Annotated in this window: 114 protein-coding genes (2 of these 114 running past the window's edge); 54 read left to right on the top strand and 60 right to left on the bottom strand. The window is 67.8% G+C overall.

Going from position 1 to position 111,447, the window contains the following annotated elements:
- Positions 1-162, top strand: the 3' end of a protein-coding gene (locus A3ES_RS0105335; RefSeq protein WP_020385751.1) for a GNAT family N-acetyltransferase. 792 nt of this gene lie to the left of the window's left edge; the window shows 162 of its 954 coding nt (coding positions 793-954); its start codon lies off the left edge, out of view; the stop codon is at positions 160-162.
- Between the two features lie 322 nt (positions 163-484).
- Here A3ES_RS0105335 and A3ES_RS0105330 read toward each other — a convergent pair whose 3' ends face one another.
- From A3ES_RS0105330 to A3ES_RS0105310, 5 genes are all read right to left on the bottom strand, one after another.
- Positions 485-1,015, bottom strand: a complete 531-nt coding sequence (locus A3ES_RS0105330) for a hypothetical protein (protein ID WP_020385750.1) — start codon at positions 1,013-1,015, stop codon at positions 485-487.
- Positions 1,012-1,242, bottom strand: coding sequence for a type II toxin-antitoxin system Phd/YefM family antitoxin (locus A3ES_RS53805; protein WP_026162569.1), 231 nt, complete (start codon positions 1,240-1,242; stop codon positions 1,012-1,014). Before A3ES_RS53805 ends, A3ES_RS0105330 begins: the two co-directional genes overlap by 4 nt.
- Before the next feature lie 130 nt (positions 1,243-1,372).
- Positions 1,373-2,566 carry an adenylyltransferase/sulfurtransferase MoeZ gene (gene moeZ / locus A3ES_RS0105320; RefSeq protein ID WP_020385749.1) on the bottom strand — a complete coding sequence of 398 codons (1,194 nt, stop codon included), beginning with the start codon at positions 2,564-2,566 and terminating at the stop codon, positions 1,373-1,375.
- A gap of 227 nt (positions 2,567-2,793) precedes the next feature.
- Positions 2,794-5,553, bottom strand: coding sequence for a Calx-beta domain-containing protein (locus A3ES_RS0105315; protein WP_020385748.1), 2,760 nt, complete (start codon positions 5,551-5,553; stop codon positions 2,794-2,796).
- Between the two features lie 246 nt (positions 5,554-5,799).
- Positions 5,800-6,717: an alpha/beta fold hydrolase gene (locus A3ES_RS0105310; RefSeq protein WP_020385747.1), complete on the bottom strand. Its 918-nt coding sequence runs from the start codon at positions 6,715-6,717 to the stop codon at positions 5,800-5,802.
- Positions 6,718-6,735: 18 nt separating this feature from the next.
- Here A3ES_RS0105310 and ligD point away from each other — a divergent pair, with 18 nt between their 5' ends.
- The 5 genes from ligD to A3ES_RS0105285 all read left to right on the top strand — a co-directional run bounded on the left by ligD (position 6,736) and on the right by A3ES_RS0105285 (position 9,532).
- Positions 6,736-7,662 (top strand): non-homologous end-joining DNA ligase, encoded by a 927-nt coding sequence (gene ligD, locus A3ES_RS0105305; RefSeq protein ID WP_020385746.1) that lies wholly within the window; start codon positions 6,736-6,738, stop codon positions 7,660-7,662.
- A 43-nt stretch (positions 7,663-7,705) separates the two neighbouring features.
- The gene (locus A3ES_RS0105300; RefSeq protein ID WP_020385745.1) at positions 7,706-7,942 is read left to right on the top strand and encodes a hypothetical protein; all 237 of its coding nucleotides are present in this window, start codon (positions 7,706-7,708) and stop codon (positions 7,940-7,942) included.
- A gap of 131 nt (positions 7,943-8,073) precedes the next feature.
- A complete protein-coding gene (locus A3ES_RS0105295; RefSeq protein WP_020385744.1) occupies positions 8,074-8,703 on the top strand; it encodes a TetR/AcrR family transcriptional regulator in 630 nt (209 codons plus the stop codon).
- 157 nt (positions 8,704-8,860) lie between these two features.
- The gene (locus A3ES_RS0105290; RefSeq protein ID WP_020385743.1) at positions 8,861-9,088 is read left to right on the top strand and encodes a DUF3107 domain-containing protein; all 228 of its coding nucleotides are present in this window, start codon (positions 8,861-8,863) and stop codon (positions 9,086-9,088) included.
- Positions 9,089-9,256: 168 nt separating this feature from the next.
- A complete protein-coding gene (locus A3ES_RS0105285; RefSeq protein WP_020385742.1) occupies positions 9,257-9,532 on the top strand; it encodes a hypothetical protein in 276 nt (91 codons plus the stop codon).
- 120 nt (positions 9,533-9,652) lie between these two features.
- Here the strand turns inward: A3ES_RS0105285 and A3ES_RS0105280 are convergent, their stop codons facing one another.
- A complete protein-coding gene (locus A3ES_RS0105280) occupies positions 9,653-10,327 on the bottom strand; it encodes a ferritin-like fold-containing protein (RefSeq protein WP_020385741.1) in 675 nt (224 codons plus the stop codon).
- A 405-nt stretch (positions 10,328-10,732) separates the two neighbouring features.
- On the opposite strand from A3ES_RS0105280, the gene A3ES_RS0105275 reads away from it, so the two are divergent.
- Positions 10,733-12,838 carry a DEAD/DEAH box helicase gene (locus A3ES_RS0105275; RefSeq protein WP_020385740.1) on the top strand — a complete coding sequence of 702 codons (2,106 nt, stop codon included), beginning with the start codon at positions 10,733-10,735 and terminating at the stop codon, positions 12,836-12,838.
- 146 nt (positions 12,839-12,984) lie between these two features.
- Positions 12,985-13,956 (top strand): DUF4349 domain-containing protein, encoded by a 972-nt coding sequence (locus A3ES_RS0105270; RefSeq protein WP_237744859.1) that lies wholly within the window; start codon positions 12,985-12,987, stop codon positions 13,954-13,956.
- A 112-nt stretch (positions 13,957-14,068) separates the two neighbouring features.
- On the opposite strand, the gene A3ES_RS0105265 is transcribed toward A3ES_RS0105270, so the two are convergent.
- Positions 14,069-14,818, bottom strand: coding sequence for a ParA family protein (locus tag A3ES_RS0105265; RefSeq protein WP_020385738.1), 750 nt, complete (start codon positions 14,816-14,818; stop codon positions 14,069-14,071).
- Between the two features lie 149 nt (positions 14,819-14,967).
- Between A3ES_RS0105265 and A3ES_RS0105260 the strand changes: the two genes are divergently transcribed.
- Positions 14,968-15,825, top strand: a complete 858-nt coding sequence (locus tag A3ES_RS0105260; RefSeq protein ID WP_020385737.1) for an alpha/beta fold hydrolase — start codon at positions 14,968-14,970, stop codon at positions 15,823-15,825.
- Positions 15,826-15,950: 125 nt separating this feature from the next.
- Positions 15,951-16,955 carry a winged helix-turn-helix domain-containing protein gene (locus A3ES_RS51035; RefSeq protein ID WP_020385736.1) on the top strand — a complete coding sequence of 335 codons (1,005 nt, stop codon included), beginning with the start codon at positions 15,951-15,953 and terminating at the stop codon, positions 16,953-16,955.
- 170 nt (positions 16,956-17,125) lie between these two features.
- Here A3ES_RS51035 and A3ES_RS0105250 read toward each other — a convergent pair whose 3' ends face one another.
- Both A3ES_RS0105250 and A3ES_RS0105245 read right to left on the bottom strand, forming a co-directional pair.
- Complete coding sequence (locus tag A3ES_RS0105250) at positions 17,126-18,208, bottom strand: hypothetical protein (RefSeq protein ID WP_020385735.1); 1,083 nt, start codon at positions 18,206-18,208, stop codon at positions 17,126-17,128.
- On the bottom strand, positions 18,205-18,711 hold the full coding sequence (locus A3ES_RS0105245; RefSeq protein WP_157630341.1) for an RNA polymerase sigma factor: 507 nt from the start codon (positions 18,709-18,711) through the stop codon (positions 18,205-18,207). The genes A3ES_RS0105250 and A3ES_RS0105245 overlap by 4 nt, the downstream gene beginning before the upstream one ends.
- 270 nt (positions 18,712-18,981) lie before the next feature.
- On the opposite strand from A3ES_RS0105245, the gene A3ES_RS0105240 reads away from it, so the two are divergent.
- The 3 genes from A3ES_RS0105240 to A3ES_RS0105230 are packed head-to-tail and all read left to right on the top strand — an operon-like array spanning position 18,982 to position 21,576.
- The gene (locus tag A3ES_RS0105240) at positions 18,982-19,779 is read left to right on the top strand and encodes an ABC transporter permease (RefSeq protein WP_020385733.1); all 798 of its coding nucleotides are present in this window, start codon (positions 18,982-18,984) and stop codon (positions 19,777-19,779) included.
- A complete protein-coding gene (locus tag A3ES_RS0105235) occupies positions 19,772-20,599 on the top strand; it encodes an ABC transporter permease (RefSeq protein WP_020385732.1) in 828 nt (275 codons plus the stop codon). Before A3ES_RS0105240 ends, A3ES_RS0105235 begins: the two co-directional genes overlap by 8 nt.
- A gap of 2 nt (positions 20,600-20,601) precedes the next feature.
- Positions 20,602-21,576, top strand: coding sequence for an ABC transporter ATP-binding protein (locus A3ES_RS0105230; protein ID WP_020385731.1), 975 nt, complete (start codon positions 20,602-20,604; stop codon positions 21,574-21,576).
- Here A3ES_RS0105230 and A3ES_RS0105225 read toward each other — a convergent pair.
- The 10 genes from A3ES_RS0105225 to A3ES_RS0105180 form a co-directional block, all read right to left on the bottom strand.
- Positions 21,553-21,867: a hypothetical protein gene (locus tag A3ES_RS0105225; protein WP_020385730.1), complete on the bottom strand. Its 315-nt coding sequence runs from the start codon at positions 21,865-21,867 to the stop codon at positions 21,553-21,555. The two genes, A3ES_RS0105230 and A3ES_RS0105225, sit on opposite strands and share 24 nt — an antisense overlap.
- Positions 21,864-22,604: a nucleotidyltransferase family protein gene (locus tag A3ES_RS0105220; protein WP_157630340.1), complete on the bottom strand. Its 741-nt coding sequence runs from the start codon at positions 22,602-22,604 to the stop codon at positions 21,864-21,866. Before A3ES_RS0105220 ends, A3ES_RS0105225 begins: the two co-directional genes overlap by 4 nt.
- A gap of 183 nt (positions 22,605-22,787) precedes the next feature.
- Entirely contained in the window at positions 22,788-23,099 is a 312-nt protein-coding gene (locus A3ES_RS51030) for a hypothetical protein (protein WP_020385728.1), read from the bottom strand.
- A gap of 16 nt (positions 23,100-23,115) precedes the next feature.
- Positions 23,116-23,427 (bottom strand): hypothetical protein, encoded by a 312-nt coding sequence (locus tag A3ES_RS0105210; RefSeq protein WP_020385727.1) that lies wholly within the window; start codon positions 23,425-23,427, stop codon positions 23,116-23,118.
- Positions 23,424-24,176 carry a hypothetical protein gene (locus tag A3ES_RS0105205; protein ID WP_020385726.1) on the bottom strand — a complete coding sequence of 251 codons (753 nt, stop codon included), beginning with the start codon at positions 24,174-24,176 and terminating at the stop codon, positions 23,424-23,426. The genes A3ES_RS0105210 and A3ES_RS0105205 overlap by 4 nt, the downstream gene beginning before the upstream one ends.
- A 318-nt stretch (positions 24,177-24,494) precedes the next feature.
- Positions 24,495-26,075, bottom strand: a complete 1,581-nt coding sequence (locus A3ES_RS51025) for an HNH endonuclease signature motif containing protein (RefSeq protein WP_237744858.1) — start codon at positions 26,073-26,075, stop codon at positions 24,495-24,497.
- 112 nt (positions 26,076-26,187) lie between these two features.
- The gene (locus A3ES_RS51020) at positions 26,188-27,357 is read right to left on the bottom strand and encodes an alpha/beta fold hydrolase (RefSeq protein WP_020385724.1); all 1,170 of its coding nucleotides are present in this window, start codon (positions 27,355-27,357) and stop codon (positions 26,188-26,190) included.
- A complete protein-coding gene (locus A3ES_RS0105190; RefSeq protein ID WP_020385723.1) occupies positions 27,354-28,163 on the bottom strand; it encodes an alpha/beta fold hydrolase in 810 nt (269 codons plus the stop codon). The genes A3ES_RS51020 and A3ES_RS0105190 overlap by 4 nt, the downstream gene beginning before the upstream one ends.
- Before the next feature lie 107 nt (positions 28,164-28,270).
- A complete protein-coding gene (locus A3ES_RS0105185) occupies positions 28,271-28,888 on the bottom strand; it encodes a MarC family protein (RefSeq protein WP_020385722.1) in 618 nt (205 codons plus the stop codon).
- Positions 28,885-29,769, bottom strand: coding sequence for a PHP domain-containing protein (locus A3ES_RS0105180; RefSeq protein WP_020385721.1), 885 nt, complete (start codon positions 29,767-29,769; stop codon positions 28,885-28,887). The genes A3ES_RS0105185 and A3ES_RS0105180 overlap by 4 nt, the downstream gene beginning before the upstream one ends.
- Positions 29,770-29,848: 79 nt before the next feature.
- Here A3ES_RS0105180 and A3ES_RS0105175 point away from each other — a divergent pair, with 79 nt between their 5' ends.
- Positions 29,849-30,253 carry an NUDIX hydrolase gene (locus tag A3ES_RS0105175; protein ID WP_020385720.1) on the top strand — a complete coding sequence of 135 codons (405 nt, stop codon included), beginning with the start codon at positions 29,849-29,851 and terminating at the stop codon, positions 30,251-30,253.
- A 91-nt stretch (positions 30,254-30,344) separates the two neighbouring features.
- The gene (locus A3ES_RS0105170) at positions 30,345-31,124 is read left to right on the top strand and encodes a GNAT family N-acetyltransferase (protein ID WP_020385719.1); all 780 of its coding nucleotides are present in this window, start codon (positions 30,345-30,347) and stop codon (positions 31,122-31,124) included.
- On the opposite strand, the gene A3ES_RS0105165 is transcribed toward A3ES_RS0105170, so the two are convergent.
- Entirely contained in the window at positions 31,050-31,484 is a 435-nt protein-coding gene (locus A3ES_RS0105165) for a DUF4267 domain-containing protein (RefSeq protein ID WP_020385718.1), read from the bottom strand. The two genes, A3ES_RS0105170 and A3ES_RS0105165, sit on opposite strands and share 75 nt — an antisense overlap.
- 125 nt (positions 31,485-31,609) lie before the next feature.
- On the opposite strand from A3ES_RS0105165, the gene A3ES_RS0105160 reads away from it, so the two are divergent.
- A complete protein-coding gene (locus A3ES_RS0105160; RefSeq protein WP_020385717.1) occupies positions 31,610-32,179 on the top strand; it encodes a TetR/AcrR family transcriptional regulator in 570 nt (189 codons plus the stop codon).
- 87 nt (positions 32,180-32,266) lie between these two features.
- Here the strand turns inward: A3ES_RS0105160 and A3ES_RS0105155 are convergent, their stop codons facing one another.
- Positions 32,267-32,854 (bottom strand): histidine phosphatase family protein, encoded by a 588-nt coding sequence (locus tag A3ES_RS0105155; protein ID WP_051084635.1) that lies wholly within the window; start codon positions 32,852-32,854, stop codon positions 32,267-32,269.
- A 116-nt stretch (positions 32,855-32,970) separates the two neighbouring features.
- Between A3ES_RS0105155 and A3ES_RS0105150 the strand changes: the two genes are divergently transcribed.
- Genes A3ES_RS0105150 through A3ES_RS0105125 form a run of 6 tightly spaced genes read left to right on the top strand, consistent with a single transcriptional unit; the run spans position 32,971 to position 40,563 of the window.
- Positions 32,971-34,107 carry a LacI family DNA-binding transcriptional regulator gene (locus A3ES_RS0105150; protein WP_020385715.1) on the top strand — a complete coding sequence of 379 codons (1,137 nt, stop codon included), beginning with the start codon at positions 32,971-32,973 and terminating at the stop codon, positions 34,105-34,107.
- A 13-nt stretch (positions 34,108-34,120) separates the two neighbouring features.
- Positions 34,121-35,416 carry a sugar ABC transporter substrate-binding protein gene (locus A3ES_RS0105145; protein ID WP_020385714.1) on the top strand — a complete coding sequence of 432 codons (1,296 nt, stop codon included), beginning with the start codon at positions 34,121-34,123 and terminating at the stop codon, positions 35,414-35,416.
- On the top strand, positions 35,416-36,303 hold the full coding sequence (locus tag A3ES_RS0105140) for a carbohydrate ABC transporter permease (RefSeq protein WP_083933202.1): 888 nt from the start codon (positions 35,416-35,418) through the stop codon (positions 36,301-36,303). Before A3ES_RS0105145 ends, A3ES_RS0105140 begins: the two co-directional genes overlap by 1 nt.
- Entirely contained in the window at positions 36,303-37,115 is an 813-nt protein-coding gene (locus A3ES_RS0105135; RefSeq protein WP_020385712.1) for a carbohydrate ABC transporter permease, read from the top strand. The genes A3ES_RS0105140 and A3ES_RS0105135 overlap by 1 nt, the downstream gene beginning before the upstream one ends.
- Before the next feature lie 14 nt (positions 37,116-37,129).
- The gene (locus tag A3ES_RS0105130; RefSeq protein ID WP_020385711.1) at positions 37,130-38,722 is read left to right on the top strand and encodes a glucoamylase family protein; all 1,593 of its coding nucleotides are present in this window, start codon (positions 37,130-37,132) and stop codon (positions 38,720-38,722) included.
- 20 nt (positions 38,723-38,742) lie between these two features.
- Positions 38,743-40,563: a GH39 family glycosyl hydrolase gene (locus tag A3ES_RS0105125; protein WP_020385710.1), complete on the top strand. Its 1,821-nt coding sequence runs from the start codon at positions 38,743-38,745 to the stop codon at positions 40,561-40,563.
- Here A3ES_RS0105125 and A3ES_RS0105120 read toward each other — a convergent pair.
- The gene (locus tag A3ES_RS0105120; RefSeq protein ID WP_020385709.1) at positions 40,502-41,230 is read right to left on the bottom strand and encodes a FadR/GntR family transcriptional regulator; all 729 of its coding nucleotides are present in this window, start codon (positions 41,228-41,230) and stop codon (positions 40,502-40,504) included. The two genes, A3ES_RS0105125 and A3ES_RS0105120, sit on opposite strands and share 62 nt — an antisense overlap.
- Positions 41,231-41,393: 163 nt before the next feature.
- Between A3ES_RS0105120 and A3ES_RS46295 the strand changes: the two genes are divergently transcribed.
- Genes A3ES_RS46295 through A3ES_RS0105100 form a run of 4 tightly spaced genes read left to right on the top strand, consistent with a single transcriptional unit; the run spans position 41,394 to position 45,761 of the window.
- On the top strand, positions 41,394-42,662 hold the full coding sequence (locus A3ES_RS46295; protein WP_020385708.1) for an ABC transporter substrate-binding protein: 1,269 nt from the start codon (positions 41,394-41,396) through the stop codon (positions 42,660-42,662).
- On the top strand, positions 42,662-43,603 hold the full coding sequence (locus A3ES_RS0105110) for a carbohydrate ABC transporter permease (RefSeq protein WP_020385707.1): 942 nt from the start codon (positions 42,662-42,664) through the stop codon (positions 43,601-43,603). The genes A3ES_RS46295 and A3ES_RS0105110 overlap by 1 nt, the downstream gene beginning before the upstream one ends.
- Positions 43,593-44,441 carry a carbohydrate ABC transporter permease gene (locus tag A3ES_RS0105105; RefSeq protein WP_020385706.1) on the top strand — a complete coding sequence of 283 codons (849 nt, stop codon included), beginning with the start codon at positions 43,593-43,595 and terminating at the stop codon, positions 44,439-44,441. Before A3ES_RS0105110 ends, A3ES_RS0105105 begins: the two co-directional genes overlap by 11 nt.
- A 30-nt stretch (positions 44,442-44,471) precedes the next feature.
- On the top strand, positions 44,472-45,761 hold the full coding sequence (locus tag A3ES_RS0105100; RefSeq protein WP_020385705.1) for an alpha-L-fucosidase: 1,290 nt from the start codon (positions 44,472-44,474) through the stop codon (positions 45,759-45,761).
- Between the two features lie 117 nt (positions 45,762-45,878).
- Here A3ES_RS0105100 and A3ES_RS0105095 read toward each other — a convergent pair whose 3' ends face one another.
- The gene (locus A3ES_RS0105095) at positions 45,879-46,382 is read right to left on the bottom strand and encodes a MaoC family dehydratase (protein WP_020385704.1); all 504 of its coding nucleotides are present in this window, start codon (positions 46,380-46,382) and stop codon (positions 45,879-45,881) included.
- 200 nt (positions 46,383-46,582) lie between these two features.
- Here A3ES_RS0105095 and A3ES_RS0105090 point away from each other — a divergent pair, with 200 nt between their 5' ends.
- Both A3ES_RS0105090 and A3ES_RS0105085 read left to right on the top strand, forming a co-directional pair.
- Positions 46,583-47,626 carry an ArsR/SmtB family transcription factor gene (locus tag A3ES_RS0105090; RefSeq protein WP_020385703.1) on the top strand — a complete coding sequence of 348 codons (1,044 nt, stop codon included), beginning with the start codon at positions 46,583-46,585 and terminating at the stop codon, positions 47,624-47,626.
- Between the two features lie 13 nt (positions 47,627-47,639).
- Entirely contained in the window at positions 47,640-50,594 is a 2,955-nt protein-coding gene (locus A3ES_RS0105085) for an AfsR/SARP family transcriptional regulator (protein ID WP_237744857.1), read from the top strand.
- On the opposite strand, the gene A3ES_RS0105080 is transcribed toward A3ES_RS0105085, so the two are convergent.
- Positions 50,551-51,069 carry a YflT domain-containing protein gene (locus A3ES_RS0105080; RefSeq protein WP_020385701.1) on the bottom strand — a complete coding sequence of 173 codons (519 nt, stop codon included), beginning with the start codon at positions 51,067-51,069 and terminating at the stop codon, positions 50,551-50,553. The genes A3ES_RS0105085 and A3ES_RS0105080 overlap by 44 nt on opposite strands.
- A 75-nt stretch (positions 51,070-51,144) precedes the next feature.
- Here A3ES_RS0105080 and A3ES_RS0105075 point away from each other — a divergent pair, with 75 nt between their 5' ends.
- The 3 genes from A3ES_RS0105075 (at position 51,145) to A3ES_RS0105065 (ending at position 54,706) form a co-directional block, all read left to right on the top strand.
- Positions 51,145-52,251 carry a magnesium and cobalt transport protein CorA gene (locus A3ES_RS0105075; protein ID WP_020385700.1) on the top strand — a complete coding sequence of 369 codons (1,107 nt, stop codon included), beginning with the start codon at positions 51,145-51,147 and terminating at the stop codon, positions 52,249-52,251.
- 233 nt (positions 52,252-52,484) lie between these two features.
- Positions 52,485-53,510: an ArsR/SmtB family transcription factor gene (locus A3ES_RS0105070; RefSeq protein ID WP_040454052.1), complete on the top strand. Its 1,026-nt coding sequence runs from the start codon at positions 52,485-52,487 to the stop codon at positions 53,508-53,510.
- Positions 53,511-53,722: 212 nt separating this feature from the next.
- The gene (locus A3ES_RS0105065) at positions 53,723-54,706 is read left to right on the top strand and encodes a winged helix-turn-helix domain-containing protein (RefSeq protein WP_020385698.1); all 984 of its coding nucleotides are present in this window, start codon (positions 53,723-53,725) and stop codon (positions 54,704-54,706) included.
- On the opposite strand, the gene A3ES_RS0105060 is transcribed toward A3ES_RS0105065, so the two are convergent.
- Both A3ES_RS0105060 and A3ES_RS46290 read right to left on the bottom strand, forming a co-directional pair.
- Entirely contained in the window at positions 54,694-55,884 is a 1,191-nt protein-coding gene (locus tag A3ES_RS0105060) for an acyl-CoA dehydrogenase family protein (protein ID WP_020385697.1), read from the bottom strand. The two genes, A3ES_RS0105065 and A3ES_RS0105060, sit on opposite strands and share 13 nt — an antisense overlap.
- Before the next feature lie 142 nt (positions 55,885-56,026).
- A complete protein-coding gene (locus tag A3ES_RS46290; RefSeq protein WP_020385696.1) occupies positions 56,027-57,601 on the bottom strand; it encodes a serine/threonine-protein kinase in 1,575 nt (524 codons plus the stop codon).
- A 261-nt stretch (positions 57,602-57,862) separates the two neighbouring features.
- Here A3ES_RS46290 and A3ES_RS0105050 point away from each other — a divergent pair, with 261 nt between their 5' ends.
- Entirely contained in the window at positions 57,863-58,531 is a 669-nt protein-coding gene (locus A3ES_RS0105050) for a peptidylprolyl isomerase (RefSeq protein WP_040454051.1), read from the top strand.
- Positions 58,532-58,544: 13 nt separating this feature from the next.
- On the opposite strand, the gene A3ES_RS0105045 is transcribed toward A3ES_RS0105050, so the two are convergent.
- Entirely contained in the window at positions 58,545-59,519 is a 975-nt protein-coding gene (locus tag A3ES_RS0105045) for an HpcH/HpaI aldolase/citrate lyase family protein (RefSeq protein ID WP_020385694.1), read from the bottom strand.
- Positions 59,520-59,671: 152 nt separating this feature from the next.
- On the opposite strand from A3ES_RS0105045, the gene A3ES_RS0105040 reads away from it, so the two are divergent.
- The 7 genes from A3ES_RS0105040 to A3ES_RS0105010 all read left to right on the top strand — a co-directional run bounded on the left by A3ES_RS0105040 (position 59,672) and on the right by A3ES_RS0105010 (position 66,330).
- Positions 59,672-60,628 carry a helix-turn-helix transcriptional regulator gene (locus A3ES_RS0105040; RefSeq protein WP_020385693.1) on the top strand — a complete coding sequence of 319 codons (957 nt, stop codon included), beginning with the start codon at positions 59,672-59,674 and terminating at the stop codon, positions 60,626-60,628.
- Positions 60,618-61,427 (top strand): hypothetical protein, encoded by an 810-nt coding sequence (locus tag A3ES_RS0105035; protein ID WP_020385692.1) that lies wholly within the window; start codon positions 60,618-60,620, stop codon positions 61,425-61,427. Before A3ES_RS0105040 ends, A3ES_RS0105035 begins: the two co-directional genes overlap by 11 nt.
- A 12-nt stretch (positions 61,428-61,439) precedes the next feature.
- Positions 61,440-61,967 (top strand): hypothetical protein, encoded by a 528-nt coding sequence (locus tag A3ES_RS0105030; RefSeq protein WP_020385691.1) that lies wholly within the window; start codon positions 61,440-61,442, stop codon positions 61,965-61,967.
- Positions 61,968-62,016: 49 nt separating this feature from the next.
- On the top strand, positions 62,017-63,282 hold the full coding sequence (locus tag A3ES_RS0105025) for a magnesium transporter MgtE N-terminal domain-containing protein (RefSeq protein WP_040454016.1): 1,266 nt from the start codon (positions 62,017-62,019) through the stop codon (positions 63,280-63,282).
- On the top strand, positions 63,272-63,811 hold the full coding sequence (locus A3ES_RS0105020; protein WP_020385689.1) for a DUF1003 domain-containing protein: 540 nt from the start codon (positions 63,272-63,274) through the stop codon (positions 63,809-63,811). The genes A3ES_RS0105025 and A3ES_RS0105020 overlap by 11 nt, the downstream gene beginning before the upstream one ends.
- A 104-nt stretch (positions 63,812-63,915) precedes the next feature.
- Positions 63,916-65,061 carry an Mrp/NBP35 family ATP-binding protein gene (locus tag A3ES_RS0105015; RefSeq protein ID WP_020385688.1) on the top strand — a complete coding sequence of 382 codons (1,146 nt, stop codon included), beginning with the start codon at positions 63,916-63,918 and terminating at the stop codon, positions 65,059-65,061.
- A gap of 186 nt (positions 65,062-65,247) precedes the next feature.
- A complete protein-coding gene (locus tag A3ES_RS0105010) occupies positions 65,248-66,330 on the top strand; it encodes a GNAT family N-acetyltransferase (RefSeq protein ID WP_157630339.1) in 1,083 nt (360 codons plus the stop codon).
- Between the two features lie 23 nt (positions 66,331-66,353).
- Here A3ES_RS0105010 and A3ES_RS0105005 read toward each other — a convergent pair whose 3' ends face one another.
- The 7 genes from A3ES_RS0105005 to A3ES_RS0104975 all read right to left on the bottom strand — a co-directional run bounded on the left by A3ES_RS0105005 (position 66,354) and on the right by A3ES_RS0104975 (position 73,911).
- A complete protein-coding gene (locus A3ES_RS0105005) occupies positions 66,354-68,147 on the bottom strand; it encodes an ABC transporter ATP-binding protein (RefSeq protein ID WP_020385686.1) in 1,794 nt (597 codons plus the stop codon).
- On the bottom strand, positions 68,134-69,972 hold the full coding sequence (locus tag A3ES_RS0105000) for an ABC transporter ATP-binding protein (protein ID WP_026162561.1): 1,839 nt from the start codon (positions 69,970-69,972) through the stop codon (positions 68,134-68,136). The genes A3ES_RS0105005 and A3ES_RS0105000 overlap by 14 nt, the downstream gene beginning before the upstream one ends.
- Before the next feature lie 267 nt (positions 69,973-70,239).
- Positions 70,240-70,779 carry a hypothetical protein gene (locus tag A3ES_RS0104995; protein ID WP_157630338.1) on the bottom strand — a complete coding sequence of 180 codons (540 nt, stop codon included), beginning with the start codon at positions 70,777-70,779 and terminating at the stop codon, positions 70,240-70,242.
- Positions 70,780-71,697: 918 nt separating this feature from the next.
- The gene (locus tag A3ES_RS0104990; protein ID WP_157630337.1) at positions 71,698-72,120 is read right to left on the bottom strand and encodes a DoxX family protein; all 423 of its coding nucleotides are present in this window, start codon (positions 72,118-72,120) and stop codon (positions 71,698-71,700) included.
- A gap of 81 nt (positions 72,121-72,201) precedes the next feature.
- Positions 72,202-72,636, bottom strand: coding sequence for a YdeI/OmpD-associated family protein (locus tag A3ES_RS0104985; protein WP_040454049.1), 435 nt, complete (start codon positions 72,634-72,636; stop codon positions 72,202-72,204).
- 55 nt (positions 72,637-72,691) lie between these two features.
- Complete coding sequence (locus A3ES_RS0104980; RefSeq protein ID WP_020385681.1) at positions 72,692-73,105, bottom strand: VOC family protein; 414 nt, start codon at positions 73,103-73,105, stop codon at positions 72,692-72,694.
- 155 nt (positions 73,106-73,260) lie between these two features.
- On the bottom strand, positions 73,261-73,911 hold the full coding sequence (locus A3ES_RS0104975; protein WP_020385680.1) for a hemerythrin domain-containing protein: 651 nt from the start codon (positions 73,909-73,911) through the stop codon (positions 73,261-73,263).
- Between the two features lie 119 nt (positions 73,912-74,030).
- On the opposite strand from A3ES_RS0104975, the gene A3ES_RS0104970 reads away from it, so the two are divergent.
- Positions 74,031-74,927 carry a LysR family transcriptional regulator gene (locus tag A3ES_RS0104970; protein WP_020385679.1) on the top strand — a complete coding sequence of 299 codons (897 nt, stop codon included), beginning with the start codon at positions 74,031-74,033 and terminating at the stop codon, positions 74,925-74,927.
- Positions 74,928-75,102: 175 nt separating this feature from the next.
- Here A3ES_RS0104970 and A3ES_RS0104965 read toward each other — a convergent pair whose 3' ends face one another.
- From A3ES_RS0104965 to A3ES_RS0104935, 7 genes are all read right to left on the bottom strand, one after another.
- Positions 75,103-75,447, bottom strand: coding sequence for a sec-independent translocase (locus A3ES_RS0104965; RefSeq protein WP_020385678.1), 345 nt, complete (start codon positions 75,445-75,447; stop codon positions 75,103-75,105).
- Positions 75,448-75,520: 73 nt separating this feature from the next.
- Positions 75,521-76,852 carry a S1C family serine protease gene (locus A3ES_RS0104960; RefSeq protein WP_237744856.1) on the bottom strand — a complete coding sequence of 444 codons (1,332 nt, stop codon included), beginning with the start codon at positions 76,850-76,852 and terminating at the stop codon, positions 75,521-75,523.
- Positions 76,853-77,414: 562 nt separating this feature from the next.
- Positions 77,415-78,488 carry a sigma-E factor regulatory protein RseB domain-containing protein gene (locus A3ES_RS0104955; RefSeq protein ID WP_020385676.1) on the bottom strand — a complete coding sequence of 358 codons (1,074 nt, stop codon included), beginning with the start codon at positions 78,486-78,488 and terminating at the stop codon, positions 77,415-77,417.
- A 3-nt stretch (positions 78,489-78,491) separates the two neighbouring features.
- Entirely contained in the window at positions 78,492-79,100 is a 609-nt protein-coding gene (locus A3ES_RS0104950) for an anti-sigma factor family protein (RefSeq protein WP_020385675.1), read from the bottom strand.
- Complete coding sequence (gene sigE / locus A3ES_RS0104945) at positions 79,097-79,774, bottom strand: RNA polymerase sigma factor SigE (protein WP_040454047.1); 678 nt, start codon at positions 79,772-79,774, stop codon at positions 79,097-79,099. The genes A3ES_RS0104950 and sigE overlap by 4 nt, the downstream gene beginning before the upstream one ends.
- 261 nt (positions 79,775-80,035) lie before the next feature.
- Complete coding sequence (locus A3ES_RS0104940) at positions 80,036-80,257, bottom strand: biotin/lipoyl-binding carrier protein (protein ID WP_020385673.1); 222 nt, start codon at positions 80,255-80,257, stop codon at positions 80,036-80,038.
- The gene (locus tag A3ES_RS0104935; protein ID WP_020385672.1) at positions 80,254-80,829 is read right to left on the bottom strand and encodes a CGNR zinc finger domain-containing protein; all 576 of its coding nucleotides are present in this window, start codon (positions 80,827-80,829) and stop codon (positions 80,254-80,256) included. The genes A3ES_RS0104940 and A3ES_RS0104935 overlap by 4 nt, the downstream gene beginning before the upstream one ends.
- A 66-nt stretch (positions 80,830-80,895) precedes the next feature.
- Between A3ES_RS0104935 and A3ES_RS0104930 the strand changes: the two genes are divergently transcribed.
- The 4 genes from A3ES_RS0104930 to A3ES_RS0104915 all read left to right on the top strand — a co-directional run bounded on the left by A3ES_RS0104930 (position 80,896) and on the right by A3ES_RS0104915 (position 84,240).
- Positions 80,896-82,071: an MFS transporter gene (locus A3ES_RS0104930; RefSeq protein ID WP_020385671.1), complete on the top strand. Its 1,176-nt coding sequence runs from the start codon at positions 80,896-80,898 to the stop codon at positions 82,069-82,071.
- On the top strand, positions 82,055-82,696 hold the full coding sequence (locus tag A3ES_RS46285) for a GNAT family N-acetyltransferase (RefSeq protein WP_051084626.1): 642 nt from the start codon (positions 82,055-82,057) through the stop codon (positions 82,694-82,696). Before A3ES_RS0104930 ends, A3ES_RS46285 begins: the two co-directional genes overlap by 17 nt.
- Positions 82,697-82,870: 174 nt before the next feature.
- Positions 82,871-83,392, top strand: coding sequence for a SigE family RNA polymerase sigma factor (locus tag A3ES_RS0104920; protein WP_020385669.1), 522 nt, complete (start codon positions 82,871-82,873; stop codon positions 83,390-83,392).
- A 2-nt stretch (positions 83,393-83,394) separates the two neighbouring features.
- Positions 83,395-84,240, top strand: coding sequence for a hypothetical protein (locus A3ES_RS0104915; protein ID WP_026162560.1), 846 nt, complete (start codon positions 83,395-83,397; stop codon positions 84,238-84,240).
- Between the two features lie 94 nt (positions 84,241-84,334).
- Here A3ES_RS0104915 and A3ES_RS0104910 read toward each other — a convergent pair whose 3' ends face one another.
- Positions 84,335-85,216 carry an SIS domain-containing protein gene (locus A3ES_RS0104910; RefSeq protein WP_020385668.1) on the bottom strand — a complete coding sequence of 294 codons (882 nt, stop codon included), beginning with the start codon at positions 85,214-85,216 and terminating at the stop codon, positions 84,335-84,337.
- Positions 85,217-85,317: 101 nt separating this feature from the next.
- Between A3ES_RS0104910 and A3ES_RS0104905 the strand changes: the two genes are divergently transcribed.
- The gene (locus A3ES_RS0104905; RefSeq protein ID WP_026162559.1) at positions 85,318-86,100 is read left to right on the top strand and encodes a DeoR/GlpR family DNA-binding transcription regulator; all 783 of its coding nucleotides are present in this window, start codon (positions 85,318-85,320) and stop codon (positions 86,098-86,100) included.
- A gap of 146 nt (positions 86,101-86,246) precedes the next feature.
- Positions 86,247-86,936, top strand: a complete 690-nt coding sequence (locus tag A3ES_RS0104900) for a class I SAM-dependent methyltransferase (protein WP_020385666.1) — start codon at positions 86,247-86,249, stop codon at positions 86,934-86,936.
- Positions 86,937-86,952: 16 nt separating this feature from the next.
- Here A3ES_RS0104900 and A3ES_RS0104895 read toward each other — a convergent pair whose 3' ends face one another.
- From A3ES_RS0104895 to A3ES_RS0104880, 4 genes are read right to left on the bottom strand one after another with little or no spacing between them, the layout of a single operon-like run.
- Complete coding sequence (locus tag A3ES_RS0104895) at positions 86,953-87,675, bottom strand: alpha/beta hydrolase family protein (RefSeq protein WP_020385665.1); 723 nt, start codon at positions 87,673-87,675, stop codon at positions 86,953-86,955.
- A gap of 12 nt (positions 87,676-87,687) precedes the next feature.
- Positions 87,688-88,686, bottom strand: a complete 999-nt coding sequence (locus A3ES_RS0104890; protein WP_020385664.1) for an amidohydrolase family protein — start codon at positions 88,684-88,686, stop codon at positions 87,688-87,690.
- A complete protein-coding gene (locus tag A3ES_RS0104885; protein WP_020385663.1) occupies positions 88,686-89,204 on the bottom strand; it encodes a 3-hydroxyanthranilate 3,4-dioxygenase in 519 nt (172 codons plus the stop codon). Before A3ES_RS0104885 ends, A3ES_RS0104890 begins: the two co-directional genes overlap by 1 nt.
- A complete protein-coding gene (locus A3ES_RS0104880; RefSeq protein ID WP_020385662.1) occupies positions 89,204-89,656 on the bottom strand; it encodes a RidA family protein in 453 nt (150 codons plus the stop codon). The genes A3ES_RS0104885 and A3ES_RS0104880 overlap by 1 nt, the downstream gene beginning before the upstream one ends.
- Before the next feature lie 71 nt (positions 89,657-89,727).
- Here A3ES_RS0104880 and A3ES_RS46280 point away from each other — a divergent pair, with 71 nt between their 5' ends.
- Entirely contained in the window at positions 89,728-90,114 is a 387-nt protein-coding gene (locus A3ES_RS46280) for a PIN domain-containing protein (RefSeq protein WP_020385661.1), read from the top strand.
- 64 nt (positions 90,115-90,178) lie between these two features.
- Here the strand turns inward: A3ES_RS46280 and A3ES_RS0104870 are convergent, their stop codons facing one another.
- From A3ES_RS0104870 to glgC, 4 genes are read right to left on the bottom strand one after another with little or no spacing between them, the layout of a single operon-like run.
- Complete coding sequence (locus tag A3ES_RS0104870; protein WP_020385660.1) at positions 90,179-91,687, bottom strand: 2-hydroxymuconic semialdehyde dehydrogenase; 1,509 nt, start codon at positions 91,685-91,687, stop codon at positions 90,179-90,181.
- Positions 91,684-93,003, bottom strand: a complete 1,320-nt coding sequence (locus A3ES_RS0104865) for an FAD-dependent oxidoreductase (RefSeq protein WP_020385659.1) — start codon at positions 93,001-93,003, stop codon at positions 91,684-91,686. Before A3ES_RS0104865 ends, A3ES_RS0104870 begins: the two co-directional genes overlap by 4 nt.
- Positions 93,000-94,271, bottom strand: a complete 1,272-nt coding sequence (gene kynU, locus A3ES_RS0104860) for a kynureninase (protein ID WP_020385658.1) — start codon at positions 94,269-94,271, stop codon at positions 93,000-93,002. Before kynU ends, A3ES_RS0104865 begins: the two co-directional genes overlap by 4 nt.
- The gene (glgC, locus tag A3ES_RS0104855; protein ID WP_020385657.1) at positions 94,268-95,494 is read right to left on the bottom strand and encodes a glucose-1-phosphate adenylyltransferase; all 1,227 of its coding nucleotides are present in this window, start codon (positions 95,492-95,494) and stop codon (positions 94,268-94,270) included. Before glgC ends, kynU begins: the two co-directional genes overlap by 4 nt.
- A gap of 65 nt (positions 95,495-95,559) precedes the next feature.
- Here glgC and A3ES_RS0104850 point away from each other — a divergent pair, with 65 nt between their 5' ends.
- Positions 95,560-96,108, top strand: a complete 549-nt coding sequence (locus A3ES_RS0104850; protein ID WP_020385656.1) for a GNAT family N-acetyltransferase — start codon at positions 95,560-95,562, stop codon at positions 96,106-96,108.
- 185 nt (positions 96,109-96,293) lie between these two features.
- Positions 96,294-97,451, top strand: coding sequence for a glycogen synthase (glgA, locus tag A3ES_RS0104845; protein WP_020385655.1), 1,158 nt, complete (start codon positions 96,294-96,296; stop codon positions 97,449-97,451).
- Positions 97,452-97,493: 42 nt separating this feature from the next.
- Here glgA and A3ES_RS0104840 read toward each other — a convergent pair whose 3' ends face one another.
- Positions 97,494-98,090, bottom strand: a complete 597-nt coding sequence (locus A3ES_RS0104840; RefSeq protein WP_020385654.1) for a helix-turn-helix domain-containing protein — start codon at positions 98,088-98,090, stop codon at positions 97,494-97,496.
- Positions 98,091-98,177: 87 nt separating this feature from the next.
- On the opposite strand from A3ES_RS0104840, the gene A3ES_RS0104835 reads away from it, so the two are divergent.
- A complete protein-coding gene (locus tag A3ES_RS0104835) occupies positions 98,178-99,770 on the top strand; it encodes an MFS transporter (RefSeq protein ID WP_020385653.1) in 1,593 nt (530 codons plus the stop codon).
- Between the two features lie 125 nt (positions 99,771-99,895).
- On the opposite strand, the gene A3ES_RS0104830 is transcribed toward A3ES_RS0104835, so the two are convergent.
- Positions 99,896-101,416, bottom strand: coding sequence for a leucyl aminopeptidase family protein (locus A3ES_RS0104830; RefSeq protein ID WP_020385652.1), 1,521 nt, complete (start codon positions 101,414-101,416; stop codon positions 99,896-99,898).
- Between the two features lie 129 nt (positions 101,417-101,545).
- Positions 101,546-101,713: a DUF3117 domain-containing protein gene (locus tag A3ES_RS52355; protein ID WP_012923066.1), complete on the bottom strand. Its 168-nt coding sequence runs from the start codon at positions 101,711-101,713 to the stop codon at positions 101,546-101,548.
- A 182-nt stretch (positions 101,714-101,895) separates the two neighbouring features.
- Between A3ES_RS52355 and A3ES_RS0104820 the strand changes: the two genes are divergently transcribed.
- Together A3ES_RS0104820 and A3ES_RS0104815 are read left to right on the top strand one after the other, a co-directional pair.
- Positions 101,896-102,693 carry a PaaX family transcriptional regulator gene (locus A3ES_RS0104820; protein ID WP_026162555.1) on the top strand — a complete coding sequence of 266 codons (798 nt, stop codon included), beginning with the start codon at positions 101,896-101,898 and terminating at the stop codon, positions 102,691-102,693.
- 33 nt (positions 102,694-102,726) lie between these two features.
- Entirely contained in the window at positions 102,727-103,518 is a 792-nt protein-coding gene (locus A3ES_RS0104815; protein WP_020385650.1) for an enoyl-CoA hydratase/isomerase family protein, read from the top strand.
- A gap of 16 nt (positions 103,519-103,534) precedes the next feature.
- On the opposite strand, the gene A3ES_RS0104810 is transcribed toward A3ES_RS0104815, so the two are convergent.
- The 7 genes from A3ES_RS0104810 to A3ES_RS0104780 all read right to left on the bottom strand — a co-directional run bounded on the left by A3ES_RS0104810 (position 103,535) and on the right by A3ES_RS0104780 (position 108,832).
- Positions 103,535-104,095 carry a DNA-3-methyladenine glycosylase I gene (locus A3ES_RS0104810; protein ID WP_020385649.1) on the bottom strand — a complete coding sequence of 187 codons (561 nt, stop codon included), beginning with the start codon at positions 104,093-104,095 and terminating at the stop codon, positions 103,535-103,537.
- A complete protein-coding gene (locus A3ES_RS0104805; protein WP_020385648.1) occupies positions 104,092-104,529 on the bottom strand; it encodes an SRPBCC family protein in 438 nt (145 codons plus the stop codon). Before A3ES_RS0104805 ends, A3ES_RS0104810 begins: the two co-directional genes overlap by 4 nt.
- Positions 104,529-105,389 (bottom strand): DivIVA domain-containing protein, encoded by an 861-nt coding sequence (locus A3ES_RS55405; RefSeq protein WP_020385647.1) that lies wholly within the window; start codon positions 105,387-105,389, stop codon positions 104,529-104,531. Before A3ES_RS55405 ends, A3ES_RS0104805 begins: the two co-directional genes overlap by 1 nt.
- A gap of 112 nt (positions 105,390-105,501) precedes the next feature.
- The gene (locus tag A3ES_RS0104795; protein ID WP_026162553.1) at positions 105,502-106,371 is read right to left on the bottom strand and encodes an LOG family protein; all 870 of its coding nucleotides are present in this window, start codon (positions 106,369-106,371) and stop codon (positions 105,502-105,504) included.
- A gap of 55 nt (positions 106,372-106,426) precedes the next feature.
- Complete coding sequence (gene dapE / locus A3ES_RS0104790) at positions 106,427-107,488, bottom strand: succinyl-diaminopimelate desuccinylase (protein ID WP_020385645.1); 1,062 nt, start codon at positions 107,486-107,488, stop codon at positions 106,427-106,429.
- Entirely contained in the window at positions 107,475-108,176 is a 702-nt protein-coding gene (locus A3ES_RS0104785) for a VOC family protein (RefSeq protein WP_020385644.1), read from the bottom strand. The genes dapE and A3ES_RS0104785 overlap by 14 nt, the downstream gene beginning before the upstream one ends.
- A 56-nt stretch (positions 108,177-108,232) precedes the next feature.
- Complete coding sequence (locus tag A3ES_RS0104780; RefSeq protein WP_020385643.1) at positions 108,233-108,832, bottom strand: CGNR zinc finger domain-containing protein; 600 nt, start codon at positions 108,830-108,832, stop codon at positions 108,233-108,235.
- A gap of 62 nt (positions 108,833-108,894) precedes the next feature.
- On the opposite strand from A3ES_RS0104780, the gene A3ES_RS0104775 reads away from it, so the two are divergent.
- Both A3ES_RS0104775 and A3ES_RS0104770 read left to right on the top strand, forming a co-directional pair.
- Positions 108,895-109,557: a maleylpyruvate isomerase family mycothiol-dependent enzyme gene (locus A3ES_RS0104775; RefSeq protein WP_020385642.1), complete on the top strand. Its 663-nt coding sequence runs from the start codon at positions 108,895-108,897 to the stop codon at positions 109,555-109,557.
- Between the two features lie 532 nt (positions 109,558-110,089).
- A protein-coding gene (locus tag A3ES_RS0104770) for an ATP-binding protein (protein WP_020385641.1) crosses the window boundary here: on the top strand, positions 110,090-111,447 show its 5' portion. Its footprint extends 757 nt past the window's final position; the window shows 1,358 of its 2,115 coding nt (coding positions 1-1,358); its start codon is at positions 110,090-110,092; its stop codon lies beyond the right edge, outside the window.

Raw genomic sequence — 111,447 nt, 5'->3', positions numbered from 1 at the left:
CTCCGCTACGCCTTCGCCGCCGATGCCGCGGCCGGCCTCGACGGGACGATGCTGCACGTCGACACCAACAACCCGACGCCGGCCCTCGGCCTGTACGAGTCCGTGGGCATGCGCACGATCGAGATCGCCGACGCCTGGACCCGCAAACTCCCGACCCGATAGGGCTGCAGGCCTTCGCCACCGACGCTGCGGCCGGGCTAGCCGACACCCTGCGGCACGTGGACACCAGCAACCCAACGCAGGCCCAGGGCCTCTACGAGTCGGTCGGCATGCGTGTTGTCCAGACAGCCGAGCTGTGGGCGCCGGAACTGCCTTCTGTTTAGGCGCACGCCCGCAGGCATAACCTGCGCCGGAGAGGGAAACCATCCTCGGCACCGAGTGGTCGAGTGGTATCGTGGTACGTGCCTGGAGCGTTGAGCTTCAGGAAGTGAGCCCGAGACCCGGCCGGACGACCGTGGCGCTCGGGCTTCGCGCGTTTCTGGGATCAGACCTCGCGGACTCCGGTCACGACGGGGCGGATCCGTTCCCGCCAGTGTCCACCTTTGGCCCAGCACCAGGCGACCGCGTCCGGGATGCACAGCAGCAGTTCCGCGGCTGCAGTCGCATGGGTGTACTCGATCCGGCTGCGGGCATCCGCGGCCCGGGTCAGCTCGATGAGGCGCTGCTTGTCCCAGGAGCGCAGAGTCTCGTCCACCTCGAGCGTGATGCGGGATCGGTGATGGCGGCACTCGTCGGCGATCAGCCCACCTAGGCAGGCCGCTCGCCGGTCACGGTCGGTCCGGTAGCGCTTGCCGGCGTCGTACACGGTGACCTCGATGTTCATGCGTGCAATCGTGTCGGCGATCGCTCGGCGGCGGGCGTCTCGCTCCGCGTTCATGTGGAGTGCACGTTGTCCCGGCAGCACCAACGCCCGCAGCTCCTTACGAAGAGTGCACAGATCCCCGACCACGACGACCGCGGCCACCAGCAGATAGCCACGCTGCTTCGTCTCATCGACGTAGACATGACGGCTCACCCGGCGTCCTCTTCCGTTCCGCCAGCCGGCTTTCGTGCGGACCCAATGAGCCACTCGTACTCGGTGGGGCTCAGAATGACTGCCTCCACACGCCGATGCCGGCCGACGGTGACCGGTCCTGCGGTCGGCGCCTTGCGGAGCCTCTCCAGGATTCGCGGGAGCTCGAGCCGGAACTCGCCGACGCTGAAGGGTGGAGGCAGGCGCTGGCCTTGGCTACTCGTAGTCACCGCGCGAACCTATCGGCTACACCCGAAATCTGTACTGATTTCAGGTCTGAAGTCTGTGCCGATCTGCTGCAGAAAGACGACGCGAAACCCCGCCCGCGTACCGGAGTACGGGGCGGGGCTGCGGAGTGACTCAGTAAGTGGGCTGGGACGGGTCGATCTGGTCGACCCAGGCGACTACGCCGCCGCCGACGTGGACGGCGTCGGAGAAGCCTGCACCCTTGGCGATGGCGAGGACCTCGGCGGAGCGGACGCCGGACTTGCAGTGGAAGACCAACTGCTTGTCCTGCGGGAGCTTCTCCAGCGCCACGCCGGTCTGGAAGTCGGCCTTCGGGATCAGCACCGAACCGGGGATCCGGTTGATCTCGTACTCGTTCGGCTCGCGGACGTCGACCAGCAGGAAGTCCTTCTCGCCGTTGTCCTTCAGCTTGATCCACTCGCTCAGCGTCTTCACCGAGATCGTCGAGCCGACGGCCGCGTCGGCCGCTTCCTCGGTGATCGCACCGCAGAACGCGTCGTAGTCGACCAGTTCGGTGACGGTCGGGTTCTCGCCGCAGATCGCGCAGTTCGGGTCCTTGCGGACCTTCAGCGAGCGCCAGTTCAGGTCGAGCGCCTCGTAGATGTTCAGCCGGCCGAGCGACGGGTCGCCGATGCCGGTGAGCAGCTTGATCGCCTCAGTCACCTGGGCGGCGCCGACCGACGCGCACAGCACGCCCAGTACGCCGCCTTCGGCGCAGGACGGGACCATGCCGGGTGGCGGCGGCTCGGGGTACAGGCAGCGGTAGCACGGGCCGTGCTCGGCCCAGAACACGCTGATCTGGCCGTCGAAACGGAAGATCGAGCCCCAGACGTAGGGCTTGCCGAGCAGGACCGCGGCGTCGTTCACCAGGTACCGGGTGGCGAAGTTGTCGGTGCCGTCGACGATCAGGTCGTACTGCTCGAAGATCTCGAACACGTTGTCGTTGTCGAGGCGGACCTCGTGCAGCACGACGTTGGTGTTCGGGTTGGTCTCGAGGATCGACTCCTTGGCCGACTGCGCCTTGGACTTGCCGACGTCGGACTGGCCGTGGATGATCTGGCGCTGCAGGTTCGACTCGTCGACGGTGTCGAACTCGACGATGCCGAGCGTGCCGACGCCGGCCGCGGCCAGGTAGAGCAGCGCGGGGCTGCCCAGGCCGCCGGCGCCGATCACCAGCACCTTGGCGTTCTTCAGCCGCTTCTGCCCGGCCATCCCGACCTCGGGGATGATCAGGTGCCGCGAATACCGGCGGACCTCGTCGATGGTCAGCTCGTCGGCCGGTTCGACCAGCGGTGGCAGCTGTGGCACGTGAGACTCCTCGTCAGCGGGAAAAATCGCGGGGCTCCAGGGTTCAACCCGTTGTCCCTCTCCCATGTTCCCGCACGACTCCAGGGCAGCCCAGCAAGGTCCGCATCCCGGGACGCGAGTCTCACCGATGACCGCCGTACGCCGCTGCGCCGCACCCGGGAGTCCGCTGGCGCCGCACCCGGGAGAAGGTACGGCGCCAGCGTGGGGTCAGTCGTTGCCAGCTGGGGTCAGTCGTTGTCGGTGATCGTGCCGGTCAGCGTGGCGGGCAGCTTGAAGTCGGCGCCCTCGACCGAGGTCAAACCGACGGTGAAGGTCTCAGTCGCTTCCTTCACCTTGTCGTCGACCAGCTTGACCTCGATGTTCGCCGTGGTCCGGCCTGGTTCGAGCTGTCCATAGACGGCCCGGTCCGGCGGGTTGGAGGTGCCGTCGTCCTCGAGGGTCGTGAAGTCCTTGCGGATCACGGCGGTGCCGTCCTTCAGCTCACCGTCGAGCCAGATGAACTTGTCGCTCGGAGCGGACAGCTTCAGCGGGAACTTCAGCAGGCCCGCGTTCTCCGCCGCCTTCGCCGGGCCGGCCGTCAGGGTCGGGGTCGGGTCGTCGTCGATCACCTCAGCGTTGCCGAACGACTGCCCCAGCAACGCTTCCTGGGGCGCCGAGAGCACCAGGCTGAAGACGAGGTCGTAGCTGTCCCGGGTGTTGCCCGTGATCGGCACAGTGATCTTCTGCTTGGTCTGACCCGGCCTGAAGACCAGGTGCTTGACCACCGAGCCGACCGAGTTGCCGAGGTCACCACTCGATTCGGCGTACACGCTGACCGGGCGAGGGCTCGGCCGCGACAGCGTCACCCAGAAGTCGACGTTCTTGGTGCCCGAGTTGCCCTCCTGCACCTTGCCGACATTGGACGCCGACACTCGCACCAACCGCGACGGCGCCGACTTGCCCAGGCCCGGGGTCGAGAACGCCAGGTCGCTCACGAACACCGACCCTGAAGCAACCTTGTCGGTCACCAGCTCGATCGCGCGAACGTCGCGCAGGTTGATCCCCTTCAGCGAGTTGGTCGGGATCCGCACAGTACGCAGCAGGTTCTTCGGCAGCCCCAAACCAGGCGCGCCCGGCATCCGGAGCAGAGCGTCACTGACAGCCGACACCGGTACTGCGGCGGCGCGGCCCTTGCCGTCCACGACTCGCACGGTCAGGTCGGTCTTCGGCGCACCAGACGGGTCAGGAGTCGCTCGGAACGTCAGTACGGAGTACCGGCGTACGTCTCGCTGAGTGGCACCGAGGTTGATCCGTACTACGCCGTTCCTGCCGGTCCACGTGAGCTTGGTGACCGCAGTTGTCGGCGTGTGTTGGGCGAACCAAGCCTCCACCCAGTGCGGTGAATCCCAGCTGTTGCCCGTCTTCACACACGTAGCAGGCTGGGCACGGGAGGCCTCATCGGTCCCGGCGCACACTGTCGCCTTGACGCTGCCGGTGACCGCTCCGGCCGGCAGTGCCTGGTCGAGGCGGTTCACATCCCGCCGCGACGCTTCCGGAGCCTGTGACACGACCCGTACTACGGCCCGCCCGGCCGAGGCCGGATGTGCGTTCGACCCGTCGAGCAGCGGCAGCAGCTTGGTCTCCTGCCCGAGCTGCAACCGGAAAAAGCCGGCCACGTACGCCGTACCGACCGCCTGCTGCTCCTTGGCCGTCAACCGGCCCGCGTACTTGGCTCCGCACGGCGCGGCCTTGTCGTCCTCGCCCCACCAGTCGTCGTTCGACGGTGCGACCGACTGGCCCGGAGTCCACTCGGTGTTGAAGAAGTTGTGGTTCGCGCCGAGGATCGTCACGGTCGAGCGGGCCGCGGCGTCACGGGTGACGGCGTACCGGGTGTCGTCGTAGAACTTCTGCCCCTGCAGGTCGGACACGTCGCCGTCGCAGTACGGCAGGATCACACTCATCGCGACTCCGGGCACGGTGGCCCGCGCGAAGTCGGTCGGTGCCAGCGGGAGCACCGCGCGGATGCCGTACTGGCCGCCGCGGCCGGCGTTCAGCACCGCCGCGCGGGCGACGCCCTCGCCACCGCGCGAGTGACCCATCAGACCGATGTTCTGCAGGTCCAGCTTGCCGACGAATCTGCTGCCGAACGGGCCACCGCCGACCGTCGACCACTTCTTCCACAGCGCCAGGTGGTCAAGGATCAGCTCGGCCCGTGCCTGCGCGCCCTGGTCGTAGACGCCGTCGTCGAAGGCGTTCACGGCGTTCGCGCTGATCGAGACGACCTGATAGCCGTTCCTGGCCAGCGCCTTGGCCGGACCGTCGTACCCGCGATAACTCGGGATCGGCTTCTCACCCTTGGCACACGGCCACGGAGCAGTCGGCTCCTCGGTGGGATCGCCGTAGCAGACCGCGTGCCGGCCGTGCAGGAAGACCACCAGCGGCCGGGGGCCGAGCGCACCGCGCGGCGAGTAGACCTTGCCGAGAACCTCGGCCTTCTGACCAAGGCCGGGCAGGAGTACAACCTGGTCGCCCAGGTTGTACTCCGCCGTCTCGACGGCATATTTGCCCGTGGCACCGGGATCGACCGCCAGCGGCGGGCCCAGCGGCGCCTTCAGCCACTCCTTGTCGGTGGTCACCCCACCGGCCTGACTCTTGCCTTTCTTGCCCTGGTTGCGGGCCAGATCCCCCGACCAGACCAGCTGGACATCCTTCGCCGCCGGCACCGACGGGTCCGTGGTGACCACCGAGACGGTACGCCGGTCCGGCGACTGTTTCGCCACCCCGACCGGCTTGCCGTTCACCGCGATCAGCGGCAGCGCGCCGCGCATCGGCGCCGGCGCGCCGAGGTGCAGAGTCACCCGGTAGCCGCCGGCCTCCGGGTGGATCTCCCAATTCTTGCCTTTGGCAACCGGTTGGTCAGGAGGCGCGGCCTGCGCCTGGCCGGCCGGGGCAAGCAGTGCCGCACCTAGCAGTGCGACGACGAGCCCCGCTCTTCCGAATACCCGCACAGCGGTCCTTTCGTCGGCAGACAGTTCACCCTGCTGACGACGGAGCCGGGGCAATAGTTGTCGCGGGCGACGAAATGGTCGCAGGATCATCCCGCGGGATGACCTCGCCGCGCCGATTGCCTACCCAGGTCGCTAGCTTCCCGGACCGCCCCCACTCATAAATCTGCTCCACACCGCCCTCGGCGCACCCACCCACGCCTGGGCAGCACCGGCCAGACGAGGTTCGTGAGTGGTGGCGGTCCGGTGCTAGCCGATCAGCTGCCGGAAGGCTCGCTCGACTTCCTGCGGGTGTTCCATCTGCGCGACGTGGCCGGACTTCGGCAGGTAGAGCAGCCGGGCGTCAGGGAAGCTGCGCTGCGCCTTGGTCCGGATCTTCGCGTTGACGAGTCTGTCCTTGCCGCCGTAGACCAGCTGGACAGGACAGCGAACCCTGGCCGCATCGGCCCACAACGATCGCCGCGGCGGCGCCAGCGAGGAGAACAGCACGCTACGAGCCGCTTCCATCGTCGCCTCATATCCCCACGGTTGACTGTCGCGCCTGCGCAACTCCTTCTCATAGGCCTGCAGTACTTCGGGCGCCAGCGACCGCGGATCGCCGAAGATCATCGACATCCCCGCCTTGAGTCGCCGGTCGAACGGCAATCGGGCGCTCCGCTCGAGGACGACCTTGCCCAGTCGCGGGGTAGCCAGTGCGGTGAACCAGACCGCTATGGCCGACGCTCTGGGATCCGGTAGCGCCGGGGAAATCAGGGTCAGCGATGCGACCTGCTCCGGATGCTGAGCCGCCAGAGCCACCGCGGCCGCTCCACCCATCGAGTTCCCGAACAGATGGACCGGCTGGCCGAATTCGGAGTCGATGAGGTGACTGAGCAGTTCGGCCTGCTGCCGGATGCCGCTGACACCCGGCAGGGGCGGCGTACGACCGAAGCCGGGCAGGTCCGGTGCGAGGCCGCGAACCGTGTCGTTCAGCAGCAACCCGAGTGCTGTCCAGTTCAGCGACGACCCGCCGAGACCGTGCACGAACAACGCGGGAGGTAGCTCCTTCGCCGCCCCCGGCGTGTCTCTGACCAGCAACTCGCCGCCCGCGATCCGCACGGTCCGCGCCGGCCACTCCTGCGCCCCCAACGGCACCGAAGCGCCGGTTACCGCCCCGTAACTCTCCACTAGTGCATGGTAGGTCTCATGGGCGCCGCTCCAAAGCAACTGACCACTGAGGTTGATGGGCAGACGATGAAGCTCACCAACCTCGGGAAGGTGTTGTACCCGCAGACGGGCTTCACCAAGGCCGAGGTGATCGACTACTACCTGCAGGTGGCGCCACTGCTGCTGCCGCATCTCCAGGACCGGCCGCTGACGCGTAAGCGCTGGCCCGACGGCACCGGCGCGGCGTACTTCTTCGAGAAGAACGCACCCCGCGGTACTCCGAACTGGGTCCGCACGGTGACACTGCCGACCCCGGGGAGCTCCACCGGGCGGGACGAAGCCGACTTCGTGATCGCCGATGACATCCCCACGGTCGTCTGGCTCGCCAACCTGGCCGCGCTCGAACTGCACGTGCCGCAATGGCGGATCGGGCTGTCGGACGATGGCAAGAAGCCGATGGCGGACCTGATCGTCTTCGACCTCGACCCGGGCCCGGGCGCCACAATCGTCGAGTGCTGCGACGTGGCGCTCGCGCTACGCGAACTGCTGAACCACTTCGGCCTCGAAGGCTGGCCCAAAACCTCCGGCAACAAAGGCATGCACCTGTACGTCCCGATCGAGCCGGCCTCGTCCCGCAGTACCAGCGCCTTCGCCAAGCAGCTCGCCGAGCAATTGGCCGAGGCACTGCCGGAGAACGTCACCGCCAACATGACCAAGGCGCTCCGCCCGGGCAAGGTCTTCATCGACTGGAGCCAGAACGCCAGCGCCAAGACCACGCTGGCGCCGTACTCGCTGCGTGGTGCCGAAGAGCCGCGCGTCTCTACCCCGATCGACTGGGACGAGGTCGCCGCCGCCACCGACACGGCCGACCTGACCTTCCTGCCGGCCGACGTACTGGCCCGGATCGACGAGTACGGCGACGTGCTCGAAGGCCTGTACGACGACCCGCAGCCGCTACCGTCGTAACCGAGGCTGCCGTAACCGAGCATGCGCCTGAAAGGAGAGCCAGATGACCAGCGATCCCGACGCCCTGCGCACCGGACCGCTCGATCTGCCCGATCTCGGGACAGACCGGCCCGATGACGCACCCGAGGCCGACGTCCTCGACCAGCGCCTGCCACCGGCCGGCTCCGACGCCGACGACGAGCGCGAGGACGACTACGAAGTACCGGCTGACGCGGATCCGGCCGACGTGGCCGAGCAGCACCGCTCCGCCGGCGAAATGGACGACGGCGACTACCGCTAGCCGGTGTCTGGTTACCGGCCGGATACCGGTGTCGCCGGTGCGAAGCTACTGACCGGACACACCGCTGGGTAGGATTCGGTTCAACTATCCGGGGGCCCGACTCCCGAGCCGCACCATCGAAGGAGCCCGACGTGTCGACGACACCGGAGACTGCGCCCAAGCGCGGCAGCCGCCTGCCGCGGCTGGCCCGCCGCGCGCAACTGCTCGAGGCGGCCCAGGAAGTCTTCGTCGCGAACGGCTATCACGCCGCCGCGATGGACGACATCGCCGATCGGGCCGGCGTCTCGAAGCCCGTGCTCTACCAGCACTTCCCGGGCAAGCTGGAGCTGTACCTGGCGCTGCTGGACACCTCCTGCGAGGCGATCGTCGCCTCGGTCCGGGAGGCGCTGCGCTCGACCGAGGACAACAAGGAGCGGGTCGGTGCGACGATCCACGCCTTCTACGACTACGTCGCCAACGCCCAGGGCGCCTTCCGGCTGGTCTTCGAGTCCGACCTGACCAACGAGCCCGCCGTCCGTGAGCGGGTCGACCGGGTCACCCATGCCTGCGCCGAAGCCTGTTCCGAGGTGATCAGCGCCGACGCCGGCCTGAACAAGGAACAGTCGATGGTGCTCGCCGTCAGCCTGGTCGGAATGGCCCAGGTGAGCGCGCGGTACTGGCTCGCCTCCGACAACCCGACGCTCGCCCAGGAGCAGGCCGCCGACCTGGTCGCCAGCCTCGCCTGGCGCGGCATCCGCGGCTTCCCCCGCACCGAGAGCTGACTAACCGGCCCGTACTGCGGGCTGCCGCGTCCCGCACCGGTGACCGGGCCGGAGGTTCTGCTGTGGGCGGACGGGTGAGAACCCGGGGTCCGCAGCGGATAGGCTCGAATCGGGTACCGGCGAGAGCCGCCGGTCGGAACGTGCCCGGGAGGGTTTCGTGGAGGTCAAGATCGGCGTTCAGCACGCCAATCGCGAATTGGTGCTCGAGAGCGAGCAGAGCCCTGAAGAGGTCGAGCAGGCCGTCGCGGACGCGCTGTCCGGCAAGGCCGGGCTGCTGCAGCTGACGGACGAGAAGGGCCGCAAGGTGCTGGTCCCGGCCGACCGGCTGGCGTACGTGGAGATCGGCGAGGTCTCGATCCGCAAGGTCGGTTTCGGCGCTATCTGATCCAGATCCGGGCCGGAGTTCGGAATCGGTCCGGACACGGTGGCGTGTCCTGGTTGCGGAGTGCGACGAACCGAGGACGATGAGAGGTAGACCTGCGCGGTCGGTGGTCCTGTTTCAGGACTGGGCACCAGTCGGCTGCAGGTCAGCCACTCCCCTCTAGGAGGAACCGTGTACTGGGTCTGGATGATCATCGTCAGCCTCATCGCCGGAGTCATCTTCGGGCCGCTGGCCCGGCTCGTGCTTCCGGGCAAGCAGAACATCAGCCTCGGCTGGACCATCCTCGGCGGCGGCATCGGCGCCTTCATCGGTGGTCTGATCGCCTACTTCCTCGACGTCAAGGACACCGACGGACCGGACTGGGTCCAGTACCTGATCCAGATCGCCTGCGCCGCGGTCGTCGTCGCCATCATCTCGGCACGCAACAGCGGCAAAACAAAAGTCTGAGCAGCACCCACACAGCGGCCGCCACCCCACTCGGGGCAGGCGGCCGCTCTGCTTTGCCGCTAACGTCCGAAGAACTCGAGGGACGTCATCGACACTTCTTCGGACGTAAGAGTGGTGGGGTCAGGCCTGGAGGCCGAGGGCGTTCATTCGCGCGGTGTGGGCCTCGGTGAGGCGGGTGAACATCCGGCCGATCGCGGCCAGGTCGAGGCCGGGGCGGTCGACGCTGCCGGCCAGCAGTGCCGCGAGCGGATCGCGGTCGGCGGCGATCCGCTGGGCCTGGCTGAGCGCCTCGCCCACCAGGCGGCGTCCCCACAGCGCGAGCCGGCCACCCAGCTTCGGGTCCTCCTCGATCGCGGCGCGGACCCGGTCCACCACGAACTCGGCCTGCCCCGAGTCGGCGAAGACCTCCAGCACCAAGGCCCGGGTCTCGGCATCGACGTACGCCGCGACCTCGCGGTAGAAGTCGTTCGCCAGACCGTCGCCGACATAGGCCTTGACCAGACCCTCCAGCCAGTCCGACGGCGCGGTGTGGTCGTGGAAGGCGTCCAGCGGGGTGACGAACGGCTGCATCGCGTCCATCGGGTCCACCCCGAGGGTGACGAGCCGGTCCCGCAACTGGACGAAATGGCCGAACTCGGTGGTCGCCAGCTGGGCCAGCTGGGCCTTGTCGTCCAGGGTGGGGGCGAGTTTGGCGTCCTCGGCGATCCGCTCGAACGCGGTCAGTTCGCCGTACGCCAGAACGCCCAGCAGATCCACCGCAGCGGCCCGGTAGGCAGGATCATCAAAGGCCGTCATCTCACTCACGAACATCCTCGCTTCGCTGCGGTGTTCGCGAGGCTCCAAGTCGGGCTGTCTTGTTTGATTCCCTCGCGATGCTCGGTCATGCGGCGAAGACTATCGGCCTTCCAGCGTGAGAGGTGGAAATGCGACGAAGCGAGCCGTGGCGGCTATTCCGGCTACACTGGACGGTGTTTCGCCGGTGACGCGCCCAGATGGGCAGCTGGTGCGAGCCGCTTGCACAGTGTCCCGCGCCGTGAAAAGTAGGGCAGACCACGCCCACCCGGCCACTGTTGCAACCTGTCCGTATCAAGCATGTGAGAGGCGATCAGCCTGACCACCTTCCGAGAGCTCGGGGTTCTGCCCGAGATCTGCGACGCGCTCGACCGCGTCAACATCATCGAGCCTTTCCCGATCCAGGAGATGACGCTCCCCGTCGCACTGCTGGGGACCGACCTGATCGGCCAGGCCCGTACCGGTACCGGTAAGACCCTCGGGTTCGGTATCCCGCTGCTGCAGCGCACCATCTCCCCCGGTGAAGCCGACTACGAGGAGCTGGCCGCCCCCGGCAAGCCGCAGGCTCTGGTCGTCACCCCGACCCGTGAGCTGACCATCCAGGTGGCCAAGGACCTCACGACCGCCTCCACCGTACGTACCGTGCGGATCCTCACCATCTACGGCGGTGTCGCCTACGACCCGCAACTCGACCAGCTGAAGGCCGGTGTCGACGTCGTCGTCGGTACGCCGGGCCGGCTGCTCGACCTGGCCAACCGCGGCGTGCTCGACCTGAGCCACGTCAAGGTGCTCGTCCTCGACGAGGCCGACGAGATGCTGGATCTGGGCTTCCTGCCCGACGTCGAGCGGATCCTGCGCAAGACCCCCGAACTGCGCCAGACCATGTTGTTCTCGGCCACCATGCCGTCGGCCGTGATCGGCCTGGCCCGCACCCACATGCGGCACCCGCTGAACATCCGGGCGGAGTCCCACGAGGACACCCAGATGGTGCCGACGACGGCCCAGTTCGTCTACCGGGCCCACGATCTGGACAAGCCCGAGGTGGTGGCCCGGATCCTGCAGGCCGACGACCGCGGCCGGGTGATGATCTTCTGCCGGACCAAGCGCGAGGCGTCCCGGCTCACCGACGACCTGATCGACCGCGGCTTCAAGGCCGCCGCGATCCACGGTGACCTGAACCAGCAGGCCCGCGAGCGGGCGCTGACCCGGTTCCGTGGCGACAAGATCGACGTGCTGATCTGTACCGACGTGGCCGCCCGCGGCATCGACGTCGAGGGCGTCACGCACGTCATCAACAACACCTGCCCCGAGGACGAGAAGGCCTACATCCACAGGATCGGCCGGACCGGCCGGGCCGGTGCGAGCGGCATCGCCGTCACCTTCGTCGACTGGGCGGACCTGGTCCGCTGGAAGACGATCAACAAGGCGCTCGACCTGCCGTACGACGAGCCGCAGGAGATCTACTCGACGTCGCCCGAGCTCTACCACGACCTGGGCATCCCCACCGGGGCGAAGGGGCGGATCAAGCCGCCGCGCGAAGCGGTGGAGCGGCAGGAGCGGACGACCCGGGACAAGCCGTCGGGACGCCGTGGCGAGCGGGACCGCGATCGGGTCCGCAGCCACGACGGTGACCGGGATCGCGACCGGGACAGGGTTCGCAGCCACGACAGCGAGCCGAAGGCCGACAGCGGTGTCGCGACCGGTGGCGAGCGTCCGGCGCGGAAGCGGCCGAACCGCAACCGGCGCCGGTTGCGGTCGGGTCAGCCGGTCGAGGGTGGCGAGCAGCAGTCGACTGAGCAGAAGTCGACTGAGCAGAAGTCGGACGCAGACGTCACCACCAAGACCGCAGTACCGCCGACCGCTGAGTCGTCGACGCAGGCTGCTGAGGCTCCGGCTGCGGATCGCAAGCCTCGTAGCCGCACGCGGCGCCGTCGCACCAACTCCTCGGAGGCGGGTGCTGTGTCGGCTGAGCAGGCGGTGACCGAGGCTCCGGCTGAGCAGGCAGCGGCAGCGGCTCCGGCTCCGGCTAAGCAGGCTGAAGCTCCGGCTGTGCAAGGTGCGGTTGAGGCTCCGGTTGAGCAGGCGCCGGCGAAGAGGGCGACTCGCAAGCGGACTGCCAAGAAGGCTGCCGAGGCGCCGGCGAACGACGTACCGGCTGTTGAGGCCCCGGCCGCCGAGAAGCCGGCTGCCAAGAAGAAGGCTGTCGCCAAGAAGGCTGCCGAGAAGCCGGCCGCTGAAAAGAAGGCAGCCACCAAGAAGGCGGTCGCCAAGAAGACCGCTGACAAGCCGGTCGCCGAGAAGCCGGTCGCCGAGAAGAAGGCTGCGGTTGAGAAGGCACCTGCCAAGAAGGCGGCTGCTAAGAAGACCGCCGTCAAGAAGTCGGCCGAGAGTGGCGAGGCGCCCAAGAAGGCAGCGGCCAAGAAGGCGGCGGCCAAGAAGCCGGCTGCGAAGAAGGCTGTGGTGAAGAAGAGCGCGGCGGGGGTCGTCGTGCCGACCTTCACCTCACCTGAGTGAACGATCAGTAACCGGCGAGTCACCGTCGGCGGCGAGACCAGTTCGTCGCCTCTCCGTGCCTGAACGGTGACCGCCGGCCGCAACACCCGCCCTCCCTGGGCCGTCCTCTCCACGACGGTAACCATCGTGGGAGGAAAGGTGTGGCGATGACGAGGATGCGTATATCGGCCGCGGTTGCAGGAGTTTTCCTGGCCGCGGCCGTTCTGCTGGCCGGTTGCAGTGCGGACGCTTCCGACAGCGAGTCGACGAGCGGCGCGGCGGCTCCCCGGCAGGCCGACAAGCCCGGGTCGCAGGGCAACGCGGAGTCAGACAGCAAGACAGGTTCCGAAGGCAAGGCAGGTGCGCCGGCGGCACAGCCGACAATCAGCCGGGCCATCATCAAGACCGGTTCGCTGACCGTCGCGGTCGAGAACGAGGACGTCAGCGGCCAGCGCCAGAAGGCGATCGGCGTCATCACCAGCCTGCGCGGTCAGGTCGCGTCCGAGGACACCACCAGCAACCACGAAGGCCGGATCACGAAGGCCAACCTGGTGCTGAAGGTGCCGACGGCGTCGTACGAGGCGGCCATCGAAAAGCTGTCCGGGCTCGGCAAGCGGACCGCGATCCATCAGGAGTCCAGCGATGTGACCGAGCAGGTCATCGACGTCGACAGCCGGATCGGCTCCCAGCGGGCCAGCCTGGAGCGGATGCGGGCGCTGCTGGCGAAGGCGAACACGATCGGCGAGATCGTCTCGGTGGAAAGCGAACTGACCCGGCGCGAGGCCGATCTCGAAGCCCTGCTGGCGAAGCAGAAGAACCTCGCCCTGCAGACCGAGCTCGCGACGTTGACCCTGACGCTCGCGGAGAAGGGCAAAGAACCGGAGGTCGCCAAGGCAGAGGGCAACGGCTTCCTGTCCGGCCTGCGTGACGGCTGGGACGCCTTCACGAAGACGTTCTCCGCACTCGCGACGGCCGTCGGCGCGATGCTCCCGTTCCTGATCGCGCTAGCCCTGATCGGCTACCCGATCTGGCGCTTCCGCAACCGCTTCCGCCGCTCGACGGCCCCCGCGGTAGCCACCGCCGGCGCCGGCACTCCGGGCAGCACCCCGCCGCTGCCGAAACACCCGGACGGTTCCTGACCTCCGCGGACCGCCACCACTCACAAACCTCAGCCAGCAGCCCTCGCGCAGGCTCAGCCATCACCCGAAGACAGGGCTGACGAGGGGTTTGTGAGTGGCGGCGGTCCGGGAGTCAGAGCAGAGACTCGGCCAGGGCTCGGTAGGCCTTGGCGCCGGGTGAGCGGGGTGCGGTGGTGAGGATGGTCTGGCCGATCGCCGGGGCCTCGGCGAAGCGGATCGACTTCGGGATCGCCGGGGCGAGCACGGTCAGCGCGTAGGTCTCGGCGATCGTCTCCAGCACCGCCCGCGCGTGCGTGGTGCGCCCGTCGTAGAGGGTCGGCAGGACGCCGAGCACTTCGAGGCCTGGATTGGTCAGCCGCTGGACATCGTGCACGGTGTCCAGCAACTGGCCGACGCCGCGGTGCGCGAGAGTCTCGCACTGCAAGGGAATCAGCACATCCGTCGCCGCCGAGAGCCCGTTCACCGTCAACAACCCGAGCGTCGGCGGGCAATCGATCAAGATCCAGTCGTACGCCGAAACGACTGGCCGCAGCGCGGTCCGCACCAGGTGCTGGGGATTGCTCTCGGCGGCCAGACTCGCCTCCGCCGCGGCCAGCTCGATCGTCGCCGGTAGCAGGTCCGGGCCCTCATCGGAGGGCACGATCACGTCCCGCGCCTTCACCCCGCCGAGCAGCACGTGGTGGATCGACTTGCCCAGGTCCTCAGGGTCGAGACCGACCGAAAACGTCAAGCAGGCTTGGGGGTCCAGGTCGACCAGCAGGACGCTCTGACCGAGCTCGGCCAGGGCAGCGCCGAGTGAGGCAACCGTGGTCGTCTTGGCCACGCCGCCCTTCTGGTTGGCAACCGCGAGTGTGCGAGGCACCCGGCCATTGTGCCGCACCGCGAAACGCCCGGCCCGGCGGGGCGAGCCTTGACTTAAAGTGTTGTTGAGGTCTCAGGATCATCGGCCTGACGGCCGGCTTGCTGGGACGCTGCGCCCGAGCGAGCCGCAGTACCGGATACCTTGGACTCGTGAGTACGCCGCGCACGCTGACACTGCCCGACGGGGTTCGCCCCGCGACTCTGGAGACGGATCGTGGCAGCTTCGCCACGCTGCAGGCCAGGCCCGACATCGGTACGCCGCTAGGCACGGTACTGCTCGTCCCGGGATGGACCGGCAGCAAGGAGGACTTCACCCCACTGGTGGACCACCTGGCGCGGTACGGGTGGATCGCGGTCGCGGTGGATCTGCGGGGCCAGTTCGAGACGCCTGGCCCGGACGACCCATCGGCGTACACGCTGCCGGAGCTCGGTGCTGACGTCGTGGCGATGAGCAAGGCGCTCGGCGGCTACAGCCAACTGGTCGGGCACTCGTTCGGCGGGCTGGTCGCCCGGGAGGCGGTGCTCACGGATCCGAGCGTGTTCTCGACGATCACGCTGCTGTGCTCGGGTCCGGGCGCCTTCAGCGACGAGGCGGTCGTGCAGGGGCTGCAGATGCTCGCTTTCGGGCTGGACAACCTGCCGATCGAGCAGGTGTACGACCTCAAGCTGGAGCACGACAGCAAGGCACTCCGCTACGTGCAGCCGGCCGAGGAGATCGCTGCCTTCCTGCGCAAGCGGTTCACCGGCAACTCGCCGGCCGGGTTGGCCGCCTTCACCCGGCACCTGACCGACTCCGACGACCGGACCGGGAAGCTGGCCGCATCGGGGGTACGCGCCCAGGTCCTGTACGGCGAAGCCGACGACGGCTGGCCGTTGCCGATCCAGGACGAGATGGCCGAGCGGCTCGGCGTACGGGCTCAGATCGTGCCGGATGCCGCTCACTCCCCCGCGATCGAACAGCCGGCGGCGACTGCGCGGCTGTTGGTGGACTTCTTTCACCAGCACTGACAACCGTTTCCATCAGAACCGAAGCTCTCCACTGATGGCCTCCTGGCAGACCTAATCTGGTCTAGTCCAAGATGGTGAGCGGAGGGACTACTGATGCCCGAGCCGAGCTGTTCGTGGGACGCGCCATGACCGCGGAAGTGATCTCCGAGCCGACGCACAGTCCACGGCACACGGAACTCGCCCTGGGCAGTCTGGATCGGGTCCGGGTCTCGGTGGCACCCGCGCCGATGGCCAGCCTGATCTCACTGGTGGTGGACGCGCTCGGTGGTCCGCGCCAGGGCATCGCGCCGGACTGGATCAGGAGCGTGCGAAGCAGGCTGCCTGCCGATGCGGCGCAGGCCGTGATCCCGATGTTCGACCGCACCCGCGCGCTGCTGCCGGCCTGCCTGACGCCGCTCGGCATCGACGGTTCGCCGGTCCCTGAGCAGCTCGCGCGAGTCGCGGACCTGTCGCCGGACGACCTGAGCGAGGGCGTCGAGCTCCTGTCGCCCGAGGAGCCTCCGCTGCCCTGGCGGGGCGCGCTCCGGCAGCCACGGAAGTGGCTAGGCCTGTACGTCCGGCTGCTGTCTGCGGCGTGGCAGGCGTACTCGCCGATCTGGCAGCAGTCCAGCGCGCTCCGAACCCGCGAGGCCGAGCGGATCGGGGTCGCCGCGGTGACGGGCGGCCTGGATGTGCTGTTCGCGGACTTGAGCAACCGGGTCCGGTACCAGGCCGAGACGCTCTACCTGTCCGACCGGCACCCGTACCGGGTCGAGCTGGACGACCGGCCGATCGTGCTGGTCCCGCTCGTGTCCGGGTCGGCTGCTTCGATCTTCAACCTCGACGAGCCCGAACGGGCCTGGCTCGGCTATCCCGTCCCCGGCTTGGACCGCCTCGGCGCTTCGCCGCAGTCCGCGACCGACAGCCTGACCCTGTTGATCGGGCCGATCCGGGCCGCGATCCTTCGCGCGCTGGACCACCCGACCAGCATGGGCGGCCTGGCCGAACTCCTGACCGCGGGACCCAGCACAGCGACGTACCACTGCAGCCAGCTGGCCGCGGCCGGTCTCGTACTACGGCAGCGGGCCGGCCGCGAGGTCCGCATCCAGCGCACTCCTCGTGGCGACGCGCTCGTCGACCTGCTGAGCTGACGGTGACGCGCCGGGCAGAATGGGAGCTGCTGCCCGGCGCGTCTTCAAATCGCCGGCCTGGTGCAACAGGCCCGGCGATGGTCCAGGACCGTGGCGCCAGGGCTGTTCAGCCCGGTTGGAAAGATACCCAGCGGTGAGGTCACCGCGGTCGTTGCTGTTGGCAAACTCCGTCAGCGCACCGGTTTCACGGCGACGTCGAGGTCGAGATACTCCAGGCCGACCGGCGCGAAAGCGGACTTCGCCTGCTCGGTGAACGCCAGCATCGACACCCCGATCCGGTCACCGTCGAAGCCCTGCCCGCCACCGCTGTAGATGCCGAGGTCCTTGCGCTTCTGCATCACTGTGCTGACGGCGTTGCCGATCCGCTCGTTCTCGGTCCGGCTGAGCTTCACCGGGTGCAGGCAGAGGTTGCCGTCGTGGATGGTCTCGAACGTCTTACGGAAGGCCTCGAGGTCACCGTGCGCGACCCCGATCGAGAACACCACTGGTGCCTTCCGGCTGTGGCCGTTGGGATAGAAGGTGATCGGGCCGTAGATCTGATCGGCTTTGGCGTCGAGGAAGTTCTGTACCCGCTGGGTCAACATGTTGCTCGGTCGCGACGGCCAGCCGCCGGGCGGCGCGGCGCAGGGCAAGGGCGGGAGGGGTGCCTGCACCGGCGGCCGGTAGGCACTCTGCTCCTCGACCTTGATCGTCTTGTCGTTCCAGATCCCGACCAGGTGAGCGACTCCGCTTCGGACCCCCTTGGTGGTCTTCAGGCTCAACCGGTCCAGGTCGAGACCGGTGAGCTTGACCGCGTACTCCGCGGGGCAGCTCGGCGCGGGCTCTTTGCCCGGCGGGTAGCCGATCGCGATTACCGGACGGCTTGGGCAGTACACGGGCTGCTGCCCTGGTGCCGCGATGATGCCACCGTTGACCTCTACCCGGTCGCCGTTGCGGACCAGAAGGTCGTCGGGGCTCGGCTTCCCGGCCTGGACGGTGCCTCCGGCGGTCATCGGGGTCGGGACGGCCTTGGTGTTCGGTGGCGGGGCGACTGTCGGCTCCTGGCCGTCCGGCAGGACGATCAGAGCGGCGGTCGCGATGGCGGCCACGCTCGCCGCCGCCAGGGCAGGGACCACCCAGCGGCGCCTTTTCTGTGCGCTCGTCTTGGCGCCGGTGATGCGGTCGAGATCCGGTTCGGGGGCAGATGGCTGGCCCGCGCGCCACTCGGCGCCGGCCTTCGCCAGCAGGTCGTCGACCTTGTCGGTCGGGTTCATTCGCTGACCTCCAGCAAGGAGCGCAGGCGGGCCCGCGCGTCGGAAAGAGTTGATTTGACGGTGCCCTCGGAGCACTCCATCACCGCCGCGGTGTCGGCAATCGACAGGTCGGCGAAGTAGTAGCAGTCGACCGCGAGCCTTTGCCGGGCTGACAGTTCGTCGAGGGCATGGTCGACGTCGACGCGCGCCTCGACATCCGGCCGCGCGACCGCCTCGTCGTGATCCGCGAGTTCCGCGACCGGCCGCAATCGCCGGACCGCCTTACGGGCCTGGTCCGCGGTGATCGCCAGCAGCCACGACGACGCGGTCCCCCGCGTCCCGTCGTACTGATGCCGCTTCGTCCACGCTCGCGCGAGCGCCTCCTGGACGATGTCGTCGCGGTCGGCGCCGACCGCGAGGCGCGCCGCCAGTCTGGCCATCGCCGGCAGGTGCGGCCGCACCCAGTCGACGAACCCCGCCCCGTCTCCGGGTGAGGCGTGCGCCGGCACTGGCTCATCCGTCATCGTCGGCATACCTTGTCTACCCCGAAACCAGTCGTTCGGTTGGGCCCCTCCCGCAAGTCAACGAGGCTCAGCACGCCAAGTCATGGCCCGTAATCGAGTTGACGGTACGCGGCGGCCCGGCGTACGGTCCGACTCCTGTCTTGACAACGGCATGATTTCGCATGCCGCCATAGTGGTGTCCGAACCCCCCGGTCTGGCTGGATCGGGGGCGGTTCTGCGTGCCGCTTGGCCCTTTCGGACACCACTCACGTTGTTCGAAAGGAGGTTGCGGTGGGCGTTTACTGGGCGATCGCGGTGCGGTCGTTCCGCCGGTTCTCGACGTACCGGATCGCCACTTTGTCCGGTGCCTTCACCAACACGGTGTTCGGCTTCATCTTCTGCGGCGTCTACCTGACCCTGTGGGAAGCACGGCCCGGCCTCGGCGGGTACGACGTGTCCGACGCGCTCACCTTCGTCTGGCTACAGCAGGGGTTGCTGCTGCCGGTGGGGATCTTCGGCGCGACCACGACGGGCGAGCTCGGCGAGCGGGTTCGTACCGGCGAGATCGCGGTGGACCTGTACCGGCCGACCCACCTGATGCTGTGGTGGCTCTCCGTCGACGCGGGCCGGGCCGCTTTTCAGTTGCTGTTCAGGGGTGGTGCTCCGCTGCTGGTCGGGGCGCTCGTGTTCAACCTGAACTTCCCGTCGTCGGCGCTGCAGTGGCTGGCGGTCGCGGTCGCGGTGACGTTCGGGATCACGGTCAGCTTCGGGGTCCGCTACCTGGTCGCGCTGTCCGGGTTCTGGATCACCGACTCGCGGGGAGTGGCGAACCTGGCGATGGCGATGTCGCTGTTCTTCTCCGGATCGACCCTGCCACTGGTGCTGTTTCCCGGCTGGATCGGCGAGGTCGCCCGGGCCACTCCGTGGGCGGCGACTCTGCAGGTGCCGATCGATGTGTGGCTGGGGCGGAACCCGGGCGGGGTCGGTTCCGCGCTGGCCTTCCAGCTGGTCTGGATCCTGATTCTGGTGCTGGCCGGACAGCTGGCGACGTACTTCGCGACGCGGAAGGTGGTGATCGCCGGTGGATGAATCGGCGCTGCGGAGAGCCCTGGGATGGCCCGGCCAGTACTGGCTGCTGGTGATGATGTGGATGCGGTCCGGGCTGGCCTATCCGTTGTCGTTCGCGCTGACCGTGCTGACCGGCGTACTGATCACCGGAACCGACTTCGCCGCCGTGTTCTTGATGTTCAGCCATCTCAAGTCGTTCGGTGGTTTCAGTCTGGGCGAGATGGCGATCCTCTACGGCACGGCATCGATGACGCTCGGGCTGGCGAACCTGCTGACCGGGTCGATCGACCAGGTCGGGCAACGGATCCGGACCGGCGAACTGGACGTCTGGCTGGTTCGCCCGGTGCCCGCCTTCCTCCAGGCAGTGGCAGGAGACTTCGTGCTGCGGCGGGTCGGCCGGCCGCTGCAGGCCGGGCTGATCCTGGCCGTCGCCCTGTCCCGTACCGAGCTCGACTGGACCGTTGCCAAGGGCCTGGTTCTCGGGCTGTCGCTGATCACCGGAACGATCATCTTCGGTGCGATCTTCGTGCTCGGTGCCGCGTTCCAGTTCATCGCGATCGACTCTGCCGAGCTGTCCAACTCGTTCACCTACGGCGGACAGCAGTTGACGCAGTACCCGCTGGTGATCTTCGGCCAGGACGTCGTCCGGGCCGTCACCTTCATCGTCCCGCTCGCCTTCGTGAACTACTACCCGGTGCTCTACGTGCTGGGCAAACCCGCCCCGCTGGGGCTGCCGTCCTGGATCGGCCTGCTCGCGCCGCTGGTCGCCATCGCGATGATCGCGCTGGCGTCGCTGGCCTGGCGAGGCGGGCTCCGTCGCTACCGCAGTACAGGGAGCTAGCAGTGTCCGTGATCGAACTGGAGAACGTGTCCCGCGCCTTCACCGTGTCGAGCCGCACCGGCTTCCGGCGTACCCGGCGGGAGGTGCGCGCGGTCGACGGGCTGTCCTTCACCGTCGAACCCGGTGAGGTGATGGGCTACATCGGGCCGAACGGCGCGGGCAAGTCCACCACGATCAAGATGCTCACCGGCATCCTGGTCCCGACCAGCGGCTCGATCCGGGTGGCCGGCGTCGACCCGTCCCGCAACCGGCTCAAGCTGGCCAAGCGGATCGGGGTGGTCTTCGGGCAGCGCACGACCCTTTGGTGGGACCTGCCGTTGAAGGACTCCTTCGCGGTCCTGCAGAAGATGTACGGCGTACCGCGGGCCCGGCACCGGGAGAACCTGGCGACCTTCGTGGAACTGCTGGATCTGGGCGACCTGCTCGACGTACCGGTGCGGCAACTGTCGCTGGGTCAGCGGATGCGCGGCGACATCGCGGCGGCGCTGCTGCACGACCCGGAGATCGTCTACCTGGACGAACCGACGATCGGCCTGGACATCATCAGCAAGGCCCGGCTGCGCGAATTCCTTGCCCAGGTCAACAAGGAACGCCAGACCACGATCATCCTCACCACCCACGACCTGGACGACATCGAGGCCCTCTGCTCCCGGGTGATGGTCATCGACCACGGCCACCAGGTCTTCGACGGCACCCTCACCGGCCTGAGAGCCAGCCAGTCGGCCCCCCGAACCCTGATCGTCGACCTGGCCACCTCCCTCCCCCCGATCGAAATCCCCGGCACCACAGTCACCAAAACTGAAGGCCCCCGCCAGCACCTGACCTTCCCACCCACCACCAGCGCCGCCCCACTGGTAGCCCAGATCGCCGCCTCCTACCCCCTCGTAGACCTCTCCATCTCCGACCCCACCATCGAATCCATCATCGCCCGCCTCTACGCCACACCCCACCGGTCAAGCGAGGTCAGCGATATGTGAGGCGAACACGACTTCGGGGGTCAACGCCTCGCGGTCCTGTTCCCAGGCTTCCAGGGCGTCCGCCCGCCACTCCCCGGTGACTGTCCCGACGCCGGCGGCGATCAGGCGGCGAGCTTCCGAGAGCCCGATCTCGGCGTACTCCAACTCGTTGAGCATGAAGAAGTCGTGCCGCAAGCCGTCGTTGCGATGGAACCGCCCGGTGTTCGGCACATAGGTCCAGATGTCCTCATCGATCAGGGCCGCCACCCAGATCTGCTCCCCATCCTCGGTGACCAGGAAGAGCCTTGTCATCGCGACATCCCCTTTCGATGTTCGGCATTCGTCGTTTGCTGCTGGGGCGCCGGACCAGTCTCTGCCGGAGACCTCCCGGCGTCGGGACGTGCCGCCGGTCCCCCGCGCGACTTACCGTAGCTTCTGACCGCCACCGGTACGCCGCCGAGCTCGCGGAGCCCGTCGATCCCGGCGGGCTGACGCATTCCATCCGAAAGGGCGATGCATTGGTCGCGGGCACCGACGCGAGCTTCCTTGTCCTGCCGCGGATCACGCTCGACCTCGTACAGCGGAGTCGTCTGGGTCTTGACGTCGATCGACTCGCGAGAATGGATCTGAAGTTCTACGAGAACGCCCTGTGTACGCAGGAAGGCGTGCAACCCCTTGTACCTGCTGCCGCCGGCGTAGGAGTGATGCGCCGACTCCACAGCCCAGCCTCTCGACCGGAGCGCCTCCACCGTGTCACCGGCCGCTTCAACCAGGTCATCCGGCTCTGGCGCTACAACCGTGTAGCGCAGTAGATCCTCCGGCTGCGGCAAGGTCGACCGATAGGTGCTTGCCTTGTTGAGCTTTCGCGCAAGCGACTGCGGAGACTTCACCCTCGACTCCAACTGGTACGCGACAGTCCCCGGCCGTACGGCAGCAACGAGGTCCTCAGTCACCACACGCTCCACCTCGCAAACCTCAGCCAGCATCGCAAGGCTCCGCACCGTCGCCGCCACCCCGAACTCCTCCGCAATCTCCTTCTTCAAAGGCACCGGATCTCCCCAGTCGAGTTCACGATGCGCCGAAAACCGCGCATGCAACTCATCCGGCTCCAACACCTCTTCCAGACTTCCTGGGGTGGGCGGCATCTGTTCCCCCTACTTCGGTCGATACTTCGACCGTAGTAAGCCAGAGCAGCCCCGTGGGGTGGATTTTCAGATCTGTGGATAACCCACTCAGGGATTGAAGCCAGCCGCCATCGAGAGGACTTCGGCAGGGTCGAGAGCCTTGGCGTCGGCGCGCCACTCGGTGAGTACTTCGTCGAAGTCCTCTTCGTCGAAGGGTGTGAGCACGTCATCGATCAGCCGGCGGGCTTCGGCACTGCCGATCGGCTCGTAGCTGAAGTCACGTTCCATGTAGAAGTCGTTGCGCAAGGCATTGTTGTCGTGGAACTTGCCGGTATTGGGCACGTAGCCGTACATCGTCTCGTGCGCCAATGCCGCCACCCAGACCGGCTCGTCCCCGTCTTTGACCGGATAGAGCTTCATCGGCTGATCCCGCCACTCAGGGATTGAAGCCAGCGGCCATAGAGAGGACTTCGGTAGGGTCGAGAGGTTTGGGGTCGGCGCGCCATTCGGCCAAGGCTTCGGTGTAGGCGTTTTCGTCCAGGTGGCCGAGGCCGGTGTCGATCAGGCGTTGTGCTTGGGCGCTGCCGATCTCGGTGTAGGTGAAGTGGCGCTCCATGTAGAAATCGTTGCGCAGGGCAAGATTATCGTGGAACTTGCCGGTGTTGGCCACGTAGCTGTACATCACTTCATCGGCCAGTGCGGCCACCCAGACCATTCGGTCGCGCTCTTTCACCAGGTAGAGCTTCATCGCTGAACCCCGTCACTTCTGGTCGTTGTCGGTGTCTGACTCACGCTCGGGCGCCCGGCGGCTGCCGCCTTGCCCGACGAGTTCGACTTCGTCTGCTGCCGGGAGTCACTGTAGTTGTTGACTTCGACGCGCATCCCGTCCAACACCTTGAGGTTGTCGATGCCTCGCGGGGCAGCGAGAGTGGCGGACAGCCATACACACTCCATCCGCGCCGCCTTGCGTTGACTCAACGTTGCGCCGGCGCTGCGCTCGATCTCGTAGTACGGCGTAGTCGCTTCCTTGACCTTCACCGATGCGAGCGAATGGAACTGCACCTCGACTCTGTCCTGAGACGGAGTCACGAAGTAGGTGTGGATCCCCTTGTATCGCGAGCCTTCGGTGTACGACTGCATGGCATACGTGATCCGCCAACCTGCTCGGCTGAGCTCGTCGGTGGTCTGCCTGGTCGTGGCGACGAGCGAGTCCGGATGCTGGGTGAGCACCGTGTAGCGGAGAAGATCATCGGGTGGCAGTTCCCGGCCCGACCGCTGGCCGTCCCGGAGCTTTCGTGCCAGCGACTCGGGCGACTTGATCCTGGAACCAAGCTGATAGGCGGATCCAGCCGGCCCGATTGCGGCGCAGAACTCGGAGGTGACGCGGGGCTCAGTAACAACCGCGCGTTCCAGCAGCCGCAGGCTCCGCTCGGCGGCCATAGTCCCTTGCCGTCCGGCGATCTCAGCAGCCGAGGGCAGGTTGCTATCCCAGTCCACCACCCCGCTCCTGGCGAAGGCGTGAAGCAGCTCCAGCGGTTCTGGTACTCCTTCGAGGCTTGGTTGGCCGGGCGGCATGTCTTCCCCTGCTTCGGTCGGTGGTTCGACCGTAGTGAGGCAGAGCAGGCCGGTGGGGTGGGCTTTCAGATCTGTGGATAAGTCGCCTGCAGGTTTGGAGGTTGCCAGTGGTTGTTCGCGCTGCGGCCGCCAATGGATCGACGCCATCGAGATGAGCTCAAGCGGAGGCGGGAGTACTGGGTTCTGCTGTCGATGGCATCTTGCCCGTGTTCTCTGGCAGGGGCCATTCGGTCGCCTCATTCAGGCTGGCTGGGCTTGTGATGGGTCGTCGGTGCGGGAGGGAGTGTCGGTGCTGTCCCCCCAGGGGTTGAGGGCTGCGGCTTCCTCGGGGGTCATCCAGGGGACGTTGCCGGTGTGCGGCCAGGTCCGGGCGGCTGCGGGTGAATTGCTGGTGCCGTTAGTCGGCGACGCGGTGGCGCCGTCGGCGTTGGGGGCGGTGCAGGTGTTGGTGTCGGTCGCCGCGGGTGCTGTGTCGGCGGTGGTGGGTGCGGGTGCGGTGGTGGCGTCCGTGGGTGCGGCGTCGTCGGTAGTGGTGCGGGTGTCAGCGTCCGGCGGCGTGGGGTGTGCGGCTGCCGGTGGGCTGGGCGGTGCGGGTTGTCGGGTACTGCGCGGTGGCGGGTCGGCCCAGGTGGGGCGAGACACTTGAACCTGGTTGTCGACCAGCTGAATGGTCCAGTGGCCGTCGTGCAAGGCGGTGTGGTGGACGCGGCATAGCAGCACGAGGTTCGAGATGCTGGTGACGCCTCCGTCGAGCCACGAGGTGAGGTGGTGGGCGTCGCAGTAGATCGGTGGGGCGCCGCACACGACACAGCCGCGGTCGCGTTGGTTCAGGGTGTTGCGCAGCCCATCGGTGACGAACCGGGCCTCGCGGCCGACATCCAATGGTTGGCTGTCGGAGCCGAGCACGACGGGAATCACGCCGGCGTCGCAGGCCAGCCGCCGGATCGCGCTCGCGGACAGGCCGTGGCCGAAGGTGAGGTCGCCGGTGGTGTTCTTCCCGGCCTGGATCAGGTCGTCCAGGTCGATCATCACGGTGATGTGCGGCTTGATCCCGCCCCGGGTCGGCAGGTCACCGGTACCGGCCGCGATGTTCAGAACGTCCACCAGGGCGTCGGCTTGGCGTTTGCCGCGAGAGCGGGGATCAGGGTCGCCATCGACGGTCTTGTGAGGTTTGGCGCCGGCCTGGACGAGAGTCTGCAGCAGTTCGGCGTTCTCGGCGGCCAGAGTGCCACCGAACCTCACGCCGTCCTCGGTCTTCTTCAACCACAGGTCCTCACGCTGGCGGGCGGCGTCCTCGCGCGGCTCAGGGCCGTCAGTGTCCAAGATGTTGCGGACCTGCACACCCATCGCCTGCAGATCACTGGGCGACATGTGCCGGGCGGCCTGCACCATGCCCCGTTCGGCCTCGACCAGCTCCTCGACCGACACACCCGCACTGGCCGGGAGCTGTTCCAGCGCGGACACGATCGCCCGCGCCTGCCCCATATGCAACACCACACCATCAGCACCGTCCCTGTCCCTGTCGGTGCCGGTGCTGTCGGTGCTGCCGGGACTCGGCAGCGCCGCAGCGACCGCGGCGTACTTGCCCAAGGCTTTGGCGAACTTGACCCGGCGGTGCGCCTCGGCCGCATCCAACCGGTACCGGACCGCGATCATCCGCGCGGTATCAGTGGCACCGATCTCCTTCGCATGACCAGTCTCCTCCATCCTGCCCAGCAACTCGGCACCGTAGGCCTCCAGTTCGGCGACCTGCTCATGCACAGCGTCATAAGCCGACAGCAGTTCACTGCCACTCATCAACACCGCCGCACGCCTGTCCATACCGCTAAGACTAGACGAGGTCACCGACAGTTTCTGGGCCGGAATCCCCTTATCCACAAGGGAAAACCTCACACTCAGGAAACGCGGGAAAGCAGTAGGATTACTGGTGGGGCTAGGTGAGTTCGGCCTCCAGGACCTGGGCTAGAAGGGTGGCGAAAGGGGTTGGGTGGCTGGCGTAGCCGGGGTGGGCGCCGGGGAAGGTTACTACTGGCCAGCCGAGGTGGGTTGCCAGGATTGCGATGGGGCGGGCCGGGAGGTGGTTGGCTGCTTGGCGGCCGGCTGCCGGGACGATCTTGGTGGCGTGGGTGGCCAGGGCGGTCAGGTCTGGGTGGTAGTTGATGAAGGCAAGGAGTTTGCCGGCGAAGTAGGTTTCGGCGTTGGCGGTTGTTCGGTCGAGGAACTCGCGGTACTCCGGGCGCAGATCCTCGGGGGCGGGGAGGTCGTCCTCGTCGAGGCCGGTGCCTCCGGCGTACAGGAGTTGCGCCATTGCGACGCCTTCGCGGCGGTAGGTGTCGTGGACGTCCTCGAAAAAGGCGCGTGCGTCGGCGGCGTCTGGCAGTAGGTCGATGCACGGTGGTTCGTGGGCGACGAGCAGGCGGACGCGGTCGGGGTGGTGGGTGATCAGGTCGAGCCCGGTGATCGCGCCGGCGCCGGTGCCGAAGACGAAGGCCGGGGCGGTCGGGGAGATCAGGTCGATCAGCGCCAACGCATCGAGAGTGGACACTGCGACCGGGTCACCGGCGTACCGGGTGGCGGGCGGGAAAGAGGCGGGCTCGTCGTTGGGCGGGGCGCTGGGTGGGTTACCGGTGTACCGGGTGGTGGGCGGGACGGGCGCGGGCTCGCCGTCGGGCCGGATGCTGGGCGGGGCACTGGCGTACCCGGTGGCGGGCAGGGCCGGGGCGGGCTCGCCGTCGGGCCGGGTGCTGGGCGGGGCACCGGCGTACCCGGTGGCGGGCAGGGCCGGGGCGGGCTCACCGGTGTGCCGGGTGGCGGGTGGGACAGAGGCGGGCTCGTCGTTGGGCTGGGTGCTAGGTGGGTCGGCGGTGTACCGGGGGGAGGTGGGGTGGTGGCTGGTGGGTGGGGTGGTGTGGCTTCTGGCGTTGCCTCGGGGGTCATAGGTGGTGACTGTGTATTGGGCGGCTAGTTTGCCGGTGATGGTGTCGAAGGCGGCGGAGTCGCTGTCGCCGTCGGGGATCAGGAGGAGCATGGGGCCGGAGCCGGTTACCTCGTAGTGCAGGGTGGCGCCGGGGACGGGGAGTTTGTTCAGGGTTTTCGCGGTCATCGCAGGTCTCCTGTCAGCACCCGTCGCAACAGGGTGGCGAACTCGTACGGATCAGTTCTGTAGCCCCGTTGTCCGCCGGGGAAGGCGATTACGTTCCAGCCGACGCGGTCCGCCAGCGCGAGGATCGGATCGGACGGCAGGATCTTCGAGGATTCGCTGCCGACGGCCGGTACGAATTTGTCCTCGAGGGCGACCAGCGCGGCGACGTCCGGAACGTAGCTGCTGAAGGGCAGCAGCTTGTGCGCGTAGAAGACGTCGCCGTTGGGCTCGCTCACCTCACGGAGGTCCGGCGTCTGAGCGTCGAGGAGCAGCCGGTCGGCAGCCGTCCGTCCCTCCCGCTGATAGACGTCGTGCACCGAGCGGAAGAACGCCCGGGCTTCGGTTGCGTCTGGCAACAATTCGATGGCGGGTGGTTCGTGGGCGATCAGCCGGCGGATGCGGTCGGGATGGCGGATCAGTAACTCCATCGCGGTGATCGCGCCGGAGTTGGTGCCGAACACGTACGCCGGTTCGTCATCGTGTGCGGGGGCGCGGCCGGCGACTGCGTTGAGTACGGCCAGGGCGTCCTCGGCGGCGAGGTCGACGCGCTCGTCGACCGGGTCGCCGTCGTATGGGCTGCGGGAGTTGCCGCGGGGGTCGTAGGCGACGACTGTGTACTGCGCGGCGAGTTGCGGCGCGATGCCGTCGAAGACGCCGGCGTCGGCGTCTCCCCCGGCGATCAGGAGCAGGATCGGACCGCTGCCGGACAGTTCGTAGTACAGCGTTGCGCCGGGCACGGCCGCCCGGCCGGCAGTCTTCACACTCATGGCACCAGAGTGCTGGCTCCCGCTGGTACGCCACGCACATCCGGCTGGCACGAGCCACCAGCTGATCTCAGCTGGTGCCTTGAGTCGGCATCCCGGGCAGCGTCAGGTCAGCCTGCCTTGATGAAGTCTGTCACCGCGTCCGCGACCAGTTGTACTGCGATTGCGCTGAGCAGCAAACCAGCGATCCGGGTGACGAGCAGGACGCCGTTCTCGCCCAGCAGCCGCATGATCAGCCCGGAGAACCGCAGGGTCAGCCACATCACCACGTGGATCAGCACGATCCCGGCCGAGATCGCGACCACGTCCGGCAGCGCCCCGTCGGCGCGCTGGACGAAAACCATGGTGGCGACGATGGCGCCCGGACCGGCCAGCAGCGGCGTACCGAGCGGCACGAAGGCGATGTTCACGTTCTTCGTCTGGACCGGGTCCTCGGCCGTGTCGGTCAGCAACTGCAGCGCGATCAGCAGGAGCAGCAGGCCGCCCGCACACTGCAGCGCGGGCAGGGAGATGTGGAGCTGGCTCAGGATCTGCTGGCCGAAGATGGCGAAGACGACGATCACGCCGAACGCGACCAGCACCGCCTGCCAGGCAGCCTTCTTCCGTACCGTGCGCGACTGCCCCGCCGTCAGCGAGATGAAGACCGGCACCGTGCCCGGCGGGTCCATGATCACGAACAGCGTGACGAAGACCGAGCTGAGCAGCGAGAGGTTGATGACGTCGTTCACGGCAGGTACGCCTCGGGCACCGTCGCGTCGGCGGCGGCCGCCGCGTTCGCCTTCGCGACCTCGAGGAGCCGCTCGAACTGCTCCGGCTCGGTCGTGTTGACGCCCAGATCGTGGTCGATCTTGCCCACCCCGTGGTGGTCGCTGGAGCCGGTGTAGATGATGCCGAGCTCCTGCGCGATCGCGCGCAACGCAGTACGGGACTGCGGTGAGTGGTCCTGGTGGTCGACCTCGATTCCGGCCAGTCCGTGATCGGCGACCAGGCGCGCGATCGTCGCCGGGGTCATCACCTTGTAGCTGGACCGGCCCCACGGATGAGCGATCACCGGTACGCCGCCGGCCGCGCGGACGACGTCGATCGCACGGCCGGGCTCGATCGCGTAGTGCGAGACGTGCCCGGGGCGCCCGTCGGCCAGGAACCGGTCGAACGCCTCACCGCGATCCGCGACCGTACCGTTGGCCACCAGCGCGTCGGCGACGTGCGGGCGGCCGACCGACGGCGTCCCGGTCGCCTGGGCGAGGACCTCGTCGACGGTCAGCGCGACGCCCATGCCGTTGAGGCGGGCAACGATCGACGGGATCCGGTCGGTCCGGCCGTCACGGACCGTGGCCAGTTCGCCGGCCAGCGGCTGGTACGACGGGTCGAGGAGGTACCCGAGCAGGTGCACGCTGATGCCGTTCAGCTTGCAGGAGATCTCGATCCCCGGCACGAAGCCGATCCCGAGGTCCTCGGCGGCCCGCCGACCCTCGCCCCAGCCGTCGGCCGTGTCGTGATCGGTGAGCGCGATCACGTCCAGCCCGTCCCGCTTCGCATGCGCGATCAGGACGTCGACCGGATCGGTGCCGTCCGAGCGGTTCGAATGGGTGTGCAGGTCGATGCGCACGAGTGATCGGGATCCCTTCTCTGGACAACTGTCAGCAGTGATGCTATCCGGGCCGGGCGACGGCCCTATGGTTTTCCCCATGGAACCGCAACGGGTCGACTGTGTCGGCGCTCTCGTGTACGACGAACAGCACCGGCTGCTCGTCATCCAGCGAGCAGGAGAACCGGGCCGCGGACTGTGGTCGTTGCCGGGTGGCCGGGTCGAGCCGGGCGAGGACGATTTGACCGCCGTGGCGCGGGAAGTCGCCGAAGAGACCGGCCTGCGGGTCGAGGTCGGTGAGCTGGTCGGCGAGGTCGAACGGGACGCCCCGAACGGCAAGCTGTACGTGATCCGCGACTACCAGGCGGCGTCGGTCGGTGGCACGCTGACGGCGGGTGACGACGCGCTGGACGCCCGGTTCGTGAACCGCGAGGAGTTCGAGAACCTGCCGACCTCCACCTTGCTCGCCTCCACGCTGGCGCAATGGAACGCGTTGCCGGGATAGGGCGTGTCTCCGTGCCGCGCAGCACGCACGAGACAAGGAGACACGCCCTAATCACTCGAACCTGTCGGTGCGATCACGGCAGACTACGGAGATGGACGACGCCGAGCTGATCCGCGCGATCGAGGACAACGCCGCCGAACTGCTGCTGGCGATGGGCGCCGCGGGTGGTGGGCGCCAGCGGTCCGACCATGAGGTGCGGTGGACGATCGGTGGATCGCCGATCGACTACCACAACGCGGTCGTGTCCTGCGCGGCTGACGATGCCGATCAGGTGATCGCGGAATCCTTACAGGAGTTGAAGAATCACGGCGTACCGGGCAGCTGGCACGTCGGTCCGTCGATGCGGCCGCTGGACCTTGGCGATCGCTTGCTGGCCGCGGGTTTCTCTCACGCCGGCAGCGAACCAGGCATGGCCCTCCGCCTCACCGAACTGCGGGAGGCCGAGGCGGCCGGCCTGCGGGTCGAGCGGATCGGCCTTGCGGAGTTGGGGGTTTGGGAGCACACCCTGGGCCGGGGTTTCGGCGAGGGCCCAAAGGAAGCGCGGTGGGTGAGTGAGGTCTATCGGCGACTGGGCGTCACCGATCCGTGGCGGCACTATCTGGGCTATCTCGGTGATCAGCCCGTAGCCACGGCGACGGTGTTCCTCGCGGCCGGGGTGGCCGGCCTGTACTTCGTGATGACAGTGCCCGAGGCGAGGCGACGCGGGATAGGCGCCGCGATCACGGCCGCCGTACTGCGGGAGGCGCGGGACTCGGGCAGCCAGTACGCCGTACTGGGGGCGTCGCCTGCTGGGCGGTCAGTTTATGGCGGCCTCGGCTTTCGGGAGTACTGCGCGATCGACCTCTACGAGCGGGCGCTCCCGCAGGAGTAGGGCGGCGACGATCGCGACGATGACGGCGGTCAGACCGTGGATGCCGAGGGCCGTGGCGGCCGAACCGCCATGGGTGAGGACGGTGACCATGTCGACGATCGGGACGAGCGTGACGAGGGCCATCACGATGCCGGTCGCGCGGCGCTGACCGAGCGCGAGCAGGACGAGGATGTTCAGTCCCAAGGCGAGGTCGCGGCCGGCCTTGACGGCGAAGTACCCGGCCTCGTTGCCGGTCGGCCAGGGGTCGATGCCGAACCCGCTCGCGGCACCTTGCGGGTCGAGCAGGAAATTCAGGCCGAAGGTGATCGGCGCGAGGCCGAGGACGACGGTCAGGATGGTGGTCAGGCGGCGCAGGGTCATGTCGTTTCTCCAATGCAAGGGAAGGAAGGAAGGAAGGCGAAGGGAGCGATTCTAGCGTTGCTAGCTTTCATAGCGATGCTAGCGCTGCCGTCGCTAGATTGTCTAGCGATGCTAGGGTCAGGGTCATGCCAGCCCAGCAGAGGAAAGAGAAGGCGCGCGAGGAGCGCAGCCGGCTGATCGTCGACGCCGCCCGGGAGCTCGCCGAGGCGGAGGGCTGGGACGCGGTCACCACCCGCAAGCTCGCCGAGAAGGTCGAGTACAGCCAGCCGGTCCTCTACAGCCACTTCAAGAACATGGACGCCATCGCGTCCGCGGTCGCCCTCCAGGGCTTCGAAGAACTCACCGTTGCGCTGACGGAGGGTGTTCGGCGGGCGAAGTTGCGGGGGTTGGCGGATGCGTACCTGGCGTTCGCTCGTGAGCATCCGGCCTTGTATCAGGCGATGTTCGTACGGCGGAGCGAGTTGACGTTTGCCGTCGGCGAGATCCCCGCCAGCCTGCGCGCGGCCTTCGCCGTCTTCCTCGCCGCAGTCGACCCGTACGCCGACGGCGCTACCGAGACGCTTGCCGAACTCTTCTGGAGTTCACTCCACGGACTGGCCACACTCCAGGCCGGCAAGCGGCTGCGACCGGACCACCACGAGAACCGCGTCGAGCTACTCGTCAACCTGGTTGCTGTCCCGACCGACAGGACATAGTCACACCCACGCCCAAAGGTCACGCTCAGTGCCAACCCGCCGGACCCCAGAATCGGCACTATGTCCTGTCGGTCGGGACACATCGGGTCAGGCGTTCCACTGGTGGACTGCTGGGGAGCCGCGTTCCCAGCCGAGGATGGAGACGGTGGCTGTGTTGAGGACGAAGTGGCGGCCTTCGGTGACGTCGAGTTCCAGCCAGCGGGCGGTCAAGGCGCGCAGGGCGTGGGAGTGGCCGAAGACGAGGACGTCGCCGTCGACGGCGGCGATCCGGGCGTTGACGCGGTCGAGGCGGGCCGAGACCTGCGCCGGGGCTTCCCCGTTGGGCGTGGGGTGCGCCCAGACCGTCCAGCCGGGCACGGTTTTGCGGATCTCCGCAGTGGTGATGCCCTCATAGTCGCCGTAGTCCCACTCGACCAGATCGTCGTCCACCTCGGCCTTCCCGAACCCCGCGAGTTCCGCCGTACGCCGGGCGCGCTGCCGCGGGCTGGTCAGCACCAGATCGAACTCCTGACCCGCCAGCCGGTCGGTCAGCGAGGCCGCGATCCGCTCCCCCTCCGGAGTCAGTGGGAGGTCCGTCGTCGACGTGTGCCGGCCCGACTTGCTCCACTCGGTCTCGCCGTGCCGGACCAGCCAGAGCCGGTCCTTCCGCTCCGCTGACTCTGCGTGTGTGCTCACCCGGACATCGTCGCAGAAAGTCTGTTCACCTCTGGACGAACCCTTGACCAACAGCACCGGAACAAGGCAGGGTCGGAAACTGTAAGCGCTTCCACTTTGGCGACAGGAGACCACGGATGCCGTCCGGACCGACCGGCAGACCCGCGACGATCTACGACGTCGCGGCGCTGGCGCAGCTGTCGATCGCGACGGTTTCGCGTGTCCTGCAAGGCACTGGGCCGGTGTCGGCGAAGGCCAGGACCAAGGTCGACCAGGCGGCGCGCGAGCTGAACTACGTGCCACTGCGAGCCGCCCGAAGTCTCGCGGTGCAACGTCACGAGGCGCACGGGCTCGTGCTGCCCGACCTGGCCGGCCCGTTCTACGGCGATCTGCTGATGGGGTACGAGCGGTGGGCCGGCGAGCATGGTCAGAGCGTGATCCTGACGGTCACCCACGGAAACCCGGACCCGCTGAAGAGCCTGCGGGATCTGGCCGGTCGAGTCGACGGAATCGTTGTCCACGGCAACGCGCTCGACCTGCCGGCGGTCCAGGATCTGCGGCGGGCGAATGTGCCGATCGTGCTGGTCGCACATCCGCCGCTCACGGGCTGCGACTCAGTACGGAGTGAAAGCGCTTCAAGCGCGGAACAGCTGACGAACCGCCTGCTGGAGCACGGCCGCCAAAACCTACTGTTCGTTGGAGATCCCGCCAGCTCGTACGACGTGTCCGAGCGGTACGCGGGCTTCTCGGCGGCGCTCCGCGCCCGGGGGTTGCAGGTGCCGGAGCCCGAGCGGATGCCGTTGACCGAGGAGGCGGGTGCAGCGTTCGCAACAAAGTTGCTGGAAGCAACCGGCCTGGCAGCGGGAAGGCACGGCGGGGGCGCCGAGCACAGCGCGGCCGGTGGAGCCGACGGCGGGGCGGCAGGAGGCGAGGGGCGCTGGTCTGCAGGGCGTCCGGACGGCCTTGTATGTGCCAATGACGAGTTGGCGCTTGCGGTGATGAAGACGTTGGCCGCGGGCGGCGTCGGCGTACCCGATGACGTTGTGGTGACCGGGTGGGATGACGTGATGGCGGCTCGGTATGTGTCGCCGGGGTTGACGACTGTGCGGCAGCCGATGGCCGAGTTGGGGCGGTTGGCTGCTCAGCGGTTGCATGAGCGGATCACGGGCGAGCGGACGCGGGCGCGGAACGACGTACTGGGGACAGAGCTTGTGCTGCGGGGTAGTTGCGGCACAGGACCGGGGGAAACACAGGCAGCACGACCAACCGGTTGAGGAGAAACGACCTATGTTCATCCAGACCACCCGCCGCCGACTGGTGATCGGCGGTGCGGCTCTCACGGCGACAGCTCTCGCGCTGACCGGCTGCGGCCGCTCCACGGAGGACTCCCCCGAATCGGCGCCCAAGGCAACGACCAGTATCGGCGAAGGACCCGCCACCGGCGACCTGACCGTCTGGGCGATGGGCACCGAGGGCGAGAACCTGCCCAAGCTGACCGCCGCCTTCGAGCAGGCCAACCCGGGCGTCAAGGTGAAGGTCACGCCGATCCCGTGGGATGCCGCGCACAGCAAGTTCACCACCGCGATCACCGCGCAGACACTGCCGGACGCCGCGATGGTCGGCACCACCTGGATGGGTGAGTTCGCCGACCTCGGCGCGCTCGATCCGACACCATCGGGGATCGACACCAGCGGGTTCTTCGAGGGCGCGAACGAGACCACCAAGGTGGGCGACACCAGCTACGGCGTTCCCTGGTACGTCGAGACGCGGCTGGTCTACTACCGCAAGGACCTCGCCGCCAAGGCCGGGATCACCACGCCGCCGGCCGACTGGGACGGACTCAAGGCGATGGCCAAGGCGATGAAGGAGAAGGCGGGAGCGAAGTACGGGATCAATCTGCAGCCGGGCGGGACCGGGTCCTGGCAGACGGTGATGCCGTTCGCCTGGTCCGCGGGCGCGTCGATCACGGGTGACGACCAGAAGGAGTTCACGTTCGACACCCCGGAGATGCAGGAGGGGCTGAAGTACTACCAGAGCTTCTTCACCGACAAGCTGGCCGGTACCGACCTGCCGCCGAACCAGACCGAGGCGCAGTTCGTCAGCGGCGAGGTGCCGATGTTCATCTCCGGTCCGTGGATGGCCGGCTCGGTGGCCAAGCTCGGCGGCGACAAGATCAAGCCGAACATCGGCGTCTTCCAGCTCCCGAAGAACAAGACCGCGACGTCGTTCGTCGGCGGCAGCAACTTCGTCGTCTTCAAGAACAGCAAGAACAAGGACAGCGCCTGGAAGCTGGTGAAGTGGCTGTCCGACGCCAAGACGCAGGCCCAGTGGTTCAAGTTGTCCACCGATCTGCCGGCCGTGAAGAGCGCCTGGGAGGACCCGAGCATCGCCAGCGACCCGCTGCTGCCGGTGTTCGGCAAGCAGCTCGAGGATGCCAAGGCGCCGCCCGCGATCGTGAACTGGGAGCAGGTCGCCACCGCCTTCGATGCCGAGGTGGAGAAGATGGCCAAGGCCGGCCAGTCCCCCGCCGACACCGCGAAGGCGATCCAGACCAAGGCCGCGGCGATCGGCACCGGTAGCTGATGAGTTCGGTGTCAGCGCGAGGGCGGCAGACCGCGGCCGCGTGGATCCTCACGCTGCCGTTCGTCGCCCTCTTCCTCGCCTTCACCGCGGGCCCCGTGCTCGGGTCGCTCGGGATGAGTTTCACCGATCTCAGGCAGCGCGATCTGCGGACGCCGTTCGCGGTGAACGGCGTCGGCTTCGGCAACTACGTCAAGGCGTTCCAGGACGAGACGTTCCGCAAGGCGGCGCTCAACACGGCGTACTTCGTCCTGGTCGGGGTGCCGTTGACGCTCGTCCTCGCGCTGGCGGCGGCGCTGTTGCTGGATCGCGGCGTGAAGCGGTTCCAGAGCTTGTTCAAGGTCGGCTACTACCTGCCGGTGATCACCTCGATCGTCGCCATCGCGGTGATCTGGCGGTTCGTGCTGGCGCCTGAGGCCGGGTTGCTGAACACGGTCCTGTCCTGGGTCGGCATCGACGGGCCGAACTGGCTCGCGTCGAAGACCTGGGCGATGCCATCGCTGATCATGATGGCCGTCTGGCGCAACTTCGGCTCGGCGATGATCATCTTCCTGGCCGGGCTGCAGGGCATCCCGCAGACCGTCGAGGAGGCCGGCCAGCTCGACGGTGCGGGCTCTTGGCAACGGTTCCGGTACCTGATCCTGCCGTTGCTCAGGCCAACGGTCCTGTTCACCAGCGTGACCACGGGGATCGGCTATCTGCAGTTCTTCGAGGAGCCGTTCGTGATGACGCAGGGCGGGCCGCTGAACAGCACGGTGTCGGTGTCGATGTACACCTACCAGCAGTTCGGCTTCGGCAACTACGGCTTGGCGACGTCGATGAGCTACATCCTGTTCGTCGTGATCGCCGTGGTCACCTTCATCCAGTTCAAGCTGCTGAGGGAGAAGTGATGCGCCGGACCTGGTGGGTCTATGTGATCGCGGTCCTCGGGCTGGTCGCGGTGGCCGCGCCGTTCCTGTGGATGTTCCTCGGCAGCTTCAAGACCCAGGGCGAGCTGCTCCGGGTCCCGCCGACCTGGTTGCCCGAGGCACCTACCACGCAGAACTACGACGACCTGTTCGCGAAGGCGAACTTCCCGCGCTACTTCCTCAACTCGACGATCGTCGCGCTCGCCGTGACGGCCGGCAACCTGATCTTCTGCTCGATGGTCGGCTACGCGCTGGCCAAGCTGAACTTCCACGGCCGGACCGCGCTGTTCGTCCTGGTCCTGGGCACCTTGATGGTGCCCGGAGTGGTCACCTTCGTCCCGCTGTTCGTGCTGGTCACCAACGCCGGCCTGGCGAACACCTATCCCGGCCTGATCCTGCCGTTCCTGGTCTCGCCGTTCGGGGTGTTCCTGATGCGGCAGTTCTTCCAGGGCCTGCCCGACGACCTGATGGACGCCGGCCGGGTGGACGGCAGCAGCGAGCTCGGCATCTTCGCCCGGATCATGCTCCCGTTGACCAGACCCGCGCTGGCCACCCTCGGGATCCTCACCTTCCTCGGCTCCTGGAACAACTTCCTGTGGCCCCTCGTGGTCGCCCAGACCGAGGAGAAGTACACCCTTCCCGTCGCCCTGGCGCTGTACTCGACCGGACAGAACGCGCAGAACTTCGGCCTGCTGATGGCCGGCGCGGTCGTGGTCGTCGTACCGGTGCTGGTGATCTTCCTGGCCTTCCAGCGCCATGTCACCAAGGGCATCGCCATCACCGGCATCAAATAACTCTGGAGGCTCGGATGACCGCCAACATCAGCCGACGAATGCTACTGGCAGCCACAGGCACTGCCGCCCTCGCCGGATCCGCCGGCCTGACCACCAGCTCGTACGCCGGTACGCCGGATCCCGCCGCTCTCCTCCGTGGCGGGTGGCACCCCAGTCGCCAGGACCGTGCCCTGGTCGGCCGCTGGGCTCGCGACACCTGGCGCAGCCTGGTCGCGATGACGGACGAGCGGACCGGGCTGCCCGCGGACAACATCGGGGAGTCCGTCACCAACCCCGTGCGCAGCCGGTACACGTCGCCGACCAACATCGGCGGCTACCTGTGGAGCACGCTGGTCGCCCGTGAGCTCGGCATCATCTCGCCGCAGGAGTCCGTCCGGCGGCTAACGCAGACGCTGACGACGATGGCCCGGGTCGACCATCACGAGCCGAGCGGGATGTACTTCAACTGGTACGACGAGGCGACCGGCGCGGTCCTGACGGTCGATCCGGACGGCACCAAGCCGATCACACCCTTCGTCTCCAGCGTGGACAACGGGTGGTTCGCGGCAGCGCTGATGGTCGTCCGCAACGCCGAGCCGCGCGTTCGCCGGCTGGCGGACTCGCTGCTGACCAAGATGAACTTCGCCTACTACTACAACCCCGACGCCCGGCCCGGGCTCGGAGCGGGCCTGATGCGCGGCGGCTTCTTCGAGACCTCGCCGCCGGACGAGGCGATCGACAAGGGCAACCACGCCGGTACCGGCCCGGACGTGTACTACCGCAAGTTCCACTACGACACCTGCAACACCGAGGCCCGGATCGCGCCGTACATCGGCATCGCCCGAGGGCAGGTCCCACCGCAGCAGTACTTCGCCACCTACCGCACCTTCCCGGAGTCCTGCGACTGGGCCTGGGTGGAGCAGAAACCGGTCGGCGTGCACCGGACCTACCTGGGCATCGACGTCTTCGAGGGCAGCTACTCGTACCGCGGGATGCGGCTGGTGCCGTCGTGGGGTGGCGACATGTTCGAGTCGCTGATGCCCGACCTGTTCGTGCCGGAGTCGAGCTGGGCGCCGCGCAGCTGGGGGATCAACCACCCGCTGACCGTGCGCGCGCACATCGAGCACGGGCTGGACGACGCGAAGTACGGGTACTGGGGCTTCTCCCCCGCGAGCAACCCGAAGGGCGGGTACTCCGTCTACGGCGTCGACGCGATCGGGATGGATCCGGGTGGCTACCCCTCCGACCTCGAGGCGACCAACTACGACAAGGGTTTCGACGGTTGCCGCGAAGGGACGAACCCCAACCCGACGTACGGCGATGGCGTGGTCACCCCGCACGCGGCCTTCCTTGCGATGCAGTACGCGCCGAAGCAGGCGATCGACAACCTCGCGCGGATCGAGTCGCGGCTGCACGCGTACGGCGGTGGCGGGTTCTTCGACTCGGTCGCGGTCCGGTCGGGGCTGATCGCCAGGCGGTACCTGTCGCTGGACCAGGCGATGGTGATGGGTGCCATCGGCAACGTCTTCGCCGACGACCTGATCCGGCGCAACTTCGCGGTCGGCGATGTGGTTCGCCGGGTCCGCCCACTGATCGCGATGGAGCAGTTCTCCGTCGGACTCGACTGACCACAACGGGAGCCATCTGTATGCAGAGCAACGCAAAAGCTGACTGGGACCAGCGGATCGCCCTTCGCAGCGACGAGACCCGCGCGGTCTCGTTGCCCGACCTCGATCCACCGGCGTCGGTGACGGCGGTGGGCGGCGTCGGGCAGGTCACGGTCGACTGGTCGCCGGTGCCGGGTGCGGTCGGGTACGTGATCCTGCGCGGCCTGGACGACGCCTCACTCGAACCGGTCGACCACCACAGCGGCGACCTCCTGTCCGTGCCGTCCCCACCGTATGTCGACACGACCTGCACGCCCGGTACGACGTACCGATACGCGGTGGCGAGTGTTCCTGAGGTGACTGTGCACGGGCGGCCGGGCGCATCGGTGGAGGCGATGCCGTTGGTTGCCGGTGACAACGTGCCTGGTATTCGGGTCACCGTGGATGCCGTTGCCGAGGGCACCGAGTTGCACCGGCCATGGGTGCCGATGGTGGGGAGTGAACGGCTCAGTCAGCTGCTCTGCAAGGAACTCAGCGGCGGCCGCGAGATCGGGGTCGAGCTGGAGCAGGCGTTGCGCCGGATGCATGACGAGATCGGCGTCCGGACGGTTCGCGCGCATGCAATCTTCCACGATGACACTCGCGTCTACACCGAGGTGGATGGCGAACCGCAGTACGACTTCACTGTCGTCGACGCGATCTACGACAAGCTGCTCGGGCTCGGGCTGCGGCCGGTGGTCGAGCTCGGGTTCATGCCGCGTGATCTCGCGGCGGATCCGTCGAAGACCGTCTTCGAGTACGGCGCGATCATCTCGCCGCCGAAATCGTACGAGCACTGGCACGACCTCGTCCGTGCGCTCGTCGGGCATCTCGTCGAGCGGTACGGACTGGACGAAGTACTGGGCTGGGACTTCGAGGTGTGGAACGAGGCCAACCTCGAGGTCTTCTGGTCCGGCACCAAGGCCGAATGGATGCACCTGTACGACGTGAGCGCTGCCGCGGTGAAGTCCGTCGACGAGCGGCTCGCCGTTGGCGGGCCCTCGTCGGCCGCCGCCGGGTGGGTGGACGATCTGCTGGCGCATGCCGCCTCGAGCGGGTCGCCGGTGGACTTTGTCACTACGCATACCTACGGGAGCCCGCCGCTCGACGTACAGGCGTCGCTGGATCGGCATGGCTTCAGCAAGGCGCGGATCCTGTGGACCGAGTGGGGAGTGACGCCGACGCACTTCAACCCGATCAACGACTCGGTGTTCTCCGGGGTGTTCCTGCTGCGCGGGATGCGGTCGGCGGCCGGGCGGGTGGATGCGCTGGCGTATTGGGTGGCGTCGGACCACTTCGAGGAGCTGGGGCGGCCGCCGCGGTTGCTTCATGGTGGGTTCGGGCTGCAGACCGTGGGTGGGCTGGCGAAGCCGCGCTTTCACGCGATGTCGCTGCTGAGCGGGCTCGGGCCGGTTGAGCTTCCGGTTGCGTTCGAGGGTGATGGTGGCGGGAGTTTGGTGGAGGCGTGGGCGTCGCGGGATCGCGATCGGATCGCCGTGCTGGTGTGGAACCTGACGCTGGACCAGTCCAAGTCGGGTGGCGCGGCCGAACTGACGCGCGAGCTCACCTTGTCCGTCCCGGGCGTGGACCCGAGCTGGTCCGCAACTGCCACCTGGCTCACCCCCGGCACCGGCTCAGGAGATCTGGTGGCTCTGGCGGATGAGTTGAAGGTTGGGGACTGGCCCACCGATGAGCAGTGGACTGAGTTGGCGGAGCGGAGCCGTTTGCGGGTGGACGCGGTCGAACGGGAGGGCGACGAGCTCACCCTGACCTTGCCGATGCCTGCCGCGGTTCTGCTGGAGTTCCGGCCGAGTCGAGGCTGACCGCTTCCTGGATCCAGCGTTCGACCCCGGCGATGTGCACGGTCGCCCAGGACCGGGCGACGTCCGGTTCGCGGCCGGCGATCGCGGCCAGGATCGCCCGGTGTTCCGCGACGGTTCGCGCGACGGCGTCCGACTGGGTCAGACCACGCCAGACGCGGGCCCGGTAGGTGGGCTGGCGGAGGCTGTCGATGATGGAGGCGAGGGCCCGGTTGCCGCTGCCGGCCGCGATCAGCCGGTGGAACTCGACATCGTTGGCCAGCAGCGCATCCACCGACGGCTCCGGGCCGAGCTCGTCCAGCAAGTCACGGAGTACGGCGATGTCCTCGTCACTCATCCGTACCGCGGCCCGCGCCGCGGCGGCCGGCTCGAGGATTCGCCGTACCTCGAAGAACTCCAGCACCGACGCGTCCTGGTGCAGGTCGAGGACGAAGCCCATCGTCTCCAGCAACAGGGTCGGGTCCAGGCTGGTCACGTAGGTCCCGTCCCCCTGACGGACATCCAGGACCCGGATCAGCGCGAGCGCCTTGACCGCTTCGCGCAGCGAGCTGCGGGACAGCCCGAGGTGGGCCGCCAGGTCCGGTTCGCGCGGCAGCCGGTCCCCCGGGCGCAGCTCGCCGGCGACGATCATCTGCTTGATCCGGTCGATCGCCTCATCGGTGACGCGCATGCATACCTCCCCGCATACATCGGATGTCTATCACCGTAGCGACTGCTTCGCTATTCGTCGAGATCTGGCCATTTAAGTCATTTAACCGAGCCTGAGACCTTGACTCTCCTCAGGAAAAGCACCTATAGATCGGATGAATCGACTTTTTGCCGTGGAGGTCAGGATGAACGGAACACGAGTACGGACCCGACGCCGGCTGGTCGCCGCCGCCGCGGTCCTGGCACTGGGAATCCTCTCCGCGTGCGGAGGTGGCAACGACGCGGGCGGCGAGTCCGGGTCAGCGGACAAGGCCGATCTGACCTGGCAGTTCTGGGTCGGCGGCACCGAGGACCAAGCCGCGTGGCAGAAGGTCGCGGACCAGGCCCACACCGACCACGCGGGGATCACCGTCAAGCTCCAGGGCACCGACTGGAACAGCTACTGGTCCAAGATCGGCACCCTGCTGGCCAGCGGCAAGGCGCCTTGCATCATCGGCATGCAGAGCCTGCGGACCGCGTCGTACGCCGGCGCGATGCTCCCGCTCGACGACCTGATGTCGAAGTACGGGCTGAAGGCCGAGGACTTCGACAAGCCGATCATGGACGGCCTCAAGGTGGACGGGAAGCAGATCGCGATCCCGTACGACTCCGGCCCGATGGTGATCTTCTACAACCGCGACGCGTTCAAGGCCGCCGGGGTGGCCGACCCGAAGCCGGGCTGGACGATGGACGAGTTCAAGGCGGCCGCGAAGAAGCTGACCGCCGCCGGCAAGACCGGCCTGGTGACGACACCCGGCGACTTGGGCGTGACGTCGTGGGTGCGGACCCTGACAGGCGCGGAACCACTCGCCGACGGCAAACTGAACCTCACCGACCCGAAGTTCGTGGAGGGTTTCCAGGGCTGGGCAGACTTCGTCCGCACCGACAAGATCGCGCCGCAGGTGCCGTCCGGCGCCACGGACTTCGAGACCACGCAGTTCACCTCCGGCAAGGCGGCGATGCAGCTGAACGGGCCTTGGTCGCTGATCGACACCAAGGGCAAGGTCAAGTTCAAGCTCGGCGTCGCGCCGATCCCGGCCGGTCCGGACGGCTCCAAGACGTACACGGCCGGCTCGGGCTTCGGCATCGCCCGGTCCTGCAAGACGCCGGACGCCGCGTTCCAGGCGATCATGTCGATGACCAGTGAGAAGCCGCTGACCACACTGGCCGCGGCCGGCCGGGCGTACCCGGCCCGCACCGCCGCGCACCCGGCCTGGTTCACCGCCGCGGGGATCGACGGTGCGAAGGAAACGCTGGACTACGCCTCGGAGAATTCGATCCCGCTGGTCACCTCGAAGAACTGGGTCAAGGTGTCCGACCTGCTCACCCGGTTCGGGACCCAGGCACTGAACGGCGAGGTCCCGCCTGACCAGGCACTGAAGACCATCCAGGACCAGGCGGGCGCTGGCTCCTGATGGGCACCGCGACTGTCGCTCCGCCGGAGCACGTCCCGCCGGGCAGTGCCCCGGCGGGGCGGCGGCCCGCGCTGCGCCGCGACGGCCGGTACGCCGGGATCTTCCTGGCCCCGAGCCTGGTCGGCCTGGCCCTGTTCACGCTGTTCCCGACCGCGATGGCGCTGGGCATCAGCTTGTTCGACTGGCCGGTCTTCGGCGAGCGCAAGTTCCTCGGCTGGGACAACTACTCCCACCTGCTGAGCGACCCGGTGTTCCGGCGGGTGGTGCTGAACACCGCGTTGTTCGTGCTGCTCTACGTCCCGCTGAACGTGGTCATCTCGCTCGGGCTGGCGGTCTGGCTGGGACCGGCGATCAAGGGCCGGCAGGCGTTCCGGGTGCTGTTCTTCATCCCGGTGATGACGCCGATGGTCGCCAACGTGATGGTGTGGCGGCTGCTGTTCCAGCCGGGCGGCCTGCTGGACAGCGGGATGCAGACCTGGTTCGGCATCGACGCCCCGAACTTCCTCGGCTCGTCGAACTGGGCGATGCCGGCGATCGTCGCGATGTCGGTCTGGCAAGGCTTCGGCTACAACTTCCTGGTCTTCTCCGCCGCGCTGGACCAGGTGCCGCAGTCACAACTGGAATCGGCGCAGATCGACGGGGCCGGTCCCCTGCAGCGGTTCCGCTACGTCACCTGGCCGATGATCACGCCGTCGCTCTTCTTCGCCACCACGATGACGCTGATCACCTCGTTCCAGGTGTTCGCGCAGCCGTTCATCCTGACCCAGGGCGGTCCGGGCGTGTCCACCCAGACCATCGTGATGTACGTCTACAACCAGGGCTGGCAGTTCCTCACCATGGGACTCGCCTCGGCCGCGGGCTGGGTGCTGTTCGTGATCATCATGGGCATCACCGCGATCCAGTTCTTCGGCCAGAAGCGGTGGGTGCACTATGACGTCTGACACCGGTACGACCGTCCGCAAGGTGCGCAGCGGCGTCTCGCACGTCCTGCTGGTCATCGTCGCGATCGCCTTCCTCGGGCCCTTGCTGTACGCCGTCTCGACCTCGCTGAAACCGGCGGACGAGGTGTTCACGCCGACACCGGAACTGTTCGGCTCCGAGATCCGCTGGCAGAACTACGCCGACGCGTTCACCTTCGCGCCGTTCGGCCGCTACTTCCTGAACAGCCTGTTCGTCGCGATCGCCGGGACCGCGGTGGTGGTGGTCGCCTCGAGCCTCTCGGCGTACGCGTTCGCCCGGTTGCGATTCAGGGGCCGTGAGCAACTGTTCGTGCTGTTCCTGGGCACATTGATGGTGCCGCAGGAAGTACTGATCGTGCCGATGTACTGGCTGATGCAGTCGCTCGGCTGGGTGGACAGCTACTGGGCGCTGATCTTGCCGTGGGCCTTCACCGCGTTCGGCACCTTCCTGCTCCGGCAGTTCTTCCTCACCGTCCCGGCCGAGCTGGAGGAGGCTGCCCGGGTCGACGGCTGCGGGCCGTTCGGCTCGTTCTTCCGGATCATGCTGCCGCTGGCCCGGCCGGCCCTCGCGGTACTGACCGTCTTCACCTTCATCTCCTTCTGGGGCAGCTTCCTGTGGCCGTTGGTCATCATCAACAGCGTCGAGGACAAGGGCACGGTGCCGCTCGGGCTGGCCCAGTTCATCGGCCAGCAGGGCACCCAGTGGAACCTGATGATGGCCGCCTCGGTCCTGGCCATGCTGCCGACCGTGCTGCTCGTCATCCTGCTGCAGAAGCACCTCGTCCGCGGGTTGCTCGTCACCGGTCTCGGTGGCAGGTAAGCCCTTTCGTACCAGAGAACAGGGATAACGATGACCGACCTGACTCCGTCCGTCGCCAAGTTCAAGGACTGGCGCTTCGGCCTCTTCGTCCATTGGGGCCTGTACTCGCTGCCCGCCCGGCACGAGTGGGTGAAGAACCGCGAGCGGCTCACGGACGAGGACTACCAGCCGTACTTCGACCACTTCGAGCCCGACCTGTACGACCCGCGCGCCTGGGCCCGGGCAGCCCGCGAGGCGGGAATGCGGTACGCAGTACTGACCACCAAGCACCACGAGGGTTTTTGCCTGTGGGACTCCGAGGTGTCGGACTACACGGTCGCGAAAACGTCGTGGGGCAAGGATCTGGTCGGCCCGTTCGTCGAGGCCTGCCGGGCCGAAGGGCTCGGCGTCGGCTTCTACCACTCGCTGATCGACTGGCACCACCCGGAGTTCCCGATCGACCTGGTGCACCCGCAGCGCGATGACGAGGAGGCGATCGCGAAGGCGGCGGGCCGGGACATCGGGGTGTACGCCGACTACCTGCACGCGCAGACGCGGGAACTGCTGACCAACTACGGCCCCATCGACATCATGTGGTTCGACTTCTCCTACCCGGGACGCCAGTACGACGACGGCCGCGACGGGCACGGCAAGGGCAGGGACGACTGGCGTTCGGAGGAACTGATGGCGATGGTCCGGGAGTTGCAGCCCGGCATCCTGATCAACGACCGGCTCGACATCCCCGGCGACTTCGTCACCCCGGAGCAGTACCAGCCGAGCGGGCCGATGATACGAGACGGCCAGCCGGTCGTCTGGGAGGCCTGCCAGACCCTCAACGGGAGCTGGGGATACGACCGCGACAACCTGGACTGGAAGTCACCGGACCTGCTGGTCCGGATGCTGATCGACTCGGTCTCCAAGGACGGCAACCTGCTCCTCAACGTCGGCCCGACCGGGCGAGGCGAGTTCGACCCGCGCGCGCTGGACACGCTGAGCGAGATCGGCCGGTGGACCCGCCTGCACAGCCGGTCGGTGCACGGTGCCGGTCCGAGCGAGCTCGAAGCACCGCAGGACTGCCGCTTCACCCAACGGGGTGACCGGCTCTACCTGCACGTCCTGTCCTGGCCGATGCAGCACCTGCACCTGCCGGGGATGGCCGGCAAGGTCCGCTATGCCCAGTTCCTGCACGACGCGTCCGAGGTACGGCGTACCGTCACCGACCCCGAGCAGACCGCCCAGAACACCACGATGGGCGGGCTCGCCCCCGGCACGCTGACCCTGGAACTCCCGACCCAGCGCCCCGACGTCCTGGTCCCGGTGATCGAGCTGTACCTGACCTGACCCCACCCCAGCGATCATTCGCCCCGTTTTCACCCGCTCGCCAGCCTGCGCCGTGGTCGCCGACATGCAGGGCGGGTGAAAACGGGGCGAATGATCGCAAGGTCGAGGGGCAGGGGGTCAGTCGAGCGGCGTGGGGCGGGCAGGCTGGTCGCCGCCTCGCGCCTCGAGGTAGGAGTTCTTCGGGACCATTACCTTGCGCTTGAACAGGCAGACGACGGTGCCGTCCTGCTTGTAGCCCTTCGTCTCCACGTAGACGACGCCGCGGTCGTCCTTCGACTTGGACTCCCATTTGTCCAGCACGGTCGTCTCGCCGTAGATGGTGTCGCCGTGGAAGGTCGGCGCGATGTGCCGCAGGGACTCGATCTCCAGGTTGGCGATCGCCTTGCCGCTCACGTCCGGGACCGACATACCGAGCAGGATCGAGTAGATGTAGTTGCCAACCACAACGTTCTTGCCGAACTGGGTGGTCTGCTCGGCGTAGTTGGCGTCCAGGTGCAGCGGGTGGTGGTTCATCGTGAGCAGGCAGAACAGGTGGTCGTCGGACTCGGTGACCGTCTTGCCGGGCCAGTGCTTGTAGACCGCACCGACCTCGAATTCCTCGTAACTACGACCGAACTGCATCCCTGCTCCTTCCAGTGAGCCCCCATGCTGCCGAATCCGGGGGCCGAGCGGCAGTACCGCGCCGCGTGGCCTTCCTCTCAGCCGTGTGACAGGGCGGGAGAGATACGTCACCCAGAGGTGAGCGATCGGTAAGGGCTTGCTGTTTCCCTGGTGCTGTCACTGTGCCCGGGCCTTCGGGGCCTGGACTGGGGAAGGACAGCATGCTGCGGATTCACTTCACTGCCGAGGACATTGCCCGGACGACGCTGGCGGCCGAGCCGGATCCCCTCTGGGAGGTTCTGCTCAGCCTGCACATGCTGCAGGTCGAGGACGGGCCGCTGGCCTTCGGCGCCTGGCGCCAGCGGATGCGCCGGAGGCTTCCACGGCAGGCAGTGGGGCCGTTGACCGCGCTGGCTCCGCCGCTGGGCTACTCCCCCGACTTCCTCACGCCTTCCGGCCAGTCGAGCGACTTCGGCGACGCGGTCGACCTGATGCTGTCGGCACCACGTCATCAGGTGCGTACCGACCTGTCCAAGCTCTCTCCCCGCCGTACTGCGGTCACCTGGGTGCGGCAGCTCTCGGAAGCGCGGCCGGAGACCTTGCACCGCCTCGGCCACTCGGTCCGTGTCTACCACCGCTCCGCGCTGGCGGGGTACTGGCCGTCGCTGCGGTCTGCCGTGCAGGCGGACAACCGGCAGCGGATGCAGCAGCTGACTACCGGCGGTGTCGCGTCGATGCTGGCGGGGATCCACCCACAGACGCGCTGGCACGGCCAGGTACTGGAGGTCTCTCCCTTCCCCGACCAAGACCTGTGGCTGAACGGCCGGGGCCTGCGCCTCCAGCCGTCGTACTTCTGCTGGCGGGCACCCACGACGCTGCTGGACGCCGACCTGCCGCCGGTGCTGGTGTTCCCGATCAAGCGAGCCGGCGGGCTCTTGCACCAGGACCGGTCGGGCGCCGACACCCAGGAGCGGCTGGCCGCTCTCGTGGGCCGGACCCGCGCGACAGTACTGGCGCTGACCGTCGAGGGCTCGTCCACGACCCAGCTGGCGCGCTCGTGTGACATCACCCTCGCGACGGCCAGCCACCAGACCGCAGTACTGCGGGACGCGGGGCTGATCGTGTCGCATCGCCAGGGGAAGTCGGTGATCCATCAGGCAACCTCTCTGGGGCACGCGCTGCTGGAAGGAATCGACCCTTGGTCGGGAGACACTGACGTGCATGAATCCCGCCTTCCGTCTCCTGGGCCCCATCGCGGTCCTTGAAGAGGGAAGAGCGGTGCCGATCGGGGCACCCCGGCTGCGGACCCTGCTGGCGGCGTTGCTGGTCAACGCGAACCAGACCGTCACCTTCTCGGAACTAGTCCTCTGGCTATGGGGTGGTGAGCCGCCGGCGCAGCCACAACGCGCTCTGCACACCACGGTGTCGCGGCTGCGGGCCATTCTCGGGCCGGACTCCGGGCTGCAGACCGTCATCGGCGGCTACCGGCTCGACGTCGACGACGACCAGCTGGACCTCCGGCAGTTCCGGCTCCTGGCCGCCGCGGGGACCATCGACGACCTGACGGCGGCACTGCGGCTCTGGGAGGGCGCGCCGCTGACCGGCGCGCTGGACTACCCGGTGGTCCGGGACCAGCGGATGGTGCTGCAGGAGGAGTGGCTGCGGGTCACTGAGCAACTGATCGACGCACGACTGGCGCTGCGGGAGCACACGGAGCTGATACCGGAGCTGACCTCGCTCACGAAGCAGTACCCGCTCCGGGAACGGTTCTGGGCCCAGCTGATGCTCGCCTTGCACAACTCGGCTCGGCAGGCGGACGCGCTCGCGGCGTACCACCAGGTGGCCGGCCTGCTGCGGGACGAGCTGGGCATCGACCCCGGCGAGGAGATCCGGCGCGTCCACCTTGCCGTGCTGGCCGGGCAGGCGAATGAGCGGCCAGCAGCGCCGGCTGAGTGGCAGGTGCATCGGCAGCTGCCTCTCGACATCGGGGACTTCGTCGGTCGGCAGGACGAGGTCGATGCGATCGTGGCCCGGCTGACGAGCCCTGGCGCAGTACCGGTGGTCACTATCAGCGGGGCGCCGGGTGCGGGCAAGACAGCCCTGGCTGTGCGGGTGGCCCATCGGCTGCGGAGTAGGTATCCCGACGGTCAGTGGTACCTGCGGCTGGATGGTGCTGGGGACTCCGAGCGAGATCCTCTCGAGGTACTGCGTTCGCTGCTCGAGCTAGCGGGCTCTGAGGTACTGACGGGTGACGCTGACACGCTCTCGGCTCGCTTGCGCTCACTGCTGGCCGACAAGCAGGTGCTGATCCTGCTCGACGATGCCAAGGACTCCCAGCAGGTCCGGCCGCTGTTGCCGGGCTCGCGCAAGAGCGCAGTACTGGTGACGAGCCGGAACGAGCTTGCTGGGTTGAGCGTTCTCGACAGTGCGTTGGGGACGACTGTCGCAGTACTGGAGTTGGCTGAGGCTGTTGACCTGCTGCGGGCTGTGGTTGGCTCCGAGAGGGTCGATCGGGAGTTGTACGCCACGGAGGAGCTCGCCAGGTTGTGTGGCTGCCTGCCGCTCGCATTGCGGATCGCTGCCGGCCACCTGGCTCTGCGCTCGGATGACTCGATCGCCGCGTACGTCGAGGAGCTTCGGGGCAGCAACAGGCTGCTCGCGCTGGCCGTAATCGGTGAGCCCGATGCAGCTGTCGAGGGCGCGTTCGCCCGCTCGTACGAAGGGTTGCTACCCAACTCACGACGCCTGTTCGCACTGCTGGGACTAGTGCCCGGTCCAGACGTGACTGTCGCAACCGTTGCCGCACTACTCGGCACAGGTCCGCAGCAAGCGGGTTCCTTGCTGGACAGTCTGGTCAGCGCCAACCTGCTGGTCCGCCAAGCCGACCGGTACCGCATGCACGACCTAATCCGCCTGTACGCCGAACAGCGTGCAGAGGTGGAGCCTGAAGCCCAAGCAGCCTGGCTCCGGCTGTGTGAGTGGTACCTGTCGACCACTGATGCCGCCACTCGTTTCGGCTACCTGCCGGCTGTCCGGCTGACTCCCCTGCTGGGTCCACAGGTCTTCAGTACTGCGGATGAGGCGCAGGCCTGGCTGGAGCAGGAGGAGGCCAGCCTGGTCGCCGTAGTCAAGCGTGCCGTCGAGCGCGGGCCTGTCCAGGTCGCCTGGCAGCTGACTGACGTCCTCAGGCAGTACCTGACCGTCAACCATCGAGTCGACGCCTGGCGAGCGGCCGTGCTGGCCGGGATGACGGCCGCTCGGTCCACCGACGACCTTGCCGGGCAGGGTGCGATGCTGCACAGCCTCGCAGCCCTGCGGTTCGTCACTGGCGACAACGGTGCGGCGATTGAACTGGCCAGCCAGGCTGCGGAGCTCTATGCCCGGGCAGGGTTCGGTCTTGGCTACTCGGCGCTGCTGTGCAACCTGGGGATGGCCTATGACGACATGGGCGAGTCACGGAAGGCCGCAGACCTGCTGAACCGTGGAGTGACGGGTCTGCGCGAGTTCGACCGCCCTGGAGCTCTGGTCAACGCGCTGAACAGCCTCAGCAACGCGGAGTGCAACCTGGGTGAGCTGGACGCGGCACTGGCGGCAGCGGACGAGGCAGCCGCCATCGCGCCCGACAACCGCAGCAGGACAGTGGCCCTGTTCAACCGCGGTGTCGCTCATCGGCTGCTGGGCGACCTGGTGCAAGCCGAGGTGGACCTCAGCGAAGCAGTGGAGACCGAGGACGAGTCACTGCCGCAGCAGTACGAGGCTGCCTTGCTCTACGCCGATCTGGGCTACCTGGAGGAAGCCGAGAGCTGGGCCCGGCGAGCACTGACGCGCAGCCACGGGAACGGCCAGCCCTGGCACGAAGCGGCCGCCCTGAACACCCTGGGAACGATCTGCAGCCGGCGTGGCCATTGGAACGACGCCGCTCGCTACCACCAAGCCGCCGGCGGGATCGCCCGGAGCAACGGCCACCGGGCGACAGTCGCGGAGTCGGTGCTGGGACTGGCGGAAGCCGATCAAGGCAGAGGGCAACCGGAACGAGCCACGGAGCTGGCCAAGCAGGCGTTGTCGTCCGCCCGCCAGCTCGGCCTTCGCATCCTCGCCTGCCGCGCTCTGCTCCTCCTCGCCATCCTGGAACCCGCCGCCGGCCACGCTGCCGAAGCAACGGCCATCCAGGAGGAGACTGGGTTTGTTCCTAGTTCGACTGCTCGGGCAGGCGCGGAGCGACCTCGCCCTTGAGGGCCAGCTTGGCCAGGTGGTTGCGGGCCTCTTCGGCGTACTTGAAGTCGCACAGGACGTCGTAGGTCGTCGCGACCACCGCGGTGCGGGAGGTGAAGTCGCGGCGGCCGCCGAGCTGGCCGTAGCCGATCGCGCCGAACGCCATCCCGAAGAGCCCACCGAGCACCACACCGGTGATCAGGGCGGCCAGCCAACCGCCGTTGCCGCTGGTGAACAGCCCGAGCAGGACACCGACGAACAGACCGAACCAGGCACCGCTGGCCAGACCGGCGGTGATCGCCTTGCCCCAGCTCAACCGCCCGGTGATCTTCTCCACCTGGCGAAGGTTGTTGCCGACGATGGTGGTGTGCTCGACCGGGAACTTCTCGTCCGAGAGGTAGTCGACCGCTCGCTGCGCCTCCCGGTACGTGTCGTACGTCCCGATCGTCAAACCGGTCGGTCTGGGGTCCATCGAGGGCATGCCCTGCGTGGTCATCGTCGTTCCTCTCCGCTTGCTTCCAACTCCATCATTGCCGACGGCTGGTGACGGCACATTGATAGCCTCGCCTCGATGACCGGGCGGAAGTGGGACTTGGGCGCGACACGCCGCGTTGGACGTGCCTTCGCCAGGCGTCCCGCCGGTGCTCCGGCACCCCTCGATCTGGTCGGCAGCGGCAAGCTGGACGGCGCCCTGGTCGACTGGGCCTACTACCGTGGCGGCCGCCGCGACACCAGGACCGGATCGTACGTCGACGCGCTCACCCGGGCCAGGCGCGGCGACGGCTTCGTCTGGATCGGCCTGTTCGAGCCGAACGTCCAGCAACTGGCAGTGATCGGCAGCGAGTTCGGGCTGCACCCACTGGCTCTCGAGGACGCCGCCGAGGCCCACCAGCGGCCGAAGCTGGAGCGGTACGACGAGACGCTGTTCGCAGTACTGAAGACGGTCCGGTACGTCCCGCACGGCGACCTCACCGCCACCAGCGAGGTGGTCGAGTCCGGTGAGGTGATGGTGTTCTGCGGACCGGGCTTCGTGATCACTGTGCGGCACGGGGACCACGGCGAGCTGGCCGGCCTGCGACAGCGGCTGGAGAAGGAGCCGGACCGGCTGGCGGCCGGCCCGGGTGGCGTCCTGCACGCCATCACCGACCACGTGGTGGACAGCTACCTGGACGTGGCGGACGCCGTACAGGCCGATATCGACCTGATCGAGAGCGACATGTTCAGCCCGCGCGGCTGGCGCAACATCGACCGGGTCTACCAGCTCAAGCGCGAGGTCCTGGAGCTGAAGCGCGCCGTGGCGCCGCTGACCGGCCCGATGCGCGCGCTGTCCACCCTGCGGCATCCGCTGATCGGCGACGACATCAGGAACTACTTCCGCGACGTCGACGACCACCTGTTGCGGGTGAAGGAACAAGTGGTCTCGTTCGACGAGCTGCTCAGCTCGATCCTGCAGGCCGGGCTGGCCCAGGTCCAGGTGGCGGAGAACGACGACATGCGCCGGATCTCCGCCACGGTGGCGATCCTCGCGGTGCCGACCCTGATCGCCGGCGTCTACGGGATGAACTTCGACAACATGCCCGAGACCACCTGGAAATACGGGTACTACGGGGTGCTCGCGTTGATGGTGACGGTCTGTACGGTGCTTTACCTGCTGTTCAAGCGGAATCGCTGGCTCTGACGCCGCACCGTCATCAACTGAGCCGCTTTTACCGGCTCCGCGGCCAGATGGCAACCTTTTGCCATGGCCACCACTGCCCCGCCGGAGGGTGACTCAAACGGTTGTGGGGGCTTGAACCGACCTGCTTCAATCGGTCCATCGCGTTCGGTCAGCAGTCCGCCACAGCCTGCGACCGCGGCATCGGGGGCAGCATCGACCGGATGTCGGAGACGCTCAGGACCAGGGAGGGCGCTGTGCTTCGCATTCATTTCACCCCGCGCGATCTCGCACGCACGACGGTCTCGACGAAGCCTGCTCCGTCCTGGGAAATCCTGCTCAGCCTGCACATGCTCCAGCACTCCGAGGGTCGGCTGATCTTCGAGGACTGGCGCCGCTCGGTCCGTACCAAGGTGTCGCCGGACCAGATGCGGCTGCTGCTCGAGCTGACGCCGCCGAAGGGCTACTCCCCGGACTTCCTCACCCCGGCCGAGTCCGCGCCGGACTTCGAGACCGGGCTGGAGATGACCCTGTCGACCCCGCGGCAGCAGCTGCGCAGCCAGCTGGAGCTGCTGAGCAAGTACCGCCCGGTCTCGCCGTGGACCCGGGAGCTCGCCCAGGGCGACAGCAGCTCGCTGCACAAGCTAGGACGGGCCATCCGGTCGTACCACGACGCCGCGATCGCGCCGTTCTGGAAGTCGATCGGCACCCACGTCTCCGCCGACCACGCGCACCGCGGCGAGTCCCTGGCCCGGCACGGCGTCGACCGGCTGCTGTCGACCCTGCACCCGCGGGTCCGCTGGGTGGCGCCGGTGCTGCAGGTCCTGGACATGCAGGACCGCGACCTCTACCTGGACGGGCGCGGTATCGAGCTGCAGCCGTCCGCGTTCTGCTGGCAGGTGCCCACCAAGCTGCGGGATCCGGAGCTGAAGCCGATCCTGGTCTACCCGATCCAGCACGCGCCGGGCATCCTGCGTCAGGCTGGAGCCGACCTCGGCGCCTCGGCGGACGTTCTCGGCTCACTGCTCGGCTCCACTCGGGCCGCCGCACTGGAAGCCACCGTGACCGGCTGTACTACGACCGAGCTGGCCCGGCTCTGCAAGATCTCCCCGGCGGCGGCCAGCCACCAGGCGACAGTGCTGCGCGAGGCAGGGCTGATCACCACCCGGCGGATCGGCGCAGCGGTGCGGCACGAGATCACCCAGCTCGGCATCTGGCTACTGTCCGGCCACGGCTCCGGCAGCCTCCGCCAGAGCCAGCGGCCCGCAGTACCGACACGCTGAGGCCCAGAGTGAGTTAGCCGCGCTCCGCCTGATCGAGCCCCGCCCAGCAGCCGGATCGCGGCCCCCGGTTCAGGCACGGCCCGCTGTGACATCTGCCTCCGCTCCCCAGCCCGCAGGGTCGCAGGGTATCGCGGGGACCGTAAGAAGCGTGACAGGCCGATGACAGGCAGTACCGGCAAGATGGTGCCCGAGATCAGGAGGGGGCGTTCCGATTGCTGCGGATTCATTTCACCGGCCAGGACCTGGCCCGGACGACACTGGCCGAGGAGCCGGACCCGCTCTGGGAGGTGCTGCTGAGCCTGCACCAACTCCAGGGCCGTGACGGCGTGGGCCACTACGGCTTCTGGCGTGAGCGGACGCGGCGACAGTTCCCGCGGCATGCGGAGCGGCTGCTGCACCTCGCACCGCCCCGCGGCTACTCACCTGACTTCCTGACGCCCGCGCACGCGGGTGGGAGCTTCGATGACGCAGTCGAGGAGGTACTGACGGCATCGCCACGCCGCGTACGCCGGGAGCTGGAGCTGATCCGTCGTCCCGGGACGAGCTGGACCCGCGACCTGGCCGCGGGACATCGCGACGCGGTCACGGGCCTGGGCCAGTCGCTCCGGGCCTACCACCGGCACGCGATAGCGCCGTACTGGGACTCCATCCGCTCCACGGTCCGTGGCAACCTGCAGCAGCAGGTCAGCCGGCTGACCGGCGCCGGCGTCGACGACCTGCTGAGCAACCTGCACCCCGCCGTGAGGTGGGACCGGCCGGTGCTGAAGATCATGGGCTTCGCCGAGCGGGACCTGCACCTGGAGGGCCGCGGCCTTCGCCTGCAGCCGTCCTTGTTCTGCTGGCAGACGCCGACGAAGCTGTTCGACCCGATGCTGCCGCCAGTGCTCGTCTACCCGGTCCGGACGGTTCCCGGCGCACTGCACTTGACGACAGAAGAGTCCCGCACCGAGCCGCTGGCCGCGCTGCTCGGCACCACCCGTGCGGCTGCCCTAGCGGCCATCGCGGACGTGTGTACGACGACTGAGCTGGCCCGCCGCTGCCAGATCTCCCTGGCTGGAGCCAGCCGTCAAGCAGGCATCCTGCGAGAGGCCGGCCTGATCACCACCCGCCGGGCGGGCCAAGCCGTCCTGCACGACCTGACTCCGCTTGGCCAGGCCTTGCTGGACGGCTCAGAGCTGCCGGTTCACAGCTTGTAGTCCTCGAGCAGGCGACGGCCGATGATCATCCGCTGGATGTCGGCCGTCCCCTCCCCGATCAGCAGCATCGGCGCCTCGCGGTACAGCCGCTCGATCTCGTACTCCTTCGAGAACCCGTAGCCGCCGTGGATCCGGAACGAGTCCTCGACCACCTGCGAGCAGTACTCGCTGGCCAGGTACTTCGCCACCCCGGCCTCGAAGTCGTTGCGGGAGCCGGAGTCCTTCTTCCGGGCCGCCTTCACCATCAGCTCGTGCGCGGCCTCGACCTTGACCGCCATGTCGGCCAGCCGGAACAGCACTGCCTGGTGCTCGGCGATCTTCTTGCCGAACGTCTCGCGCTGCTGGGCGTACGAGATGCCCAACTCGAACGCGCGCCGGGCCACCCCGCAGCCGCGCGCGGCCACGTTCACCCGGCCGACCTCGACGCCGTCCATCATCTGGTAGAAACCCTTGCCAGGTACGCCGCCGAGAACCTGATCGGCGCTGATCTGGTAGCCGTCGAAGATCAGCTCGGTCGTATCGACGCCCTTGTAGCCCATCTTCTCGATCTTGCCCGGCACGGTCAGGCCCTTGTCGACCTCGCCGAAGCCCGGCTCCTTCTCGACCAGGAAGGTGGTCATGTTCTTGTAGACCGAGTCGGAGCCCTCATCGGTCTTGGTGAGTACTGCGACCAGGTTGCTCGTGCCACCGTTGGTCAGCCACATCTTCTGGCCGTTGATCGTGTAGCTGTCGCCATCTTTGACGGCCTTGGTCTTGATCGCGGCGACGTCGGAGCCACAACCGGGCTCGGACATCGAGAACGCGCCGCGAACGTCGCCGGTCGCCATCCGCGGCAGGTACTTCTGCTTCTGCTCGTCGGTGCCGTGCTGCAACAGCATGTAGGCGACGATGAAATGCGTGTTGATGATGCCGGACACGCTCATCCAGCCGCGGGCGATCTCCTCGACGCAGAGCGCGTAGGTCAGCAGCGACTCCCCCAGACCGCCGTACTCCTCCGGGATCATCAGCCCGAACAGGCCGAGCTCCTTGAGCCCTTCGACGATCGCGGTCGGGTACTCGTCCTTGTGCTCCAGCTCGGTGGCGACCGGGAGGATCTCGGACTCGACGAAGGCCCGGACCGTCTTCAGGATCTCCTCCTGGATGTCGGTGAGTCCCTCGGTCTGCTGCAACCTGCTCATCAGCGGCGCTCCTTCCGTCGGCCCGCGACACTTACTCGTGAGTATCGCGGGTCCCAGCATCGCGGCCGAGCTTGACACCCGCTGTGACACCGGCCACCTCCGGACCGTCACCTGCCTCACGCCGTACTGCGGGCGCGGGGTTCTACTCGTTCGGGTTCCAGCCGTTGGGGTTGTCGCCGTCGCCGTCGCCTTCGCGGGGAAGGGTGCGGCCGATGGCGGCGAACAGTACTGAGATCTGCGGCGTGGACTGCCAGCGTCCGTCCCGCTGAGCCTCGATCAGCCGGTTCCGGGCCTGCTGGAACTGCTGCGAGGCCTCGTCGGTGTCGCCTTCCTCCAGAGCCTTGGCGGCCTGGTCCAGATCCTTGGCCGCCTCACGCGCTGTCCGCATGCCACGCTCCTGCTGGTGCTCGCGCACCAACTGCGCAAGAGCCCGCAGCGACTCCGGACTCCCGACCTGCGGAGTCGAGGGCATCTTGCTGGGCGTCTTCTTGGGAGTGGCCTTCTTCGTCGGCGTCTTACTCGGCGTAGGAGTCGGCTTGGGCTTCACAACCGGCTTCACGGTGGCCGACGGCGTAGTAGACGGCACTCCGCCGGCCTTGGCAGTCGGGTCAGAGGAAACGCCTTCCCTCAACAACGCCGCAATCACCACACCGGCCACCAGCACTCCCACAGCCACGAGCGCCTTAGCGAAGGGCACCCGCCGCCGAGGCGGCTCCATAGCCTCCTCGCGCTCATCAAACGCTCCAGCGGGCAGGATCCGGGCGGCAGGCGGGAGCTCCGCCGCGCCCGCACCAGCTCCGCTGGCGACTGCCGCGCTTCCAGCGCCGGCGCCGTAGCCCGCCTCGCCCGCGCCACCTGCCAGCCCTCCCGCAAGGAGGGTTGGTAGGACTTGGGTGCTGTTGTTTGCTGTTGGAGCTGCAGGCTGGTTCAGGTAGGTGAGTACTGCGGCTGCCGAGGAGGGGCGGGCCGCGGGGTTCTTGGCGAGTAGGGCCATGACCAGGTCCGCGAGCCCGGGCGCCGCGTCAGTACGGCGTACCGGGGGTGGGGTGGTGTCCAGATGCTGGCGCATGACGTCCATGACGTCTGTTCCGACGAAAGGCGTCGTGCCCTCGAGTAGTTCGTAGAGGACGCAGCCGAGGGCGTACCAGTCGCTCGCGGGCGTCGCACGCTCGCCTCGCACCTGCTCGGGCGAGACGTAGCCGGCAGTGCCGAGCAGTACCGGCCCGGTCGCCCCGTCCATGCCGGTTGCCTGGGCGATACCGAAGTCAGTGATCTTGAGGGTGCCGTCGGGCGCCAGCAGCAGGTTGCCCGGCTTCACGTCGCGGTGGACGATCCCGGCGGCGTGGGCGGCGTCCAGCGCGCGTGCACCTTGCAGTGCGATGTCAGCGACGAACCGCTCCGGCGGCAACCCCTTGGAGCGCAGCAGCTGAGCCAAGTCGGGTCCGTCGACGAGTTCCATCACCAGGAACACCTGGCCGTTCGCAGTACCGACGTCGTACGTCGCGACCACGTTCGGGTGGGTCAGGCGAGCCGCGGCGCGCGCCTCGGTGCGGAACCGCTCGGCGGCGTCCATCGGGTCGCCTTCGAGCCGGCGCAGCAACTTCACTGCCACCGGCCGCGCGAGGACCGTGTCCTCGCCTCGCCACACCTCGCCTGCGCCGCCGTGCCCCAGCGGAGCCAGCAATCGATAGCGCCCCGCGAGTACCTCGCCGTTCACAACAACACCTCACTACACCTGTCAGCCGGATCGCCGCCCTACCCTAGGCGGCCTGCTCCATCAGAGCGAGTCCACAGCCAATTCCTTCAGCAAACCTTGCCGCCACTACCTGTTCATTCGCCCCTTTTTCACCCTCGTTGGCGACAACCCGGCGCTGTCGGCTGGATGGTGAGGGTGAAAAAGGGGCGAATGAACAGGTAGTGGTGGGTGGACCATGAGAATCCGGTGACAGCGATGTCACTGCAAGCTAGGTTGCTGTTCATGTTGCGCAGACTGTCTTTGCTGGTCGTCGCCGGCCTCGCCGCGGCGTCCCTTACTTCGACCACAGCGGGCGCGGCGCCCGCAGTACCGGCCGGCCACGAACTGCCGACCGTGCGGTGCGAGTTCACGCCGACGCCGGAGAACCCGGCGGCCAAGCCGGTCACCCTTCCCTCGCCGATCGCCGTCGCGAAGGGCACCGTCGACGTGTTCTTCGCGACGAACTACGGGTCGTTCGTGGTCCGGATGGACCGGGCGAACGCGCCGTGCGGGGTGTCGAACTTCGTCCACCTGACCAAGAGCCGGTTCTACGACAAGACCCAGTGTTTCCGGCTGACGAACTCCGCGCGGCTCGGGGTGCTGCAGTGCGGTGACATCTACCGGCAGGAGGAGGGCGGACCGGGGTACAAGTTCCCGGACGAGGTCACCGGCAAGGAGACCTACCCGCGCGGCACCGTTGCCATGGGCAACCAAGGGCCGGGGACGAACGGCAGCGAGTTCTTCGTCGTGCACTCGTTCGCCAACATCCCGCCGAACTACACCGTGCTCGGCAAGGTGATCCACGGCATGGCCGCGTTCGACCGGATGGTCAAGGCCGGCATCGCCGACCCGGACCAGGACGGCCCGCCGGTCCGCCCGATCCGCATCCTGAAGGTCCTCACCTTCGGCTGAGCCGAGGCGAGGGTCAGTCCTCGGGCTTCCAGACGTTGGTGCGGGTCATGCCCGCGGCGCGGCCCTTGGCGGAGATGACGAGTGCCATCTTGCGGGAGGCCTCGTCGATCATCTCGTCGCCGAGCATCACCGCGCCGCGGGCGCCACCGGCGGCCGAGGTGAAGTGGTCGTAGGCGTCGAGGATGTTCTCGGAGTGGTCGTAGTCGTCCTGCCGCGGCGAGTAGACCTCGTTCGCGGCGGCGATCTGGTCCGGGTGCAGCACCCACTTGCCGTCGAAGCCGAGCGCGGCCGAACGGCTGGCCACCCGCCGGAAGCCGTCCAGCTCCTTGATCTGCAGGTACGGCCCGTCGATCGCCTGCTTCCCGTAGGCGCGGGCCGCCATCAGGATCTGCATCAGGATGTAGTGGTAGGCGTCGCCGACGTCGTACCCGGGCGGTTGCTCGCCGACCACCAGCGACTTCATGTTGATCGACGCCATGAAGTCGGCCGGGCCGAAGATGATCGTCTCGACCCGCGGCGAGGCGGCGGCGATCGCGTTCACGTTGGTCAGGCCGAGCGCGTTCTCGATCTGCGCCTCGATCCCGAGCCGGCCCTGCTCCAGCCCGTGCACCTTCTCCAGCTGGGTCAGCAGCAGGTCGAGCGCGACCACCTGCTCGGCGGTCTGCACCTTCGGCAGCATGATGCAGTCGAGGTTCGCGCCAGCGCCGGCGACGACCTCGATCACGTCGGCGTAGGTCCACTCGGTGGTCCAGTCGTTCACCCGGACCACGCGGGTCTTGCTGCCCCAGCCACCCTCGTTCAGCGCGGCGACGATGTTCTTGCGCGCGTCCACCTTGGCGATCGGCGCGACCGAGTCCTCCAGGTCGAGGAACACCTGGTCGGCGTCCAGGCCCTTGGCCTTCTCGAGGAAGCGCGGGTTGGATCCCGGCGTCGCCAGGCACGAACGCCTGCTCCGGAAGGCCTTGCCGGTGGTTGTCTCGTCAGCCATCGCCGCATCCTAAGGTCTTGGTTACCCGTCGGTCACTCGCAGCGTACGGCGAAACGAGTCGGTGCGGGCCGGTGACATCCCTCACGCCAGCCGGTGGATGTGGTGGGAGTCACCGGGCCGGGAACGACCCGGTCGTGGGTGATGATCGTGCCGTGCTGGAGCCTCTCGGTCTGACTCATGCTGAGCAGGACCTCTACGAACAGCTCGTGTCCCGCCGGCCGGTGACCGAGGCCGAGGTGAGCGACCCGATCGCCGCCAAGCGTCTGGTCGAGCTCGGCCTGATCACGCTGATGCCCTCCGACCCGCCGCGGTACCTCGTGCTGCCACCGGACATCGCCCTGGAGCTCCTGGTCCGCGACCGCGAGCTGGAGCTGGCCCGGGCGCGGCAGGAGACGGTGCTGCTCGCCACCCACTTCCACACCAGTACTGCGCGCAGCGAGCCGCCCGAGCTGATCGAAGTACTCCGGGGAGAGCCGGAGATCGCCGCTGGGATCGAGCGGCTCATCCGGACCGCCAAGAGCGAGGTGTGCTTCGCAGACGCGCCGCCGTTCATGGACGACCCGAGTCAGGTGCATCAGGAGGAGCTGGAGCAGCTCGGGGACGGTATCGGCTTCCGGATCCTCTACGACCGGCGGAGGTCCGTCGATCGGCCAGGGCGGATTGCGGCGCGCGTACGCGGCGTCAACGATGGCGAGCAGGCGCGGGTCGGGCACGTACCGATGAAGCTGATCCTGACCGATGGGCCGATGGCCTTCGTACCGATCGACATCAGTGCGACGAAGTACTCGGCTGCGCTGCTGATCCACGATCCGACCCTGATCGCCGCCTTGCGGACGCTGTTCGAGCTGCTCTGGAGCAGGGCAGTCCCACTAGCCACGTACGCCGGGCAGTCGGGGAGCACGGACGGCCCGACCGAGCAGGAACGCGAGTTGCTCGCCCTCCTGATGTCAGGCCTCACGGATGGCGAGACCGCCGCGCAGCTGGGGTGGACCGAGCGCAGCGTGCGTTCACGGATCGACCGGCTGCGCCAGCGGCTAGGAGCCGACACCAGGTTCCAAGCCGGCTACCAGGCCGTACGACGGGGATGGCTGGAACCACATGACGGATGACCTTTCAGCGCTGGGGCTGACGCCGGCCGAGCAGGCGGCGTACCGGGATCTGATCGCGCACGAACCTGTACCGGACGGCGACGCGCTGGCGGCGCTGGTGGAGAAGGGGCTGGCGACGCTCGTCGATGGCGTCTACACAGCGGTGGCTCCAGATATCGCGCTGGAGGTGTTGCTGCTCGACCGCGAGCGGAAGCTGCGAGAGGCCCGCGAGCACATCGCAGCTCTCAAAGTTGCCTACCGCAAGCATGTCACCTCGCCGACGCCGACACTGGTCGAATACGTGAGCGGCGCGGAAGCTGTGGGGCAGCGGCTCGTTCAGGTCCAGCAGGCGGCTCGGTCCGAGCTCCGCAGGTTGGTCCGAGCTCCGCAAGCACCTGTCGACGTACAGGCCGAGTGCCGGACGATCTATGAGGCCGCAGCGCTGCCGGGGAACCCAGCTGGCGAGGTGCGAGTGGTGCCGGTCCTGCCGATGGAGATCTACTTCGTCGACGACAGGCTGGCGTTGATAGTGCTCGGGGAGGACAGTGCCGCGATCCTGCAGCCGTGTGGGCTGTTCGACGCCTATGTGGAGCTCTTCGAGCGGCTGTGGGAGTGTTCGCTGCCCGCTGCAGCCGACGACCAGGCGGAAGCCCACCTGCTGACGTCGCTGCTGCTGTCAGGGCTCACGGACCACGCGATCGCCCGGCAGCTCGGGGTCAGCCCGCGGACTACTCAGCGCAAACTGGCCGCGCTCATGCACGAACTCGGCGCGCGGACCCGGTTCCAGGCGGGAGCACAGGCTGCGCTCCGCGACTTGTGACACCCTGTTCGGGTGACGACTGACGAGGCTGTTGCAGAGATCGCCGGGGTGATGAAGAAGGCCGGGCTCGTCTGGTTGTCCTGGAACGGCGGACGACCCGCCCCGGCTTGGTTTGCCACAGTGGACGGCACGTACGTAGTACTGGCTGACAGGGCTGGCAGTGCTGAGCAGCCGCTGCCCGGGTTGGCCGAGGCGGGGACGGCGGAGGTCGTAGTACCGGCTAAGCCCGCTACTAACCGTCTGGCCGGGTGGACTGCCGCAGTACGCCGCCTGGAGCCCGGCAGCGAGGAGTGGACCGCCGCAGCCCAGGTACTGCGTACTGAGCGGCTCAACGCGGACGGTCTCGACACCCAACTCGACCGCTGGCAGACAGAGGCCGACCTGCTCGTCCTGGAGCCCACTGGCGAGCTCACCGAGACCACCGGCCGCTACGACGGCCGCCTGCGCCTGGAGCCGCCCACGGGCAGCCCGGCCACTACCCGCGGCAAACGCCCGATCACCCTCCACAAGCGCTCCAAGCGCAGGCCGAAGCTGACCTGAGCCATGTCCCGGCCGGGGAGAGCCTGCCTGGGGCATTAGCCTTCGAGGTATGAGCGGCCCTCCATCACGCGTTTACGTGGCTCGGCTGGCTGGTCTTCCCGTGTTCGATCCGAACGGGGACCAGGTCGGCAAGGTTCGCGACGTCATCGTGATGCTCCGGCAGGGGACGCAGCCGCCGCGCGTGCTCGGGCTGGTGGTCGAGGTGTTCACCCGGCGGCGGATCTTCCTGCCGATGACGCGGGTGACCTCGGTCGACGTCGGCCACGTGATCACCACCGGGCTGGTGAACATGCGCCGGTTCCAGCAGCGCCCGACCGAAGTACTGGTGATCGGCGAACTGCTGGACCGGACGGTGACGATCCGCGAGACGGGTACCGAGGCGATTGTGTTCGACCTCGCGATGGAGCAATGGCGCACGCGCGACTGGGTGCTGTCCAAGGTGGCCGTCGCCGAGGGAGGCAAGCGGTTCCGGCGCCGTCGCGGGCAGTCGCACGTGCTCGACTGGGCCGACGTGAGCGGCTTCGCGCAGATGGAGGAAGGTCAGGGCGCGACCCACATCCTCGCGGCCTTCGAGTCGATGAAGCCGGCGGACCTGGCCGGCGTACTGCATGAACTGTCGCCCAAGCGGCGCAAGGAGATCGCTGCCGCGCTGCCCGACGAGCGGCTGGCCGACGTACTGGAGGAACTGCCCGAGGACGACCAGGTGGAGATCCTGGCCGGCCTGGACACCGAGCGGGCCGCGGACGTGCTCGAGGAGATGTCACCCGACGACGCGGCCGATCTGATCGCTGATCTGCCGACCGACATAGCCGAGCGGCTGCTGACCTTAATGGAGCCAGACGAGGCCGAGGACGTCCGCCGGCTGCTCACCTACGAGGAGCGGACGGCCGGCGGCTTGATGACGTCGGAGCCGGTGATCCTGCCCGCCGACGCCACCGTCGCCGATGCGCTCGCGCATGTCCGCAACGCTGAACTGAGCCCCGCGCTGGCCGCGATGATCTACGTCTGCCGGCCGCCACTGGAGACGCCGACCGGCCGTTTCATCGGCATCGGTCATATCCAGCGGCTGCTCCGCGAACCGCCGTCCGCACTCGTCTCCGGCGTCCTGGACACCGATCTCGACGGGCTCCGGCCGGACGACAGTTTGCATGCCGTGAGCAAGTACCTCGCCACCTACAACCTGGTGGCGGCACCGGTACTCGACGACGAGGGCCGGCTGCTCGGCGCGGTCACCGTCGACGACGTACTGGATCACCTGCTCCCCGACGACTGGCGCGAACCCGATCAGCAGGAGGTGGACGGCCATGGCCCGTGACGACCGCAGTACCGACGAGCGCCGGTTGACCCGGCCGGCCACTGTGGGTCGGCTGGACATCCCCCGCGAACTGCGCCGCACGATCGTGCGGCGCCGCGCGTACGACGCGGACGCGTTCGGCCGGATGTCCGAACGGATCGCGCGCTTCCTCGGCACCGGGCAGTTCCTGGTCTACATGACCGCGACGATCCTGTTCTGGGTCGCCTGGAACGTCTTCGCGCCGGAGTACCTGCGCTGGGACCAGTACCCGTTCATCTTCCTGACCCTCGCCCTCAGCCTGCAGGCGTCGTACGCCGCCCCGCTGATCCTGCTCGCCCAGAACCGCCAGGAGTCCCGCGACCGGGTCCAGTACGAACGCGACCGCGACGTGGACGCCCGGACCCGCGCCGACATGGAGTTCCTCGCCCGCGAGATGGCCGCCCTGCGAATGTCCGTCGGCGAGGTAGCGACCCGGGACTTCCTCCGCTCGGAACTACGCACCCTCCTGGCCGAACTGGAACTCAAAGACCGCGAGGACGACCGGGTCTGAACCCCCGATCCGCAGTCCAGGGCGCTGGTTAGGGTTGCCTTGCCGGAGCTACGTCACATGGACCGGAATGGGTGGGTGTGCGGGGAGCACGTAGCCTGGTGTGTATGGCCCCAACTGCTGATCAGGTGACCGCCGCGCTCGGTGGCGTGATGGACCCGGAGATCAAGAAGCCGATCACCGAGCTGGGCATGGTCGAGTCCGTCGTCGTGAAGACCGATGGCGTGGTCGCGGTGAAGATCCTGCTGACCGTCGCGGGCTGTCCGATGAAGGACACCCTGCGTCGTGACACGACCGCCGCCGTCAGCGCGCTCGACGGTGTGACCGGCGTGGAGATCGAGCTCGGCGTGATGTCGGCCGAGCAGCGCGCCGCCCTGCAGACCCAGTTGCGCGGTGGGGTGGCGGAGAAGGAGATCCCGTTCGCCCGGGCCGACTCGCTGACCAAGGTGTTCGCGATCGCGTCCGGCAAGGGTGGCGTCGGCAAGTCGTCCGTGACGGTGAACCTGGCCGTCGCGATGGCGGCCAAGGGGTTGTCGGTCGGCGTCCTGGACGCGGACATCTACGGCCACTCGATCCCGGCGATGTTCGGTGTCGCCGACGAGCGGCCGACCGCGGTGAACGACATGATCATGCCGGTGCCCGCGCACGGCGTGAAGGTGATCTCGATCGGCATGCTGAAGCCCAAGCGCGACCAGGTCGTCGCCTGGCGGGGACCGATCCTGGACCGCGCGCTGGTGCAGATGCTGGCCGACGTCTACTGGGGCGACCTCGACGTCCTGCTGCTCGACCTGCCGCCGGGTACCGGCGACATCGCGATCTCGGTCGGCCAGCGGCTGACCAGCGCCGAGGTCATCGTCGTGACCACCCCGCAGGAGGCCGCCGCCGAGGTGGCCGAGCGGGCCGGCACGATGGCGCAGATGGTGCACCAGCGGGTGGCCGGCGTGATCGAGAACATGTCCTTCCTGCCCTGCCCGCACTGCGGTCCCGAGCACCGGATCGAGATCTTCGGTTCCGGTGGTGGGGCGCGAGTGGCGGCGACGTTGTCTCAGCGGCTTGGGTACGAGATTCCGCTGCTGGGCGAGGTACCGCTGGACGAGCGCCTCCGTAGTGGTGGCGACATCGGCGAGCCGCTGGTGAAGTCGGACCCGGAGACCCCGGCCGCGCTGGTACTCGGCGAGATCGCCGAACGCCTCGGCGGCAAGCCCCGAGGCCTCCTCGGCCGCCAACTGGGCCTGTCCCCCGTCGGCCGCTGATCGCTGACCGCTTCAGGGGTCACTCGCGCGCCCTCTCCAGGGTTCGCTCGCTGGCCTGCTGTACGGGTGTGCGCGGAGATCTCGCTCGTTGGTCCGGCGGCGCCAGCAGTCGACGCGCCCGCTCTCCACGGAGGTAGTCGTTGAGCTGTGATTGCCCGGGCCGCGCGTTTTCGTCAGACTGCGCGGGTGCCTTTTCCTGTCGAGACACCGGTCCTGACCGATGGCGTGGTGACGCTGCGCGCGCCCCACCCAGCTGACGTCCCTGGCGCCGTCGAGCGCTACACCTCCGAAGACACCTCCTTCAACGCCGACGACGCCCGCAACTGGATCGCGTACGGGATCGCCGAGTCCTGGGCCAGCGGGTCCCGGCTGGTGTTCGTCATCGAGTACCAAGGCCGGTATGCCGGTACCGTCGGCCTGCAGCCCGATGCGATGGGCAACGCGAGTGTGCACTTCGGGCTGTCCCCGTGGGCTCGTGGCACCGGAGTCGCCGCGCGGGCGGTCCGGCTGGCGCTCGAATTCGGCTTCTCCACCTGCGGCTTCGCCGTGATCCATTGGTGGGCGGTCGACGGGAACTGGGGTTCCCGCCGCGTCGCCTGGGCCACCGGCTTCCACTTCGGGCCTACGATTCCCGGCATGGCCGAGACCGGCGGACGGCGTACCGACGCGTGGACCGGCTGGATCACGCCTACTGATCCCCGCGAGCCGTCGTCGCGGTGGTTCGAGAACCCGGTACTGGAGACCGGACGGCTTCGGTTGCGCACCTGGCGCGACGACGAGGTCGACCGGATCACCACCGCCCGAACCAACCAGGCGACCGCGCACTTCCTGCCGTTCATCCCGCAGCCCTTCACCGCCGAGGACGCCCGCTTCTGGCTGAAGGACATGACCTCGCAGGCGGCCGCCGGCCTCCGGTTCAACTGGTGCTTGGCGGATCTCGACTCAGATGTTGCTCTAGGCAACTTAACGTTGTTCAACCTGCATGATGGCGAGGGCGAGCTCGGCTACTGGGCGCACCCCGACGCGCAAGGGCGGGGCTTGATGGGCGAGGCGTTGCGACGGGTTTCGCAGTGGTTCTTCACGCCGACAGCTGACGGCGGCTTCGGCAGCCGGCGCTTGGTAGTCCGCACCGCCGCCACGAACAAGGCGGCCCGCCGGGTGGCCGAGTCAGCCGGCTTCAAACACGCCGGGACGGATCGCGAGGCATTCGCCCTGGGCAGCGGGCTTCTCGACAACCGGGTGGTTTACGACCTCTTGGCGTCGGATTAGGTGGGGTGCCGGCGTGGGGTGAGTTAACTGTAGGCGTTGGCTTGGATTTGGTAGAGGGAGGCGTAGGGGCCGTTGTTGGCCATCAGTTGTTCGTGGGTACCTGATTCGGCTAGGTGTGAGCCGTCCAGAACGACGATCAGGTCGGCCATCCGGACCGTCGAGAATCGGTGCGAGACGAGGATGGTGATCCGGCCGTCGGTGTTGTTCCGGGCTGATGCGGCGTAGCGCTCGAAGAGGGCGTGTTCGGTTTCTGCGTCCAGTGCCGCGGTTGGCTCGTCGAGGATCAGCAGCAGCGGCTGGTCTCGCATGAAGCCCCGGGCCAGCGCGAGTTTCTGCCACTGGCCAAAGCTGACCTCGGCCCCATCCGGCCACGTCGGTCCGAGCTGTGTCTCCAATCCGGCGGCCAGCCGATCCACCACGTCCTGGGCGCCCGCACGACCGACCGCCGTCACCACCGCGGGCTTCTCGTCGTACCGGGGAAGGTCGCCGAGGCCGACGCTGTGCTGCGCGCGGAACTCGAATCGGAAGAAGTCCTGGAACGCCCCCGCGATCCGCGTGCGCCAGTCGACCGTCCGGAGCCGTTCCAGCGGTTGCCCCTCCACGAGGATGCTGCCGGACGTCGGCTGGTACATCTTGGCCAGCAGCTTCACCAGCGTTGACTTGCCCGCGCCGTTCTCCCCCACGATCGCGATCACGCGGCCGGCGGGCAGGTGGACGGACACGTCGTCGAGCACCGCCCGATCGGTGCCTGGGTAGGCGAAAGTCAGGTGCTCCAGCCGGATGCCGTCATGCAGACGCTCCGGTACGTCGTCCTCCGCGCCCTCATCGAAAGCCGCGGCGTAGTTCTCCAGCCAGACCAGGCGCCGCGAGCCGTCGAGCCAGATGCCGCGCAGGAATCCGATCTCGCCGACAGTGGCGCCTATGTACGCCGACAGCCGGGCGCCAGCCGCAAGCAGAAGCAGTACGTCGCCGACAGACCCGTTGAGCCCGACAGCGACAAGCGCCACGGCACCGACGTACGCCGCAGCGAAGATCGCCCAGGCCAGCGCATGCCACGTGGCGCTGACCCAACGCGTTGCCGCGATCGGCTGGTACCAGTGCTCCCACTCCTCACGCCGCTGGGCGACCAGGTCCGGGCCGATCCCTGTCACCCTGACCTCCTTGCCGGCGGCAGCAGTGGTCGCAGTACGGAAGAGGTGGTCCGCCAGTCTGCTGTACGACGCGTTGCGCTCCTCGATGACTCGCTCGACTCCTGGGCGCCAGGCAGACGTCACCACGGTCGGTACTGCGAACAGCACGAGCAGAGCGAGCACTGGGTGGATAGAGACGAGTAATGCGACCGTCACGCCGAGCCGGAGGATCCAGCCGCACGTGGAGAACAGCGACATGTACATGTGGTCGAGCACGAACACCTGCTTGCGCAGTACCGACAGGCGGTCCAAATAGTCGCGGCGCTCGTGGTGCTCGATCGTGGCCACGGATGCCTGCAGCCTGGCGACGTGTGCCTCCAGGGCGATCGTCACGCGGTCCCGGAAGCGGCGGGACACCCTGGTGCTGACAGTGCGAAGCAACCAGGTCGCAGTGACGGACACGGCGATCCCTGCGGTGGCGAGGATGACCTTCGCACGGTCCTCTTGCAGCAGACCGTCAGCAAGGATCTTCAGCCAGAGGGCAAGCAAGGCATCCGGTACTGCGGCCAGCAGGGTCATCGAGAACGCGAACACCAGCAGGCCGGGCTCGTGCTGGTAGCCGAGCTTGCAGAGCCGCCACATCGCCGGGATCGCGCGGGGCATCTCGATCTCGTCAGAGGACCTCATAGCTCATCCCCTCCTCGTCGACATCCGCCGTGAATCGCCTGGCCTGCAGGTCGAACATCGTGCGATAGCGGCCGCTCAGCGCCATCAGCTCGTCGTGACTGCCGAGCTCCAGCACCCGGCCTTGCTCGAGGACGCAGATGCGGTCGGCCTGGCGGACAGTGGAGAAGCGGTGGGAGATCAGGATCGTGGTCACGCCACGGGTGGCCGACAGGATCCGGTCGAACACCTTCGCCTCGCCGCGGACATCCAGCTGGGCGGTGGGTTCGTCGAGCAACACCAGCCCGGCGCCTTGCCGGACTGCGCAGAGGGCTCGCGCCAGGGCTATTCGTTGCCATTGGCCACCAGATAGATCGGTACCGCCTTCGTACCCCTTGGCCAGCGGGGTGTCGAGTTCGGCCAGATGGTCGGCACCGGCGTCGGCCAGCGCCTCGAGGATGTCCTCATCCGATGCCCCAGCTGGTGCGACGTTGTTCCGCAGGGGCAGTTCGAAGCGGATGAAGTCCTGGAACACCGCGGTGATCTGCTCGCGCCAGGCGTCCAGATCCAGGTCGCGCAACTCGGATCCACCCACCTCGATCGAACCACTGTCCGGGTCGTAAAGCCGGCAGAGCAACTTGGCCAGCGTCGTCTTTCCCGCACCGTTACGGCCAACCACCGCCAGCGAAGTACCAGCAGGAACGGCAAGGCTCAGGCCGTCGAAGACCTTGGCTTCCGTGCCGGGGTAGCCGAAGGTGAGGTTCTTGATGCGGAGGTCGCCGGACGCAGCGGCGACTGGACCACGGACTGCGGTGACCGGCTCGCGAGGCGTGGTGAGTAGACCACGAGGTGCGGTGAGTGCGCCGGCGGGTGCCATCGCGGCGCGGAGGCGGCGTACTGCGACCACTGGTGCGGCCGCGCCGTCAAGGACCCAGTTGAGGCCGCCGAAAGCGATCATGCTGACGCCGATCGCCAGCTGCGCATAGGTGATCAGGCCGTCCAGACCGATCCGCCCGTCGAGTGCTGCCGAGGCGAGCGCCCAGAAGACCACCCCATTGCCCACAGCAACGATCAACAGGCTCCAGGCCAACGGCTGCTCACGAAGGCGCGTCGCCTCATACTGCATGCTGAACAGCCGCCGCCTCCGCTCGACGAACCGCTGCAGCACCCAGTCGGCCAGCCCGAACATCCGCAACTCCTTGGCCGGCTCGGGATCCACCGCCAACTGGTACGCGTACGTCGCATGCCGCTGCGCCGATCGCACCTCTTGGGTGTTCCGATCGCGCCAGATCCCGCTCTCCCGCAGCAGCCAGTGCGTCGCACCCCACGCCACGACCAGTACCAGCGGGGCCCACCAGTTGAACCCGAACAGCACCGCCGCACAAGCCAATCCGCCGGCCAGCTCCACCAGGCCGCCCGCCAGGAAGTCGACGTTCAGGTACATCGGCGGCCCGGTCTGGCCGCGGTCGAACTCGCGCGCCACCTCCAGATCCTCGGCCAGCGCGGCGTCCTCGAGGTGTCCGATCCCCGGCGGCTCGACGCATGCCGTGGCCAGCTCGTCGTTGAGCCACGCGGCGACCTTGCTGCCGAGATTCGAGCTGACCGCCTGATGGATCGGCATCAACACTTGCAACAACACGAAGGTGACCCCGACCAGTACCAACGACCCCGCCAGCTCACCGTGCCGCTGAACCGTGCCGATCACCCGCCCCATCGCGACTGCGAAGACCGCTGGCAACGCCCCGCGAGCCACCACGAGCAGCCACCACGCCACGGCCAAGGGCATGCTGGCCCGCGGCAGTACCGCAAAGAACTGCCACTCCTGCCGAGCCCGCAACCGTCTGATCACCAACTCAGCGTCGCACGCCCCTCCGACACTTTTCTTGAAGATTTGCCGGTCTAAGTCTCTTGGGTGGCCGACAGTTTCCCGGTGACAGCGGGGATGACCTCAGCTGCCTCACCACACCTGAGCCTGGCGCTGGTGTGGCACCCGTCCAGCGATCTCCTGGTCAGCCGACTCGCAAGCGACCTTGGCGGCTCACAGCGGAAACTGTGAGCGTCACCGCCCCGGTCGCGGCTGGTGCTCACGGCCGGGGCGGCTCGGCCTGCGGATCAACTACGGCGTCGTCCAGCTGACGGCGTCCAGGTAGACCGATCCGGTCCAGCCGGGGTTGTCCACCTCCAGGCCGATGTACTCGATGCTGGTGACGGCCGGCACGGTCAGCGTGAGCGTGGTCCACGCGCCCGGAGTCAGGACCTTCTCCTGGCCGAAGCGCTCGATGAACGAGCCGTTGTTGCCGTCGGTGACATACCCCTTGGCCTCCACCGGCTGGTTGGCGCTGGCCGGCAGGTACACCTTGTAGGTCACAACGGAGCCGACAGCGAGACCAGTCAGATCCGACGGCGAGTGGTAGCCCGCGTACTGCTCACCCGACTGCGGAAGCCTGAGCGACCGGGTGCCGGCGAACTTGTACGTCGTCGAGGACGAAATCCCCGCTCCATCCCAGTCGACCGCCCACCCCTGGACGCCACCGCTCTCCCAGCCGAACCCGGAATAAGCCGCCCAGGCCTGCCCACTGCCGGCCGCCATCGCACCGAACGACAACCCCACTGTCGCAGCGACACCGATAACCCGCCGCGATCGGAAAAAACGCATGACAAAGCGCATTCAGAACCCCCCTTGTCGGAAACACCCCCGTGAGCGTCAGATCGCCCACAGTGCTCGATTTTGCTTGCTGAACACCCGCCTGGCAACAGCACACGACCGCCAACCTCGACGTGCTTCCGGGTATTCATCTAGGTCAATCGTTTGCGAGGCTCTGTCTCGTCACGTCGAGTTCACCGGCACTTCTCTTGAAGATTTGCTGGGATCGGGAGTCGTCGAACATCAGGAAGGCAAACCGGAACTTGCAGTGTCCGGGGCTCTTCGAATCCAGGGGACTTCCCAGAGAAAGGTCGTTTTGCAATCGACTGAATTGATATTTGGGTCTACACCTCGCCGATACTCTGGACAGCGAAGCCGGTCCTGCTCAGCGCCGTTCGCCGGCCCACCAGTTGGTTTTGACCTATGCGCCCTCCCTCGACCAAGGCGAATGGTCCCGCTGGTGAGGTTATACAGCCACGCTTCCCGACGTTGGCGCACAGGCCCGGTGGGACAAGGGTGGCGGTTCAGCATGGTGCCGGTGGAGAGACCTTCGAACCTGGGACTCGCCTCTGCTAATGGGGATATGCCCCATCGAAAGCGCTCCAATAGCAACAACTGCAGAGCCGAACGTCGCCATTTTCTGATGACCCTTCATTCCATTCACCTTCCGCGTGTATCCCATGGCGTGGGGGAATTGGTCGAAGGAGGGTGTCCGTTCTCCGTGAGGGTGGCATCTGGTTGCCTCGTCTGACGTGGGGGTTGACAGGATCGCTGAGAATTCGTCGGGCGGATTGCTCGCAGCGAAGCTGGCGCTCAAGCACATCTCTGTGGTGACCACCGAGCGGTTCTCCCTGTTTCGGATACGGGCGAGGAAAGTCGGTCGCCGTGGCCCGGCAGTCACACGGTGCCGTCGTCGAGGTTGGCGAGTCGTCACATCGTTTGAAGTGGTGTTCCTGCCGGCGGGGCGGGAACCCGCAGGAGGTCTCTCCAGTCGGCGGGCCAGTTGGCCAGCGCGAGAATGCCCATGATGACGAGGTGGGTCGGCGCGGCCCAGCTTTCCACCACCGGGTCGTGGTTGACGATGTGGGTGGTGACCGCGCCGGTAAGCACGAACATCAGCGTTGCGGCACCCAGGAAGCGTGTCCGCCGATCGGGGATCACCAGCAGGACGGCGGCCACACCTTCCAGGGCACCGACCGCGAAGCGCATCCAGGACGGGTATCCCCACTCGGCGAACTTCACGGAGTACGCCGAGCTGAATATCGTGTCGCCTGGCCAGTACTTGGTCACGGCTCCCAGCGCGAACTGAAAAGCCAGGAACCAGTACAGGCAGGTCATGAGTCGTTTCGACATGTTCTTTCCTTCGGGGGGAGTTGGGCAGGGTGATACCTCCGCGCGGCGATGGCGTTGCGGCGGGTGTCTTGCTTTCGGGGGTCAGTGCCGCAGGGTGGAGATGGCCTTGTTGATGCGCCGCTGCCGTGTTTCGGGCTTCTTCGCGCTCTCGATGGCGCGCACGTGCTCGCGTTTGTGGCTGTAGGCGAGCTTGTCGTAGGCGGCGCGGGCGGCGGGGTCGTCGTCCAGGGCTTGGGTGAAGTCTGCTGGCTCGATGACGATGCGTGGTTCGGTGTCCAGTTCCAGTTCGACCTCGACCATCTCGCCGATCGCAACTCCTGCGGCCTGCCGGTTGGCGTTGCTGAGGCCGAGCAGGTGGCGGCCGCGCAGGAGGGCGACCCGGCTCTTCCAGGAATGCCCGTTGATCGTGATCGTCACCGGCGGCCGCACGCCCTCGCCGAGCGCTGCGACCACCTCGGGCGGAACTTCCAGACCCCGCATGGGCTCAGGTGGCTCAACACAGGCCCGAAACTTCATGATCTTCTCCTGTTCGTCCTGCCGGTTCACCACGGGATCCCGACAGAGATCGCGGCTACTCCGCGTAGGGCTGGTCGGTTCCCTGGTCGCTGTAGCCGAGACTCCAGATGTAGCCGTCCGGGTCGGCGAAGGTAGCGCCATACCCGCCCCACGGCAGAGCGCCAGCAGGCTTGAGGACCGTGGCGCCGGCCTTCTCGGCCTCCGCCATGATCTCATCAACCCGCCCCTGGCTGCGGACAACGTAGGTCAAAACCAGTCCGCTGAAGCCACTGCCTTCCTGGCCGGTGCCCACCTGAGCGGCCAGGCCTTCGCGGCTGTAGAAGCCGACCGGCGAGGCGCCATCCGATGCGAAGAACACCGAGATACCGAAGTCACTCTGGATCTTCCAGCCCAGCCCCTCGGTGTAGAACTCCTTGGCCCGGTCCATGTCCCGGACGCCAAGAAGAATCGAGCTGACGTGTGCCTTCATGTCCTACTCCTTGATTGTCGGTTGTTATGTGGTGTACGGCCGGACGCCACCCCGGCGCCTGTGTTCCCTGAACGGTAGAAGCGGCGCCCCGACCCGCGCTTCTCGAATCCTGACCGATGCCGCCCCGACTTGGCCGGTGAGACCGGTCGCCAGGGCTAGTTGTAGTTCGAATGTTCTTTTGGATCTCGGTGATGCCAGAGGTCAAGGGCCGCATAGACGGGTCGCCACTGGTGTTCGTAGGCCTGCCGTGCAGGTTCGGGGAGTTGCGCCAGGATCGCGGCGACGACCTGGCTACTCGCGCCGTCCAGAAGCCACGGCAGGATTCTGGGTACGCCGGCGCCGATCCGCTGGGCGTGAACCTGCCCGAAGCGCGTCCACTCCTCCTGGGTGGCGACCGCCTGAATCAGCGGAAGCGCCTGGTCCTCCTCGTGCCTGAGGTGTCCGCTGAGGCCGGTGACCAGCGAATCGGTGAGGTCCCCGAGCCGGCCCAGCCCTTCTTCTGGCTCGCCCAGCGCCTCGTCGATCGCCTCGATGACCTGGCAGAGGGCGATGTGTTCTGCCTCCATCACCTCCAACAGCGTCAGATCGGCCGGCCGGCCGGCCAGGGCCTGGCGCAGGACGGGCCACAGTGCGTCGTCCTCGGCGGAGTCGTGGGCATGGAGCGAGGTCTTGAACAGCTCCCAGCCGGCGGCGGTGCGCAGGACGGCCCGGGGGTCCGTGCCGACCCGGGTGGTGACTTCGGCCAGGTGCTCGGCTTCCCGGCGCAGCGCGCCGTGCATCGCGTACATCGCCGTCATGTCGAGCATCCTGCTCCTTCCACCTGCGGTTCTGGACGTGTCCCACTCTGGAGTGGTGACGTACCGGCATCAACAGGGGATTCCGCGTGTTCCGATAACCTGGGGCTTATAACGCAGATGGGAACAGAGTGGAACTTAGGGACATCGAGATCTTTCTGACCCTGGCCGAGGAGCTGCACTTCGGCCGGACCGCCGCCCGGCTCTATGTGTCCCAGGCTCGGATCAGCCAGGCGATCAGCCAGCAGGAACGCCGTATCGGGACCCCGTTGTTCGACCGCTCCAACCGCCGCCAGGTCCGCCTGACCCCGGTCGGACAGCAGTTGCGCGACGACCTGCAGCCGGTCTATCAGGGCCTGCATGCGAGCCTGGAGCGGGCCAGACTCACCGCCCAAGGAGAGTCCGGCGTACTGCGCGTGGGCATGATCCCCAGCAACGCCCACGACCTGCGACCCTTCTGGCAGGCCTTCCGCACCCGCCACCCCGAGTGGGGGCTGCACATCCGCCACAACCCCTTCATCAACCCGTTCGAGCCGCTCCGTGCCGGGGACATCGACGCCCTCGTCGCCTGGCTCCCCGTCGAAGAACCCGACCTGTCCATCAGCCCAGTCCTGTTCACCGAACCCCGAGTCGTCCTGGTCACCCCCAACCACGACCTCGCCGACCACCAATCGGTCTCTCTGGAGGTCCTCGGCGACTACGGAGTCATCGGCTCGGCCCAGCCCCTCCCCGAGTACTGGGAAAACGCCTTCATCCCCTTCTACACACCCAGCAACCGCCCGATCGAACGCCGCTCACAGCCCGGCGCCAGCCTCGACGACATCTTCACCAACGTCGGAACCGGCGGTGCCATCCACATCCTGGGCTCCCACGTGACCCGCTACCACTCTCGTCCCGACATCACCTACCTGCCCGTCCACGACGGTCCACCTCTGAGATGGGCCCTGATCTGGCGAACCGACACCGAAACCGACGCCATCCGCGCCCTCGTCGAAATCGTCCGCGACCTTGGCACTACCACCATCTGAGAGGGCTTCCGCCCGCGGTCTGCGGCCGGGTGGGTGGGGTTCGTCGAGCGTCGCGTTGTCGCCAGATGCGGAGTGGGTCCCATTCGTCGTAGGGCTCGTACTCGATGTCCAGGCGGCGCCGTATTTCAGTGTGGAAGTGCTGAAGGGTGATGGTGTCGTGAGTGGCTTGGGTGATTCAGGTTGCTTCGGGATCGAACGGCGCCCGCGCGCCGGCGGGGAGGCGTTGGGGGGTGTTCAGGTCGTCGGAGTTCGACACCGGCTTGTCGTCGAAGTCGTCGTCGATGCCGTCGAGGAGGTGTTTGCGGACGAAGCTGCGCGGGTTGAGGTCGCGGACGTCGAGGTCGGCGAACTCGGGGCCGAGTTCCTCGCGCAGGTCGTTCTGGGCGTTGTTGACCATCTGCCGGACCTGCCGCAGCAGCCGGCCGGCGGTGCGGGCGAACTCCGGCAGCCGATCGGGGCCGAAGACGAGTATGGCCACGATCGCGATCACGCCCAGTTCGAGCGGCCCGATGCCGAACATGTCCCCACCTTTCCGAACCTCTCCGAAACGCCGCGGACAGCGTAGCCCGCGGCTGGTCAACCGCTCGGCCGGGTCAGCCGGTCTGCTGGCCTAGGGTCACTGTGACCTGGCGTGGTTTGCCTGACCGCTCGACGTCGAGCCGGACGCTCTCCCCCGGCCGGTGCGTGCGGATCGCCACGATCAGCGCCTCGGCGGTGTCCACTGGCTGGCTGTTGATCTGGGTGATCACGTCGCCCGTGCGCAGTCCGGCGCGCTGGGCCGGCGAGCCTGGCGTCACCTCGCTGACGCGGGCGCCGCCTTCGAACTGCATGTCCACGTTCGCGCCGATCACCGGGTACGACGCTTTGCCGGAGGCGATCAGTTGTTGCGCGGTACGCCGGGCCTGGTCGATCGGGATCGCGAATCCGAGCCCGATGTTGCCGCTGCTGCCCGGTTCGGCGCCGCGGACGGTCGCGATCGCGGAGTTCACGCCGATCACGCGGGCCTCCATGTCGACCAGCGGGCCGCCGGAGTTGCCGGGGTTGATCGCCGCGTCGGTCTGCAGCGCGTTGATGTAGGAGATCTCGCCCTCGCCGCCGGCCGTGACCGGGCGGTTCTTGGCCGAGACGATGCCGGAGGTGACGGTGCCCGCCAGGCCGAGCGGCGAACCGATCGCCACCACGTCCTGCCCGACGATGGCCGCCGCCGACTGGCCGAACTGCACAGAAGGCGCGTCCAGGCCGACCACCTGGACCACCGCCAGGTCGTACGCCGGTGAGCGGCCGACCAGGCGTGCGGTGGAGGTCTTGCCCTTCTGGGTGACGACCTGGATCGAGCCGCCGGACGCGGCGGCCGAGACGACGTGGTTGTTGGTGAGGATGTGGCCGGAGCCGTCGATCACGAAGCCGGAGCCGGTCGCGTTGGAGTCGTCGGCGCCTTCCACTTTCAGCTGGACGACGCTCGGCAGCAGGGCCTGGGCGACGGCTGAGACGGAGCCGGTCTTGATCTTCGGGTCGGCGCCCTGGCCGATCGGTGGGCCGGACTGGTCGTCCACGACGCCGTTGTTGTCCAGGGCGACTATTGCGGCGGCCGCACCTCCGCCGGCGATCAGGCCGACGATCAGGGCGACTACGGCCGCGAGACCGATCACCTTGTTGCTCTTCTGCGGCGGGACCGGGGTGTAGGCGCGGGCCTGCTGCTGGTGCCAGTCGAGCGGCGGCGGCGGCGTGTACGTCGGCTGCTGCGTCGGCCACGCCTGTCCCGGGTAGGCGGGCCGGAAGCTCGGCTCCTGCGGCTCAGGCTTGCCGAAGCTCCGCTGGGTCGTCGACCGTCCACCATTCTGCCGGTACGCCGAACTGCTCCCCGGAGCCGGAATCGGAGCCGCCCCGGCGCCGGCACTCGGCGGCATCAAAGCGGAGACAGTCATAGGCCCAGCGGGCGCCGGCCACGCGGATGCGGGCGCGCCGGTCGCGGGCGCAGCGGGCGCGGGGGCTCCAGGCGCCTGCCATGTGGTTGCGGCCGCAGGGGTGACAGGCGTGGGCGCCGTAATGGCCGCGGCTGCGTCGGCAAGAGTGGCGTCAGTGAGAGTCGGGTCGGCGCCCGATCCGCCCGATGTGGGGCGGCTGGCCGAAGCAGAGGCCACGGCGGGCGTAGTACCGGCTGACGCGCTGTCTGGCGCAGCAGGTGCAGTCGTGGACCCAGCGGTGGCAGTACCAGCCGACGCAGTGTCCGGCCCAGACGTAGCGCCGATGAGGGCACCATCGAGTGCAGAACCCGTGGGCGCGCTGTCGGACGTGCTGGCCGTGCTTGTTGGGGTTGCGGGGCCTGTGGTGGGGGCCTCTTGGGTGGGGTCCGGGGCCGCGGGGTCTCGCGGGTTCCGGACGGTCGGCTCGGCGTCATCCCAGCTCACGGTGCCCGCCTCACGTCGTCGTCGTCTCGGTGTCGGGAGCAGCCTGCACCGGGGTGCCGGGAGGTACTCCCAGAATTGATTATCCCAGCTTGCGGGAAAGCGCACCCATCGGAGTGAGCCAAGACGCGATTTTCGCCAGTCCGGTGCCCACCCGCTGGACCGCGGTCACCTTCGGTGGAGGCACGTGTGGAAAGGCTGCAACCACCTTCCCGAGCGTATCGAACGGCAGGTCCCCGACCAGCGTGTAGACGATCCCATCAGATGACCAGACCACGTACGACGGCATGCCGTTCCGCTGGTAGATCCGGGCGCCGTCAGCCGTCGTAGTGGCCGTGTAGCCGGCTACGGCCGCCGGGTCGAGCTCCCCGCGCTGCTCGAACAGTGAGACGTTGAAGAGCCCATCGGAGTACGAGAACTGCAGTGACTTGGTCGCCTGGTCCTGGTGGACGTCGTAGAGCTGCAGCGACGACGGGAGCGTCGGCGCGCAAGTCCAGCCCTGCGAGCGCAGCCCGTCGACGTTGCCCATCCCCACCGACTCCACACTGCCCGGAGCCATCGGTGGCAGGTGTCCGAGGAACTCCGAGTCCTCGATCTCCAGGTCGGTGAACACGGTCGCCCGGACCATCGTCTTGCCGTCGTCACTGAACAGTTGCCGCTGCAGCAGCAGCCCGGTCGCCTGGTCGATCCAGAACCGCGCAGCCAGCGTCTGGTCGGCCCGCAGCGCCTCGATCAGTACTGCGGTCCGCCCGATCGTGTCCGTGCAGCACTTGTAGACGAGCTCGTACGTCGCTTTGAGCAGCGCGAGCGGCCCGCCGTCGACAGTCGGCCCCACGGCGTGGTTGCCGCGCTGCACGAACGCCTTGGCGCCAGGAGAGGCGGCCGGGCCGACCACGCTGATCTCCGACCCCTGCGAGGCGGCGTGCACGATGTCGAGCATGGCCGAGCTGGCGCCCTGCGGTCCCCAGGAGGTGATGATCTGGGTGCCATGGAAGGACACCCGGTCCGGCGCCGCCGCAGCGCGTTCCAGCCAGGCGACGGCGGTCGGGTTGTCTTCACGCTGTGCGGCGGGCGCAGGCGTGGCCGCAGCGGGCATGGGCAGGCCGAAGCCGATCAGCGCAGTGCCGATCAGTACGGCGAGCCGGGAGAGGCTCACTTATCAGCGCCCCGTCAAAGCCACCGGCTGCAGCGTCGGGCTCAGCCCGGCGTATCCAGCCCCATTGAACGAGTTCATCAGCGCCACCGGGTCCGCGTACGGCGTACCGGCGCTGGCTGCGTGGTCGGCGGAGAAGCTCGCCACCGGCGGCTGCAGCGCGGGCGGCTGCTCCGATCGAGCCGGGTCGCCCAGGACGAACGCAGTACCGAGTAGTGAGGCCATTGCTGCCGCAGAGCCAGCTGCACCCAGTACGCCGGCACGCCGACGGCTGCGGGTCGCAGTACGGGCGGCGGGCCGAGTGGCGCCACCACGGGCCGCCGGGAAGGCCGAGCGCTGCGGGCTGAGGGTGAACGCCGGCGTGAGCACCGGGCGGATCTCCTCGCGCGGCTCCGGCGAGAACGACGGGACGCCCATCAGACGCTGCATCAGGTCAACGGAAGGCTCTGGCTCGCTGATCGCCGCCAGCCGGGCCTTCAGTCGCCGCTGGGCCTCGACCTCGCCGCGGCAGGTGTCGCAGCCGACCAGGTGGCTCAGCACCTTGTCGCGCGAGTCGTGGTCGAGCTCTCCGTCGACGACGGCGCTCAGCTTGTCCAGGGGATGCTGCAGAGTCACCGGTCGCCCCCGGCAAGGAAGGGCCCGTCAGCCGGCGGGCCACTGATACGGGTCTGACCGGACCGCGGCGCGCGGTGCTCGAGGTGCTTGCGCAGCATCGAGCGGCCGCGGTGGATCCGGCTGCGGACGGTGCCGAGCTTCACGTCCAGCACGTCGGCGATCTCGTCGTACGTCATGCCCTCGATGTCGCAGAGCACCACGGCCGCACGGAAGTCCTCCGGCAGCGCGTCGAGCGCGCCCTGCACATCGTGGTCGAACAAGTCGTGGTCGAGCTTCTCGGCCGGGCCGGAGCCCTTGGAAGGCAACCGGTCGTGCGCGTCGTCGGGCAGGCCGTCGAAACGGATCCGCTGCCGGCGGCGGGCGCCGTCCAGGAAGAGGTTGGTGGTGATCCGGTAGAGCCAGCCCTCGAAGGTGCCCGGGGTGTAGGACGACAGCGACCGGAAGACCCGGACGAAGACTTCCTGGGTCAGGTCCTCGGCGTCGTGCTTGTTCCCGGTCAGGCGGTAGGCGAGCCGGTACACGCGGGCCGAGTGGGCCCGGACGATTTCGTCCCAGGACGGCAGCGCCTCGGCCTCCGGCTGATGCTGCGGGCTCGGAGCAGGCGCCATGGGGATGTCGACCGGCTTCACGGCAACGCCTCCCTGGGTCCGCTCGGCAACGAGTGAGAACACCATGGTGCCGCGTTCACCGTCCTCTTCGCACGTCGGGTACACCCTGGTTCGACCCTGGGATGCCAGTACGACGAGTCAACGGCCTCCGCGATCCGGAAGTTCCCGGCTCTCACTGATGAAGACGCTCGAGCGGCCATTTTGGTTGAGCGTCCTCCCACCTGATCATTCGCCCCCTTTTCACCCTCTCCGCCCTGCCCGCAGCATCGGACAGCCCGCAAGGAGGGTGAAAAGGGGGCGAATGATCAGGTGGGAGGACGCGAGGCATTAGTTTTCTTCGATCACGGCGATGGGGTCGCCGTCGCGGACGACCTCACCCGCGGCGACCTTCATCTCACTGATCGTGCCGGCCACCTCGGCGAGCACCGGGATCTCCATCTTCATCGACTCCAGGATGACGAGGGTGTCCTCCGGCCCCACCGTGTCCCCGGCCTTGGCGATGACCGACTGGACGTTCGCCACCAGCTCTGCCACGACGGTGTGACTCACGCGCGCTCCTCTGTTCCCGGGTCCTGTTGTTCGATCCTAGGCGCCGCCTGGCGGGCCCGGTACGACGCGACGCGGGTGCGGCTGGAGCAGGTCGGCGTACAGAACCGGCGGGGCCGGCGCTCGGCCGCGTTGACGAAGACGCGTTCGCAGTCCGGCGCGGCGCAGGTGTCGATCGCCTCGAAGCCGTGCCCGGCGGCGAATCCAGCGAGGCCGAGGGCCGACCCAGCGGCGAGCCACTCAGCCCAGGTCGCCTCGGGTTTGGCCACGTGCAGATGCCACGGCGACCCGTCGTGATCCGACAAATACGGCCGTACTGCGTACTCCGTGAGCAACTCGTTGACGATCCGGGCCGCCTCGCCCGGTTCGGCGTGGAAGACCGGACGGAGCCGCTCGCGAATCGCCTTCATAGCCGCCAGGTCGTCCTCGTCCACGGTCGCCGTCGGCTCGCCATGGTCGAGCAGGAACTGCTTCAGGGCCGCCGGTGAGGTCAGTTGCTCCGGGTCGAGGGTTTTGGTGTTCACCAGATCCACCGCGAGCCGGATCATCCGGTCCGGGGTCGTCAGAGTCTCCACTCGACCGATCGTAACGGCTTTGCTAACGTAACGCGTAACTTCGATCTATGCGTTACAGGAGGCGCCGTGCCGATCAGCTACTTCGTGGCGGCGACGCTGGCGCGCGTGGGCGACGAGATGGTCGCGTTCACGCTTGTCCTGCTCGTACTGGAGCGCACCGACAGCCCAGCGCTGGCCGGCATCACCGGAGCCGCTTACGCCCTTCCTGCGATCGTCACCGGCCCACTGCTCGGCGCCTGGCTCGACAGGACGCAGTACCGGCGTACTGCGCTGGCACTCAACCAGGCCGTCCTGGGCGCCGTCATGGTGTCGATGCTCGCGGTGGTCGGCCACAGCGCTCACTGGGTGACGCCAGTACTCGCGGCAGTAGCCGGTACAACGCTGCCGATGGTCAGTGGCGGCTTCACCAGCATGCTGCCGAGTCTGGTGCCGTTAGAGCGGCTCGCTCGGGCCAACTCGCTAGAGGCCGCCAGCTTCGGCGCAGCCACGATCACCGGCCCGGCGGCGGCCGCAACGATCGCTGCAACCGTGTCAATAGATGCAGCCGCCGTAGTCATCGCTGTGACGGCAACACTCAGCATCCTGGCCATCGGACGCCTACCCGCACTACCTGCAGCCCTTTCGACGCACGAGCCCTTCCTAGGTTCAGTAGTAGCCGGCCTCGTGCACCTAGCCCGTACTCCGCGCCTGCGGGCGTCGACACTGACGACAACCGTGCTCATGGGCGTCACCGGGATGCTGCTGATCACCCTGCCGCTGCACATGGCGTCCGTTGGTGCTCCACGGTCGGCGGCCGGCTATCTCTGGACAGCACTGGAGTTGGGCAGCGTCACCACTGCGCTTCTCCTGAGCCGGTTGCAGACGCGCTGGCGACCGGAGTACGTCGTCATGCTTTCAGTGGCTGCCTATGGCCTGGCCTTCACTGCCTGGCCACTGGCGGGCACCTTCAGCGTTCTACTCGTACTGGCAGTCGCCACAGGTCTCTTGGAAGGTCCGATGCTCCCCGCCATGTTCGCTGCTCGACAGCAGTACTCCCCCGCGGCCCTGCAAGGTCGAGTCAGCACCACAGCAGCCAGCCTTCGAGTAGGCGCGGCCGCCCTCGGCCAGGCAGCCGCCGGCCTCTTGGTTCCCACCGTGGGCACGCGTACTGCGCTGCTGGTAGTGGCCGCAGGTCTGGTCGCTGCGTCAGCCCTTGGTTATCTCTCCATCCCGAAGGCGGTGGCACATGCGAACGCTGGCTAGAGCATGGGCCGACGGCTGGGCGATCTCCCGCGGAACACCTGCGCCAGTAGAGGTCCCCGAGGGCTACCGCATCGATGTCGGTCTACCCGGGCACCTCACGCGCTACGTGCTTCCAACCCACGCTCCAGAGTTGGCCGCCCGCCTGACGGCACCGGACACCTGGCTGAAGGTCTGCGCGGATCCGGCGACTGTGCCGCTTGACGAGCGCTGGCAGGTCCAGCCGACGGAGTACCTGATGAGCATTCGCCTGACGGCCGAGCTGCCGGCTTGCGCACCGGAGTACGAGCTGGAAGCGGTGCAGACCGGGAGTGTTGTCGACGTAGTGCTCGGCAAGCGGGGAGAGCTGGCGGCACGGGGCAAGGCTGCACTCAGCGGTGAGTACGCGGTGATCGACCAGGTGATCACCGAGCCCGAGCATCGCCGCCGTGGCCTCGGGTCGATCGCCATGCAGGCTCTGGCGCAGGCAGCAGTCGCCCGCGGCACCACGACCGGAGTACTGGTCGCCACAGCCGATGGCCGAGCTCTCTACAGCCGCCTGGGGTGGGTGCTGGTGACCCCTGTCACCGCTGCTCGACTGTGCGTGCCAGGACGCCCAGCGTCGCGCGCAGACCTGCCTCGGGGATGACCGGGAAGTTGACCTTGCCCCGTGCCCGCGGGCGCGGCGGCCAGCTGTCACTTGACTTCGAAGCGCTCGTCGTTGGTCACTCGTCGAGGATGTCAGATCAGGACGATCTCGTCCGGCGTGTGACATTCGTACCGCGCTGTGCATCGAAAAGGGTGACGCCAACCGAGGAGAACGATGCCGAACCCCAGGGGACCAGATCATCAGCAGGAGTTCGAGGAGTTCGCCCATGCCCGCGCCGCCCAGCTCTACCGCTCGGCATGGCTGCTCTGCGGCAGTCACTACCAGGCCGAGGATCTCGTCCAGGAGACCCTCGCCAAGGTCTACGCCCGGTGGCGACGGCCGTTCGGCCGGATCGACAATCCCGCCGCCTACGCCCAGACGACGCTGACGCGCACGTTCCTGGGCGGAAAACGCCGCCGCAGCGACGGCGAGCAGCCGTACGCCGACGTGCCCGACCAAGCGGTCGCCGATCCGGCGACAGGAGCCAGCGTCCGGCTCGCCCTCCTGCAACTGATGGCCGAACTGCCGCCACCGGACCGCGTCGTGCTGGTGCTGCGCTACCTCGAAGACCTCAGCATCGACGAGGTCGCCGACCGGATGGGCATCTCGGCCGGGGCGGTTCGCAACCGCAGTATGCGCGCACTGGGACGGATCCGCGGGCTGGCCGACGACTCACTGAGGATAGGAAAGGACTGACCATGTACGACGACAACACCACTGACAGCGACGGCCAGGTCTCCACGCTCTTCCACGACACCACCACGCACCTCGAGCCCGACGTCGCCGTGCTGGTCCGGGGCAGCATCGAACGCGGCCAGGTCAGACGGCGCCGCAACGCCATCGGTACTGCGGCTGCCGCGGCCGTCGCCGTCGCCGGCATCGTCGGGGCCGCGGTGAACCTGACTCCGAACCTCGGCGGCGCCGGGTTCGACCCAGCCGGCGCACCCGCCGGTACTGCGGTCTCGACGCCGAGCGCAGCCTCGAACCCGAGCACGGCCCCGACACCGAGCGCGGCCCCGGCCAAGACCGCCAAGCCGCCCACCAAGCCGACCAAGAACGGTCCGCTGGGCGGCGCGGTCGCCGACATCCCGGTCAAGGCTGCCGACCTGCCGGGTCTGTTCACCCAGCTCCACCCCGGCAAGGTCACCCCTGCCGAGGCGCGAACCGGCCGCATCATCGACAACGGCAAGGAGAGCCAGTACGCCCACTTCCTGTGGAACGGCTTCTCCACGTCCGTCGGGTTCGCGGCGTACGCCGGTACTCCGGTAGGGCGGTGCAACGCGCTCCAGGAAGCCAACGGGGCCGCTCTGTCACTCACCTGCACGAAACGTCCCGACGGGACGGTGCTGATGACCTGGCGGTCGGTCGGTTCCGCCAAGCAGCCGGGCGTCTGCCAGTCGGCATCGCTGCTCACCAAGGACGGCTACGAGATCGCCATCCTGTCGTACAACACGGCGCTCAAGTTCGGACCGATGCTGGCCCCCGAACCGCCATTCAGCATCGCCCAACTGACCACCGCGGTCACCAGCAAGGTCTGGTTCTAGCAGCGTGTCGCGTCAAAATCTTGGCGCGACACGCCACTAGCTACTTACCTGTGTCGGGCCCGGCCGGAGTCATCCGGCCGGGCCCGACCCATGGTCAGTCCAGGATGACCGAGCGGCTCAGACTGCGAGGCTGGTCGGGGTTGAGCCCGAGGGCGAGCGCCTTGGCCACCGCGACTCGCTGGGCCACCACCAGGGAAGCCATCGGGTCCAGCTCGGGGTGGTGGACGATCGTCGCGCCAGTGGCCGCCACGTCCTCGACCAGGCCGGCGGGCGGCTCGCCGAAGATCCAGACGCCACGACCGGGCTGCGCGATCGCGATCGGGCCGTGGCGGTAGTCCATGGCCGGGTACGCCTCGGTCCACGCCGACGCCGACTCGCGCTGCTTCAGGCCCGCCTCGTGCGCCAGCCCGACGGTCCAGCGCGTCCCGACGTACGTGACCTGCTCCAGCTTCGCCAGCTCGTCCACGTCGATCGTGAGGGCCACCTCGGCGTCCGCGGCGGCCTGCGAGAGGTCCTGCCCGAGCGAAGCCCGCAGCAGCGCCAAAGTTGTGGTGGCGAATCTGGTCTGTACGACGGACTGCTCGTCGGCGAAGTCCAGCATGATGGTGTGGCCGGCCAGCTCGACGATCGGCGAACCGGGCGTCGCGGTGATCGCGATCGTGGGCAGTTCGGTGGTACGGATCAGGTCGAGCACCTCGGTCGTCGTACCGGAGCGGCTGATCACCACCACCGCGTCGTACTCGCGTCCCGACGGGAACTCCGACCCGGCGAACGCGTCGGTCAGGCCCTGGCCGAGGTCCTCGCGCAGGGCGGCGTACGCCATCGCCATGAACCACGATGTGCCGCAGCCGACGGCAGCCACGCGTTGACCAGGCTTGGGCAATGCGCCACCGTACTGCGCGAAACCGGTTGACACCTGCCGCCAGAGGTCGGGCTGAGTGGCGATCTCAGTGCTCACGAATGGCGTGTCGGTCATGTCGTCTCCGGAGATGTAATGGTCGAAACTGCTCGAACGTGATCGAATGGTGCCAACCGGCAGCCGTCTGGCTGACCGATTGTGCGAAGGAGGACGCCCGGGTGAAGCGTTATGAACGCCTGAATACGTTGCTGGAATCGCTCGCCGAGAAGGGCGCGATCGATGTCGACGAGCTCGCGGTGCAGTTGCACGTGTCCGCGGCGACGATCCGGCGCGATTTGGACCACCTGGGAAAGCAGCAGCTCCTGACCCGGACCCGAGGCGGCGCAGTCGCCAACGCGGTGTCCTACGACCTGCCGCTGCGCTACAAGACCGCGCGTTTCGCCTCCGAGAAGCAGCGGATCGCGCAGGCCGCGGCCACCCTGGTCCGCCGCGGCATGGTGATCGGGATGAACGGCGGGACGACGATCTCCGAGGTGGCGCGCACGCTGGCGACCCGGCCGGAGCTGTCGGCCGAGCACGGTGAGCCCGCCTTCACCCTGGTCACCAACGCGCTGAACATCGCCAACGAGCTGATCGTCCGCCCGCACGTGAAGATGGTGCTGACCGGCGGCGTCGCGCGGCCGCAGTCGTACGAGATGATCGGCCCGCTGTCGCACCGGATCCTGGCCGACCTGTCGCTGGACATCGCCTTCATCGGCGTCGACGGGATCGACGAGACCGGCGCCACCGCCCACCACGAGGGCGAGGCGAACATCAACCAGCTGATCGTCAGCCGGGCCGCCAAGGTCGTCGTGGTGGCCGACTCGAGCAAGCTCGGCCAGCGCGCCTTCGCCCGGATCTGCGAGCTGAGCGAGATCGACACCCTCGTCACCGACGCCCAGGCCGACGAGGAGCAGCTGGCGATCTTCAAGGAAGCCGGCATCGACGTCATTCGGTCCTGACATCTGCTCGTACCTCCTTCGACGGGTGATTGCTGCCTAGTCAACACGATCATATCTGCTCGGGGGCCCAAGTTACGAGCAGGAGTGCGCAACCTCCGCGCGGGAGGCGCTGAGCGGACGCCTCGGGACGCTAGGCTTCGCCATATATGACCAGCGCAGGGATGAGTACCGCAGCGGCATCGATCAAGGAGGGCATCATCGCCACGGGCATCGACCCCACGTCCTGGGCCTACGCCGAGGACTACACCGGTGAAGACGAGGTCGTCACCGGTGCGCGGGCGAGCGCCGAGGACAGTGGCATCTCCTCGATCGGCCCGGGCGCGGCCTCCGCGCTGAGCATGCTGGCCGCCGCGGCGGGTGCGAAGGCGGTCGTCGAGATCGGTACCGGTACGGGTGTCTCCGGCCTCGCGCTGCTTCGCGGCATGCGCTCCGACGGCACGCTGACCACCGTGGACCTCGACGCGGAGAACCAGCGCCTGGCCCGCAAGACCTTCCTGGACGCCGGCATCCCGTCCAACCGCTTCCGCCTGATCGCCGGCTCCGCGCTGGACGTGGTCACCCGGCTCACCGACGGCCACTACGATCTGGTCTTCTGCGACGCGGACAAGCGCGAGTACACGGCGTACCTGCACGAGGCCCTGCGCCTCCTCCGCCCCGGCGGCGTCGTCGCCTTCGACAACGCCCTCCTCCGCGGCCGAGTCGCCGACCCGTCCCACCGCGACCCCGACACCACCGCCGTCCGCGACCTGATCAGGGCCATCCGCGACAACGACGACCTGACCTCAGCCCTCCTCCCCACCAGCAACGGCCTCCTAGCCGCCGTCAAACGCGCCTGACCCTCCCGGCCAGGCGTTAGCTGCTGAAGCGGGTTAGTTCGGCGGTTACCTGGTGCCAGGCGGGGGTTCGCGGGTCGATCACGTCGTAGTGGCCTGCGCCAGGGACCGGGATGAGGCGGGCTGTGGGGTGGGCCGTGATGTATGAGTCGGATACTTCGATCGGGACCCGCTTGTCGGTGGTGCCGTGGACGATGGAGACCGGCATGATCGGGGCCGGGAGGTGGGTTGGGTCGAGGTCGTTGCGGACGCCGCCGCCGAGGAAGTCCTGTACTGCGTTGTCGTCCAGCCCGAGGCGGTCGGCCATCAGCAGGTCGGCCACCGGCGCCAACGCGACCACGCCACGTAGCCGTACCGGGTTGAAGGTTGCCGCCGACCACAAAGCCAGGTGGCCGCCCGCGGAGTGCCCGGTCAGTACGAAGCCGGCGTGCAGGTCCATCAGGTCGGGCAACCTGTCGAGCATGTCACGGATGTCCTCGGCGGTCAGATCGGGCTGCCCTGGTTCGCGCCGGTACTCGATCGATGCCACCGGCCACCCTTCGTCGGCGAGCGCCTCGCCGAGCGGGCGGGCATGCGTCCGGTCGTACTCCGGCCGCCAGAACCCGCCATGGATGAACACGACCGTCGGCCGGTACTCCTTCGCGTGCCAGACGTCGACCACCTGGTCCGCATGCTCGCCGTACCGCAGCTCCTCGTCCGGTTCACGTGCCTCACGCGACAGTACGGAGCGGTCCTCAGTCATCAGACCTCCCAGTCAGATACCTAGGCCCAAGAAACGCAGGGCGTTCTCTGACGCCAGCTTGACCTGCTGACCGTCCGAGAGCCAGTCGGCCCGCCGGACAACCTCTCCGACCGGTCGCTCACCGAGCGGATACGGGTAATCACTGCCAACCATCACCTGGTCTTCACCAAGGGTCTCAACCAGTAACCGCAATGCTGGTTGCTCAAACACCACAGTATCCACAGAGAACCGCCCGAGATAGTGGCTTGGCGGATGCTGAGACTTCCCCCGTACTACGTCGCCACGGCGCTGCCAGGCGTTCTCCACCCGGCCCAGCCAGAAGGCGAAACTCCCACCACCGTGGGCGAAGCAGATCCGCAACGACTCGGGCAACTCGTCGAACGCACCGCCCAGAATCATTGCCAGCAAGGACAGATGGGTCTCCGCGGGCATCCCGGTCAGCCAGCGAGCCATCCACCGGTCGAGCCGTGGCCCGCCCGGCATGTCCCACGGATGCACCAGGACCGGCGCGCCGACCTCGGCGCAATGCTTGAGGAAGGCAACGATCCCGGCGTCGTCGAGATCCTTGTCGCCGACGTGGTTGCCGATCTCGACCCCGGCATGCCCGGCGGCCAGGCAACGATCGACTTCCGCGCAGGCAGCGTCCGGATCCTGTAACGGTACCTGGCAGAACGGTACGAGTCTGTTGTCACCGGCAAGCGTCTCCAACGTCAGGTCGTTGAAGATCCGCGCCACCTTGACCGCCTGGTCCGCCGGCCGCTCATAGGCGAAGAACACCGGCGTCGGCGAGACCACCTGCAACTCGATGCCATCGGCATCCATATCCGCGCGCCGGGTGGCGGGATCCCAAGCCTGCGCCCCGATCGGCCGGAACTCGCTCTCGCCGACCATGATCATCGCGTCCCGCTCGGAGTCGACCCGCAACCACGGCCAGCCGTCCCCGCCGCAGGCCTGGGCGAGGTCCGGCCAGCCCTTCGGGACCAGGTGGGTGTGGACGTCGACCGTCCGCATCAGCCCTTGCCTGGGTGAACGGTGCCGCACTCGGGACAGGTACGGGCGTCTTCGCTTTCGTAGAAGGCTTTGAAGACCGGCGGCAGGTCCGCGACGATGTCGGTCACCTGCAGCTCGACCTCGTGCACGATGGCGTTGCAGTTGGCGCAGTACCAGCGGAACTTCTCCAGCGTGCCCGGCTCGCGGACTCGCTCGATCACCAGGCCGATCGAGTCCGCGTCCCGCTGCGGCGAGTGCGGCATGTTGCGCGGCAGCACCCACATCTCGCCCTCGTTGATGTCCACCCGGCCCGGCCCGTCGTCCGTCATCACGTCGACGTGCATCGTGCCCTTGATCTGGTAGAAGAACTCCTCGTACGGGTCGACGTGGAAGTCGCTCCGCTGGTTCGGCCCACCGACCACCATGGTGATGAAGTCGTCGCCGGTCGGGAACATCTGTTTGTTGCCCACCGGTGGCTTCAGCAGGTGCTTGTTCTGCTCGATCCACTCCGGGAAGTTCGTCGACTCCAGATTCGCCATCACTTCACCTCTCCAGTGTTTTGCGGACTGTGTTGGTTTGCCGGGAGGGCCGCAATTGCCTGAATCTCGATCAAAAGCTGAGGATGCGGCAGTTGATGTACTGCGACCGTCGTACGCGCCGGCCCGGTCTCGTCGAAGTACTCGCCGTAGACCTCGTTGTAGCCACCGAAGTCGTTCATCGACACCAGGTACGTCGTCAGACTGACCAGATCCTCAAGCCCGGCATCGACCGCCGCCAGGATGTCCCGGATGTTCTCCAGCACCGCCCGCGTCTGCACCCGGATGTCGAGGGTGGTTGTCCCGAACTCGTCGACCGACGCCCCCGCGATCGTGTTGTCCGGCAACCGGCTAGACGTCCCCGAGACATACGCGAGCCCGTTCGCCACCTTCACATGCGGGAACCGCCCCCGCGGCTTCGCCTTCCCCGCGACCAGCTTCGCCGTAGACCTCATGAGACCTCTCCGTCCACAGCCGGGCCCTCGACCACGCTTTCTGTCCTCGCCCGACGGCAGGGTTCGTCACTATGCGAGTTGGCGTATACATCGACGGTTACAATCTGAACTACGGAGGCTGGCATCAGTTGGGCAAAACGCCAGGCTGGCGCTGGCTCGATATCCGCGCCCTGGTGTCGACGATTGTCGCGGAACAACAGAGCTGGACAGGCGCTGTCGTCGATCGAATCGTCTACTGCACAGCCAGAATCGACCAGTCCTTCAACCCCGCCGGATTCGCCGAGCAGGATGTCTATCTCAAAGCGCTGGTCGCAGCCGGAAGTGTCGACTACATCGAGTACGGCAAGTACATCACCGGCGCCGGCCGGCACTGGTGGCGCAAGCTCACCCCGAGAGACTTTCAGGTCCACCAACTTCGGGACCCCGCCGGCCGCTATACCAAACCGTCCGGCTGGTGAGCTGTAGTACGATGCACTCATAACGCACCCGGCCCCTCGTGGGCCGGGTCTTTTTTTGGCGCCCTCATGACAGCTCCACGCAGACGTTGGTTAGTTCTGAGTAGAAGTGGAGGGAGTGGTTGCCGCCTTCGCGGCCGATGCCGGAGAGCTTGGTGCCGCCGAAGGGGGTGCGGAGGTCGCGGAGGAACCAGGTGTTCACCCAGACGATGCCCACCTCCAGCTCCGCGCCGGCCCGGTGGGCGCGGCCGACGTCGCGGGTCCAGACCGTTGCCGCCAGCCCGTACTGGCTGTTGTTGGCCAGCGCGAAAGCCTCGTCCTCGGTGTCGAACGGCGCGATGTGGCAGATCGGGCCGAAGATCTCCTCGGTGTTGGTCCGGGCATCCGGGGGCAGGCTGGTGACCACGGTTGGTTGCACATAGCAACCACCGTTTCGGGCATCACCGAACGCCGGTACGCCGCCGCCGGTGAGCACCTCGGCTCCTTCGGCGCGGGCCAGGTCGTAGTACGAGAGGACCTTGTCGCGATGGGTCTTGGAGATCAGCGGCATGTTGGCCGTCGCCTCGTCGGAGGGCCAGCCGAAGGTGAGTTCGGCGGCGCGGGCGGCCAGGCGGGTGCAGAACTCGTCGAAGATCGGCCGTTCGACGTAGAGCCTCTCGGTGCACAGGCAGACCTGGCCGCCGTTGGTGAAGACCGAGCGGACGGATCCTTCGACTGCCGCGTCCAGGTCGGCGTCGGCGAAGATCAGGCCGGCGTTCTTGCCGCCCAGTTCGAAGGAGACCGCTTTCACGCCGTCGGCGGCGACCTTGGCGATCGCCGTACCGGTGGCGGATTCGCCGGTGAAGGTGATCGCGTCGACGCCCGGGTGCTTGGTGAGGAACTCGCCGGCGGAGGACGGGCCGAAGCCGTGCACGAGGTTGAAGACCCCGGGCGGTACGCCGGCCGCGGCCATCACCTCGGCGAGAACGGTTGCCGAGGAGGGGGTTTCCTCCGAAGGCTTCACCACCACAGTGTTGCCGCAGGCAAGCGCCGGCGCCACCTTCCAGGTGAGCAACAGGAGTGGGAGGTTCCAGGGCACGATGATCGCGACCACGCCGACCGGCTTGCGGACGGCGTAGTTCAGCGCTCGGCGGCCGTCGGCGAGGACGGTCGTGAAGGACTCGGTGGAGGCGGTGGTCGCGAAGTCCGCGAAGGAGCGGAAGTTCGCCGCGCCGCGAGGGATGTCGAGCGTGCGCGCCTGGCTGATCGACTTGCCGGTGTCGCCCACCTCGGCGGCGACCAGGTCGTCGAAGCGCCGCTCCAGTTCGTCAGCCACCCGTCGGAGCACGACCGCCCGCTCGTGCTCACTCATCCGCCCCCAGGGACCTTTGAGCGCTGCCTTAGCCGCCAACACGGCTGCATCTACCGCCGCCGCATCCGCTTCAGCTACTTCAAAGATCTGCTCCCCCGTCACCGGACTGAACTTCGCGAAGGTCGAGCCGCCTTCGACAAAGGAGCCGTCAACGAAGTTCTTTAGCAGGCCGACAGACTCAGGCTGCCCAGTCAACAGCCCCGGCTGCCACAACCCCGCACTCATGGCGTTCTCCGGCCGGAGCGGGCTATTCGGGTGGCGGCGCCTAGTACGGCTGCTCCGAGTAGGACTGCGGCGGCTAGGAATTGGTGTTGGCGGTGGACTCGTTGGTGGACTTCGGCGTAGGGGGTGGTGGTGAAGGAGACTAGTTCGTAGCGGGAGACGTAGCGGCCGGGGAGGGCTCGTTCCAGGGTGTGTTCGATGCGTTTGCCCAGGCGGAAGGCTGGGGAGGCGACCTTGTCGCGCATTTCTACGAAGTTGTCGAGCGCCATTGAAGCGATGGCCTCGGTGTTTTCGCGGCGGCGGTGTTCGTAGAGAGGCAGGGCGCGGGCCCAGGAGCCGCCGGTGTCGGCTAGGCAGCGGTCGAGTTCGACCACGTCTTCGAAGGCGCAGTTCGCGCCCTGGCCGTAGAACGGGACGATCGCGTGGGCCGCGTCGCCGATCAGCGCAGTACGGCCGTGCGCCTGCCAGGGTTGGGTGTGCACCGTGCCCAGTACGCCGACCGGGTTGTGCAGGTAGTCGTCCACCAGCGAAGGTGCCATCGGCAACAGATCCGGATAGTGCTCGCGGAAGTGCTGCTCGATCGACTCCCGGTTGCTCAAGGCATCGAAACTCCCGGCCGGCCAGAACAACGTGCAGGTGAAGGACCGATCCGGGTTCGGCAGCGCGATCATCATCGACGTACCGCGCGGCCAGATGTGCAACGCACCGGGATCCAGCGCGAACGACCCATCCACCGCAGGGATGCTCAACTCCTTGTACCCGTAGTCCAGGAAGTCGACGTCCTCGCCCACGGCACCCTCGGCGAGCAACTGCTCCCGGACCGCCGACCCGGCACCATCAGCACCCAGTACGACGTCCGCCGTCGCCTTCACCTTGCCCGCAGGCGTCTCGAAAACCATCGCCCCCGAAGCCGAGTCCAGCTCCACCAGCCGGTGCTCGAACAGCACCTCCACCCCGGGCGCCGCCGTAGCCGCGTCGAGCAGCGCGTTGTTCAGCGTCCCGCGGCTGATCGAGTTGATCGCCCGCTCCCCCGAGGCGCTGTACTGCTGGAAGTCCAGCGGCCCCTCGACCGGATGGATCATCCGCCCCTTCATCGGCAACGCGTCGGCCATCACCTGGTCGACCAGCCCGATCCGCCGCAACGCGTCCAGCCCGCGCTCGGAGATCGCCAGGTTGATCGATCGGCCACGCTCGGGCTGCCCGGCTCGCGGATCCGCCCGGCGCTCGTACAGGGTGACCGACAACCCGCGTCGCGCCAGGTAGCACCCGAGCAGGCTCCCGGCCAGACCGGCACCGACGATGGCAACACGCTCGCTCATGCATTCTCCGGGACAGCCTCGGCCAGCGCTTGTACTGCGCGCCAGCAGTCGTGGTACAGCGAGTAGAGCGGCACAGGCGCCAGCCGCAGTACGTCGGGCTCGCGGGCGTCAGCAATCACTCCGAACTCGAAGCGAAGCACCTTCGCCAGCTCCCCGGCGCGCAGACCACCGCCGATGCGCAACGAGAGCTGAGCGCCCCGTCGCGAAGGATCGGTAGGGGTGATCACCTGCAACTGCCTGGTCGGGGTGATGAGAGCCAGCAGCGATTCCAGGTACGCCGTCAGCCGCAGACTGCGTTCGCGGAGTACTCCGATGCCGACCTGGTCGAACAACTCGAGCGACGTCCGCACCGGGCTCATCGAGAAGATCGGCGGGTTCGACACCTGCCAGGCATCGGCGGACGCGGGCGGACGCGACTCCGCAGCCATCTCGAAACGACTGGCCGCGTCGGTGCTCCACCAACCCTCGAACCGCTGCAACGGAGCATCGAGATGCCGCTCATGAACGAAAACCCCGGCGAGCGCACCAGGCCCGGAGTTGAGGTACTTGTACGAGCACCAGGCGGCGAAGTCCACATCCCACTCGTGCAAGGACAACGGCACGTTCCCGGCCGCATGCGCGAGGTCCCAGCCTACGACGGCGCCTGCCGCACGACCGGCCGCGGTGATCGCCGGGATGTCCATCAGCTCGCCGGTCAGATAGTTCACCCCGCCGAGCAGCACGAGTGCCACATCCGGGTCGCTGATCCGCTCGACGACATCCGCGGTACGCAGTACATCCTCACCGGGCCGCGGCCGGAGCCGCACGACCGCCTCATCAGGCGAGAACCCATGGAACCGAGCCTGCGACCGTACTGCGTAGCTGTCCGACGGGAACGCCGAATCCTCGATCACGATCTTGAAGCGGTCCGGAGCCGGCCGGTAGAAGGACACCATCAGCAGATGCAGGTTGACCGTCAGCGAGTTCATCACCACGGTCTCGCTCTCCAGCGCCCCGACCAGCCGGGCAGCCGGCCCGGTCAGCAACGAGTGGTACGGCAACCACGGCCGGGCCGCGTCAAGATGCCCCTCGACGCCGAGCTCGGCCCACGAGTCGAGATCCGCGAGCAGCTCCACCCGCGTCGCCTTCGGCCGCAACCCGAGCGAGTTGCCGGCGAAGTACGCGACCTCCGGGAAGGCGCCACCATCCGCCGGCGGAATGTCGAACAGCTCCCGATGCCCCGGATCGCCGGCATCGAGCGCCTTCGCCTCAGCCTCAGCCGAACTCACGGGGCGATGACCGTGCCCTTGCCGATGGCTGTCACGCCGCCTTTGCTGACGGTGAAGCCGCGTTCGCGGTCCTGATCCGGGTCGACACCGATCTGCACGCCATCCGGCACGATCACGTTCTTGTCCAGGATGACGTTGCGCAGTACCGCGTTGGCGCCGATCTTGCAGTTGTCCATGATCACCGAGCGCTCGATGGTCGCGCCGGAGCTGACGATCACGTTGGCGCCGAGCACGGAGTGGTCCACTCCTGCGCCGGTGATGATCGAGCCGGCGCAGACGATCGTCTCGCCGACGGTCGCGTCGTCGGTGAACTTGGCGCCCGGCAACTGCGGGTGCGAGGTGAAGATCGGCCAGTCGGAGTTGTAGAGGTTGAACACCGGCTGGATCGAGACCAGGTCCATGTGCGCCTCGTGGTACGAGTCGAGCGAACCGACGTCGCGCCAGTACGAGCGGTCCCGGTCGAGCGCACCCGGTACGTCGTTGTCCTTGAAGTCGTAGACCCCGGCCTTGCCCTCGGCAACCAGCATCGGGACGATGTCGCCGCCCATGTCGTGTCGCGAAGCCGGGTTGGCTGCGTCCTTGCGGAGGGCTTCGACCAGGACGTCGGCGCTGAAGACGTAGTTGCCCATCGACGCGAAGGTCTCGTCCGGGGAGTCCGGCAGCCCGGGCGGATCGGCCGGCTTCTCCAGGAACTCGGCGATCGTGTGCCCGTCGTCGGCGGTCTTGATCACGCCGAACTCGGACGCCTCGACCCGTGGTACCCGGATGCCGGCCACGGTGACGCCGTTGCCGCGCGCGATGTGGTCGGCGACCATCTGCGAGGCGTCCATCCGGTACACGTGGTCCGCGCCGAACACGACGATGATGTCGGGCTGGTGGTCGTTGATCAGGTTCATCGACTGGTAGATCGCGTCGGCGCTGCCCTGGTACCACTGCGGGCCGAGCCGCTGCTGGGCCGGCACGCAGGTGACGAAGTTGCCGAGCAGGGTGGACATTCGCCACGTCATCGTGACGTGCCGGTCCAGCGAGTGCGACTTGTACTGCGTCAGCACGCACAGGTTGCGGTACCCCGCGTTGACCAGATTGGACAGCACGAAGTCGATCAGGCGATAACTGCCCCCGAACGGCACGGCCGGTTTGGCCCGGTCCGCCGTGAGCGGCATCAGCCGCTTCCCTTCGCCACCGGCCAGCACGATTCCGAGAACTCTGGGTGCCTTCGCCATGTCCGCACCTTAGCTTTCCAAGGCCCGTTGCATAAGCCGGTTGCGAGTGTCGTGACACTGGGTGTATGCCGATCCTGATCGAACCCACTGCTGTCGTTCACCGTTCGTTCCTCGAGGCTTGGGACGAGCTGGGGCCGGAGCAGGAGCGGTGGATGGGGGCACGGTCGATCATCGGGGTCGAGGAGGACTGGAGCCGGGACAGGGCGGCGGACCTCGCCGAGTTCGGCCGGCTGGTGGAAGCGATCCGGGCCGAGGCGGATCCGGAGACGAAGCTGGCGCCGGGGCTGGTGCACCAGACGGTGCTCTGGTTCGTCGACAACGGCGTCGACTGGCTCGGCCGGCTGTCCATCCGGCACCACCTGACGCCCCCACTGGTGGAGCTCGGCGGCCACATCGGGTACTGCGTCCGCCCATCCGCCCGGCGCCGCGGCTACGCCAGCCAGATGCTGAACCAGTCCCTGCCGATCGCCGCCCGGCTCGGCATCGATCCCGCTCTGCTCACCTGCGACGCGGACAACGACCCCTCCCGCAAAGTCATCCTCGCGGCCGGCGGCGAACTCGAAGACGAACGCCACGGCAAACTGCGCTTCTGGGTCCCGACCAGGATGTCGTGAAGTGGCTTAGAGCATGTCGGGCAGTCCCCTGCAGTCGCGAGCAGGTGCTCGGTGCGGTAGCTCGGCGTGCTGGAGTGAAGGCCTCGATGTTTTTCCATCGTGGCCTTTGCTCCAGTGCGGCGAGGTGCCGTGCCGAGTGCCGCGCAGCACGCAGGGGACTGCCCGACATGCTCTAGGGTCGGGGGATGAAGATCGCGATCTTGACGCGTGAGTTCCCTCCGGACGTGTACGGCGGGGCGGGGGTGCATGCGGATTTCCTCGTTCGCGAGTTGCGCAAGCTGCTTGAGGTCGACGTGCACTGCATGGGTGAGCCGCGCAACGGCGCGATCGCCCATTCCGAGGACGACCCGCGGATCCCGCAGGCGAACGCGGTACTGCGCATCCTCTCCACCGACCTGACCATGACGGCCGCGGTCGGCAGCTCCCAGCTCGTCCACTCCCACACTTGGTACGCGAACATGGCCGGCCACTGGGCCAAGCTCCTGTACGGCGTACCGCATGTGGTCACGGCGCACTCGTTGGAGCCGCGCCGGCCGTGGAAGGCCGAGCAGCTCGGCGGCGGCTACCGGGTGTCGAGCTGGGCCGAGCGGACGGCGTACGAGGCAGCGGACGCCGTGGTCGCGGTGAGCAGGGGGATGCGGGACGACGTCCTCGCCTGCTACCCGTCGATCGACCCGGCCAAGGTGCACGTGATCTCGAACGGCATCGACGCGGAGTTCTACCACCCGGACCCGGCGACCCACGTGCTGGAGCGGCTGGGCGTCGACCTGAACCGGCCGTACGTGACGTTCGTCGGGCGAATCACCCGCCAGAAGGGCGTCCCGCACCTGCTCCGCGCCGGCCTCCAGCTGGACCCTTCGGTGCAGCTCGTCCTGCTGGCCGGCGCGGCGGACACGGTCGAGCTGAAGGCCGAGACCGACGCCCTGATCGACGAGCTCAAGGCTGCTCGCGACGGCGTCTTCGTCGTCTCGGAGATGCTCCCCCGCGAGGAGGTCCGCCAAGTCCTCACCCACGCGCTGGCCTTCTGCTGCCCGTCGGTCTACGAGCCGCTGGGCATCGTCAACCTCGAAGCCATGGCCTGCGAGACAGCAGTCGTCGCCAGCGCGGTCGGCGGCATCCCCGAGGTCGTCGACGACGGCGTCACCGGCACCCTCGTCCACTACGACGAGAACGACACGGCCACCTTCGAGCGCCAGCTGGCCGAGCGCATCAACGACCTGGTGGCCAACCCGTCCAAGGCCGAGGCCATGGGCAAGGCTGGCCGCACCCGAGCCGTCTCCGAATTCGGCTGGGACGCCGTCGCCGACCGGACCGTCGCCCTCTACGAGTCCCTGCTCAGCTGATCACCCCAGAGCTGATCCGGTGCGAAGCTGGTTCACCCGCGGCTACTCTGACGAGCGAGCCTTCGGGCCTACCCGGATGTGGGCTCGTTCGCCTTGTTTGCCGATCAGGCTGAGGAACTCGACCGGGCCTGAACTGGTGGCGCCGAACCAGTGCGGAGTACGGGTGTCGAACTCCGCGGCCTCACCGGGCTCGAGGATGAGGTCGTGTTCGCCGAGGACGAGGCGCAGGGTGCCATTCAGGACGTAGGCCCAGTCGTAGCCCTCGTGGGTGCGCAGCTCGGGCTCGGCATCGTCGGCACCTGCCGGAAGGACGAACTTGTACGCCTGGATGCCGCCGGGCCTGCGGGTCAGGGGCAGGATGACCGAGCCGTCGCTGCCGTTGATGGGCCGCAGGGCGATGCGCGGATTGCCGGTGGGTGGGGCGTCGACGAGTTCGTCGATGGTGACGCCGTAGAAGCGAGCCAGCGGAAGCAACTGCTCCAGCGTCGGGCGTCGTAGACCCGCTTCGAGCCTGGACAAGGTGCTGGTGGAGATACCGGTCTCCGCCGCGAGGTCGACGAGCGTGACGTCGCGGCGTTGCCGGAGCTGTTTCAGTCTCGGGCCCACTGCCTCGAGCGTGCGGTCCACCGATTCATTCATCTGGGTCAATTTTCCATTCGGCAACGAAGTTTGCTCAACCGTCCTCATGCTCGCACGCTCGTCAAGAAACCCACGCGAGAGGAACTCATGAGCACGAACCACCCTGCCCCGGCGGGACCCGCGGACCCGACCATCCACGACCCCCGCCGGCGTCGCGCGATCCTGATCGCGGTCTGCATCGCCCTGATGGCCGTCATCGCCTCGGTCTCGGGGCTGAACGTCGCCCAACCAGAGCTCGCCGTCGAGTTCGGCGCCTCACAGAGCACCGTCTTGTGGATCATCAACATCTACACGATCAGCCTGGCGGCGTTGCTCCTGCCGCTCGGCGCGATCGGCGACCGGTGGGGTCGCAAGCCGGTACTGCTCACCGGCCTGGCCGTCTTCGGAGCAGCGAGCGCGGCGGCCGGCCTCGCCACCTCGACCGAGCTCATGCTCGCCGCCCGGCTGCTCAGCGGCGTGGGCGCAGCGATGATCATGCCGGTCACCCTCGCCGTCATCACCTCGACCTTCCCCGACCAGGAGCGTTCGAAGGCGATCGGGGTGTGGACCGCAGTCGCCGGTGGTGGCGGCATCCTGGGGATGTACCTCTCGGCCGTACTGGTCGACCTGGCGACCTGGCGATGGCTCTTCGTGCTACCGGTCGTACTCGTGCTTGCCGCCGCCACGATGGCGTTGCGGTCCGTCCCGAACTCGCGCGAAGACTCCGAGCACGGCTTCGACCTGATCGGTTCGCTGACGTCGGTGGTCGCCGTACTCGGGCTGATCTTCGTCCTCCACGAAGGCCCGGAGAAGGGATGGACGGCGCCCGAAACACTGCTGAGTCTGCTCGTCGGCGCCCTTGCTGCCGTCGGCTTCATCGGGTGGGAACTGCGTCAACGCGCTCCGCTCCTCGACGTCCGGCTCTTCCGGGAGCGCGGACTCGCCAGTGGTTCCGTGTCGCTGCTGGCCGTCTTCGGCGTACAGGCGGGCATCTTCGTCGTCCTCTTCCCGTACTTCCAGGCAGTGCTCGGCTGGTCCGGTCTGCGCTCGACCCTGGCGCTCATGCCGATGGCGCTGCTGATGATGGTCGCCTCCGGCCTGGCTCCGAGACTTGCCGCGCGGATCGGAAGCCGCTCGACCATGGCGTCCGGAATCCTCCTCGGCGCCGCGGGCCTGGCTCTGATGGCCACCTTCGTCTCCGTCGAGGGCGGCTACCTCTCGGTGCTACCCGGAATGCTGGCCATGGGACTAGGCATGGGCCTGTCGATGACCCCGTCCACCGAAGCCATCACCACGGCGTTGCCCCGCGAACGTCAAGGAGTCGCGTCCGCTCTCAACGACGTCACCAGAGAGTTCGGTACTGCGCTCGGCGTCGCGCTACTCGGAGCTGTCCTGTCGGCCGGCTATCGCAGCGCCATCGACAGCCGGCTCGCCGCTGCGCCTGGTGTCCCCGAGGGCGCTGCCGACACCGCTCGTGAGGGCGTGGCCAACGCCATCGCGGCTGCTGAGGGAGCCGGCCCGCAGGCTGAGGCGCTCATTCGGGCCGCACAGGAGTCCTTCGTCGACGGCTGGCAACAGGCCATGTGGGCCGGCTTCGCGGTGATGGCGGCCCTGTTCGTCTACGTTCTCGCGCGCGGCCCCCAGAACGCCTCGACCCGCGAGTCGTCGAAGACCGAACAGTCGCCCTCTACGAGTCCCTGACCCCGTAAGCGCCAAGCCCACATCTGGTGGGCTTGGACACAAGACGGTGACCGTGAACAAGAAGGACCTTGTTCACGGTCACCACATGGTGTTCAAGCCCACCACATGTGGGCTTGCTCAGCTGATCAGCCGATGCCCGCGGTGGGGGTCTTGCTGGTCAGCCAGGTGGTGAGCAGGCGGGCTCCGGCGCCGGTAGCGCCGAGGGTGTACTCGAGCTCGTCCCGGGGCGACTCCGCGATGCTCGACAGGTCGAGGTGGGCCCACGGCAGGTCGGCGGCGAAAGCCTTCAGGAAGAGCGCCGCGGTGATCGAGCCCGGCCCCTTCGAGCTGTTCACCGAGTCCGCGATCGGCGTCGAGATCAGATCGGTGTAGACGTCCGGCAGCGGCATCCGCCACAGCCGCTCGCCGGACACTTCACCGGCCTCGGCCAGCTGAGCCGCGAGCCCGTCGTCGGTAGCGAACAAGCCGCCGTACAGCATCGAACCGAGCGAGACCTTGATCGCGCCCGTCAGCGTGGCGACGTCGACGAGGACGTCGGGCTTCAGCTCGTTCACCGCGTAGGCGAGCCCATCAGCCAGTACGAGCCGGCCTTCGGCATCGGTGTTCTTGACTTCCGTCGTGCGCCCGCCGTAGTGCCGGATCACGTCGTCCGGCCGGTACGCCGTTCCCGAGGGCATGTTCTCCGCCGAGCAGATCAGCCCGGTCACCCTGACCTGCGCGCCGAGCTCGCGCAGGGCCGACATGGTCGCGATCACCGAGCCGCCGCCGGTCATGTCGCGCTTCATCGAGACCATGCTCTCGCGCGGCTTCAACGACAGGCCGCCCGTGTCGTACGTGATGCCCTTGCCCACCAGGACGACGTACGGGGTGTCCTTGGTCGCGCCGTCGGGGGTGTAGTCGAGACGGATGAGGCGCGGCGGGCGGGTCGAGCCCTTGCCGACCGCGAGGATGCCGCCGAACCCGTCGGCCTCCAACTGCTTCTCGTCCCAGACCTGGACGTCCAGACCGGTCTGGCCTGCCAGCTCGGTGGCCCGGGCGGCCATCCACGCCGGGTCCTTCTCGTTCGAGGGGGTGGTGGCCAGCTCGCGCGCCAGCCAGCCGGTCCGGCCGATGACGACGCCACGGGCCAGTACGTCGGCGCGATCGGCCTCGGTACCGTCGGTCAGCACGATCCGCTCGACCGCCGGCTTGCCCGGATCGACCGTCTTGCGGGTGAAGGTGAAGGAGCCGAGCACGAGGCCCTCGGCGAACCCCTGGAGCGCCTCCTCGTCGATGCCTTCAGCAACAACCGTGGTCAGCTCGTCCTTGCCCCGGCCGAACCGGGCGATCGCCGCCCCGGCGTGTCTCAAGTCCTTGGCGGACCCGTCGCCGGCGCCGACCAGCAGCACCTCGGCGACCTCACCGGTCAGCAGCGGGTACGCCGCTGTCGCCCCCGCCGCGGGGCTGAACCCGGTGCCGCGCTGCGCCTCGAGCAGCCGGTCGAGGTCGACCCCCAGCCGCTCACCGGCCTCCTTGGCGGCATTCGGCAGGCCCGCCTCGCCGACCACGATCACCCAGGTGTGGGACCCATGGACGGGGAGCCCGGGCTGCCAGACGACGGCAGGCAGGGTCGGGAAGGTGTTACGGGCGCTGCTGCGGCGAGCCACCTGACGTCCTCACTGTTTGATCAAAAAGTTGTGAAGGCAACCGTAACGACCCCGGCCGGTGCCGGAAAAGGCACCCACCGGGGTCGTGGAGTAGTTACGGGTGCACTGGAGCACCCCGAGGAGTTCGGATCAGCCGACAACGGCTTTGAGCGCGTTCCCCAGCTCGGTCGCCTCATCGGCGTTCAGCTCGACGACGAGCCGACCGCCGCCCTCGAGCGGAACCCGCATCACGATGCCCCGGCCCTCCTTGGTGACCTCGAGCGGACCATCGCCCGTCCGCGGCTTCATCGCCGCCATGCGCGCACCCCTTCCCTCATTGGATACTGCCCTCTTCGGTGTTGAGCGACGACACCACGCGGGCCATCCGTCGCCGGCGCCCGTGCAGTGATGCGCCGTCGGCGCGCATCGCACTGTGTATCTCGACCCATTATCCCCGATCGCGGGCCAGAGCCGTGCACCATACGGCAGACTCAGGTCTCGTGCACGCCCGTTCAGCCCTCTTCGACCTGTACGGCGACCACCTGCGAGCGCGTGGAGCGCGCGCACCGGTGGCCGCCCTGGTCCGGCTGCTCGCCCCGCTGGGCGTGCATCCGCCGGCCGTCCGGACCGCCGTGTCGCGGATGGTCCGGCAGGGCTGGCTCGAGCCGGTCCGGATCGACGGACAACCTGGTTACGGACTGACCGCCCGGGCGCGTCGCCGCCTCGACGACGCCGCCGCCCGGATCTACCGGACCGGGTCCGAGGGCAACAATCGCGGCGACTGGGACCAGCACTGGCATCTGGGCATCCTGCGCGAGGTGCCGAACGCGCGCCGCCGCGAGCAGCTGGCCAGCCAACTCTCCTTCCTGGGTTGGGCTCCGCTGTCCGACGCCGCCTGGGTCGGACTGCGCAACGACGCCGAGGTGGACCAGATCCTCGACCTGGAAGGGATCGCCGTGGACCGGTTCCGCGCGCCGGTCGACGACGACGCGGCCGCCTTCGCCCGGCGGGTCTGGAAGCTGGACGAGCTCGGCGCGTCGTACGACGCCTGGCTGAACGAGGCGAAGGCGCTGGCCGAGAGCGCCGGGGACGACGTCACCGACGAGCAGGCGTTCGCCGTACGGTCGGAACTGGTGCACGAATGGCGCAAGTTCCTGTTCGTGGATCCCGGTCTGCCGGCCGAGCTGTTGCCGGACGACTGGGCCGGTACGCGGGCCGCCGCGTTCTTCGATTTCCACGCCACCCGGCTGGGCCACGCGGCCGGGCGTTTCGTGGACAACTGCCTGACTGTTCACTGACCTGTTATCACCGAATGTTGGGAGCCAGCAACGATGAGTGACTCTGTCGCGTACGACGTGACCGCGGGCGTCGCCACGATCACCCTGAACCGGCCGGAGGCGATGAACTCGCTCGACACGCCGACCAAGGTGGCGCTGCGGGACACCGTCCAGGCGGCAGCCGAGGACGAGGCCGTCCGGTGTGTCGTGCTGACCGGTACCGGCCGGGCGTTCTGCGTCGGGCAGGACCTGAAGGAGCATGTCGGGCTGCTCCAGTCCGGGGATATGGACGCGCTGTGGAGCACCGTCCCCGACCACTACGCGCCGATCGCGCTGGCGCTGGCCGGGATGCCGAAGCCCGTGATCGCGTCAGTGAACGGAGTCGCGGCCGGTGCCGGCGCGTCGATGGCCTTCGCCTGCGACTTCCGGGTGGTCGCCGAGACGGCCGGCTTCAACTTCGCCTTCACCGGCATCGCGCTGTCCTGCGACACGGGGATCTCGTGGACCCTCCCCCGGCTGATCGGCCAGGCGAAAGCCACCGAGCTGCTCTACTTCCCCCGCACGATCCCGGCGGCCGAGGCCCTCACGCTCGGGCTGGCGACGTCCGTGGTGCCGGCGGAGGAGCTCGCCACCGCCACGGCCGAGCTGGCCACCCGCCTCGCCAACGGACCGACGGTTGCCTATGGCGCCATTCGCCAGTCCATCCTGTACTCCGCCACGAGCACGCTCGCCGAAGCCTTGGAGTTCGAGGCCGGCAAGATGAACCTCACCGGCGGCACCGAGGACCACCGCAACGGCGTCGCCTCCTTCGTCGCCAAGGAGAAGCCCACCTTCCAGGGCAAGTGATCCGTCCCGACGTCATTCAGCGGGCTATGCAGTCGGCGAGGTGATCGTTCACGATGCCGGTGGCCTGCATGAGAGCGTAGCTAGTGGTGGGGCCGATGAAGACAAACCCCTTCTTTTTCAGGGCTTTGGACATCGCGACGGACTCCGGCGTGGTGGCGGGGACGTCGGAGCTGGTCTGCGGGGCCGGCCGCTCCTGCGGCTGGAACGACCACAGCAGGTCGGTCAGCTCGCCGGGCTCCAGCGCCAGCAGAGCCTGGGCGTTGGTGATCGTCGCGTTGACCTTCAGCCGGTTGCGGACGATGCCGGCGTCGGCCATCAGTCGGTCGAAATCATCCTGCCCATACGCCGCGACGCGCTCGGGGTCGAAGTTGGCGAACGCCTTCCGGAAGTTCTCCCGCTTGCGCAGGATCGTGATCCAGGACAGGCCCGACTGGAACCCTTCCAGCGTCATCCGCTCGTACAGGCCGACGTCGTCGCGGATCTCCCGGCCCCACTCGTCGTCGTGGTACCGGATGTACTCCGGTGCGGAAGTCGCCCAGGTGCAGCGGGGCTGCCCGTCCGGGCCGGTCACGGTCATCTCGCGACCACCGCGGCGAGGCGCTTCAGCGAGATGCGCATCATCAGCTCGAACGCGGGGCGCACCACTGGCCACGCAGTACGGCCTAGTCGTCCCAGCGGTGGGATGACGTCTTCGGACCAGACGAAGGTGCTGCCGGCTGGGGCCGGGTGGACGACGAAGGTGCCGGTACCGCGGACGACCGTGCCGAGGTGTTTGACCGTGCATTCGCGCGGAGGATCCCAGTGCGTGATGACCATGTCATCAGTGAAACCCAGAGGACCGACACTTGTGCGGGCCGCGACGCCGCCGCCGATGCCCTGGCCGTTGTTGTCCGTTGCCCAGACGCGGGTGAAAAGCATCCAGGCGGATTGGGCGTTCCAGTCCATCACGGTGTCCCAGGCGGCTTGCGGGTCGAGCGGGAGGTCGACGGCCGCTTCCGCGTGGCAGGACATCAGTTGGGTCGCTGTACTGCGCTCACATCAGGTGCAGCACTGTGCCGCCCCCGCGGCTGCCCGTCATCCGCGTCACCGGGGTCGCCCTCGTCCTCCGGGCTGCCGGGAGCGTCCGGGGTACCGGGTGTGGGGTCTGCGGCGGTGTGGTCCGGCGGGGGCTCCTTGGCCTGGAACCACGGGGTTGGCTCGGGTTCGTCCTCTTCGTGGGTGTGGACGAGTTCCTGCAGGAGCGGCGGGAGCGGCACCGGAGGCTGCGGCTGGTCATGGAGCGGAGAGGGCGCCGCCTCCTCCTCAAACCACCCCTCCCCCTGTACGCCGTCCGCCGCGTCAGATTCCTCAGACGGAGTCACTACCTCTGGCTGAGCAACCTGCTCGCCCTGCAGGTCAGCCTCAGGCTGGGAACCCACCTGCGCTTCAGGCTGGGCGGGGGCTTCGGGTGCGGTAGGTGCCGCCAGCTCTGCCTGGCCCGGGGGGAAGTCGCCGCCTACGAGGATGGGCTTGGTGTAGCCGGTGTCGTCGAAGTCTGCGGTGGTGTACTCGGAGCGGGAGGTGAAGCCCGCGCCTTCCGGGCCGTGGATGATGGGGCTGACGGCTCGTTCCAGGTCGGCGATCCGGCGGTCCCGCTCGGCGACCTCGCGCGCCACCCGTTCGAGCAGGGTGTCCACCTCGTCCATCCGGTAGCCGCGCAGGCCGACGCCGAAGCGGGCCCGCTCCAGCTCGTCGGCGGTGAGCGCTTGCCGCGCCGGTACGGTCAGGTCCGGCCGGTCGTCGTACGCGGGCGCCATGGCACCCCACCGTCCCGACGCAACGACGGCAACAGCTCCGATCAGGAGCACGACAATCAGCCCGAAGAACCACATCACGTGACCGATCGTGCCATGTATTCTCCGTCCCCGCCCCGCCACCCCGGTCAGGGGCCGACGGACAACACCGCACAACCACGGGCAGGTCGCCCCTTGTCAAGAGCGAGTTTCAGCTGCCGTCCGACCCGAGCCGATCCGCCTCCCGCCGCTCTCGCGCCTCCGGGCTGTCGGTCTGCGCCACATCCCGCGCCGCCGCGGCAGCAGCTTCCTCGGCCGCCGCGTCGGCCATCTCGCCGGCCTTCACGATGTAGCTGATCGCCTCGTCCACGTCATCGGTGATGGTGAACATGTCCAGGTCCGCCGGCGAGATCTTGCCGTCGGCAAGCATCGTGTCGCGCAGCCAGTCGGCCAGCCCGCTCCAGTACGACGTACCGAACAGCACCACCGGGAACGACGTGACCTTGCGCGTCTGCGCCAGCGTGAGCGCCTCGAACAGCTCGTCCAGGGTGCCGAATCCGCCCGGCATCACCACGAACCCCTGCGCGTACTTGACGAACATCGTCTTGCGGGTGAAGAAGTAGCGGAAGTTCATCCCGATGTCGACCCACTCGTTCAGGCCGTTCTCGAAGGGCAGCTCGATCCCGAGCCCGACCGACACACCACCCGCCTCGGAGGCACCTTTGTTCGCCGCCTCCATCACGCCCGGTCCACCACCGGTGATCACCGCATAACCGGCGGCGACCAACTTGCGGCCGGTCTCCTCCGCCGCGGCGTACATCGGGTCGTCGGGCCTGGTCCGGGCCGAGCCGAAGACGCTGATCGCGGGCCCGAGCTCGGCGAGCATGCCGAACCCTTCGATGAACTCCGACTGGATCCGCAGTACCCGCCACGGATCGGTGTGCACCCAGTCCGACGGCCCGCGGCTGTCCAGCAGCCGTTGCTCGGAGGTCGATTGCTGCACCTGGTTGCGCCGCATCACGACAGGCCCCCGCTGCTGCGAGCCCTGCGGACGGTCGGGGTGGATCGATGGGTCTGCCATACCCCCCAGGTTAGTGCGGCGGGCCAGCACTGGCCTGCCGAAACCCGGGTCGGCCCTACGCCGTCAACCAACTCCTCAACCGCTGTTCACACTGCTCGATCTCCGCCTCGGGCACGAACTCCTCCTGCTTGTGGGCTAGCAGCGGATCCCCGGGCCCGTAGTTCACCGCCGGCACCCCGAGCAGCGTGAACCGCGCGACATCGGTCCAGCCGAACTTCGGCTGCGGCTCTCCCCCGACCACCTGCAGGAACGCAGCCGCCGCAGGCCGCTCCAACCCCGGCAATCCACCAGGAGCAGAGTCGGTCACCACCACGTCGTACCCCGAGAACACCTCGCGGACATGCGCCTCCGCCTCGGCCTCCGACCGGCTCGGCGCGAACCGGTAGTTCACCGACACCGTGCACAAATCCGGTACGACGTTGCCAGCGACCCCGCCGCTGATCGCGACCGCGTTCAGCCCTTCGCGGTACTCCAGCCCGTCGATCGGTACCCGCCGCGGCTCGTACGTCGCCAGCCGGTCGAGGATCTCGCCGGCCTCGTGGATCGCGTTTTTGCCCATCCACGACCGCGCCGAGTGCGCCCGCTCGCCCCGGGTGGTCACCTCCACCCGCATCGTGCCCTGGCAGCCCGCCTCGACGACCGCATTCGACGGCTCCATCACCACGGCGAACACACCCTGCAGCAGCTCGGGATCGGTCTGGGTCAGCTTGAACAACCCGTTCCGTTCGGCCTCGACCTCTTCGCAGTCGTAGAAGACGTAGGTGATGTCGCGGTTCGGCTCGGTCAGGGTCGCGGCCAGCCGCAGCCCGACCGCGACGCCGCCCTTCATGTCGCAGGCGCCGAGCCCGTGGATCAGCCCGTCCGCCCGGCGAGCCGGCAGGTTGTCGTTCAGCGGCACGGTGTCCAGATGGCCCGCGATGACGATCCGCTCCGCGCGCCCCAGCTCCGTCCGGGCGACGACGGTGTTGCCGTGCCGCGACACGGTCAGATGCGGGTACGCCGACAGCGCATCCTCGACGGCGTCGGCCAGCTCCTGCTCGGTACCGCTGACCGAGGAGACGTCGACCAGCGCAGTACACAGGTCGGGGCCGGACAGGTGCAGATCAAGCTTCGCCATCAGATTCCTCAGCAACCGGGGGTAGGAAGACACAGAACTCGTTGCCCTCGGGATCGGCGCAGACGTGCCAGCCGATCGTGTCGTCCTTGGGCCGCAGCAGTGTCGCACCCGCGGCGAGCAGCGGCTGCAGGTCGTCGGCCGTGACGTCCCAGTGGATCCGGTTCTTCACCGTCTTCGGCTCCGGCACCGGCGCGAACGTCCAGTACGGGAACGGCAGCCCCGGCACGTTCTCCAACCAGTACCACGGCTTGTCCGGCTCGTGCCCGACGTCGCCACCGACGAGCCCGGCCCACCAGCGCGCCTGCGACTCCGGCTCGGCCGAGTCCACCGACAACTCCACCAACCTGTACTCCGGGACCTTCTCGCGCACGAATCCGCAGAACTCGCCGCCCTCGGGATCCGTCATCACAGCCCAGTACTGCTGCTCGGTGATCGGGCTCTGCACGCTCGCACCGAGCCGCTCCAGCTCCTCGATCGAGTGGGTGTGCACGTCGAAGTGCACCCGCTGCTTCACCGTCCGCGGCTCCGGCACCCGGTTGATCCAGATCGTCTTCTCCGGCCGGTCGCCGACCAGCACCTCCGGGTTGTCCGCAGGCGCGGTCAGGCCGAGCACGTTCCCCCAGAAGGACGTCATCACACTGGGCGACCCGACATCGACACACAGATCCTTGAACCGCGCCAAACTCATACCTCAAGGCTAGTGGTCCAGACCGACATCCCGCGTCACTCACCGAAGGGCTGCCGTCACCCGGCGTGTTTGCGCTGGTAGTGGCGGTTGACGCGTTCGCGGTTGCCGCAGGACGGGGAGCACCAGGTTTGGCGGGGGTCGTCCTGGAGGAAGTACTTGACGCAGCGGGCAGCTGGGCAGGCGCGGAGGCGCAGGCGCTCGGGTCCGGCGAGGAAGTCGATCCCAGAGCGGCCGACGGCTCCCAGCAGGAGGGCCCGCGGCTCGGAGGACCGCCCGGACCAACGCATCGCCGGCTCACCTTCCGCTGGCCACTCGAGGTGAGTGGTGCCCAGCTCGTCGGCAGCCTCGTTCAGCAGGCGAAGGGCTTCGGCAGGCTCTAGCAGGTTGTCCGCATCCGCCTTGCTCGGTGGCGCCGGGCTGACCGCCCGCGCAAACAGCGACCGCACCGCACGCCGTACGCCGACCAGGTGTTCCCGTACGTCGTCGTCAACCGGCAGCATCGCCGGATCGAACGGCCGGCCGAGCACCTCCGCGACCAACGGCCCCTTCGCCTGGACCCACTCACGGGTCTCGTCCAGAGTCGCCAGCCCGTCCGCGACGCCACCGTGCCCGTCATGCCGGATGGTCGCGGCAAGGTCGAGGGCCAGCATGCTCATACCGCCAACTCTAATGGGAAAGTCAGTTGCTGCCATGTGAATCGACACCTAGGGTTCGACTCGTGACCTTGAAACCTGATGTCGAAGCGACGATCGACCGGCTGAACGCAGTACTGGCCGGCCTTGATGACGAAGCGGCGCGGGCGCCGTCCGGCTTGCCGGGATGGTCGCGCGGGCACGTGCTGACGCATATCGCGAACTTCAGCGAGGCGATGACGCGGCAGGTCGACGAGGCACGCGCCGGCCGTGGGGTCGAGATGTACGACGGCGGCCGCCCGGCCAGGGACTCCGCGATCGAGGCGGGCTCCGGCCGCCCGGCTGACGAGTTGAAGCAGCACGTGCGCACGGCGAGCGAAGGTCTGCTCGCCGCCTGGAGCAAGGTCGACGACTGGACGCAACCCGTCATTCACCGCAACAGCGATCTGGCTGCGACCGTCTACACCGGCTGGCGAGAGTTCGAGATCCACACCGTCGATCTCGCGCTGGAGCCGACCACGGACGGCTGGTCCGAGGAGTTCTGCCTGCACCTGCTCGACTTCCTTCGGCCGCGTACTCCGGACGGCCTCCGGCTGGTCCTCGATGCCGGCGACACCCGCTGGGAGAACGGCACCGGCCCGGACCACGTCCTGACCGGCACCCTCTCCGACCTCACCGCCTGGTTCGCCGGCCGCACACCCGTGCGGCCGATCGCAGGCGACCTCCCAGACCTCAACCCCTGGCCGTAGCCGCCGGTTGCGTCTTGGCCGACGGTTCGCGCCTTGGCCGACGGTTGCGCCTTAACCTCGATCCACCGACTGGTTGGTGAAAAGCAGGGGCTGAGCGGTCGGTCTCTTTGGGGGCTCTGTTGGGGGTTGGTGGGCGCGGGTGATCGCCCGGCCTGCCTGGCGGGGTGTTCCGTGTTTCCTTGGTTGTGCCGATGTCGGCGATTGTCAGGTGGTGGCGATCGGTGGTGGTCCGCAACGGTGATCGAAGAGTCGCTGGCTTAAGCACCCAGGGCAATCTTCGGAAACCAACTACCGCTTGGATCGGCCCCGATTCGATGGAGCGCATCCATCCGTGTCGGCATCGGCCGCGTCCACATGCGGGTTCTATCCGACGTCGCCGAGACTGATGAACCAAGTTTCCGGAGGCTCACTCAAGAACGTCGATTCCACGTTGCGTCCTTCGTGGACCTGAGTGAGACTGACGGGAGCGTTCGTCGCTCTGTTGCCGGCAAATGACTGACCGTGATGATGGTGCGTGAGTGAGGTCTGTGCTATGGGTGGCTTCACTTCCGGGGCGAGCGAATGGCTTGGCCTGATCTCCGGGCTACTGGCGGTGGTCGCCGCGGTTATGGGGTTGCCGCCCTTGATCGCGCGCCTCCGCCGGTCTGACAGGAGCCGGAAAGGCAAGCCGCGGGTGCTGCTGCCATCTCGTACTCAGCTCGTCGACCGGAGCGACGAGGTGGCTCAGGCTCTGCGCTACCTCGACCGCGGCGAGTATCTGGTTTCCATCGAGGGCAGCATTGGCGTCGGCAAGAGCGTTCTGGCCACAGAGGTCGCGCATCGGCTTGCCGAGCGCCGATCGACGAGGAAGCCTGGACGCGGGTTCACTTCTCTGGTCTGGTTCGACGCGCACAACAGTGTGCTCAGTCTCGCGGACCTCGCACGTACGCTCGGGCTCGCCACCGGAAGTCCGACGCTGTCAGCAGCTCCAGCAGAGCACAAGGCCGAGGCGCTGCGTGCCCACTTGGCCGATCATCCGACTGTCCTGGTGATCGACAACTTGCGGTTGACCGCCACCGATGCGCAGCATCTCATCGACTTCCTCAAGACCCTGCCGAGCGGCTCGCTGGCGATCGTCAGCGCCAACACACCCGGGCGGCTGCCGGCGCCGCGAGTGCTGCTTCAGGAGCTGCAGTTGCAGTACATGCAGGAGCTGCTTCTTCGGGAGGCCCGGCGTCGCAGCGTGCCGGAGATCATCGGCGCCGACGCGGCAACGTTCGAGCGTATCCATCGGCTGCTGGGCGGCAATCCTCGGGCGATCGAGCTGTTCGTGCTGGCCTGTTCACGAGATAGCCGGAACCTTTCGGACAGGATTGGTCAGCTTGAGGGCGGGTCGGCGCAGCTGGCTGATGCGTTATTCAGTGCTGTGTGGCAGGACGTGAACGAGACTGGGCGCAGCCTGCTGCGTGTGTGCGCCTATCTGGGTGGCAACGCTGACGTGGAACAGTTGCGAGCGGGGCTCGCGGTCCGGGCAGCCGAGGTGGAGGCCCTCGTCGAGCGGTTGTGGTCCGATGGGCTGCTCGCGTCGCGCCAGCAGCATGGCGTGACGGTGTACACCTGCTCTGCCGCGTTGCGCCTGTTCGTGCTCAACCACACCGCGGCTGACGACACCGCGACCTTCGCGGGACGGCTGGCGGAGCACTTCATAACCCGGTTCAGCCAGGACTGGGAGGACGCGGCCGGCGCCGGTACACACATCGAGGCCATTCGCCTACTCATCCACGATCTTCACCGGCATGGGGCGTACGAGCAGTGCGTGAAGCTTTTCGAGGTCACGCTCGACATCTTCTTCACATTAGGACTGTTCGACGATCGTATCGAGCTTGGCTGGACGACGTACGAGGCGGCAAC

It is taken from the genome of Kribbella catacumbae DSM 19601 (assembly GCF_000372465.1).
Classification (GTDB): domain Bacteria; phylum Actinomycetota; class Actinomycetes; order Propionibacteriales; family Kribbellaceae; genus Kribbella; species Kribbella catacumbae.
Note: the sequence above shows the minus strand (reverse complement) of the source record. Positions and strands in the feature narration are given on the sequence as shown.

Excerpts from the sequence above, each read along its gene's own strand:
- ligD (WP_020385746.1), top strand. The coding sequence starts at position 6,736 with ATGGGCGCCGCTCCAAAGCAACTGACCACTGAGGTTGATGGGCAGACG.
- A3ES_RS0105150 (WP_020385715.1), top strand. The coding sequence starts at position 32,971 with ATGCCGTCCGGACCGACCGGCAGACCCGCGACGATCTACGACGTCGCG.
- A3ES_RS0105045 (WP_020385694.1), bottom strand. The coding sequence starts at position 59,519 with ATGGCTGACGAGACAACCACCGGCAAGGCCTTCCGGAGCAGGCGTTCG.
- A3ES_RS0105170 (WP_020385719.1), top strand. The coding sequence starts at position 30,345 with ATGGACGACGCCGAGCTGATCCGCGCGATCGAGGACAACGCCGCCGAA.
- A3ES_RS0105125 (WP_020385710.1), top strand. The coding sequence starts at position 38,743 with ATGCAGAGCAACGCAAAAGCTGACTGGGACCAGCGGATCGCCCTTCGC.
- A3ES_RS55405 (WP_020385647.1), bottom strand. The coding sequence starts at position 105,389 with ATGTGGTTCTTCGGGCTGATTGTCGTGCTCCTGATCGGAGCTGTTGCC.
- A3ES_RS0105095 (WP_020385704.1), bottom strand. The coding sequence starts at position 46,382 with ATGCAGTTCGGTCGTAGTTACGAGGAATTCGAGGTCGGTGCGGTCTAC.
- A3ES_RS0104865 (WP_020385659.1), bottom strand. The coding sequence starts at position 93,003 with ATGAGCGAGCGTGTTGCCATCGTCGGTGCCGGTCTGGCCGGGAGCCTG.
- A3ES_RS0104890 (WP_020385664.1), bottom strand. The coding sequence starts at position 88,686 with ATGCGGACGGTCGACGTCCACACCCACCTGGTCCCGAAGGGCTGGCCG.
- A3ES_RS0105105 (WP_020385706.1), top strand. The coding sequence starts at position 43,593 with ATGACGTCTGACACCGGTACGACCGTCCGCAAGGTGCGCAGCGGCGTC.
- A3ES_RS46280 (WP_020385661.1), top strand. The coding sequence starts at position 89,728 with ATGCGAGTTGGCGTATACATCGACGGTTACAATCTGAACTACGGAGGC.
- glgA (WP_020385655.1), top strand. The coding sequence starts at position 96,294 with ATGAAGATCGCGATCTTGACGCGTGAGTTCCCTCCGGACGTGTACGGC.
- A3ES_RS0104910 (WP_020385668.1), bottom strand. The coding sequence starts at position 85,216 with ATGACCGACACGCCATTCGTGAGCACTGAGATCGCCACTCAGCCCGAC.
- A3ES_RS0105210 (WP_020385727.1), bottom strand. The coding sequence starts at position 23,427 with ATGAAGCTCTACCTGGTGAAAGAGCGCGACCGAATGGTCTGGGTGGCC.
- A3ES_RS0105020 (WP_020385689.1), top strand. The coding sequence starts at position 63,272 with ATGGCCCGTGACGACCGCAGTACCGACGAGCGCCGGTTGACCCGGCCG.
- A3ES_RS0104990 (WP_157630337.1), bottom strand. The coding sequence starts at position 72,120 with ATGTCGAAACGACTCATGACCTGCCTGTACTGGTTCCTGGCTTTTCAG.
- A3ES_RS0105100 (WP_020385705.1), top strand. The coding sequence starts at position 44,472 with ATGACCGACCTGACTCCGTCCGTCGCCAAGTTCAAGGACTGGCGCTTC.
- A3ES_RS0104920 (WP_020385669.1), top strand. The coding sequence starts at position 82,871 with ATGCCGAACCCCAGGGGACCAGATCATCAGCAGGAGTTCGAGGAGTTC.
- A3ES_RS52355 (WP_012923066.1), bottom strand. The coding sequence starts at position 101,713 with ATGGCGGCGATGAAGCCGCGGACGGGCGATGGTCCGCTCGAGGTCACC.
- A3ES_RS0104810 (WP_020385649.1), bottom strand. The coding sequence starts at position 104,095 with ATGACCGTGACCGGCCCGGACGGGCAGCCCCGCTGCACCTGGGCGACT.
- A3ES_RS0105135 (WP_020385712.1), top strand. The coding sequence starts at position 36,303 with ATGCGCCGGACCTGGTGGGTCTATGTGATCGCGGTCCTCGGGCTGGTC.
- A3ES_RS46295 (WP_020385708.1), top strand. The coding sequence starts at position 41,394 with ATGAACGGAACACGAGTACGGACCCGACGCCGGCTGGTCGCCGCCGCC.
- A3ES_RS0104835 (WP_020385653.1), top strand. The coding sequence starts at position 98,178 with ATGAGCACGAACCACCCTGCCCCGGCGGGACCCGCGGACCCGACCATC.
- A3ES_RS0105225 (WP_020385730.1), bottom strand. The coding sequence starts at position 21,867 with ATGACAAGGCTCTTCCTGGTCACCGAGGATGGGGAGCAGATCTGGGTG.
- A3ES_RS0104815 (WP_020385650.1), top strand. The coding sequence starts at position 102,727 with ATGAGTGACTCTGTCGCGTACGACGTGACCGCGGGCGTCGCCACGATC.
- sigE (WP_040454047.1), bottom strand. The coding sequence starts at position 79,774 with ATGGTGTTCTCACTCGTTGCCGAGCGGACCCAGGGAGGCGTTGCCGTG.
- A3ES_RS0104980 (WP_020385681.1), bottom strand. The coding sequence starts at position 73,105 with ATGAAGGCACACGTCAGCTCGATTCTTCTTGGCGTCCGGGACATGGAC.
- A3ES_RS0105275 (WP_020385740.1), top strand. The coding sequence starts at position 10,733 with ATGACGCTCCCCGTCGCACTGCTGGGGACCGACCTGATCGGCCAGGCC.
- A3ES_RS51020 (WP_020385724.1), bottom strand. The coding sequence starts at position 27,357 with ATGACCGCGAAAACCCTGAACAAACTCCCCGTCCCCGGCGCCACCCTG.
- A3ES_RS0105060 (WP_020385697.1), bottom strand. The coding sequence starts at position 55,884 with ATGAGCAGGTTGCAGCAGACCGAGGGACTCACCGACATCCAGGAGGAG.
- A3ES_RS0105090 (WP_020385703.1), top strand. The coding sequence starts at position 46,583 with ATGCTGCGGATTCACTTCACTGCCGAGGACATTGCCCGGACGACGCTG.
- A3ES_RS0105005 (WP_020385686.1), bottom strand. The coding sequence starts at position 68,147 with ATGAGGTCCTCTGACGAGATCGAGATGCCCCGCGCGATCCCGGCGATG.
- A3ES_RS0105165 (WP_020385718.1), bottom strand. The coding sequence starts at position 31,484 with ATGACCCTGCGCCGCCTGACCACCATCCTGACCGTCGTCCTCGGCCTC.
- A3ES_RS0105130 (WP_020385711.1), top strand. The coding sequence starts at position 37,130 with ATGACCGCCAACATCAGCCGACGAATGCTACTGGCAGCCACAGGCACT.
- A3ES_RS0104885 (WP_020385663.1), bottom strand. The coding sequence starts at position 89,204 with ATGGCGAATCTGGAGTCGACGAACTTCCCGGAGTGGATCGAGCAGAAC.
- A3ES_RS0104975 (WP_020385680.1), bottom strand. The coding sequence starts at position 73,911 with ATGCTCGACATGACGGCGATGTACGCGATGCACGGCGCGCTGCGCCGG.
- A3ES_RS0104850 (WP_020385656.1), top strand. The coding sequence starts at position 95,560 with ATGCCGATCCTGATCGAACCCACTGCTGTCGTTCACCGTTCGTTCCTC.
- A3ES_RS46285 (WP_051084626.1), top strand. The coding sequence starts at position 82,055 with ATGCGAACGCTGGCTAGAGCATGGGCCGACGGCTGGGCGATCTCCCGC.
- A3ES_RS0104880 (WP_020385662.1), bottom strand. The coding sequence starts at position 89,656 with ATGAGGTCTACGGCGAAGCTGGTCGCGGGGAAGGCGAAGCCGCGGGGG.
- A3ES_RS0104900 (WP_020385666.1), top strand. The coding sequence starts at position 86,247 with ATGACCAGCGCAGGGATGAGTACCGCAGCGGCATCGATCAAGGAGGGC.
- A3ES_RS0105120 (WP_020385709.1), bottom strand. The coding sequence starts at position 41,230 with ATGCGCGTCACCGATGAGGCGATCGACCGGATCAAGCAGATGATCGTC.
- A3ES_RS0105270 (WP_237744859.1), top strand. The coding sequence starts at position 12,985 with ATGACGAGGATGCGTATATCGGCCGCGGTTGCAGGAGTTTTCCTGGCC.
- glgC (WP_020385657.1), bottom strand. The coding sequence starts at position 95,494 with ATGGCGAAGGCACCCAGAGTTCTCGGAATCGTGCTGGCCGGTGGCGAA.
- A3ES_RS0104965 (WP_020385678.1), bottom strand. The coding sequence starts at position 75,447 with ATGTTCGGCATCGGGCCGCTCGAACTGGGCGTGATCGCGATCGTGGCC.
- A3ES_RS0105160 (WP_020385717.1), top strand. The coding sequence starts at position 31,610 with ATGCCAGCCCAGCAGAGGAAAGAGAAGGCGCGCGAGGAGCGCAGCCGG.
- A3ES_RS0104785 (WP_020385644.1), bottom strand. The coding sequence starts at position 108,176 with ATGAGTTTGGCGCGGTTCAAGGATCTGTGTGTCGATGTCGGGTCGCCC.
- A3ES_RS0105175 (WP_020385720.1), top strand. The coding sequence starts at position 29,849 with ATGGAACCGCAACGGGTCGACTGTGTCGGCGCTCTCGTGTACGACGAA.
- dapE (WP_020385645.1), bottom strand. The coding sequence starts at position 107,488 with ATGGCGAAGCTTGATCTGCACCTGTCCGGCCCCGACCTGTGTACTGCG.
- A3ES_RS0105300 (WP_020385745.1), top strand. The coding sequence starts at position 7,706 with ATGACCAGCGATCCCGACGCCCTGCGCACCGGACCGCTCGATCTGCCC.
- A3ES_RS0104895 (WP_020385665.1), bottom strand. The coding sequence starts at position 87,675 with ATGACTGAGGACCGCTCCGTACTGTCGCGTGAGGCACGTGAACCGGAC.
- A3ES_RS0105035 (WP_020385692.1), top strand. The coding sequence starts at position 60,618 with ATGACGGATGACCTTTCAGCGCTGGGGCTGACGCCGGCCGAGCAGGCG.
- A3ES_RS0104915 (WP_026162560.1), top strand. The coding sequence starts at position 83,395 with ATGTACGACGACAACACCACTGACAGCGACGGCCAGGTCTCCACGCTC.
- A3ES_RS0105075 (WP_020385700.1), top strand. The coding sequence starts at position 51,145 with ATGACCGGGCGGAAGTGGGACTTGGGCGCGACACGCCGCGTTGGACGT.
- A3ES_RS0105050 (WP_040454051.1), top strand. The coding sequence starts at position 57,863 with ATGTTGCGCAGACTGTCTTTGCTGGTCGTCGCCGGCCTCGCCGCGGCG.
- A3ES_RS0105190 (WP_020385723.1), bottom strand. The coding sequence starts at position 28,163 with ATGAGTGTGAAGACTGCCGGCCGGGCGGCCGTGCCCGGCGCAACGCTG.
- A3ES_RS0105110 (WP_020385707.1), top strand. The coding sequence starts at position 42,662 with ATGGGCACCGCGACTGTCGCTCCGCCGGAGCACGTCCCGCCGGGCAGT.
- A3ES_RS0105245 (WP_157630341.1), bottom strand. The coding sequence starts at position 18,711 with ATGACGGATGAGCCAGTGCCGGCGCACGCCTCACCCGGAGACGGGGCG.
- A3ES_RS0105145 (WP_020385714.1), top strand. The coding sequence starts at position 34,121 with ATGTTCATCCAGACCACCCGCCGCCGACTGGTGATCGGCGGTGCGGCT.
- A3ES_RS0105080 (WP_020385701.1), bottom strand. The coding sequence starts at position 51,069 with ATGACCACGCAGGGCATGCCCTCGATGGACCCCAGACCGACCGGTTTG.
- A3ES_RS0105280 (WP_020385741.1), bottom strand. The coding sequence starts at position 10,327 with ATGACGGCCTTTGATGATCCTGCCTACCGGGCCGCTGCGGTGGATCTG.
- A3ES_RS0105025 (WP_040454016.1), top strand. The coding sequence starts at position 62,017 with ATGAGCGGCCCTCCATCACGCGTTTACGTGGCTCGGCTGGCTGGTCTT.
- A3ES_RS0105015 (WP_020385688.1), top strand. The coding sequence starts at position 63,916 with ATGGCCCCAACTGCTGATCAGGTGACCGCCGCGCTCGGTGGCGTGATG.
- A3ES_RS51030 (WP_020385728.1), bottom strand. The coding sequence starts at position 23,099 with ATGAAGCTCTATCCGGTCAAAGACGGGGACGAGCCGGTCTGGGTGGCG.
- A3ES_RS0104870 (WP_020385660.1), bottom strand. The coding sequence starts at position 91,687 with ATGAGTGCGGGGTTGTGGCAGCCGGGGCTGTTGACTGGGCAGCCTGAG.
- A3ES_RS0104805 (WP_020385648.1), bottom strand. The coding sequence starts at position 104,529 with ATGTCCTGCCACGCGGAAGCGGCCGTCGACCTCCCGCTCGACCCGCAA.
- A3ES_RS0104780 (WP_020385643.1), bottom strand. The coding sequence starts at position 108,832 with ATGAGCATGCTGGCCCTCGACCTTGCCGCGACCATCCGGCATGACGGG.
- A3ES_RS51025 (WP_237744858.1), bottom strand. The coding sequence starts at position 26,075 with ATGGACAGGCGTGCGGCGGTGTTGATGAGTGGCAGTGAACTGCTGTCG.
- A3ES_RS0104985 (WP_040454049.1), bottom strand. The coding sequence starts at position 72,636 with ATGAAGTTTCGGGCCTGTGTTGAGCCACCTGAGCCCATGCGGGGTCTG.
- A3ES_RS0104960 (WP_237744856.1), bottom strand. The coding sequence starts at position 76,852 with ATGACTGTCTCCGCTTTGATGCCGCCGAGTGCCGGCGCCGGGGCGGCT.
- A3ES_RS0104995 (WP_157630338.1), bottom strand. The coding sequence starts at position 70,779 with ATGCGTTTTTTCCGATCGCGGCGGGTTATCGGTGTCGCTGCGACAGTG.
- A3ES_RS0104795 (WP_026162553.1), bottom strand. The coding sequence starts at position 106,371 with ATGGCAGACCCATCGATCCACCCCGACCGTCCGCAGGGCTCGCAGCAG.
- A3ES_RS0105250 (WP_020385735.1), bottom strand. The coding sequence starts at position 18,208 with ATGAACCCGACCGACAAGGTCGACGACCTGCTGGCGAAGGCCGGCGCC.
- A3ES_RS51035 (WP_020385736.1), top strand. The coding sequence starts at position 15,951 with ATGACCGCGGAAGTGATCTCCGAGCCGACGCACAGTCCACGGCACACG.
- A3ES_RS0105140 (WP_083933202.1), top strand. The coding sequence starts at position 35,416 with ATGAGTTCGGTGTCAGCGCGAGGGCGGCAGACCGCGGCCGCGTGGATC.
- A3ES_RS0104840 (WP_020385654.1), bottom strand. The coding sequence starts at position 98,090 with ATGAATGAATCGGTGGACCGCACGCTCGAGGCAGTGGGCCCGAGACTG.